This is a genomic window from Mesorhizobium sp. KACC 23794 (assembly GCF_052180275.1).
Classification (GTDB): Bacteria; Pseudomonadota; Alphaproteobacteria; order Rhizobiales; family Rhizobiaceae; genus Kumtagia.
Genome location: NZ_CP197465.1, coordinates 1,790,001 through 1,902,812, shown reverse-complemented (window position 1 = coordinate 1,902,812; position 112,812 = coordinate 1,790,001). Strand labels below are relative to the sequence as shown.

Genomic DNA, 112,812 nt, shown 5'->3' with positions numbered 1-112,812 from the left:
ACTTCAACACGCCGCAATTCGTCCACACGGCCTAACCTTCAAGAACCTGACCTTCCGGTAATTTCAAGCTTCATTTTGGTGCGACCGTCATGCGCTTTACATTTCAACGTATCCAACGCTACCGGTGCTGATCCTTGCCGATCCTGCCATTAACCCTATTTCACTGGCGCGCCGACAAACGCCTTTCCCGGAGCCTTTTCACCGGACTCACGTATCGACAAACCTTTGGTTGCATGTAACCTTTCATATATGGTGCACGGCATGGGGGAAGATGTGACGGCTGTATGAGCGTTCCGGCGACTTCGCATTTGAAGCAGAACCATGCTTCCAACCACCAAAGAGTTCCCACTTAAGATTTAGACGCCCACACTCTCGCACCGCAGCGCAGCGATCCACTGGCGCTTCGATCCAGGCGAAATCGCCAATGCCTGGACTATCCCACGTCTCAGTCCCGCCCTTTGCTTGGTGCCGGCAAACCCGGCGAAAGCGCTGCCGACGACAACGCAACATATGGAAGCATCGCGCTTCCCGATCGAGAGGGAAAATGGAAAAGTATCGGCTTCAGAGGTTGTTTCACCCGGCATCGCAACGCGCTTTGATCGTTGCGATCGATCATGCATTGTTCAACAACTCCGCGTTCCTTCCCGGCATCGAGAATATGAAGGACAGCGTCGCTAAAGTGGTCGAAGCCAGGGCCGACGGCGTCCTTCTGTCCGCGGGTGAAGCGCCACATCTCCAGCGATTGCCCGGCAGGGGCAAGCCGGGGCTCCTGCTGCGCGTCGATCCCGCCAATTTCTACAATAACGTTGCGCCTGTCTCGCGCCTGCATTGCCGGGTCTACGAGAACGCTGTGGAGATCGCGCTACGTATGGATGCAGCATGTATCTTGCTCAATCTCTTGCAGATCGACGACCATCCCGAAATGTTGAACCAATGCGTCGAAAACATCCTTCGGGTGAAGAACGATTGCGATCGGTATGGCATGCCGATGGCGGTCGAGCCGCTGTCTTTCAAGACCAGCAAGGACGGCTATGTCGGCGATGGCAACCCGCAGCGGGTGACGACGCTTGCCCGAATGGCTGCCGAACTCGGCGCCGACCTCATCAAAACCGATGCGACGGAGCCAGAGGAGGAGTTTCATCGCGTGATCGAGGCCGCCTCGGGCGTTCCCGTGACGGTTCGAGGCGGCAGCCGGGCGTCCGATCGGGAGGTTCTGGAGCACACGGAGCGCTTGGTCGCTCAAGGTGTTGCCGGGTTGATCTACGGAAGAAATATCATCCAGCACGAGAATCCTGCCGCCATGACGCACGCACTCCAGGCGGTTTTGCACCATGGCAAGTCCGCCGAAGAAGCGCTGGAACTGCTCAAGGCCGACTGAGATGAAGCAGAGCGACGTCAACCGTCTCTGTCGGGAAGCCGACGCATGTCTTCGGCGGCATGGTTGGGCCCTGCCGCCAAACGCCCAATTCGCCGCGACCGACTTCGGCCTGGGTGACTATCGCGCCGCAGGGCTGGTCGAGGTTCTCCTGGCCAATGAGCCCGAATACTGCGAGAAGATCATGTATGCCGGCGAAAACATGTCGACGCCGGCGCACACCCACGGCAAGAAGAAAGAAGACATCATCTGCCGGTCGGGCGAAATCCGGCTTACCCTTTGGAACGAAAACCCGAGACTCGAACCCGCCTGCGGTTCGGTGTCGGTCCAGATCAATCGGGAAATGCGCACCCTGCAATCGGGCGAGACGTTCACGCTGAAGCCGGGCGAACGCATCACGCTGACGCCGGGGATCTGGCATGAATTCGCGCCGTCTTCCCCGGGCACGCTCATAGGTGAAGTGAGCACGTGGTGTGACGAGGCGACCGACAATTTCTTCGCTGACCCGAAGGTCGACATCTTTCATGCGATCGAGCCGGACGAGCCTGCGGAGTTTGGCAGCTTTTCAGCGGAGATTCCCTCGTGAAGCAGCGTCCAAAGGCTCTTGTTTTCGACATGGATGGGCTTCTGCTTGATACCGAGGGGGTCTACAAGCGCTCCTGGACGGGCGCAGCCGCAGGCCTGGGCTTCGATCTGACGGACGCCCTGTTCCAGCGCCTCATTGGCATCACAATTGCCGACTGCGAGAAGCGGCTGGTTGAGCATTTCGGGTCGACTTTCCCACTTGACCGGTTTCGGAGCGATGCCCGGTCCGGGTACGAAGACATCATCCTCGCCGAAGGGATTCCGCTGAAGCCTGGCGTTCACGTCATTCTTGATTGGGCTCGAGAAGCGGGAATTCCATGCGGCGTCGGCACCTCGACGGTCACCGAGGAGGCGCGCAGTCGGCTGATCCATCACGGCATTCAGGATCGCTTTTCCGTGGTGGTCGGCGGCGATCAGGTGAGCCATGGCAAGCCTGATCCGGAAATCTTCCTGAAGGTTGCGCAAGGGCTGGGACAGGAGCCAGAATACTGCCTAGTCTTGGAAGATGCGCACAGCGGCGTCCGCGCGGCCCGTGCCGGCGGAATGTCGGTCGCCCTGATTCCAGACCTACTGCCCGCGACGGACGAGATCGCCGCCATGACCAGCGGCGTCTTTCCTTCGCTCAATGCGACTGTCGATTGGCTCAAGACGCTTCCCATGAGTTCCTCATGAAACCCGGTCTTATTGGAAGATTGGCTCGCCGCGCTGGTGCCGCATCCGAATCCCTGACCCGCCGTCAGTTCCTGAAGAGCGCGGCCGCGACGAGCGCTGGCCTGATGCTGGGCGGCGGCTTCGCTCAAGCCAGGACAGTCGGGTCGCCGCCTCACGTCATCATTGTCGGCGCGGGCTTTTCCGGCCTCAGTTGCGCCTACAGCCTTCGCAATGCCGGTGCCCGGGTCACGGTACTTGAAGCGCGAAACCGGGTCGGCGGGCGCGTTCTGTCGCTGACGGATTTCATCGACGGTCGCGTGGTCGAAGGCGGCGCCGAACTCATCGGCTCGAACCACGTGACCTGGATGGCCTATGCCCAGCACTTCGGCCTTGAGTTCCGTGATGTCACGGAGCCCGAGAGCGATAAGGCTCCGATCGTCCTCAACGGTAGGACGTATTCGGGCGCTGAACTGCCATCGCTTTGGGACCAGATCGAGCACGCGCTCTCCTTCCTCAATGCGGACGCCCGGAAGGTCGATCTGGATCGGCCGTGGGAAACGCCTGGCGCCGCGCAACTCGACAACACCAGCCTGGCATCGGCATTCGGCGCCTGGGACTTGGACGAGACGGCTCGACATGGCGCCCTCACATTGATGGCCAATGACGATGTTCTTTGGCCGGACCGCTCCAGCTATCTGGCCTCGCTGTCCTGCATCGCCGGCGGCGGATACGAAAAATTCTGGACCGACTCGGAAGTCTTTCGTTGCAGGGGCGGCAACCAGCAGATGGCCTTCAAGCTCGCCGGAGCGATCGGCGAGAACCAGATACGACTGAATGCGCCGATCGCCCGGATCAGGCTCGCCGGCACGGCCGCAGCAGTCGATATGGTCGACAGAACCAGTGTCGAGGGCGATATCGTCGTCCTGACCGTTCCCCCAAGCGCCTGGAACAATTTTACGATCGAGCCCGCCCTGCCGCAAGGATACCAACCCTCCACCGGTCCGGCGATCAAGTATTTGTCGAAGGTTTCGAACGCCTTCTGGGAAAAGCACGGCCTTGTTCCCGGCTCGCTGACGGATACCCCTGTGGGAGAAACCTGGGAAGCCACGGACGGGCAGCGCTCCAGCGGAGACGAGCCGGCCTGTTTCACCGTGTTCTCCGGAGGGCAGGCCGCCCAGAACTGCCTGGATTTTCCGCCGGAGCAGCGCACCCATAAATTTCAGGATCAGATCGAGGCGATCTATCCCGGCTATTCGTCAGCCGTCGAAAAGACCATGTTCATGGGCTGGCCGAACGAAAAATGGACCCAGTGCGGCTATTGCTCGCCAAGGCTCGGCGAGGTCACGTCGATCTATCCCAATCTGGAAAAGGGATTTGAAGACCGACTGTTCTTCGCCGGAGAATACACGAGCCTGCTGTTTACCGGCTACATGGAAGGCGGTCTCCACAGCGGCGCGAAACTGGCGAAGAAGCTGGCCACAACGCTCGGCTTACGCGTCGAGTAACCGTCTCGCGCGCAGGCTGGTGAACAGGACCCCGACCAGCGGTAACATGAGCAGGGGCGCGATCGCCGACGTTGCGATTCCCCAGTGCAAATCATGCATGTCGCCGACGACACCCACGACCCATGGCATCAGAATGCCTCCTGCATTTCCAAAGGCGGCGAGGACGGCAAACATGCTGGCGCCGCCATCGGGGTAGCGATCCGCAGCTACTGCCAGCATTGTCGGCCAGAGGCTGCTGCCTGAAAAACCCGCGGCGATGCAGGCAAGCAGCGCCAGGCTGGGATTCTGCAAGAAGGCCCCGAGCAGAAACAAGATGACGGACGTTGCGGCGCTCACCGCCAGAACCGCGAAAGGGTTTACCTGGTCTTCCAGCATTCCTACGACCATGCGGCCAAGCGCCATCGCGACGGAAAAAAACAGCAGCCCGCTCGCAGCGACCACCGGCGAAAAGCCAAGTGAAATCTCTGCATAGGCCGGTAGCCATTGAGCCATGCCAAGTTCTGTTGCGCCGCCGAGGAAGATTGCCAGCAGTGCTCCCAGGAACCAGGCCCGACGAAGAAGGGCAGTGAAGGGTGTTCGTCCACCCTCCGTGACCAGTGCGGGAAACTGCATCGGCGCGAACGCTGCGATCAGACCGAGAGGAAACAGGATCAGTGCCACGCACGCGATCCGCCAATCGATGTCCAGGGCCAGCGCCGTCATACCGATCAGCACCGTGACCACCGACCCGACGCAAAAATAGGAATGCAGCCAGTTCATCGCCGCCGTTCGTCGTTCGGGATTCAAGGCCGCCACAACTGGGCTCAAAATCATGTCGAGCATTCCCGCTCCAAGACCCAGCATGAAAACTGTGATCAGCAATGCCCCGTAGTCGCCGGCCATCGCTATGCCGGCCAGTCCAGCCACCATCAGGAAGTTTGCGAGCAGAACGAAAGGCTTCGCCCCGAACCGGTCGGCCAGAGGTCCGGTGACGGCAATTCCGGCGACGAGCCCGGCAAATGTGACCGCTCCCAGCCGACCCAGTTCCTCCTGGCTCAAAGGTTGCTGGCCTCCGAACGTCGCGCCGATGTTGGTCAGAAACACGGGCAGGAGATTGACGCCAATGGCTAGGCACATCATCGCCGCATAGCATAAAATGGTTAGCAGCTGGGGCCGAACGTCCCTGGCCATGGTTGTTGCCCCCTACGATGGAATGAAATGACGTTTGGACCCGCAATGGGCTTGTCGCTTGGACGATAGCCGAGCGTCTACTGTGGGTGAAGATGACATGCAACTCAGCGGCTGACCGCCAGGCGAGAAAAACTAAATCCAAGAAGGTGTTATCTGGACTGGGGGCTCCGCCTGCTCGTATCCGGCTGTGCCGGAGCAGCGTCCGCGGCTCGTTAATGAGGTGCAGTCCGCAGCGCCCGCTTTACACTCCAGGATGGACAGAACCGGCCCTGTCGCCTGATCACGAATGCTGATCTTGACCATGTCGAAGCCTCGAAGCTTGCTGTCGATCGCGAGGTCGAACTGGGTGCTGTCTCGAATGCGTCTCTCACGATCGAGGAAGGAGCGGACGGCCCAGATTCGCTTCTGTGTCAGCGGACGCTTGGTTCTTACCTTCTTCCCCGCGTTCCAACGGGCTCGCTCACTGCTTGCATTGAGAGTACCGAAAGTAAGTTCTCCTTGGCCTTCATTGGCCGAAGGACAAATGGTGCGGGGCACTACAGCTCTGAGACCGCTTGCGGAATAGCGGCTTCAGGCAACGACAAAGCGATAGCCGACAAGTCTCTCTTTGTGCCCGCGCAAAGTGGAAATGAAGGCGAGTAGGTTAAGTGACGTCCTTTGGAGATGTCTATTGTGAACCTACCCGAAACGATCGAGCCCGATATGACTGTTGACGAGATCATGCGACGGTGGCCGATGACGATAAGGGTCGTCATGCGCCACCGAATGCTGTGCATCGGTTGTCCGATCGGGATATTCCACACCGTCGTAGACGCGTGCCAGGCTCACCGGATCGACTTAGAATCCTTTTCGGCCGAACTGCTCGATGCCATGCGGCACGATCCGGTTGCCAAGGGTCCTTCCGCGTTCTACGGCGACAATGCCTTTCAACCGGTCAGCCGGACGGCCAAATAGCTAATCCGAAGCAATAGTGCTTGAAACGGCAGTTGAATCTGCGGGGGTCGTCGGCACTACTGCGTGGGCGGAACCTTGCGCCTGTTCTCAGCAACCAGCATCAGCGTGTGCGGGTCGGTCACCGTTACCTTCTGCCTGCTTGAGCGCACGATGCCCTCATCTTCCCAAGCGCTGAGCAGCTGGCTGACGGTGTGAAGGGTCGTTCCAGTCATTTCCGCTATGTCCTGGCGCGTGATCGGAAAGTCGATCTCGATCCCGTCGGCTGTCTTGCGTCCCGACTGGCTGACAATGCGCAGCAGCGCGTGAGCGATCCGCTGCTCTACCTGCTGGGTCGACATCGCCATGACCTGCGCCTGGGTTTCCAGCAGGCGCGCGCCTATGGTCTGGTAGGCGCTGGCTCCAAACCCCGGATAGCGACTGCAGCTCTGGCCAGGCAGAATTTGGCCAGGTGAGCACAACACAATCCACCGCCGCGACCGCTGTCGCCGGGTAGGTGGACCTGCCCATGGCCATGGCGATGCCGAACAGTTCGCCTTCGTTGATGTATCTCGCGATCACCTGATGCCCTTCGGGCGAGGTGCGGACGACCCGGATATGGCCGGAAAGCAGCAGGAAGAACGAATTGGCTTCCTGCTCCTGCGTGAAAATCTCCGAATCCTTCGGGAAGCGGGAGGATCTGGCGCGGGCAAGGATCGCATCGAGATCCTTACCGTCCAGTCCGGCGAATGTCTGCAATCCAGAGATCAGCGTCCGGTCCAGAGCCATCGTCTCTCGCGTCTCGCTTCCGCGATTTTGTCCGCAGTTTGCGCCAGCACAAACTGCCCTACCGAGCCGGAGGCTATCAAGGGGCAACGGCCTTCAAAGCCGCACATCGGAAAGGAAAGAAGATGAAGACGTTGTTTGCAGCCCTGGCGCTTGGCGCGGCCGTAGTGGTGGCGGGGGCAGCAGGGGCTGCCGAGATCGAGGTCGTGATGCTGAACAAGGGCGAGAAGGGCGCGATGGTGTTCCAGCCGGACTTCGTCAAGGCAGCACCGGGCGACACCATCCGCTTCGTGCCGACGGACAAGGGACACAATGTGGAGACGATCAAGGGCATGCTTCCGGAAGGCGTCGAACCCTTCAAGAGCAAGTTCAACGAGGAGTTCACCGTCACGCTCGACAAGGAAGGCGTCTATGGCGTCAAGTGTTCGCCTCATTACGGCATGGGTATGGTCGCGCTGATCGAAGTGGGCCAGCCCGTGAACATCGAGGAAGCGAAGGCGATTAAGCAGACCGGCAAGGCGAAGACCGTGTTCACCGAACTCTTCGGCCAGGTCTTGGCGGCAAACTGAAGCAATTTCCGAAAAGAGCCGGCAAGGAGGCGCGCCGATGGGTAAGGCGTGGCCGGCTCGCCTTTAGCGTTCCAGCCCGGTCGGCGGCAAGAGGGGATGCATCTCGGCAAACCGCTGCAGCCGGTCAAACACCGACGCTGCCGGCAGTTTGTCGCCCTCCAGTTCGGGGGGAACCTTCCAGCCAGGGTCGACGCCCTGCATGTTAGGCAGCTCGTGCGCGATGCCCTTGTGGCAGTCGATGCAGGTCGCCTCGCCGGACAGGAGGTAACGTGTGTGGATCGTCGCGGCCCGCTCCGTCTGTTTCGACAAATCCATGGCCACCGACGAGTGACAGTTGCGGCATTCGAGACTGTCGTTCGCCTTCAGCCGCGCCCACTCGTGTTGTGCCAGTTCCAGCCTGTGGTCTAGGAACTTCCGCCTGGTGTCGATCGTGCCGAAGATCTTGCCCCATACTTCCTTGGATGCCTGCATCTTGCGGGCGATCTTGTCGGTCCACTCGTGCGGCACGTGGCAATCCGGGCATGACGCCCGCACCCCCGAGCGGTTGGAGAAGTGGATGGTGCGTGTGAGTTCCTCGTAGACGTTAGCTTTCATCTCGTGGCACGAAACGCAGAACTGCTCCGTGTTGGTCAGCTCCAGCGCGGTGTTGAACGCGCCCCAGAACATGACGCCGCCGACAAAGCCGCCAAGCGTCAGGAAGCCGAGGCTGAGCGTCGCGGCGGGCGTCGCCAGGATGTTCCAGGCCCACAGGCCAGCGGCCTTCAGCCGTGACCACATTTACTGGTCTCCCGCGTGGCCGACGCCAAGCTGGCTCATGTCGATGAAGGTATTTCCTATCAGCGGAGGTGTGGCGGCCTGCGGCACATGGCAGGCGGTGCAGAAATAACGGCGTGGAGAGACGTCCGCCAGCATCTGCCCCTCGCGGGTGATGTAGTGGGTGACGCTGATCATCGGAGCGCCGGACCCTTGCGTGAACTCGCGCTTGTGGCAGGAGAGGCAGCGGTTCGTGTTGACGGAGAGCTGGTAGCCTTCGATCGAATGCGGGATGATGGGCGGCTGATCTGGATAGGCTCGCATCTGCCGGATATCGTCGACGGTCCACTTTGGTATCGGACCGACCGGAAACACCTCCATCGGCTGCGCCTGGCCCGTGAGCGGCGGGACGATCTGGATCGACGACATCTGCGCCAGCGCCGCGGTGCCGATGACCAAAAGGAGTCCGGCCCAAAGAACGACGCGCGCGCGGCGCGTCAGACGGGCATGACCTTGACCGCGCATTTCTTGAAATCCGTCTGTTTGGAGATGGGATCAGTCGCGTCGAGGGTAACCTTATTGATGAGTTTGCTGGCGTCGAACCAGGGAACGAACACGACCCCGTGCGGCATGCGGTTGCGTCCGCGGGTCTCAATCCGGACCCGGATCTCGCCGCGGCGCGAAACGACTTTGACCTCGGCTCCCTGATTAATGCCGCGCTTTCGCGCATCGTCGGCGTTCATGAAGCACACCGCGCCGGGGAAAGCCCTGAAGAGCTCGGGCACACGCATGGTCATGGAGCCAGAGTGCCAGTGCTCCAGCACGCGCCCGGTCACCAACCACACGTCGTAGTCCTCGTCAGGCGACTCGGCGGGCGGCTCGTATGGGACGGCTAGGATCACCGCCTTGCCGTCTGGCTTGCCGTAGAACCGCACACCCTCGCCGGGCTTCACGAATGGGTCGAAACCCTCGCGGTAGCGCCAGAGCGTCTCCTTTCCATCGACGACCGGCCAGCGCAGGCCGCGCACCTGGTGGTAAACATCGAACGGCGCAAGGTCATGGCCGTGGCCGCGCCCGAAGCCTGCATATTCCTCGAACAACCCCTTCTGGATGTAGAAGCCGAACTCCCTGGATTCCCTGTTCTCATACTCGGCGTCGAGGTCGGAGAGCGGGTAGCGGTCAACGTTGCCATTCCGGAAGAGGACCTCAAACAGGGTCTTGCCCTTGTAGTCCGGGTTGGCGTTCAGCAGATCTGCAGGCCAGGCGTCGTCGGTCGTGAAGCGTTTCGAGAACTCGACGAGTTGCCAGAGGTCGGAGCGGGCTTCGCCCGGCGCATTCACCAGTTGCCGCCAGACCTGTGTGCGCCGCTCGGCGTTGCCGTAGGCGCCTTCTTTCTCCACCCACATCGCCGCCGGCAGGATCACGTCGGCCGAGAGCGCGGTGACGGTCGGATAGGCGTCGGAGACAACGATGAAATTGTCCGGGTTTCGGTAGCCAGGATGGGTCTCGTTGCTGGTGTTCGGGGCGGCCTGGACGTTGTTGTTGACCTGCACCCAGTAGAAATTGAGCTTGCCGTCGTGCAGCATCCGGTCCTGCTGCACCGCATGAAAACCGGGTTTCTCCGGCACCAGCCCGTGCGGGACGCGCCAAATCTCCTCTGCGTGCTTCCGGTGTTCGGGATTGGTCACCACCATGTCGGCGGGAAGCCGGTGCGCGAACGTCCCGACCTCTCGCGCCGTGCCGCAGGCCGACGGCTGCCCCGTCAACGAGAACGGGCTGTTGCCCGGCTCCGAGATTTTTCCGGTCAGCAGATGGATGTTGTAGACCATCTGGTTCGCCCACACGCCGCGGACGTGCTGGTTGAAGCCCATGGTCCAGAGCGACATCACCTTTACGTCGGGATTGGCGTAGAGTTCCGCCAGTTCCTCGAGGAACTCCGGCTCCACGCCGGACAGTTCCGACACCTTGTCGAGCGTGTAGTCGGCGACCATCGCCTCGAATGCTTCGAAGTCGATCGGCTCCATCTTTCCGGGGTCGGCGGCTCCCTTCGCCGCCAATTCGATGGGATTGTCGGGACGCAGTCCGTAGCCAATGTCGGTCGCCCCCTTCATGAACACAGTGTGGTCACGCACGAAGGCTTCGTTGACGCGGCCCGTCTGAATGATGTGGTTGGCGATGTAGTTGAGGATCGCAAGGTCCGTGCCCGGCTTGAAGACGATCGGGATGTCGGCGAGATCCATCGAACGGTGGGTGAAGGTCGAGAGCACCGCGCAGCGGACGTGCGGATGGCCGAGCCGGCGATCGGCGACCCGTGTCCAAAGGATCGGATGCATCTCCGCCATGTTCGAGCCCCACAGCACGAACGCGTCGGCATGCTCGAAATCGTCGTAGACGCCCATAGGCTCGTCCATGCCGAATGTGCGCATGAAGGCATAGGCTGCGGACGCCATGCAGTGACGGGCGTTAGGGTCGAGGTTGTTCGAGCGGAAGCCGGCCCGCATCAGCTTCGTCGCGGCGTAGCCTTCGAAGATCGTCCACTGGCCCGAGCCGAACATGCCGACCGCCTCGGGACCTTTCTCCCTGAGCACGGTCTTGCACTTCTCGGCCATCAGGTCGAAGGCCTCGTTCCATGAGACCGGCTCGAACTCGCCGTCCTTGTCGTAGACGCCGTTTCGCTTGCGCATCAGGGGTGTTGTCAGGCGGTCCTCGCCGTACATGATCTTGGAGAGGAAGTAGCCCTTCACGCAGTTGAGGCCGCGGTTGACCTCGGCCTGCATGTCGCCATGGGTAGCGACGACGTGTCCGTCCTTGACGCCGACCATGACGCCGCATCCGGTGCCGCAGAAGCGGCAGGGAGCCTTGGACCATTTGATCTCCAGCGCCTCGACGCCGCCGGACACAGGCTGCGCCGCAGCCGGAAGCGCGATGCCGGCAGACGCCGCGGCAAGCGATGCCGCGTGCGCCTTGAGTAGATCGCGACGGTTGATGGTTGCCGTCATGACCTTGTGTCCTCTTGTTGCTCGACGTGCTCGAAGACCATGTTGGCGGAGATGACGCCGTCCATCGTCGAGATACGAGTCAGCGTCTCGCCGAGCATGCCAGTGCTCGGACCCTCGATCGTAATGACAATGCGGCTGCCATCGCAGGCATGGACTTCCACACCTGGCATCGCGGCGAGCTGCCGGCCGAGCTCCTCGCGGCGGGCGGGAAGCGCGAAGACGACGGCGCTCGAGATGTGATGGCGCGGCGCGACACTCCCCGTGAGAAGCGACCTGCGTGTTAATCCTTCGCGCATTGGCTCAACCTTCCGGCGGGCCGGGTGGACCATATACGATCTGAAACATCCAGACGAGGAAGCCGTAGCCGCCGACAACACCGACGGCAACGACAGGCCAGATGGCAAAAGCCAGGAAGAAAAAGGCCAGCAGCTCCCTTCGCCTCGTCTTTGTAAGCGAAGCTCCCGACTCGGAAAGGGCTTGCGGGCTGTCCTGGGGCATGACCTCCTCATGGGCCTTGGACGGGCTCGACGCCGCCATGCGTCTCGCCACTGAGAGGCTAGCGTCTCAAGCGGGCTTTTTCCAATACATTTTCGAGCGCGCCGGGACTATTTCCTGGCGTAGACCGAACCATTAAGAAATGCCTACGAAGCGGCCAGGAGGCCCTTCGTTAAGTCCCCAGCCTGTGGACCCAAAGTATCGGCGCAAAGTGCACGGCGAAGAGCAAGAAAGCCGCGCTCCACAGCGCGCCGCCGCAGGCCAGCAGGTGGATATACCAATATCCCGTCAGCGGCGCCGCTGAACCGCGCCGGGTTTACCGGAGGCTCCAACTCCAGAGAAGGTGGAGCCATGACAAGCAAGACGATCAACAAGTTCTCTCCCGAGGTTCGTGCCCGCTCGGTGCGAATGGTTCTGGATCACGAAGGCGAGCATGCCTCGCGGTGGGCGGCGGTTTCGTCGATCGCGGCCAAGATCGGCTGCATGGCGCAGACGCTACATGAGTGGGTGAAGAAGGCCGAGCGCGACAGCGGCGTGCGTGCCGGCGAGCCTACGGATGTTGCGACGAAGATGAAGACTCTGGAACGCGAGAACCGGGAGCTTCGGCAGGCCAACGAGATCCTGCGCAAGGCAAGCGCGTATTTTGCCCAGGCAGAGCTCGACCGCCCGTTCAAACGATGATCGCGTTCATTGACGATCATCGCGAGGTCCACAGGGTCGAGCCGATCTGCGAGGTGCTGCCGATCGCCCCCTCGACCTACCACGAGCACGTCGCCAAGCGGGCCGACCCCGAGAAGCTGTCGGCGCGGGCAAGGCGGTATGCAGCCTTGAAGGATGATGTCCGCCGCGTGTTTGAGGCGAACTTCCGCGTCTACGGCGTCCGCAAGGTTTGGAGGCAGTTGCAGCGCGAGGGCTTCGAAGTTGCCCGCTGCACGGTTGCCCGCCTGATGAAGGCCATGGGTCTCGAAGGCATCATCCGCGGCAAGCCGATCCGCACGACGGTGAGCGACAAGGCCGCACCTTGCCCTCTCGATCACGTCAATCGCCAGTTCCATGCTCCGGCGCCGAACATGCTGTGGGTCTCCGACTTCACCGACGTCAGCACCTGGTCGGGCTTTGTCTCGTTCGGGCCGGCCCTCGAACCGGTGGCGGGCTGCGGCCCTCACCTTTCGTCATCGACACCTATGCGAGAAGGATCGTCGGCTGGCGGGTGAGCCGGACGGCCCATGCGAGCTTCGTCCTGGACGCTCTCGAACAGGCTCTTCACGAACGGCGGCCCGTCCATCGTGGCGGCCTGGTGCATCACTCGTACAGAGGTTCTCAATACGTCAGCATTCGATACACCGAGCGCCTGGCGGAGGCCGGCGTCGAGCCATCGGTCGGCTGCGTGGGCGACGGCTATGACAACGCTCTCGCCGAATCCCGCCGGCCGAAGCCGAGGAACGATACTACGCCATGCTGGAAGAACCAGCCATGGCCGCGTGACTCAAACGAAACGGCCTCCGGTAAACCCGGCGCGGTTCAGAAAGCTCGTAGACAAGATCGTACTCAAGCCCGAGCCAAGCGGGCCTGGGCTACCGATCGATCTCCATGGCGATTTGGCAGAGACTCTATCCGTTGCGATTGGGAAAGCTCGATCATTGGAATTCAATGATCTGCCAACATCGCAGGACAAGCTGGTTGCGTGACCTCACAACCAGCTTGCTCGCAAGTCGATACTAACACACCCACCTAAGCAGGAAGACTGGTTGCGGGGGCAGGATTTGACCTTTGCCGAACCGCGGGCAGATTGCCTACCTAAATTTACAGCAAACGCGGAGGCGAAAAGAACTCAGGCTCCGATTAGCTCGTTGAGGTCCTCAAACTTTCCGGGTCAGCCGAATGCATAGACGCCGCCATCAACCCTTGGCAGCGAAGCGCCGCCATCGGAAATGAACGCAGGGACGCTTTTGCAGCCAAGCACACGGCGAGACCTCTATCAAATACGCTGTGCTTCCACTTCATGGCGGGACGGTCGCCTACCTTCGCTTGGACAAACTTACGCTCGGAAATCAGACTTCGGATATCGTGAGCATCCAGATGAGTGCGCTGTCGGCGACGGTGAGCTGGTTGTTCTGATCTGCCAACCGTACAAAGATTTTGCTCGGGCACTTCATACGTCATGAAGTGCCCGCGATGGATGCGTGGCTGAGAGCAACCTCGGTCCTGTGCCCTACGAAGGCAGAGGTCACAGTTCGAATCCTGTCGGGCGCGCCATTTACGAACAAAACTGGGCACTCCTGCCGGAGTTGCCCCATTCCCCATCACAAGCCGCTCTAAAACATCTCTCCGCCCGTGGATGCGGATTTCGGTGTCGTCGACTTCGACCTGGTCGATGACGGAGCGCAGATAGGCACGGCGGAACGGGATGGCGCCGTTGGCGACGTTCTCTCGCATGAGGGCGGCGAAGGCGCCGATTTTCTCTTCTGTGATTCTGGTCTCGGGCTGAAGCTCGGCGAAGGCGCGGTCCTTGGCAGCCTTTGCTTGGTCGCGTTCAGTCTTGAGCGATGCGAGCCGGTCTTTCAGCGTCGGGTCGGACGCATCGGCGATGCCGTTCTCAATCGCTTCGTAGAGCCGTGACAGGCGGCTTTCGCAGTCTGCAACCTTGTTCTGCAGAGCCGTAAGGCGCTGTGCGTGGTCTTCGCTGCGCGAGGCCTGCCGGGCCACCAGCCCGCCAAGGATGGCGCGCACCCTCTCTGGGGTGAATAGCGATGCATTGAGCTGGTCGGTGACACTCTGGTCGAGCTTGTCCATGCGGATGGACCTGCCCGGGCAGGCAGACTTGCCCTGCTGCGCGCAGGTAGCGCAGGTGTAATAGCGGTAGCGCCCGGACTTGCCGGTCCGCAGCGTCATACCGCCGCCGCAGCTGGCGCAGGTCGCAAGGCCCGTCAGAAGGATGGGTCCGGTGACAACGCGTGGCGGGGTCTGTTTCGGGTTGCGGGATTTCAGGCGGGCCTGCACGGCATCGAACAGGGACGGGTCGATGATAGGATCGACAGCGACCATGATTTGGTCGGCTTCGGGTTTGTCTTCTTTTGTCTTCCAGACTTTGCGGTTGAAACGGTACTCGCCCTTATAGGTCGGGCTGGTCAGGAGGGCGTGCAGCGGGCCGATTCCCCACCGCGCACCACGACGGGTGCGGTAGCCACGTTCATTCAGGTAGCAGGCAAGGGCTTTGACGCCGAGGGGGCCGCTCGTGCCGTTGCCTTCGTGGACAAGGCGGAATATGAGCCGCACCACCTCTGCCTCCACGGCATCAATGGCGAGGCGTTTCTTGGTTTTTGCTCCCCGCTGCTCCGCAGCCACAATGGCGTATCCATACGGTGCGGCAGCGCCGTTCCAGAAACCCTGCCGGGCGTTCTCCTGCATAGCGCGGAGAACGTGCTTCGCGTTCTCCTTGGACTGGTACTCGTCGAACAGGGCAAAGACCTGCCGGACCATGACGCTCATCGGGTCATCGCCGAGGTCTTGGGTGATGCTGACGAGCTTGACGCCGTTCTTGCGAAGGCGCCGCACATGGTATTCGAGAGCGAAATGGTCTCGGGCGAAGCGGCTGAAGGAATGGACGACAACCACGTCGAAGGGGAAGTCGCCGCCCGCCGCAAGGTCGAGCAGGCGCTGCAGCTCGGGACGGCGGTCGTCGGTTCCGCTGAGGCCAGCATCGACGAACTCGATGACAACCTGCCAGCCGCGCGCCTTGCAAAATTCCTGCGCCTGTCGCCGCTGGTCGGGGATGGAGAGGTCGTTTTCGGCCTGGCGGCCTGTCGAGACGCGTAGATAGAGGGCAGCGCGCAGGCTGTGAGGGTTATTCGCATCCAAAGTCGTGCGATTGAGAAGCTTCATGACAGTGCCCCCTCATTTTCCGGCACTGTCGCAGCTGTTTGGGGCCGTTTCGAGTCATCTTTCTTACTGGCGCTTGTTTCCAGCAGACGCAGTATTTGCGGCATCAAGTACGCTTCGATAGCGTCCAGTTCTTCGGGGGTGACGGGGAAAAGCTCAAGATTGTCGGCGATGACGGCAGGACGCGCGCTGTCACTGCTACTGGGCTTTTGGCCGGTAGCAGGGCGCAGCAACTCGCGATGGCTGGACTGGCGTCCGCGCATCTCCGCGTCCTCGGGACAGGGTTGAAGTTAAATGTCATCGTGGTGACGGCTTAGGCGTCGCCGTCCTCGCGCCGGTCTTTCAGGCCGCCGCCGGGGTCGAATACGTCAGATTCATCGCCACGCCGGGTATTTTCCTGCAAGAGCTCGAAAGCAGGGCTTTCGACGGCATCCTTGAGGAAGGCGAGGAAGGCCTTGCCGACCGCCTGCGCCTCCGGCGTTACGCGCCGTGCATGGCCCCACGCAAAGGCGTTCTCTTCCATCTGTCGGAAGTAGGTTGGATCATCCATGTCCGGGCCATGATGGCCGGACATGAGGATGGCGAGGAGATTGATTATTTCCTGAAACGCCTGTGCGGTTTGTTCGGGCGTTGCGCCATCGACATTGAGCCGCTCGAACCCTTCGGCAATAAAGCGCTCAATCGAGTCCGGCATTACGATGGTTGTTTTCGAATTCGACATGGCCAAAACCTTTGAGGAGCGTGGCGTTTGGTACTGACCTTGTAACAGGCCAGTACCATGCGGTTCCACGCGAAAACCTCGCGCCTGCCGACTAGCCCATGCGGGGGCCGGTCGTGCGCTGGCGGATGACGCGGTTTACGGCATCGAGGCTCGCAAATATCTCACGCGCTTGCTGCGAATGCGGCGCAGCCAGCGCCAGTTCGCGGTGCAGTGTGCCGCGCAGTCTGTGGAGCGCGGACAGGCTCAAGTGCTGAAGGTCTTGAAGGGTGAAGGTGCGGGACATCGTAGTTCCTTTCTCTCGCGGCCCCGCCAATCGGGGCCTTTGAGCCCCACACACAGACAATCGGCAGAAGGACCGATGGCGGGTTGCGAAAGAGAAAGGAGAGATGGACTGCGCTGCGCCCGGAGAGAGGGAGACAGTGGCCTGTTGCGTGCCATGCTCGGCGCGTCGCAAGCCCTCGCGAAGTTTGCTGGCCGCCGCGCGCGCGTGGTAGAATATCCTTATATTGGGAGAGACTATTTAAGAGATTTGCGTGTCTATTATGATTAGCGTACGCGGCCAATTAACGATGGCGCAGCTACGGCAGGCATTATTTGAGGCCCTTGGAGAAATCGAAGAAGGATACAACTTGCGCCACGCGCGCAACGTGACTGTCTTCGTAAACCCCACAGACGAATTCGGCGAAAAGGTCATCCTGCGCGACGAGCGCGGGAAGGTGCTTTCGCGCGTGACCAAGAAAGGGCCTTACCGGTCGGCGGCAGAGGAATACAACCTCTGACGGACGCCCGGAGCGATAACGGGAAAGGTGGTGCGGCATGAAGTTGCCGCCCTGTTACATAGGTTTGGAACAAGCACGCCAGGTGCTGGCGGAGATCGGCGTCGAATTGACACCACGGCAGATGAAGCGCGCAGCCGACCGAGATGCCCACGGTCATCGGAAGTTGCCGTTCTTCGTCGACCCGGTGGAAGGGACACTGAAAATAGAAAAAGGCACGTTGGTCGCAATTTACCAGCAACTGCAGAGCGACGCCGTGCGTGATTTCGTCGATAAAGATTGACTTCTATGTTCATATTTTGTTCTATAATTGAAACAACAATAAAAACAATGATTTCCCATGGCAGATATAAGGAAGCGCATGGGGCGTAAGGGGACCACCTATCAGGTCCGTTACCCCAGCAGAACAGCTAAGACCGGCTACGAGTATGCCACCTTCGACACCTTGAAGGAGGCGCGCGCCTTCACCGAAAATCTTGGGTCTTTTGAAAGCGTGCCTGGCGGACAGGCCATCAGCGTGGTCGAGGCTGTCGACCGCTGGCTGTCCATCTGCGAGAAGATTGGGCGAGACGGGCGCGAGAAGGTCGAGAAGCAGACCTACAACGAGTATGCCCGTCGCGCGAAGGTCATGAAAGAATATCGCTGGACCAAGCCGCTCCACGAGCTTGAGCAGCCTGATGTCGTCGCCTTTCGCAAATGGCTTCTTGAAACCAGGACGCGCGATTTAGCGCGCCGCTGCCTGTCCTCTTTTCACTCTGTCATCATCGAGATGAAATCCGAGGGCCTCATCAAGGGCGACCCGGCAGCCGGCATCACCATCAAGTCCGGCGGGCGCTATGAAGAAGAGGATGGCGAGGTTGTCATTCCGACAGACGAGGAAGTGCGCGCAATTTACGCCGCCGCCGACCGCATGGCAGAGAAGAACGACTACATGGCAGAGGTATGGGCGCGGTATCGCCCACTCATCTATCTCGCGGGTTTTACAGGTATGCGCCCGTCCGAGTACCGGGGCCTTTCATGGAAGGGTCTGGCAGGGGGCCAGGTTCGGATCACGCAGCGTGCCGACAAAACTGGAGACATCGGACCGGTGAAGTCTCGAGCCGGAAGACGCACTCTGTTCATACCGTCGTTTCTCGTCGAGATGCTCGAAGCATGGCGCACCGACTGCCCGGCATCCGCACAGGATCTTGTGTTTCCGACAGCCAGCGGGAAGCCGATGGCACTCGTCAACTTCCGGGCAGGCGCTTGGGACCCGTTGATGAAGGAGGCGGGCCTGGTTGATGAGGAAGAGCGCAGAGGCAAGACGGTACTGATCCCGCGTTATACGCCCTACGCCCTTCGGCACTATTTTGCTTCCAAGCTGATCGAGGGCGGTCACGACCTGAAGTTCATTCAGAAGGCTATGGGCCACTCGAAGATCGAAATCACCTTCAACATATACGGCCACCTGATCCGTGGGCGCGAAGAACACTACCGTGAATCGGCAGAAAAGCTTGCCGCTCAGATACTTGGCGAGCGGTCATGTGGCGAGTTTGTGGCGAATGCGCTGGAAGCCGCAGAATAGCTGGGTTTTTCGCAGCCTTCCAAGCTGGCTATGAGGGTTCGATTCCCTTCACCCGCTCCACCTGCAAAATCAATCACTTAGATGTATATTCTTTTCAGTAATGAGCCATTTTTCTCATTTTTGCCACAAGACCCGAGTCCGCTGAAACCCGCAGAAATCCTCGATTGTCCGCCCTAGCCCGTCTGAGCTTGTGGCAAGTTTGTGGCGAATCCTGCCTCGCATCGAGCTTCATTACCGGCTCCTTGGCTGCGTAATACGTCAAATCATCAACACTGCTCACCCCTGCTGTTTCACCTTCCTTGCTCGCCCTGACAGGCCACGCAGCCTCCGCAACAGCCGCCCGCTCCATTCGGCTGACGCCTCCCGTGTTGGCTGTTTCCCTCCGGTGCGGACGCTGCTTGGCGGCCTGTCCTTCCCTCGCTTCTGAAACAGCAAGAGGAGGAGCAATCTCAATGACGAAAGAATATTATCGAAACCGCGTATTCCACGGTGACTGCATTGATGTCATGCAGGGCCTGGCATCAAATTCCGTGGACTTCGTCCTGACGGACCCGCCTTACCTGATGAACTACCGTCCGCGTAGCGGAAAGACCGTCTTGAACGACAATCAGGCGGACTGGCTCGTTCCCTCGGCGGTGGAAATGTACCGCCTCCTGCGGCGCGATAGCTTGTGCGTCAGCTTCTATGGATGGCAGGCTGCTGACCTGTTCATCGATGCCTGGCGCAAAGCGGGATTCCGCATCGTCGGGCACCTCGTATTCAACAAGCCCTATGCGGCAAGCGCCCGGTTCGTCGAATACCGTCATGAATGCGCCTATGTGCTGGCGAAGGGCGGCCCCGCATTACCGGTGACGCCGCCGGCTGACGTCATCGAATGGGCCTACACAGGCAACCGGCTGCATCCCACGCAAAAGCCGGTCTCGGTTCTGGCACCCCTGATTGAAGCATTCTGTCCCCAAGGCGGGATTGTGCTGGACCCGTTTTGTGGTTCCGGCTCCACCCTCGTGGCTGCCCGCCAGACCGGCCGGGACTTCATAGGCGTTGAACTGGCGACCCAGCATCACCGGGTCGCCATCGACCGGCTTGCAGCCTAATGGCGGCATAGCCCTAATTCCGTGGCGTACTCGCATCGCGCCTTGCTATCCGCAAGGCCGTCACGATGGTCTCTTCGAGGTCGCAGGTATAGGACGACCGCCCCACGACATTCTCCACCAGCCATTCGGCTAGGCTGTGTGGACGAATTTGATCAAGCATAGTCCAGCAGCGAAGCTGACGATTGATCGATAGTTGCGTTCGGTTTTCTCACATCGCAGGGCGACGCGCTTGAAGCGTTTGACGAGGCCGATGCCCTGTTCGATACGGGCTCGCGCCTTGTAGAGCACCTTGGCGAAGTAGGCGGGCCTGTCCTTCTCGTTGCTCTTGTGCGGGATGACCGGGGCTATGCCTCTGGCTCTCGCGGCGGCGCGGTTGGCTTTGCTGGAATAGCCCTTGTCGCCGATGGCGGCGCGCGGCGTGATGTCGGGTCCGATGTCGAGCAGGATGGGGAAATGGGGCGCATCCGCCTTCTCGCCTCCGGTCAGGTCGAAACCGATCATGGCTCCCGATGCATCTGATTTGGCATGGATTTTCGTCGTGAACCCGCCTCTGGAACGACCGAGCGCCTGACCTTCCTGCCCCCCTTTGCGCCGGCCGCCGAGACATGGGCGCGCACCACGGTGGAATCGAACATCTGGATGAGATGCGCCGATGCGCTCATCGAAGCCAGCGTGTCGAAGAAGGCCTCGAACACGCCCGCCTTGCTCAACCGGTCGAAGCGTTTCCACACCGAGTTCCAATGGCCGAACCGATCCGGCAGCGCCCGCCAGCGCACGTTCTCAAGCGTGAAGAAGTGTATCGCCTCCAGGAAAAGCCGGTCGTTCGACGCCGTGCGTCCACGCCGCGGCAGGCAGGCCCGAAATACTTCCAACGTGTGATCCCAATCTGCTTCGTCCATCCGCGTTGACATGGTTTCCGATCTCCGAATCAATCGGAAACTCATGAATCACAACCGCTTCAACCGAGGAATCCTCAAACTTCAACACGCCGCAATTCGTCCACACGGCCTAGCTCGGCGTCAATGCTGATCGTCACTTTGTGCTGGCGATGCAGATAGCCCTTCATGTCGCCGGGCCAGAGCGCCTTGCGCCGCGCAGAGTGCTTTTTCCAGTCCTGGTATTTCATGGCCAAACCTTTCTCTGTCACCGGGTTGCATTCTTCCTGGATGACAGCGGCGGCGGGGCCCTTGCGGCACGTATGACCCTGCCCGCAGCGGATTTCCTCAACCATTGACGTCGAGGGCTGGCCGGGCGCGCCGTCCGGTCAAACCCCGCCCGCACCACTCCCGCCTTCAAGGGGCGGGACCGTGTTAGGGCCTGACCCGCCGGCTCATTCGCCCGTCCTTCCTTGCCCGCGTCTTGAGGAAAACCCGCAACGCAAGGAGCAAGGTCATGACGACCACCACCGAAACCCCGCGGCAGGATGTCTACAGCCGCATCACCAACCAGATCATCGAAGCCCTTGAGCAGGGCGTGAAACCCTGGACCCAGCCCTGGAACTCCGCCCACGCGGCGGGGCACGTCTCCCGGCCACTGCGCCATAACGGCCAGCCCTATGCCGGCATCAACATCCTGACCCTCTGGGCGTCGGCGATGACGGGGCACTACGCGGCGCCTATCTGGATGACCTTCAAGCAGGCCATCGAGCTTGGCGGCCATGTCCGCAAGGGCGAGAAGGGATCGCCCGTCGTCTACGCCGACACGATGCGCCGCACCGAAACCGATGACGCCACGGGCGATGAGACCGAGCGGGCCATTCCGTTCCTGAAGGCCTACACGGTCTTCAATGTCGAGCAAATCGAGGGCCTGCCCGAGCACTTCCACGCGCTGGCACACGCCAGCCGCAATCCCGACGAGCGGATTGCCGGAGCCGAAAGCTTCTTCGCTGCGACCCGCGCCGATATCCGGCACGGCGGTGACAGTGCCTATTACAGCCCGGCGCTGGATTACATACAGATGCCGCCCTTCGAGGCCTTCCGCGATGCGCAGGCCTATTACGCGACGCTCGCCCATGAGGCGACCCACTGGACGCGCCATGCGACTCGTCTTGACCGGGATTTCGGGCGCAAGAAGTTCGGCGATGACGGCTACGCCCGCGAAGAGCTCGTGGCCGAGCTGGGCGCGGCGTTCCTTTGCGCCGACCTGGGCCTGAAGCTCGAAGACCGGGCCGACCATGCGGCCTATATCGGCCACTGGCTGTCCGTTCTGAAGGAGGACAAGCGCGCCGTTTTCGCCGCCGCCGCGCACGCGCAGCGCGCCGCCGATTACCTCGGGCGCTTCAGCCGCCCGCTGGAGGCCGCCGCCTGAGCGGCGGCCTTTCTTCCCGAATACACGACTGATGGTCATGGTCGCCGTCCTTCTCGCAACGCTATTGCGGGATAGAGCCGGACGGCCCCGGCCATTCGTCCTCCGGACGGATCGGCAGCCTTTTGCGCGCATCCGTCAGGCTGTCCATGTACTTGTCGCAGAAGGTGAGTCGGTCGAGGATTGCGTTGGCCCGCCGCTGGCCCATCACCTCAGCCACATCAAAACGCTGGCCGAGATATTCGAGGACTACGTACCAAGACTCCCCGTAGTAGCGCGCCACGCGCAGACCGGGCTTGGTCCTGACCTGGTAGTCGATTTCGTCCTTCTCGGCCTGCGCTTTGTCATGCTGGTAGAGCACGAAGCGGTGCTCGAAGGAGCGATCGAACTTCTGCCATTCCGGCTCCGGCTCCCAAGAAGGGGCCTTCTTAATCTTCTTGAGCCAGATGGCGTTTTCGCTGAATTTCACTGTCGCAGTCACCTGCGCGAGGTGCCGGATTTTCTGCTGCATGAAGGGACGGCCGCACAGGCCGCCGAGGAAGAACCCGATGGCGGGAGCCGTTACGGTCATCGCCTCGTAGCTGATCCAGCCCGCAACGCCGACAGCTGCGACAGCCAGAAGACTCGCCATTTCATCGGCGGACTGCGCGTCGAACGGGCGAAGATGACGGAGGGCGACGCTGATGGTGGTGCGCCCGCCTTCAACGGTGATGTCCGTATGGGGTTCGCCCTCAAAGACTTTCGCAATCGCGTTCATGACCGTTCTCCTTGCGGCCGCGCCTTGTTTGTCGCTGGCCTGCATGAGAATGTGTCACCGGAGGACGCGGCTTTTCCTCGCGCTTTCCTCGTAAAAATGGACCGGTCTATGGAGTATGCGGACGATATACTCGCAAGGATTCAGGCGGCGCTGATAGATTATCACGCCGCAACCCATACCAATGGCCGCAAGCGGACATGGTCCGCCATCGCCCGTGAATTGCACGAAACCTCGCTGGACACGCTCGATACTGACGAAGACCTTGAGGATGACGGCGAGCCTCTCCGTGACCCTTACAAACCGCTCGCGGAGGCCTTGCGGCGCTTTGCGGCGGGCACGCAGACACCGAGCAAGGAACGACTTGATGCGCTCTGCGCCTATCTCAAATCCAAATCCTTCCTGACCGATGCCGACCTTCGGCCCGCCGAAGCCTGGAACCCACTCGTCCACGCGCTGTCGGCGTTCTTCGGAGGGCAGGATGACGGCCGGGATTTTGCACCGCTGCAGGGGCGCTTTGCGGCAAGCCGCAAGCTGGCCTCCGGCCGCACGGAGCTGTCCGTCGTCACTGTCCGGGATGGGGGAGTTCATGCCCCGGTCGTCGAGGACAAGCTCTACAGCCTGACGATTGCGCCGCAGTCGACGAAGCGCGATGCGCTTGCCCGTCTCCTGAAGCGCTCGGGCGGCAGCGAGCAGCGTTTTGATGGCTGGCTTTTCCACCGGAACGGGCAGGCCTGCCTTGTCGTCCAGGACAGTCTGCGCGGGGAGCCTAGCATCTACACGGTACTCGACCGCAAGGTCGCGGCGGGCAACAAACCTGCCGCCATGCTGCTCGTAAAGTCGCGGGATTTCGGCGCGCCAGCGCCGGGATATGAGAAGGGCCGGATGAGCTTCGTTACGGAGGATACGAGCACCCGGGACGTGGCCTTCGGGAAAATCAAAGAGCGCATCTGGGAATACCGGCAGGAGGGCGAGCCCGATGGCTAATGGTCCCGGCCAGACAGATGATGCCGAACGCCGGCGGCTGCACGCGGTGTTTCTGGAAGCTGTGAACGTCGGTGACGTTGACAGGGTACGTCAGTTCCTCGCGAACGCCGCCATCGACATCAACTTCGCAGAACCCGGGACCGGCCTAACGGCGCTCCATGTCGCGGCAGGACGCAACGCTGTTGCTGTCCTGCGCCTTCTTGTCGGGACCGGGCGCTGTAACCTTGGCATTAGGGATGCACAAGGGCGGACGGCGGCCGTCGTAGCCGTCACCGTGGGGCGCAATCCTGCCGTCGGCCGCTACCTCGCTGACCTTCAGCACGGCGCGGGGATTGCAGTCCCCGCGCAGCGCCGCCGCCCCGGCGAGCAGACGGACTCAGGGTGACGCGTACTTCCCGGCAAACGCCTGATGCACGGGACTGCTTTCGTCGAAATACTCCACGCGCTGGAGCATCAGCGGATTGTAGCCCGCCCACACCACCAGTTGGCGCTTGCGTCGGTCGCTGCGTGCAAACTGGCGGCTGACTTCATCCGGCGTCAGGAGGTCATACTGCTCCAGTGATTCCGAGCGCCCGGTGATGCCGGTGGCCCTTTGGTCGGTTGCGGCTTCTCCTTCCCGGGTGACTTTCACCACGGTCTTCCCCAGCCGCTTTGAGACGTACTCCGTCGTCATCAAATCGTTGTTGCCGAAGAACTGGAGAATTCCGGCATTGCCGACGAACGTCTCCCAGCGTTCCTTGTAGAGCGCCTTGCCCTGTCCCCAGTCCTGCAGCACCACCCAGAGCTTCACGCCGAACGAGGCAATCTGCCCGGCGGCGTCTTCGAGCTGCTTCATGTGCCCCAGTACCGGGAATTCGTCGAGGCAGGCCAGGACCGGGACGGCAGGTTTTGCCTTCTCCCGCTCCATCGCATCGAGAAGTAGGTTGATGAACACGCGCAGCCACCGGCTGCAGCGTGCCATCCGGTTGGCGGGCAGGCACAGGTAGACGGTCATCCCCTGTGTTGCCGTCTTGAGCGTCGAGAGGTCAAAGTCGTGCCCGTCCAGCACCCGTGCCATGGCCCGAAAGTCTAGGAACTTCGTGTGGCGGCGGGTTGTCGAGAGCACGCCCGCACGTTCGTTGGGTGGCCGCTCGTAGAAATCACGGGCAGCCCCTTCGATGACGTCCCCGACATCGGCGAGGGTTTCACTGCGCTGCAAACGCGCCGCGTTCTTGAGCATGGCGAGTTCGAGCGCGAACGGGTCATCCTCACCCGCGCCAGTCGTGACGAACACGGTTCGCAGCAGCGCCCGCAGGGTGACGAGATTGCGCCGTCCCTCAAACGCGGGGTCTGTTGCGATGTGCAGCAGCAGCCCTTCGATCCAGTTCTGCGCACTGTCATCCCAATGCGGGTCTTTGCCACCCGCGATGACAAGCGCGTCTGAAATCAGCCCCGCATCCTCGATGATGGTGTCACTCTCAGGCGAGAGCAGCGACAGGGGATTGAAGCTCGTGCGGTACGGCTTCAGCCGTTCCGGCACGATATGAAAGGGGTCGAGAATGCAGACCTGTTGACCGAGCGCGCCGCGCCGCTCAGCGGTGATGGCGGCCAGCTCACCCTTAGGGTCGAGCGCCAGGACGCTGCCGCGATAGAAGAGAAGGTTGTTCACGAGCGTCACCGACTTTCCCGTCCGGGAACCGGCAATGGTCATCACATGGCGGTTGTCGTCGATGCCGATGAGGCGGCCATCAAGAGCGCCAACTAGAATCTTAGCCCCGGGGCTCGCCGGGTCATACGCCATGTGGCGGCTGCCCATGATCTTCTCACAGGGCTCCCACCGTGCCTGCGGGACGCTCTGGCGATCGAGAAAACGCGTCGTCACGCCTCGCGCGATGTCGCTCATGAAGTCTTTTTCAAAGGCGTTCATTGGGGGGCTCCTGCCGACCGGGGTTACTCTGGCCATTTTGGAGTGCCCATCCGGCAGACTTCCTCGCTATTTCCTCGCGCCTTATCGCGGATGTGCCAGCGCTCAACCGCCCGGGGGATGCTCCCCTTTATCGTTGTCACCCTTCGAAGCCTGCTTGAACGTGCCTTCCGGCGCCTTGCCGTCAATGACCCGCCCGCACCACTCCCGCGCATCTATGCTGGCGGGACCGTGTTGGTCATGACGGCGGCGGCTGATGCCGGCCGGCCTTTCGTTCCGCGTCCCTCGGGACACGCAACAACGAACGAAAGGAGAGCCCCATGGGCCTTGATATGTACGCCTTCGCCATCCCCGAAACCCCGGCAGCGCCGATCGATTTCGAAGCCGAGACCGGCAGTGAACTGCACTACTGGCGCAAGCATCCGAACCTCCACGGCTGGATGGAGGCGCTATATCGCGCCAAGGGCGGCAGAAATGACGACTTCAACTGCGTCAACCTGCAGCTCACGGCTGATGATCTCGACCGGCTCGAAACCGATATCCGCAGCGGCAACCTGCCGCCGACCAGCGGCTTCTTCTTCGGTCAGTCCGATGGAACGGAACTCGCGGACGACCTGGCGTTCGTCGAGAAGGCGCGGGCTGAGATCGCAGACGGCATGACCGTCTTCTACACCTCGTGGTGGTGAACATTCCGCGGCGGCCCTGCTGGGTCGCCGCGGTTTCATTTTTTCTTGCGGGGGATGGGCGCTGGAGCGCCCGCCTCATTGTTCCACGTTTCGGGCCAGGATGCGGAAGGGACGCCATTGCCGGTGATGGCGCAGAAAACAGGCCATCGCTCCGGTCGCACGGATGCGTCTTAGCGGCTGCAGATATTCCCCCGCGTTACTTGATAGGCGAGGTTTCTGCCCGGTGCTGGTGGGCGCGATTGTGCCTTTCCGCTCCGGTGTTGCGCCTGACGTCCCGCTCATTCGCTGACAAGGGATTTCCCTCGACAATAACCGCCCCAGTCCTGAGCGGGCGCGCAGCCGGTTCAAGGCCAAGCCCCTGACGGGGTGGCGCGGGGGTATCCCCCACTTTCGGTCGCTGCGCTCCCTGCAAGCCGGGTGATGCCCCACCCCCCGCGCCAGCCATGAACCGCCCGCTTTTCCGCCCGCTCCTGAATGAGGCGTGTCGAGGAAAACCCATAGCGAAAGGAGCTACATCATGACACGCAACACCAACCAGACGGGCAAGCCCGCCCGTGAATTCACCCCGCCGGCCTACATCGCCTACCATGTCGATGAACGCGGCGAGAAGAAGTTCTGGAGCCGCATCGGCGCCGCCTGGCGCCACCAGAAGGGCGAAGGCCTGACCCTTCAACTGGACCTCATCCCGGTCAATGGCGGTCGCATCGTCCTCCGGGCCCCGTCCGAAGCAACCGAGGAGGCGGGCGCGTAAGCGCCCCCTCCCACCGGGAAGGAGAAACACCATGAACAACAATGTTCACATCGAAGCCGCTCGCGCGGCGCTGGCCCGCGCTGCCTGGGTCTACGGACAGGCACCCGCCTATGGCCAGGAAGCCGTGTCCGACCTGCTCGCCGACCTTCGACATTTCTGCGCCGTGACCGGTCTCGATTTCGCCGCGTGCCACGCGGCATCGGTCCGGTACTTTATTGAGGAGACAGGGGGCGCGTCATGACGCGCTCCATTGAAACCCACCGTATTGTCTGGCGCGGCATTACCATCGAAATCCGCTATGAAGAACGATGGCTGGATAGCGACGGTCCGTACAGCACCGCTCATCTGGAGCTGCGTGCGCTTGAACCGGAAAAAGCCCCGCTGCCGATGACCGAGACCGGCTATCGGTCTCATTTCACCCCGGCCACTGCTATCGCCGAGGCTGGCGGACCGATTGCCTTTGTGAAGGAGTGGCTCGACCACGCGGCGGGCTCGAAAGCCTGGAAAGACAAGGAGGCGGCTGCGCGGCAGATGACTTTGTTCTAGCCGCGCACGGCGGACATGAAAACGGCGCGCCCTCGCGGGCGCGCCGTTTTTAGTGCTTCTCGGATGTCACGTGGTGGGGAGCATCAGCACATTGTCCGTGCCGCACAGCAGCCGGACATCGTGCTTTGCCCAGGCCTTGAGGTCGCAATTCGGGCAGCAATAGCGCACGCGTTTGCCGCTTTTCGGGGTGGCAGGCTCAGCTGCGCTCTCGCCTGTAGTCGGGTCGGAAACTTCGGGGGCATCCTTCCAGGTCAGGGCAAACCCCTTGCCGAGAAGCTTGCTGGCGGCCACGTCGAACGGGCCGCTGGGGATGATGTAGTGCCCGAGCGTTTCGCCGGTCTCCTTGCCGCCCTCCATCCCGGTATCGGACGGCTGAAGCCCGATGGCTTTCATTTGCTCAGCCCATTCCCGGTTATGGTAGCGGCCGCGTCCCGGCTGGCCCTCATGGCGTTGCCATTGATGGGCCATCTCGTGGACGAGCGTGCCGAGGATGTCCTTCTGGCTGCGGCTCGCGAAGTGCATGGGATTGAGGGCGATTTCGTCGGCCTGCTGGCCGGCATCATTCTGGAAGCGCCCGCCAGCAAAGTAGCCGAATGTCCCTTTGCGGCGCTGGAAGGTGATGAGCGCGTTCGGCAGCGTGCCGCCGAACAGCGCCTTGTTGAAATACTCATGCGCCTGCTGAAGGCGCTCATAGGTTTCTTTGGTCGGTTTGATTGTCGGTGTAGCGGGGTCGACAGGAGAGGTTGTGTGGGTGTTGAGGGGAGCGTTCATGGAGGACCATCCTTGTCCGCCGGTCCCTTGCCACTGGAATGCACACTCCAATCTCAGTCAGGACCAGGCTGCGTGAGGCCTTAAATGTCGCTCCTGTTTGAGGCCTGCTTCCTCGTGCTTTCCTCGTCCTTGCTGCAATGAGAAAGCAATGTACGAGCACTCATCCTGTCATTATGCTGCGATGTACATTTCACTTGTGGCCCCGGCTCATGGCATAATCATAGAGAGGGGCAAATCCTGAAGTCCGGCTTTGTACAAGGTGTGCGCGGTACTACCGCGCTCACCTTGCCGGGGGAACTCTCCGGTTCCCCGCGGACCCCCTCAGGGCATCCCTAATGCCGATAAGTCCGTCCTTATGACGGCCTATGCGGCAAGGGATGCGGTCAGCCGCGTGCGGGCATCGAGCCCTTGGCGGCTGAGGCAACGTTTCGGCGTTGCATCCCGACCGAGGGAGACTGCGCTCTCCCTGGACCCATCGCGCAAAGGGGCTGGCCGCGCCCCCTTGCAACCCACGGCCAGGGCTGTCGCGCCCTGGACCACGACCGGTGTGTCGGCACCGGCTTCGAGCAAAGGGGAGATCTCGGCTCTCCCTTTGCAAACCCATCGACCGGGGAATGGCGCTCCCCGGAACCCTCGCACCAGGCAGGTTGGCGGCGCGCGGGCGATGGCGGCGGCAGCGTCCCGATCACGGCTATGCGCGCGCGTGGAAAGCGCGCGGATCGGGGCGGCTTGACGGCGCTATCGATGATGCATGACGGAGAAGAAGCGCGAAGCACCGATCTCTTACCGGCCCCCGTATGAACTGCGGGAGCAGTTCCGGGCGCGGGTCGCCGACTCTGGGCTCTCCGTCAATGCCTTCATCACCGCGGCCGTGTTCGGCGAAAATGCGCCGAAACCCGCCCGCCGGGCATCCGCATCGCGCGCGGATGTGGCGCGCCTGCTGGCCGAGACCGCGCTGCTGAACGAGCGCCTGAAGGGTCTCGTCGGCGATGCCGATCCAGCGCTGCTGGAAGACGCCGCGCGCGATATTCGTGAAATCCGGGCCGCCTGTTTGAAGGCGCTGGGGCGCGCGCCATGAGGCTCACATGATCCCCAAGGCGAGCCAGCGCGGCGGCGGCAAAGACCTCGCCACCCATCTGCTGAACGCGTTCGACAATGAGTATGTCGAGGTGGCCGAGGTCTCGGGCGCGGTCGCGCCGGATTTGCACGGGGCCTTCGCCGAGTGGGAGGCCATCGCCACCGGTCTCACCAAGTGCCGCAACTATCTGTACAGCCTCTCGGTCAATCCGGACCTCGGGCAGGGTCAGCTGTCGCGGGCACAGTACATGGATTATGTCGACCGGGTGGAGAAGGCGCTCGGCCTCGAAGGCCAGCCGCGGGCTATCGTCTACCACATCAAGAGCGGCCGGGAGCATTGCCATGTCGTCTGGTCGCGCATCGACTACCAGAACGAAAAGGCCGTCCATCTCGCCTTCGACCGCGAGAAGCTGATGATGGTGACGCGGCAGTTCGCGCGCGAGCACGGGCTGGAACTGCCGCAGGGCTATGGGCCCGGGCGCTTTGACGAACGGCGGCAGAAGGTCTCGCTCTATGAGCGGGCGCAGGAGCGCGCGACCGGCCTATCGAAGGAAGAGCGCCAGCTGAAGGTCACGCAGGCCTGGCGGCAGAGCGACAGCCCGAAGGCCTTCGTCCGGGCGCTGGAAGATCTCGGCTATGTGCTGGCGACGGGCAATCGGCCTTATGTGCTGGTCGACATTTATGGCGGGATGAATGCCCTCCCCAAGCTCATCGACGATCGCAGCGTGCGCACCAAAGATATCCGCGCCTTCCTGGAAAAGGAGTTTCCGCCGGAGTCGCTGCCCACGGTCGAGGAGGCGAAGGCGCTGGTCGCGCAGCATCGCAAGGCGCGCGAGCAGTTTGCCAAGGCCCGGGATGATGGTGCGCAATTAGAGAAACTGGCGCGGGCACAGGCGGAGCGGCGGGCGCCGGTTGAGGCGGCACGCGCTGACATGGTGGCGCGTCAGGAGCGAGAGCGGGAAACGCTGTTGCGGGAGCAATTGGCTGCCCGGCAGGCGTTGCGGGCTGGTTATCTCGCTGAGACGGCGCGGGTGCGCCAGCAGCGTGAGGAAACACGGCCGACGGGGCTGGCTGCGTTCCTTGGGCGCGTAACCGGAGCGTCGGCGATCATCCACCGGGTCCAGCGGTATAAGGATGCCAGGCGGTATGTTGCCTTCCGGGAGAGCAAGAAGGGGCTTGCGGCAGGGCAGCGCGTGGAAACGGCGTTGCTGCAGCGTCGTCATGAGCTGCAGGCGCTCGACATGAACCGGCAGCTGAAGGCGCTGACGGCGGTCGAGGCGCGGGAGCGCAAGGCGCTGGAAGAGAAGAGAGTTCGAGAACAGCGCCTGAAGGACCGGGCTGGCCATGAGCATATGCCGGCGCTGGCTCTGGAGTTAAGGCCGCGCGGGCGCAGCGCGTCAGTGCGGCGGGCGAAGGACAGGTATAGGGACAGGTCCGGACGTGATCAGGAGCGCGATGAAGAGCGCGCGATGCGGGCGCGAATAGCGGAGGAAGAAAAGCGTCTGGAGCCGGAAGCGGGCGATGTCGACCTGAAGGATGCGCACCGCGAAGCGCTGGAGCGGCAGGAGCCGTGGGCCAAGGAGGTCGATTTGCCGGGGGACTTCGCGCGGGCGGCTGGCAGTGAGGACGGCGGCGGTGACGGCGGCGGTGACGGGACGGAGGAGCCGGTGCGTATATCGCGCGCGGAGCGGAAGAGTGAGCGGCAGCGTTCGCGGCGGCGTGGAAGGGATGACTTTGAGAGGGAGAGGTAGCACCCGGCTGCTCATATTGTCTGGGCGCATTGCACTGGTCATGCCTATACTGGGTAATAAATTGTCGAGGTCTCTATGAGTTCAAAACAAGCCCCCAAGGATATCATCGCCGCCATCCGTAAATATGCAAAAGACTATTGGGATGACGATGCGGACATGGTTCAGCACGCCGTTGAAGCCGAGATTGCCGCCTACGAGGCTTTGCAGCAGATAGACTTCGGCGCGGCGGCCAAAGTCAGGCAGGAAATTATCGACGGCGCCGCCGAGGCGACCGAGAGCTGGGAGGAACGGCTATCTATTGTCGAGGGCGAGATTTCAGCGTTTGAGGAGCTGCAGCAAGAGTTCGATGATGTCCCAGCGGCTATGGTTCGCAAGCTGAAAGCGGAAGCCGCCCAGGAGCATCCCGCCGATTATGGTTTGCAGCGGGATGCCGTCGTGAACGGCGTCAATGCTTATCTCCATACCGAAGCGGTGAAGGCGAAGGTCGGACCGATGAGCGACTTGCTCATCAAGATGGAGCAGATCATCGGTAACGAGTGCTATAACAGCAAAATACAGAATTACGGCCCCGGCGGTGTCTGGGAAGGGGAAGGCCGGTCATTCCGTTACCCCGTCAAATTTCTTGACGGTGATGACGTCGTGAAGCGGTCGTCGGTCTACGACATTCCCCCGGAAGTCCTGATCACCGGGCACTATCAGTTCGGCAGCAACGAGCTCAGCATCTTCAGGGCGCTTGCCAAGGTCTTGGACATGATCGAGCAGGATTACGGCGTGCGCCTTGCGGATCTCAAACCGAAATCCTAATGGTTGGGCGCGTCCGGCAACCGGCCGGACCGGGCACTAGGGTCCGCTTTCGCCCCTGGCTACAGCGCGACCCCGGAGCCCCGCTGACGGGTCTCCGCCCATGCGGGTGACGGTCCCTCGCGCAGGGCAAGGAGGGCTCGGGAGCCCACCACCAAAGCAGGCCTTCGCTTCATCTGTTTCCGCCGCCGCCCCTCAGTATGTGAGGGCGACGGACGGCTCCAGACGAAGCAGGCGAAATAAATCGTGGACGGTTGATATCTTACGGAAAATCGCACCGCTTTGCGGTTGCGGGTCTTCGCTGAAATAGCCATTATGGACCGATTCCACGCTGGGCCAGCATTATGAAATCCATGTCGGCGAAGGACGCAAAGAACGCGTTTGGGCTGTTACTTGACACGGCGCGCGCTGAGCCTGTCACGGTCGAGAAGCATGGGCGGCCTGTCGTGGTGGTTTTGAGTGTCGAGGAGTTCGAGCGATTAAATCGGCGGCAGGACACGGAGAGGTCTTCGCGCAAGAGCTCGGTCGAACGCTGAGGGCGATTTGGTAAGGGGGGGCGAGGCGATGAAAGCGAATAAAGTCGATGTTAGATTGAGGTGCACGCGTCTATCTCGCGACGCTCGCCATCTGTGCCTTTAAGGAGATGGCAGTGCAGAATGACTCGTTGCGTGATCTGCTGAAAGTCCGGCTGCTTGTCGGCTATCTCGGTGAGATCGATCAATTTGGTTGGTGGAAAACCTCGTTCTACCAGCCCGCAAGCCAGGCGTTTCTCGAACCTGTTTTCCCGCGCACCAGCCATGTAGCCAAGTACCACGGCGTGGCCGAGGCGGCGCAGCTCGTTCATGACGAGAGCCTAAGTGTCGGGTCGTATCATCTGTTTCGACTGCCAGAAGAGCTGGAGCATGATCTGCATACGGCTCTTGCAGGAGATGAAGGCAGAGCAACCCAAGATGAGTTCATCCAGAGTAAAGACGCTGCATTAGATATGCTTCGCGCCATAGGCGCAGCATCCAAAACCTCTGCAGATGGCCCCGTTTCTCTGGGCGAGATTGACGGAGTGCGCACGTCAAATGCCATTGCGCAGATGGCAGGCATTTATGCGTCCGCCTTCGAGCGGGGGAGCAAGGCCTTTCCCTATTTGACGCGAGCCTGAAGTGACCAGCGCAAATTACACGACGCAGCTTCAGGCAGGATTGGGCTTGGTCACAGAGACCAAGGCCCTCCTGGACTTATGGGTTCCAGGGATGAGCACGGGGCAATTGCAAGACGTCGCAAGAGAGTCCGGACGCTTCCCGATGATCACTGCGCGCAGGCTGCGCAATATCGTCACCGAGTGTTTTGCGCCGCGCTATCTCGTATCAGATGCATCCCCGGCCACCCACCTTAAGATGCTGACAGCGTCCGTGCCGGTAGCTGATCTCATGCAGTTGATGTTGCTGTTCACAAGCAGAGCAAACCCCATCCTGGGAGACTTCATAAGAGAGATCTATTGGACGCGTTATGCGGGCGGATATCAGCAGATTAGCAACGAAGATGCGCGCGCCTTTGTTGAGCGCGCGATCGATGATGGTCGCACGTCAAAACGCTGGTCAGAGACGACCGTCCGGAGAGTTGCAGCCTATCTCACGGGTTGCTGCGCCGATTACGGCCTCCTGGAAAAGGGGCTCAAGTCGAATAGACGCATTCTTCCCTACCGCGTTACGCCGACGGCATCAGCCTATCTTGCCTACGACCTGCACCTGAAGGGTCTGGGAGACAATGCCATTCTGACACATCAGGATTGGCAGCTCTTTGGAATGAACAGAGACGATGTGCTCGATGAACTGAAGCGCCTGTCCTTGAAAGGCCATCTCATCGTTCAAGCAGCTGGTGACGTCGTGCGTATTGGCTGGAAACACCAAAGCATGGAGGCGCTCTGCGATGTCTTCTCTAAGAGCTGATTTTGACGAGCTGCGTGAGCGCATAAAGCAGGGTCGAGAACTCGGCCACGCCAGCTTTGAGCCTATTTTTTACCTCGTTTTTCCGCCGGAACAGATTCTGGACGTCAAACGGCAGACCCCTGCCTGGATCTCCAAGCTTCGCCAGGACCAGTGGGAAGTCGAAGTCTTCTCCATCACTGAGCACTTGTGGGCGCTTTTGAAGGACGATCCTTTTTGGGATCTTTGTGTGGCCGAAGACAAGTCGGCGCCGCTGGATTGGCGGCGTTCGAACAAAGCGCTTGCCGATATCATTGCCACAGGCAATGGCCTGCTCTCGCGGCTTGAGGCAGTTCTATCGGAACACGAGGGCAAGCCCAACGGGCTTGTCTTGGTGACAGACCTGGAGGCGTTGCATCCCTTCATGCGCATCGGCGCGATAGAGAGCCAGCTCCAGGGAAAATTCCATGTGCCGACAGTCTTCCTCTACCCCGGCGTGAGGACTGGCAAGACGCGACTGAAGTTTCTGGGCTTCTACCCCGAAGATGGCAATTACCGCTCCGTCCATGTGGGCGGGTAAACAAAACTGATGCAGTGAGATGAACATGGCGATCCGTACGCTTTTTGACCCAAGCAAAGACATTCAAAGAAATATTGAGAAGGTCATTAGCTATGGCGCTTCGCAGGAAAGCCGCCTCAAGGCGGAAATCTCAGAATATGTGGTTACGGAGAGCATTGAAGAGCAGTTCCGTAAGCTTCTGGACCGTATGCAGCTGGCCATGGAAGCCGGTGGCGAGAACGAGATCGGCGTCTGGGTTTCCGGCTTCTATGGATCTGGTAAGAGCTCTTTCACCAAGTATCTCGGCATGGCCTTTGATGACAAGCGCACTGTCGACGGAACGCCGTTCATCAATCATCTGCAGGACCGTCTGCACAAAGCTCAGACTAAAGCGCTGCTCGCTACGGTCGCGAAGCGGTTCCCTGCCGCCGTCGTAATGCTCGATCTGGCCAGCGAAATGCTCGCTGGCGCCACGATGGAGGACGTAACAACGGTTCTATATTTTAAGGTTCTGAAGTGGGCAGGATATTCAGATAATCTGATTGTTGCGGACTTTGAGCGCAGAGTTGAGAAGGACGGTCGACGCAACGAACTCGATGCCCGAATTTCAGAAAAATTCCCAGGCAAGACATGGGCTGATGTTCACAACAGTCCCCTAGTGTTGTCGGCTTTGATGCCGAAAATTGCTCACGAATTCCTTCCTGACCTATTTCCGGATGAGAGATCTTTCAACGCAGAAACGAAGGGCTGGCTTAAGTCCCAAGATCAACAAATCCAAGAGATGATCGATATTGTGCGTGAAAAAAGCGGCAAAGAGAACATTCTGTTCGTCATCGATGAGGTGGGCCAGTACGTCGCGTCGCGTGACAACCTCATTCTCAACCTTGATGGCCTCGCAAAGAACCTGAAGCGCCTCGGTGATGGCAAGGTCTGGATCATATCAACTGCCCAGCAAACCCTGACGGAGGATGACCCTCGGGCTGCGCTTAACTCGGAAAAGCTCTTTAAACTGAAGGACCGTTTTCCGATCCAGATTGATCTTGAGTCAAATGACATCAAGGAAATTTGCTATCGGCGTCTCCTGGGAAAATCCGCTTCCGGTTCGGCGGAGCTTGGCAAAATGTTTGACGCGCACGGTCAGGCATTGCGTCACAACACAAAGCTCCAAGACGCCAAATACTACGACGCCGATTTCAGCCGCGAGAGCTTCATCAACCTCTACCCGTTCTTGCCGGCTCACTTCGATATCCTGCTCCATTTGTTGGGAGCTCTGGCCAAATCGACAGGCGGCATCGGTCTGCGTTCAGCCATCAAGGTCATTCAAGACGTCCTCAAGGGCGAGGGCGGCTCAAAGCCGATGGCCGACCAGCCCGTGGGCTGGCTTGCCACAACCGTTACGCTCTTTGACGATCTAGAAAAGGATATTCGCCGCGCGTTCCCGTCCATCTACCAATCGGTCGACAAGGTAAGGATTGAGTACTTCGGCAGTGATCTCCATTTGGAGGTGGCTAAGACCATCGCCATTCTCCAGATCCTGGGGAACCTGCCGGTAACAGTCCAGAATGTTGCTGCCTTGATGCAGCCGAGTGTAACGGCGCCTTCGCGGCTTGAAGAGGTGAGAAAAGCCGTCGATGAGATGCTTGCCAACGTGCGCGTACCTCTTGGCGAAAAGGACGGCAATCTCGTCTTCTTGAGTGAACGCTTGCGTGACATCGAGGAAGAGCGGGGCGGCATCGCCCTCAGAACCGTCGATCTGAAGAGCATTTTCGCCGCGAACTTGCGCGAGGTGTTCGACCCCCTCCCGCGCCACACCCTCCACGGCACAATGGCGGTAGCTACCGGGCTCAAGCTTCAGTCCGGCAGCGCTGTGACCAGCGTAGCTGGCGATCAGAACGCCATCCAAACCGTCGTCGAGTTTGTTAAGCCTGACGACGCGGAGACGGCGCGGACGCGTATGCTCGATGACTCTCGCGGACGGCAAAACCGCAATGTGATCGGCTTAGTCGCACGGACTAATCCAGAGCTCGATGAGCTCAATGGAGAAATTTATCGTTGCCAGCGGATCGCGGAGCTTCATCGCAACGATCCAGAGCAAGAAATCAGGGACTATTGCGCCGGCCAGCTGGAGCGCGCAGCCAAGTTAGCGCTCCAGCTTCAAAGCAGGATCAAACAGGCGCTGCAGTCCGGGTCTTTTGTCTTCCGCGGAGAGGCAACCGCCGTTGCGGCGCTTGAGCCCGACCTTTTGGATGCCTCGAAGAAGCTGCTGGGCAAGGTGGCGGCGGAGGTTTTTGATCGATATGCAGAAGCCCCAGTCCGCGTTTCCACAGACAATGCCGAGAGATTCCTCAAGGTGGCGAATCCCGCCGCCCTTGCAAGCTCACTTGACCCCTTAGGGCTGGTCCAGACGGTTGCTGGGAAAGCCAGCTTCCGCACGGATCACCGTGCGATGATCAGCATCCGCGACTATCTGGACCGCCACGGCATCGCCAACGGGAAACGCTTGCTGGATGACTTCTCAAGCGACCCGTTCGGTTGGTCGCCTGACACGACCCGCTACATCATTGCGGCCATGCTCATGGCCGGCGAAGTGAAGCTCACAGTTTCAGGCCGAGAAGTAACTGCTGCCGGAACCCAGGCGATTGAAGCGCTCAAGAGCAATGTTTCATTCCGTCAGGTCGGCGTTTCCCTTCGTCACGAGCGACCGTCTAATGAAACCCTGGGCCGGGCTGCGCAGCGATTGACCGATCTGGTTGGAGACGTCGTCATTCCGCTGGAGCAGGAGATAAGCAAGGCGACAGCCAAGCACTTTACGCAGTTCCAGCTGGAGTATGGCACGCTTTCTGAACGGCTGAGCCGCCTCGGGCTCGGCGGAAGCGACCGTGTGAAGGGGATGAATCAGGAGATCGCTGATATCCTTTTCACCGACGCGTCTGATGCTCCGCAGCGGTTGGGGGCTGAGGACTCGTCGATCTACAACAATTTGAAGTGGGCCCACGAGGTCAAGCGCGCACTCGACAATGGTCTTGAAACCACCTTGCGCGAGCTTCAGGACCACTGCCGAGAAATCGCCCAGCTGCCTGATACTGGGATTCCAGGCGATTTGCGCCGCGATTCGGACGAAGCCTTGAAATCGGTCACTGAGCGGCTTGCGACCGATGAGTTCTATCGTCATGCGGCAGATTTCAGCACTCAGCTTACTGAGACCAAGGGGCGCGTCAGGGACGCCGTTGCCACTCTGGCAGAGCAGCAGAAGCAGCGGCTTAAGGACGGTCTCGATGACCTGCAGCGCGTTTCGGAATGGAGCGAGCTGACGCAAGAGGAAAAGAGCAATGTTGCTTCAAGGCTGGATGGCCTGGAGATCAGCGTCGGGCACGACCTCGCCGGTCTGAAGCGGCTCTTAACCCGCGACTATGATATCAACAGCACCATTGATGAGCTGCGCCGCTCAATCCAGCGGCAGGGGCAAGAGCGTGTTTTGCAGCGCGTCGCGCAGCAGCAGAAGGGTATGGCTGAGGATGGTCCCAAGAAGCTGACTGAAGCGGTCCCGCTGCCTGCAAAGCTAACGACCCTCGCCGACCTGGAGTCGTTGATTCAGCGCCTGAACCAGCTTCGCGGTCAGTTCTCGGCCTATCAGGATGTCGAGCTCTCGCTCATCATCGAGGGAGAGAAGTAGCATGGCTTTCGATCAGGCGACGCGCAATCGCTTGCAGCGGTTTGTGAATGAGGCGCGTAAAGCACTCGAAGAGGAGTTCACCCGCCAGCTGCAGCTCGATTACGGGCTTGATCCGGCGTCTGGGACAGTCACGCCGATAGAGAACTTGCGTCACCTAAACGACGCTCAGCGTGAAACGGCGCGCATCCTGCGTGATACGCTGGCGCATTATTGCGCACGCCCGGGGACGGACACGACCGCTGGCCTCGACCGTATCGTTCGCGAACAGGCGTTCACCGTCCTCAATCGTCTGGCAGCGCTGCGGATGGCTGAGGCGCGTGGGCTGCTAATTGAGTCGGTTGGTAACGGCTATCAGGCAAAGGGCTTTCAACTTTATTCCCGCCTGGCGGGCGGCGGTCTCGGTGAAACTGGGGATGCCTATCGGACTTACTTGCTGAGTGTCTTTGACGAGCTTTCGCAGGATTTGCCGACCCTCTTTGATCGCTATTCGCCTCAGGGGCGCTTGTTCCCTCGTGAGACGGCACTTGTTCATATTCTGTCTCTGATCAGTCACGGTGAAATCGATCCTCTCTGGGCTGAAGACGAGACGATTGGCTGGATTTACCAGTACTTCAACTCGAAGGAAGAGCGCAAAGCTATGCGTGAGGCGTCCCCCGCGCCGCGCGACAGCCGCGAGCTTGCTGTGCGCAACCAATTTTTCACGCCGCGCTATGTGGTCGAGTTCCTGGTCGACAACACATTGGGACGGCTCTGGTTTAATTGGACGGGCGGGCAAACCGCGCTGCGCGATCGTTGCCAGTATCTGCTGGTAAAGCCAGACGAGCAGCCTGAGGCCGCTAAGCGGTTGCGTGACCCGCGTACAGTCAAGTTGATCGACCCCGCCTGTGGCTCGATGCATTTTGGACTTTATGCCTTCGACCTGTTCGAAGAGATCTACCGCGAAGCATGGGCGTGGGAGCAGGCTCATGGCCCCGGGGCGCTGGATCGCGAAACCGGGGGGAACTCCAATCTGAGGCCTCTCTCGGAGACCTATCCGGACCACGATACCTTCCTACGCGATGTGCCGAGGCTGATAATCGAGCGTAATATATACGGCGTCGACATCGACCCTCGGGCGGCGCAGATTGCATCGCTAGCGCTGTGGCTGCGGGCGCAGCGAACTTGGCATGAGACAGGCGTGAAGGCCAAGGAGCGGCCGCAGGTGGGCCAAGGCCAAGTCGTGGCGGCAGTGGCCCCACCGGCCGAGATGGACATGCGCCAACGGTTTATGGAGGAGCTCGATCCCCTGGACGCCGAGCTGTTCGAGCGGACGCTGTTCATGCTCAAGGGGTTGCCCGAGCTTGGGGTGCTTTTGCAGGTCGAGAAGGAGCTCCCCGCGCTAATCCGCCAGGTTTTTGGCGAGCACGGCGGCCTGTTCCGCACCGAAGATATGGCGCAGTGGCAGACGGCTGAGACGCGGCTGCGCGAGGCGCTGACAAACTACGCCCGCGCGGCGCGATCTACCTATCAGGGAAGGCTGTTTGCCGAGGACGCACTGCAAGGCCTGAGGATGATTGACCTCTGTCGGGAGGTGTTTGATGTGGTTGTGATGAATCCGCCGTTCGGCGAGCTTTCGGAAGAAACAAAAGACCTCCTTGAGGCTGCTTATCCAAACTCGAAGACGAACCTCCTGACCATTTTTGTTGAGCGATCGGTGCAGATACTCCGAAGGAATGGCTTGCTTGGGGCAATAACCTCGCGAACAGCGTTCTTCCTATCAAGCTATAAAAAGTGGCGTACAAATGTACTCTTAAAGCATACGGACGTTTCTGCATTTGCAGACCTTGGTGAAGGCGTATTGGACGACGCTAACGTTGAGGTGGCCGCGTACAGCCTTCAGGTGGTGAAGTAATGTCGGTATTTATTGGGCTTCTAAAACATCAAGATAAGGGGCAAGCCCTTTTATCCCAGATTGAAACATTTCGGTCTGGACATCCGGGGCGAAGCACTTTTGAACGGAACACAGATAGCTTTTCGGCGATTGATGGCGCTGCTTTCCTGTACTCTGTGGCTCGCCCTCTTCTAGATCTGGCTGCTAAAGGGCAAACACTATCAACACTTGGCGCTGACGCACGCCAAGGCATTGGAGCGGCAACGCGTTATCATCGGCTTTGGTGGGAGATACTTCCCGAAACCGTTGAAAAGAAGGGCCCTCGAGCATGGCCATTTATGGCTCACGGAACACCTTATTCTCCATTCTATAAGCCTAGCTACTTCCGCTTCAATTGGGGAGAGGGCGGCGCCGAAGCCAAGGCGGACATATGTCATCGCTATCCGTACCTGAATGGTAACTATGGCTTCAAGATACAAGCCGAAGAGCATTACTTCTTGCCAGGACTTGCCTATGGCAAGCGAACAACCAATTTTTCAGTACAGGTAATGCCTGCAGAGCATGTCTTCTCGTTTGAGGGAACGGCGATCGCAACCAAGGGTTCTCGTATAGAGCCATGGACTTTGCTTGGGTTGCTCAATTCTCGACCCGTCGCATATTGGCTTTCAAAGGTTTGCGCGCAGCATAAGGCCTACAACTACCTACAGGCTCTTCCTGTGCCGAATGAGTTTGATGGTCGATTAGGAGAGCTATCTCGTTTGGGTTGGCGTCTTTCTCACGCAATAGACCAGGGCAATGAGTCTTCGAATGCCTTTCTCTTGCCGGAGATTCTTATATCTAAATTGCGCGAGCAGAATGCAGACACCCTAAGAGGACGTATTTCGGGGATCTTAGAAGAGATTGACGATATTGCGTTCAAACTATTCGGTTTCAGCGATGCAGAACGAGAGTTGGCATTCGATACGTCCGACACCATCTCCGAGGTATTGCAGGATGACGAGATCGACGACGAAGAACTTGACGAGACAAGCCTTTCAGATCAGGTCAATCAAATTGATGCGTTGTTAACTTGGGCTGTTGGCGTCACCTTCGGTCGCTTTGACTGGCAGCTCGCGACGGGCGAGCGCGATGCCCCCCCCGAACCCGAACCGTTCGATCCGCTACCGGCCAAGAGCCCAGGCATGCTGCCCGACGGCGCCGCACCCTTCCATAACCACAGCGGCATCTTGGTGGATGATCAGGGCCACCCGCATGATCTGGTCCGGCTGATCGGAGAAGTTCTTGACCGCGTCGACGCGGAGGTGCCTGATGACGTGCGCCGCTGGCTGCAGCGGGACTTCTTCCCGCTGCACCTGAAGCAATACAGCAAGAGCCGCCGCAAGGCTCCGATCTATTGGCCGCTTTCGACCAATTCGGGCAGCTATACGCTCTGGCTCTACTATCCCAGCCTGACAAGCCAAACGCTCTATACCGCCGTCAACGACTTCGTGGAACCGAAGTTGAAACAGGTTGCTCGCGATGCTGCCGCTCTGCGTGAGAAGGGAAGTAGCCGGTCGAGGGATGACGAGAAAACCTTTGAGGCGCTGCAGGGCTTGGAGCTGGAGCTGATCGAGTTGCGCGATACCTTGCTGCGGATCGCCCCGACCTATGGTCCGAACCATGATGATGGTGTCCAAATCACCGCCGCGCCGCTGTGGCAGCTGTTCCAGCACAAGCCTTGGCAGAAGGTGTTGAAGGACACGTGGACGAAACTTGAGAAGGGGGACTACGACTGGGCCCATCTCGCCATGGCCTATTGGCCGGACCGTGTGCGCGAGAAATGTAAGACAGACAAGTCGCTCGCCATCGCCCACGACTTGGAACGGCTCTATGAGCCCAGTTCATCGGCGGCGGCTGGCAAGAGGAAGAAGAAAGGCGGCGGGGAATGACGACGCAATATAGTGTTGCAACGCCCGTTTGTTTCTTCCAAGCTTTGGAATATGGCGAATATAGTGTCTTTAATTATGGATATTTAGAAGAGATTTGAACTGATGAGCATTTCACATTTCATCAAGGAGCAAATCCTTCTCCCGCGCCTTCGGCAGGCGGGGTGCATGGTCGTTTATGACCCGGAACATCGCTATCGCGATCAATGCCTAAGCCTGGCGAGCGACCAGGTGCTCATTGTGGATGCGTCCGAGAGCGGAATTGAGGCGCGTCAGGCGGCCCTCACGGCTCTTGTTGATCTTGGCAAGGCTGAGCCTGCCCTCGAAGGCGTACTCATCTATGTGCCTGCGCGTAAGCCAGACACCGACGAGGCGATGCAGATTGACCCGTTTTCCATATATTCAAAGTGTGGCGCAGTCTTTCCGCAGAATGATGGCGATGAATATCTGAGCCTGTGTCTCCGTGCTCGCCCAGACCATACTACTGAGATCCGGAAGGCGTTTGCGGCTACGCCGTCAGGCCCGGCATTCTCGGTTATCGATGCCATTGGGGGCGGTGCTAGCTGGCCTCATCTTCGGTCGGCGTTAGGTGTGGAGTCGGGTCGGGAAATCCTAACCGCCCTTCTCGTGCCCAATGACAAGCAGGCTGCTGAATTGAAGCGGCAGGAAGGCTGGCCCGATGAAGCGCGGGAGTTCCTGCGTGCAACGCTGTCCATGACCGTGAAGACACGTGGCAAGACTTGGAGCGCGTTGGCCGATGAGCTCTGGCGTTTTGTGCTGTTTAGCGAGTTTGTGTTCGATCTGCCCGGTGCGCTACCTGAATCCATCAAAGGCGTTCCCCATGCCCCAATCGAGGCGCGGCCAGTGGTCGAGGATGTCTGTGAGCGGCTGCGCAACGACCCGCGGTGGCGGTCGGCGTATATCGAGCGCGCCGAGACCATAGAGGCAGAGCTGGATTTGCAGAAGCAATGCGCCTCGATTGAGGATCTCGGGGAGCGCGACACCTTTCCGTTCGAAGAGCGCACTTATCTCAGTGTAGCCATCAATGGCATCACGACGGGTGATCTCGATGCGGCGCGCAAGGTTTTGGCTCGGCACAAGAACTCTGTCTGGCTCGGCAAGGGTGAGAGCCAAGCGCAATGGGAGTTGGTCCGCTCGGGTCTCAATCTCATCGAGGCTTGCGAGGATTACGAGCGGCAACTTCCTGATCGTGCGCGCACGCAGTCGGAGTTGATCGATTTCTATGTGACCACGCTGCGTGAAGTTGACCGTGTACATCGAGAATTTGAGCAGGCTGTTGGGGAATTTATCGATCCCCATGGGATGATGCATGAGGTCATTCAGCAATCTCGCCAGCGCTATCGCCGATTGGCTGAGAAAGTGCAGACCATCTTTATGAAGCACTTGGCGCTGAGCGGTTGGCCGCCGGCAGAGCGGCTTGCTAATGCGGAGACATTCGACCGCTTTGTCGGGTCGCGTCTTAAGGATGCGGGGCGAAGGGTGGCATACATCCTGGTTGATGCTCTTCGCTATGAGCTCGGCGTCGCCCTGGAGAAAATGCTAGCTGAAGACGGGCCGGTTGAGCTTCACGCGGCTTATGCGCAGTTGCCCACCATTACACCGGTCGGCATGGCCAGCTTGCTGCCGGATGCCAGATCGCAGCTGACGCTTGCGACCGAAACCGAGGCGCTTGTGCCAAAGCTTGGGGGCGTGGCGGTCCCCAATGTTAGCGCCCGGATGGACGTCCTTCGGCGGAAATTTGGGGATCGTTTTAGCGAAATGACCCTTGGCGACTTTGTTCGTGGGAAACCCAAGATTCCAGCCACCGTTGATCTGTTGGTCTTGCGGTCGACGGAAATCGACAGCCAGCTTGAGAACAATCCAGAGACGACCCTTGGGTTAATCCCGTCGACGCTCAAGTTTGTCCGCAATGCGCTCCACAAGCTGAGGGGCATGGGCTTCAACGACGCCGTGATTGTGACGGACCACGGGTTCTTCCTTAACGCCCAGGCGGATCATGGTGATGTCTGCGCCAAGCCCCTGGGGAAGTGGGTCGTCAATGCCCATGATCGTATGCTTCTGGGTACGGGCAACGAGGACAGCAACAATCTCGTTGTGCCGGCCGAGCGGATAGGCATCCGCACTGACGCAATGCAAGCGGCACTGCCAAGGAGCATGGCCCCTTACAGCAGCGGCCATCTCTACTTCCATGGCGGCGCGTCGCTGGCTGAGGCCGTCGTTCCAGTGCTTGTTGCGCGCCTCGATTCTGGGGAGCAAGCAGTGGTTTCGCGGTCTTCCGTGGAGCTCAGCTATCGCAATGGCGCAACCCGCATCACGACTCGTGTTCCCGTCATCGAGGTGGCGCTGAATTCGGACGATATGTTCTCGCGGGACGTCAGCGTTGAAATCCTGCTAGAGGCCCAGGATACGAAGGGCCGGGTTGTCGGTGAGCCGAGGCCAGGCGCTGATGTGAATCCTACCACTCATACCATTACTCTTAAGCCCGGCGATCGTAAGCAGATTGCTCTGGGCATGGACCGCGAATTTGAGGGCAAGTTCGTGGTCAAGGCCTTGAATCCGACGACCCTGGCTAGCTTTTTCACCCTTACCCTTGAGACGGACTACACCGTATGAGTGAGCACGACCAACTCGATACGAAGCTTCTTGCAGCCTTCGACGGAAAGGTGGTCCGCAAAGATCTCCTGCATCGGATCAAGAAGGGGACGAACGTGCCCACGTTCGTTCTGGAGTTCTTGCTTGCTCGCTTCTGCGCAAGCGATAGCCAGGCGGAGATCGACGCCGGCATGGAGGCCGTCCTCGCGACGCTGCAGGATAACTACGTGCGTCCTGATGAGGCGAATGCCGCGCAGTCGAAGGTTGCTACAAAAGGTAGCCACCGTTTCATCGACAAGGTGCATGTGCGCTATGTCGAGAAAGAGAAGCGGCACTGGGCATCCCTGGAGAATTTCAACTCTCAGCGTATAGCGATTGGCGAAAAGTTCTATCGCGACAATGACCGGCTGCTCGAAGGCGGAATCTGGGCGGAGGTCACGCTCACCCACAACGATATCGAGGAAGATAATTACGCCTTCTACATCGAGGATTTGCGTCCAATTCAGCTGTCGCGATTTGATTTCGCTCGCTACGTCGAGGGACGAAACGGCTTCACGCGCGACGAGTGGATTGATGCCATCATGCGTTCGGTCGGCTTGGAGCCTTCAAAGCTCGATCACCGCGTGAAGATGCATTTCATCGCGCGACTGGCTGCGCTGGTGGAGCCGAACTACAACTACATTGAGCTTGGGCCCCGCGGAACGGGCAAATCGTATTTCTTCAGTGAATTCTCGCCGTACGCCACGCTTATCTCTGGCGGTCAGGCAACCAAAGCAACGCTGTTCTACAATAACGCCCGCCGCAAAGTAGGTCTGGTAGGTTACTGGGATACCGTTGCTTTCGACGAAGTGGGCGGCATCAAGGTCCGTGACCCTGACACAATCCAGATTATGAAGGACTTTATGGCGAATGGCCGCTTCTCGCGCGGCGCTGAAGTCATCGCCGATGCAAGCCTTAGCTTTGTCGGGAACATCGATCTATCGGTGCAGCAGGTCGTGAACTCAACGGAGTATGATCTGTTCCAGCCGTTGCCGCCTGAGCTCGATCTCGCCGTTATGGACCGTTTTGCTGCCTATATCCCCGGCTGGGAAATGCCCAAGAACAGCAGCTCATTCCTAACCAGCCGGTATGGCTTTATTACCGACTACCTGGCAGAGGCCTTCCACTACCAGTTCAAACACACAAATCGGTACGAGGAAGTCAGCCGCCGCGTTCGTTTGGGCAAGGCCGTGGAAGGGCGCGACGAGAAGGGCATCAAGAAAACAATCTGCGCCTTCCTCAAGATTCTACATCCCAACGGCCCGCCGACTGACGAGGAGTTCGATGAATACGTCTCCTATGCGGTTGAATGCCGGCGCCGGGTTAAGGAGCAGATGAACAAGCGCAAACCGGATGACGAGTTTGCCAAAATCGGGCTCTCCTATTTCGATGCAGCCGGGAAAGAGGTTGTCGTTTATTGCCCTGAATCTAAGAACGCTGAGGCAACCCAGCAGCCCGCGCGACGCCGCCTGCGGCAGAACGGGGCAGACGCGATTGGTGAGAGTCAGGTGCCGAGTACGCCTGCTGCTTCAGAAAGTAGCCCGCCGCCGGTCGGTTTGACGGATGTGCCGTCACCCGCGCCCGATATAGCTGCCCCTGAGCTGAGGGAGCAGCATTTCACCATCCTCTATGGCGACACCGGCCATAGTTATGAGTCTATCCTTGGCCCATATTTGCGCGGCGCGACGGCGTTGGTCATCGAAGATCCCTACATTCGGATGCCGCATCAAATTCAGAACTTCGTCAGGTTCTGCGAAACGGTTCTCCGTCACAGCGTCGCGAAGAAGATTACGCTGGTGACCAGCTACGATGACAAGACGCAGTTCGCCGACATCTCCGAGAAGCTCGAAGAGCTCAAACAGAGCCTGCTAGAGCTTGATGTTGTGCTTGAAATCAATCTCAACGCCAATCTGCATGACCGGGAGATCCGGATAGACAACGGATGGGTCGTTAAGATTGGCCGTGGTCTCGACTTCTATCAGAAGCCTGGCGGATGGTTCGAGGTGGGGTCGCACGATTTGAGCCTGCGCAAGTGCTTGGAAACGAAGGTCGATATATACCGCACTCCGGGCGGTGAGATCGCTTGAGCATTACTCCTTAGAGCTCATGCGGAGAGCGTAGCGTATGCCGACTTTCGAAGAGGTGTCTGGGTCACTTGATCAGATCATGGGCGTGAAGGCAGTCTGGGGCCGTTCTTCGGAGCCGGTCATGTGCTTTGGGTCGCGTGGTGATGAGGCTCTCAAAAACGCAGGACATTTTCAGCAGGCTCGCGCGACCGCAGAAAAAGCGGTTTTGCGGCCCTATCTTGTGACTATTGGGGGCGGTGCCGAAGTTGGCAAAGAGCTGCGTGGCCGGGTTCTGGAGCTTGTGCGGGTCACGGGCGTCTACGGAGAGACAAAAGCGTTCGTCCGCGACTCCGCTTTGATGGCCCGCCTAGCGCAGTGGCCAGTCGCGGTCGTGCTGTCAGAGGTCTACCGCATTGCGAGCGAGCCGCGGCTGATTGAAGACCTTGGTTTTGCGGACAAGAACATCCTGAACAATGCCTATGACGGTGTGCGGCGCGACGAGCCCTCAATGGAGCAGCTTTGGGAGGCCTTGCGCTCCGTCGAGGTTACGCGTCGCTGGGACGTGGAGGCGTTACCCGGTTTCCGTGATCCAGGAAGAGTACAACTTTGCAGTTCGCTCTACCCCAACGTCCCCGCAGGTTCGTCTGAGGGAAAGCGGATCAGGAAGGAAATGGTCGATAAGGAGCGCGATCCCAAGCTCGCGCGGGCGGTAAAGGAAATCAACCGAGCACGCAATGGTGGCGTCATTGTCTGCGAAGGCTGTGATTTTAGCGATGAAAGCGGCGCTCTGTTTGACGCCCATCATCGCGATCCGCTCGGAAAAGGACCGCGCTGGAGTTGCCCGGAGAGTTTTGCGGTGCTCTGTCCAACGTGTCATCGCTGGTGTCATCACAAGGCTGCTGACGTTCTTCAGCCTCTTGCTATTCCCGCGTTGAGGGCGGCCCGGTGGAGTGCAGTCTCGTCGGTAGCGTCGGATTTGGCCAGGTAACGTGTGGTAGCCGATCGGCTCCAAAAACCAGCAAATGCAGTGCCTTGCATGGTTCTTGACTTCGCCCACATGACCGGGCAAGATTTCGCGGTGCATGTGAGCATAAGGTGACGCCTGGCACGTAAGAGAATTGTCGCCGATAAAGAATCCAGCGCCAGTTTAACTGGAAATGCTGATGACAATCCCGGAAACAATATTCGGAGGACGTGCGATGCACGACACGGATTCGTTTGCGCGGATGCCAGCACTGGATTCTGTTGCTGCGCAGCCGCTGGAACAAATACTCCATTCTTTCGAGAAGGAATGCGAGGTTGCGTTCAAGGAAGAGATCTACGTTGTCCGCGACAATGGCGCGGTGTTCAGGCGCTCCCGCCTGAATGCACGGCGCAGAAAGCTCGACGAGCTCTGGACCTTTGGAACCCTCAACAGGCATTCGGGCTACTTTGAGATCAACGGCCATGTCGTCCACAGGATCGTAGCCACGGCTTTTCATGGGCCGGGGCCATCGCCGGACCATGTCGTGGACCACATTGACACCAATAGGCTGAACAACCGCGCAGAAAATCTGCGCTGGGTTACGCGATTGGAGAACATCCTTCTCAATCCCATCACATGCGCCCGAATCGTGCACGCTTTCGGCTCGCTTGAAGCCTTCTTCGATAATCCTGGCGCAGCCACTATCCCCAACTGGGGCTGGATGCGCGTTGTTACAAAGGAAGAGGCGCAGCAATGCCGTAGGCAGCTGGAGCGGTGGGCACAGACGGCAGAGGTGGGCCGAGGCGGGTTCCTCGGAGAATGGCTTTTCAAACCCGCGACTGAAAACGAGCCCCCGGCTACGGTCAATCTCGATCCCTCTTCATTAGGTGAGATTCAGCGGGAAGCTCGGGAGGTGGTGACTTTTTCGTCTTCGCCGGGTCAGGCGGCCGCGCCTCCTGGGCGAAGAGCCGTTGTCATAGCGCCAGAACCGGAACCACTGGATGTGCCCTCGCTCACTGCATGCGCGTTCCAGCGCAAATGGCGTACGCCGACCGAGTTTCCACAGTGTCCTGGCTCCGCTTCTGAAGACGGCATCGCCAGCTATCGGGAACGGCTCGTACCCGGCAGTGTCTTTGCCCGAAATCGCTATGGAGAAAGCCCTGTTGTGGAGGCAGCCATCGGCCCAAACGGCGTCCTTTCCGTGGTCTGCAGCAGTCCATCGGGCGTCAAGGACTGGTCACACGCCAAGGTGTATCTCGAAGGGGAAGCGTTTTGTCATGAGTCTGGCGGTACATTCTTCAGTCGCGAAGGCGCGATGAAGGCCCACTGCATAACGATTGGCGCGCTGTTTAATCAGTACGAGGGGTCTATCGACGATTATTGTTAGAATGCCGTCAATACAGCGGGAGAGTAGATGCGGATCACGTTGTCAAAAGTTGAAATAGAGAAATACGCTAACACCTACGACTACACGGAAGACGAGACGCTGTGTTTGCTAATGGGCGAAGCCCAGAAGCGCGGTTTTATGACGCGTAACGACCTTGAGGCGGTCGCGAAGTGGAAATGGCGCGGCGGTCGAACCCGCCAACTGGCAGCTGAGAATTCAGAGGAAGAAGTCCGTGAGATAACTCAGATCGCATTTGCAGCGAAGAGTGAACGATTGAGGATTGGCGCTCTACTGGCTTTGCGCGGTGTGCAGAGGCCCATGGCTAGTGTGATCCTGCATTTCGCTTTCCCCGACAAATACCCCATTCTTGATATCCGGGCGATGAAATCTGTCGGCGGTTCCACATTCTATACCTTTGAGAAGTGGATCGCCTATACGGCACTCTGCCGGCAGAAGGCGACGGCTGAAAATGTTACGCTGCGCACTTTGGACCGAGCGCTGTGGAGTGCTGACAAAACCCAGAATCCGAGAAGGCGGAAAACGCCACTGGCCGGTACATGACTTAGCGGGAGTTTGGGGGCTTTCAGCCGTTTTCGCCAGATCTTATAGCAGCTTGCACCAGAGCGAAGAGCCGGTGATAAAGATAATCGACCTGGCTGTGACTGGTTATCGCTTCACGATCCGTTTCTGAATGACGAATGCGAAGCTGATTTCCGAGGTCAGTGAGCGCAACCGCATCTTGCTCCAGCGCTGCGCGAAGCCGAGGCGAATCGGGTCCGGATAACGAATCGAGCAGGGACGAAATACCAGCCTTCTTTGCCATTCCGTTTCGGGTCTTCAGGCGCTCCCAGGCATCCCACAAGGCTTCTAGAGATTCGCGCCGTATATCGAGGTCGGCATCGAGAAACTTGCGGCGCGACTTATCGAGCAGCTGATCAAGTTCAGAATCTCCAGTGCGGAAAGCGGCACGGGACAGAGTGTCGGCAAGTGCCAATGGCGCAAGACGAATAATCTCACCACTCTCGCTGAGCTCAAAAACAAGGCCATTGCGGCGGAAGATGCGGTTGATTGCTTCACGAAATTCGGCGCGTCCGCTTTCGACGTCGAAACTGAGGTGATGATGTCCGAAATAGGAGTGGTATGAACCTTCGATGGGCTTACCTACAGCCCGCCAGCAGAATTCGATCATGTCGAGCGCGTCGAGCATAGGCGGCATGGCTGCGTTCGGTCGCCACGGCTGCTCGTCAAGATTCGGAATTTCCGAGCGCATCACATCCCAAAATGCGGTCTCGTCAGTGCCGGTCGTACCGCGCCCATCGGGGCATGCGGCAGGAAACAGCGCACCGAAAGAGCCATCATCGACACGGCTGCGGATTATTGCGCGGATGCCGCCCCAGACGGCTTCGTTGATAGTATCGCGGTCGCGGGGCAGCGCGCCGGTTTCTCGTTCGCTGAAATAACTCATGCGGCAATAGCCTTAAGGAGGCGCGTCACAATATCGGATGCCTCGCGCTGGCGGAGAGCGCGGGCATCTTTGGCTTCGGCGTCGTCGTCTTCTCCCATTTCGAACTTCGCGACAGCCACGGGACCACTCTTCTTGTAGCCTTCTGTATCGGCATCATCCGTGAAGTGCGTGGCCAAGAGTCCGAGCACTTCCGAAACAACTTCTTTGTGCTTGCCTTCAAGAGCAGCCTTGAACTTGGCGGCAGCGGCCTCGATCCCGTCGTCGAAATGCTCAAGGCAGTAGATCAGATCGTGAGCGTCCTTACGCTCGTCTCGTTGGTCCACGGCATATGTCTTTAGGCAGGTAAAGGCGACCAGGTCGGCATAGTGAAGATTGACGGTCGCAATTCCGTTCTCGCCCAGCAACTCGGCCTTAATCTCCCTTGTCTCATGGTGGTCGAAAACGATCGATGAGTGTGGGATGTTTAATGCTGAGACGTTGCCATCGGTTGGCAATTCCATCACCTTACCGCCCGATTTATCGGGATCGTCGGCCAGCAGTTCGACGATGACTTTTATCCCGCCCGTGAACACTTCCCAGCGCCAGGAGACGGCTTTTCCTGCGCTGTTTGTTGCGCGGGCAAAGCCCAGCCTTTTGAAGTTATCTTCTAGCGTGTGATATGCGTCCGTATCAGATAACATTTGAAGCTGAATTACGACATCCAGATCACCCGTTCCTGCGTGGGCTGGAATATGTGGCGGCCGTTTCGTGATAAGGTAACGGGGAGTGAGGCCGCCAATCAGATAGATGGAGTCCCGCCACGGCCCAAGGCCCCGGATCAGAGTCACAAGGACTCTCTCGCAGTTTTCCGTGACTTTAGGATCGTACCCTTCGGCTGTTGCAGGTTTCGTCATAATCAAATCCTCAGTAATTCTTTTCTCAAATGTTCGGCCATGTCGCGGGCGCGTCCTTCGCCGCGAAGAAGATCCAAATAAATTTGCACAGTACTTGCGAGCCAGACGCCGTCTACCTTCTCCCTAAACAGAAACTCGCCATGCGTTTTCGTTTCGAGGATGTCGACATTCGCGCCTTCGGTAACTAGGCGCGCATCGAAGGCGGCTAGCATGTGCTCGACACCACGCACGGGTGAGACCCGTATCGCAAGACGCGAGTAACTCGACAGGAAGGGGGCATATCGCTGTGCGGCAGCTTCCTGGGTCAGAGCATATTCAATGCCCTCACCCTCACAGTGCGTCGCAATACGGTTCGTCAAGGCAGGTAGATCGCCTCCCGGTACGTAGTAACGACGACGGGGCAATTGCCGCCGCGAAGCCTGTATCTGCGTTTTCCACTCATCTAAAAGCCCCCCGGCATTGGTGAGACGACGCTCCTTCGAGGGCCCTTGGCCGCGCGTCGATACCCATTCCATCTTCTCCAGCCCTGTGAGGGTTTCTGAGGCGGTGGCGGGGGACACTTCCGCGATATGCGAAAGCTCTGTTACGCCCAGCCAATCGTCGCGCTTCATTAGCAGCGCGTGCAGAACCTGTGAGCGCTTCCCAGTAAAAAAAGAGCGGACAGATTTTTCGAGTGTCTTAGGAACGGGGCGTTCGATGTAAAGGTATGCCCCCTGGGCCGGGACAAATAGACTACCGCCGGTATCGAAGAAACCCACATTCTCAGTTTGCAGCAGCTTGCGCGCTCCCTCTGAGATCGATTCAGCTGCGACCAGGGGAATGGCGGGAATGTTTTGTCCATGAGCATATGCATTGCGGACTTCATGCAGTTGCCATAGCAATTGACGGACATCGCGGGGGTAGACGGACTTCCTGATTTCGACAAGGAGCATGACTTCCTTGCCGGCGATTTCCAAATCGACGGCTGCATCGATGTGCCGCGCTGAACTGCTAATAATCGAGCGCTCGTCCCTGGCGGTTGCGGCTTGCACATGAGGCAGCGATTCCAGGGCTGACGTCAGCGCTTCGAGTGTTCTGCGGTCCTCTTCAGCGCCCTCAATCATCCCAAATTTGCCTTTTTCGCTGTGCAGTGAATAAGCCCATTATGCCGAAAGTTCGCTGGAGCGTCAATATTCACTGTGCAGTGAATATCTCTGAAATGGTCGCTGGCAGCGTTAATTGTAGGCAACTCAGAGGCTTGGCAGCGCTCAAGGGGTGGCGCTACGCGGCGGCGCCGGCAACGTGACGGATAAATTATAACGAAAAAACAATGAGATAGGAGTTCTCAGTTTCGTCCTGTCCGGCGCGCCAATACAATCAATAGGTTAAGCCTGAAATCAGGCGGTTTATCAAAACCTCCCACACGATCATCCCACAATGCGTGTGGCCACTTTCCTGATGGTGGCATCTGGACTCGTCGGTTGCCAGACGGGCGAGCAATACCAGGCCGACGTCAATGCTAGCCTGCATGCACCGCTAAGCGCGTATCACGGCACCACAATGGCAGACTTCACCGCACGAACCGGTTTGCTTCCGGACGACTACTATCCTGTTGGGGCCGACCGGGTGTTTGTCATTCGAGGCAACCCAGTCTATGTGACCTTGCCGGCCACCGCCGTGACGTCGGCCATCACGAGGGAGTCGGTGTGCCAGCTTCTACTCCGGAAGGTTCACGTCGGCGACGGCGGGTCAGCCGCTACGGCAGCGGTGCAGCTTGTCGCTCCGGCGTCGGACGAAATACGGCGGACAACTAGGACCGACGGGGTGGTCGCTCAATCGTGGTCATGCTCGCCGCGGCTGAAATGCACCCAAATCAGTTCGTGCGAGGAAGCACGATGACACCTTCAGAACTGCTCGTGGGGCGGCAATCTCAACCGAGACAATGACGGAATACCGTGCGAGAGCGTGTGTTGAGGAGAGGCCCCCGGGTGACCACTCACGCATAATGTCGGACGCTCGCCAGCCAGTTCCTCACCAGCTACGGCCGCGCACTCTTTGGTGCGGCTGCCGGTATCGGATCCAGAAGGGTGGGCTCGCCCGTCTCAGCCTGCCCCTCTGGCAGATGCCCGTCAGGGCTCAATTCGTCGACGGCCTCCGGCAGGTTCACGGCGAGCTACGTCGTCCCCGATACCCTTCCCCAGCCTGGAACTCGTTAGGCTCATTTCCTGGAGCCGGCGGATCGACGCGGCCCACGCAGCCAGAACTGACTGTACGGGTGATCGCGGATCGCGTGCCAAGAGCCCTTGAAGGAACCTTCCTCGCCAGCAGTTCATTGCTTCCCGCCATACCGGCAATGGGAGACATTCAATGAAAACGCTAGCTGAGATTTTCGAACACACCCTCGAAGACGTTTTCTACGCGGAGAACGCAATCACCAAGGCACTGCCAAAGGTTGCCAAGGCGGCCAAGGATGCCAAGCTCAAAAAAGCCGCAGAGGATCATTTGGAAGAGACGAAGGGGCAGATCGCCACTCTTCGAAAGGTGTTTGAGTCCATCGGCAAAAAGGCGAAAGGCGAGAAGTGTGATGCAATCGAGGGGCTAATCAAAGAGGCCGACGGCCTCATAGAGGAAGCCTCCGGAACCGCGCTAGATGCAGGACTTCTTGCCGCTTGCCAAGCCGTCGAACACTACGAAATCGCGAGATACGGTTCGCTGAGGGAATGGGCGAAGGTTCTGGGACACGATGAGGCGCACAAGCTTTTGAGCGAGATACTCGACCAGGAGAAGGCAACAAATAACAAGCTGACCAACCTGGCGGTCACATCGGTGAATAAGGCCTGAAGGCCTAAAGGCATCTGCCCTGTCAGGCGATTGGCCGGGCAGAATCCTCTTCGTCGATCTCGCGGACAGCATCGTGCCAGTGTTTTTCGTGCGTGCCGTCTTGGCGCCCTGCGCGCTCCCACAGTTCGTAGGCACGCTTTTGAATGCGTCTTTCTCGGGCCTCGTCCAGAGAGTCGCCACCTGTCTCGAATGCATCTGAGAGATCGCGCTTGTCTGGACCGGAAAGGTTTTCGCCCGCGGCGTCTCTTGCCGTATCAGGGTCCTCCACCGCAGGTAGGTAACCTCTCGGTCGATTTTCTTCCGGCCCTTCCCAGCGTGGCAATTGATCGGTCGTGCCGGGCGCGGCAGGTATGGAGCGTTTAGCCATTGAGATATCCTCCCATCCTCGACGGATGAACTCGGATAGCTGAATGAAGTTCCCGTGCGTATCAGCGAGTCTCAGTCAAGATGCCGCCCTTTTGGAACATGCGGAGATGCGAGGTATTTGCATATCTGGAAAGCACTATGAGTTCTTTGCCCGGTCAAGCCAACGCAATGCGGTCTTCACTTCAAGCGTTCTTTCAACAACGTACCCTTGCACCCGCCAAGCGCCGGCGCGATTGAGGGTGTTGCATTCATCACATCTCAGTCGAGCACGAGGTTTGAGCTTGTGAGCCGAGTGCTTTGGATGAAGGAGTCTGTGGGATTCAGGACACAGTGGTTCCGGACACGCAAGGCGAACCTTCCGTGTTTGTTTCACACCAAGCAGACAGTCTAGCCAAGTCGGCATGTTCACCTCCCGCCCACTTGACCAATCTCGCTGTTCTCCAGGGCGTGCAAGACAACTCAATCTATGGAGCCTGACCGATTGCCGGCTTGATTTATCTCAGTCAGGTCAGCGCCTGGAAGCTTCCCGCTGCAAAATCTGCGAAGCATACATGGCGCGCCTCAGTCCGGAAGCTTCGAAATATCGCGCGCTATACCAAGATCCTCGGTGGTGCGGCCCGCACGGTGTCCGGAAGCAAGCCTTCCTCCGCGACCCGCTCTCGACGCTCTGGTACACGCGCCTGGCCACCGATCGGCTGATCTTCGATCAACTGTAGATGACGGTCGATCCCTCCAGGAGCGTGCGCCCGATCTGACCCGAATGCTCGGCTCGTAGTATCCGCGTCTATCGTAACTCAATCCAAGCCGGGGCATGGTCACTCGCGCCATCCAGGCCTCTAATCTCCCGATCAACTCCGGCTCCTATCAGCCGCTCCGCCAGATCCGGCGTCAGCAGCAGATGGTCCAGGCGAAGGCCGGCGTCTCGTGGCCAACGGTTTCGTTTGTAGTCCCAGAACGTGTAGATGCGCTCGTCTGGATGGAGTTTGCGTATTGCATCCGTCCAGTTTCTCCCAACGAGCCGGCGGAAGGCTGCACGGCTCTCGGGCTGGATCAGCGCGTCATTGTCCCATGACCTGGTCGGATAGATGTCGAGTTCGGTTGGCGCGACGTTGAAGTCGCCGGCCAGCACGACGGGCGCGCCAGTCTTTCGTAGCCGTGTTGCATGTTGTTGAAGCCGTTCCAGCCAGGCGAGCTTATATTCGAACTTCGGGCCGGGCCGCGGATTGCCGTTCGGAGAATAGACGCAGACAATCAGCAGTCCTTGCACCGCCGCCTCGATATACCGGCTCTGCTGGTCGCTGTTATCGCCGGGAAGCGCGCTGCGCGTCAGAACCGGCTCGCTGCCCCGCGCCAGAATCGCAACACCATTCCAAGTGCGCTGTCCCATCCAGACGGCCTGGTAGCCCGCCTCGGCGATTTCGGCCGCGGGAAAATCACGGTCGCTAGATTTGAGTTCTTGGAGGCAAACCACGTCCGGGTGCCTTGCCCGAAGCCACCCAAGGAGATTAGCGAGGCGCCGATTGACGTTGTTGATGTTGTATGTGGCAATGCGCATGGATCAGCGGAGAAGCAGTGATCGGCGGACGAGTCCTGTCGCCACGCAACTACCTCAAATTTACGCTCGCTACGCTGTCTTTGTAATCCTCCTTCGGATCGCCCATTCCGAGGAACATCTTCACGCCCGCGACAATGCTGGAGGCGTCCTTCCAGATTTCAGCATCAGTTGCGTCGAAACGAAGCAGACAGAGCTTCGGGTCAGCTTTGCCCCGCTCGAACCACGCCGCGACATAGCGGTTCCAAAGTCGGTCGATGACGGCACGGTCGTCGTCAACTCGCAGCGTGCCTTGGACTGTGGCAAAGAGGTCGTGGCCCTTCGCCGCATAGACCAGCGTGGCCTCCTGGGCTCGCGACGCACCCTCTGCAAGTTCAGTGTCTTTCGCGGTGAAGAAATAAACGACGTTCCGATCCCCATCAAACTGGGCCGTCATCGGTCGTGGGTGAACTCCGGGCACTCCGATCATCGCGGTCATATCGGAGCGGATAGAATCCCAAAATTTCGTGGCGAATTCCTGATCGTCTTGCACGGCTGGTCTCCTTTGAGACTGCCAAACGCGCTGTCGGTGGCAAAGTTCCTCGCCTCTCCATCTCTGCAACCAAGCGGTCAAAGATCACACAGTAGCGAGGCGCCTGCCTGCGTTTTCAGTATCCACCGATGATCGGGAGCACCTCGCCGGTGATGTAGCTGGAGCAGTGCGATGAGGCGAGAAAGACATAGGCTGGCGCAATCTCCTCCGGCTGGGCCGGGCGCTTCATAGGGGTCTTTTCGCCGAACTTCGAGACGTCCTCGGCCTCCTTCTCCGACGGGTTGAGCGGTGTCCAGACAGGGCCGGGCGCCACGGCGTTGACACGGATTCCCTTGCTGATCAGGTTGCCGGACAATGCTCGGGTGAAGGCATGGATGCCACCCTTGGTCATCGAATAGTCGATCAGTTCCTTACTGCCGTCGATGCCGGTGACCGAGCCGGTGTTGATGATCGCCGAGCCCGGCTTCATGTGCGGCACGGCTTCCTGCGCCATGTAGAAATAACCGTAGAGGTTGGTCTTCAGCGTCGTATCGAAATGCTCTTCCGTCAGATCCTTGAATTCGGCAGAATGGATCTGGAAGGCAGCATTGTTGACCAGAACGTCTAACCGTCCGAACTTTTTCACTGTTTCGGCGACGGCCTTGCGGCAATAATCACGTTCGGTGACGTCGCCAGGCAGCAGGATGCATTTGCGGCCTTCGGCCTCGACCGCCTTTTTGGTCGCCTCGGCGTCCCTGTCCTCGCTGAGGTAGGAGACGGCAATGTCGGCGCCCTCGCGGGCGAACAGCACCGCCACCGCGCGGCCGATGCCGGAATCGCCGCCGGTGATCAGCGCCACCTTGCCGTCCAGTTTCTTCGAGCCGATATAGAACGGCGCGTCATACATGGGCGGCGGTTCGATCTTCCATTCCTCGCCGGGTTTCGGATGATGCTGCTTGGGAAAGGGCGGCGCGGGATATTTGCGCGCCGCGGCTTGCATGGAGTGTGCGTCGGCGGATTTCGGCTTGGAAGCGTCCTTGCGATCGACACTCTTCTGTATCTTGCGTTGCTTGCGCGCCTCATTCGCGGCTTCGGACCCTGTTGGCATTTGTGAACTCCTCGTGATGCCGTCCAACGCGCGAGGCCTTGAAAAGTTGACGATCCGTCCTGGCAAATAGCGGCTCCCGCGTGCTGGTAGGCCTCGTGCGCACGCTGTCTCGCCGGCGCTTCAATTCCGGGAGAGGGTTGCGTCGCCGCCGATCTGCGGAACACGGGCGCCAGGCTATCGACCGTGCCAGTGCTTCACTACATCAAGTCGATCGGGCTGCCGCTGCCGCCCGACGACACCGCCAGCGCATATGCCGCAGCCTTCCTGATCGGTGTCTGTGCCATGTGGATCGCCGACATCATGTTCGAAATCGTCGTGGGGTGTTTCGGGCCGAAGGCTGCCGTCGACTGATCATTCCCCAATTCGACAACATGATCGCCCCGCCGGCTCCGCCCGTAGCGCGGCATTGCAGCGACTCCGAATTGCCATCAGAACCGCGAGCAAGTGGCGCGGTTCCACGGATCGGGGAATTCCCTTTACGGCAGAAGCGAACGGCCTGCGACTTCGAACGCGGCCCCGGCGCCAATGGCGATTGCGGTCACGAGACCGGCTATCAGTAGGGCGATAAGGATCGGATTATCATCTACGGCAGTACGTCAGGCTGGGGCGTCAGGCGAAGACGTTGATGGAGACTTCCGAAATGTCAGTTCATCCCTGATCGCTTCCTCAATATCGCAAACGACCTCTTCGACCTCTTCCACAGTCAATCCGCTTTTCCGGGCGGCTGTCAAGCAGCGCTCAGCCAGGATCGGCAATGCCAGTGCTGGCTCATTGATATGCAGCGGCGTGATGTTTTCATCGAGCCATTTATCCATGAAATTTTCGGCCCGTGTGGTCATGGTTTGCTCCAAGTCAGATCCACAGGCAGTGCGATCTACTCGCATTTCCGGCGCGACCCGCCTCCATAAGGCTGGTAGGAATTGTCTTCCGGGCTGTAGGAGCGGTAGCGCGAAAAGCATGCGGCGATATGCCGTTGCGTGAGGTAGTTCGCGGGCTCTTCCACCTCCTCCACAGGGTATCCCACAGGGGGTTGATCAGGGGTAGTCTCCGTACTGTAGAATGGTTCTCCGCTCCGGCCGGAAGCATCGCTGAATGGAGAGACGCACGGCCGCCGTCTACCACTGTAGGACCTGTAGCTATTGTCTTCTTGTCGATACGATCGATAGCGCTCCGAACACCACTGTACGTGCACCATCGCGGCTGGCTCTTCGGCTGCCGGTTCAGGCGAGGGTTCGGGCGTCGGATTCTGGATCGCTCCAGTGGTCGTCATATCGACGGGTGGGCGATTAGTCCCTTTTACTGCGGCCCGTGGCGCGGAGGGGGCTTTCGCTGTTAAGCGCTCGATAGGCTCGGCGGAGGCTGCTACTGGTTCGATGGTCCAGGGCGATCCTTCGTTTGCCTTCCAGATCGGCACAGGCTCCGCTTCATTTGTGATATAGATCGCGGAAATGGCGCCAGCGGCGAAAATCGAGAGCGTTATGACGAAGCCGCTCAACGTGGCGAGAAAGAGTTTCATGCTACATTATTCTCGTATTAGACGATCCCGTTGGAGAACCGCTACACAGTTCGGGCAGGTAACCTCGCGGTTCGGCGTGAGCCTAGCTCCGGCTGGAATGTCGCCGCCACCACAGCGCTTCCAAAATACCTTCCCCTTGTTGGATGAATCTGTTTCTTCAACGACATGAATCAATCCGTGAAGGTCAATGGCGGTGAACAAGTTCGCGCTGGCCTTTTTTTTGCCATTGAGTTGCCCCCTGGGTTCAAACCTCGGCCCGGAGGCCGAGGTTGAGCCTGTCCCGATCAGTCCATTACATGGATGATCTTGTGGGTTGCCGGATCGACCACCACCGTCCGCTTGTCGACGACCGTGTAGCGATACTTCTGGTCGGGGACCTCATACAATTCCACTGTGTCGGGGACAGTGTTGCCGACGTTCAGTTCAACGCCGGGCAACTGGATCGAAGCGATTGGCTTCTTCTTCACATATTCGCGAACGATCGTTTCCTGTTCCGGCTTGAAGATAACAACATCGTCGGCCATCGCGGAACCAGCAAAGGCGGCCAGGGCCAATCCGGCGACTGCGCTCGTGAGATAAACCTTCATAACAGTCTCCTTTGGAAGGATAAGGCTTCGATCACGTCGAAGCGCTGACCAACGGAGCCTGGAGCGGGATGTTCCTCTATGGGGCTTCAGGCCCATGGCCGTTGGGACTAAAGGCCCAATCGTCCAATGCATTGGTCTCAATGGTTCAAACGCGGAGGAACATTCCGGAGCCACATTCCGTTGGCGTGCCACTCAACAGGAGGCGGACATGGACAACAGCGTTTACCAGGCGCGGTGGCTCTTCTTTCCGGTCATCGCAGTCGGCTTTGCGTTCCTAAGCCTGGGGATGATTGTCAGTTGAGTACACAGTTTCACAGAAGCGCAGGTACCGTCCCTCACTGCGCTGACAGGCCCTTCGGCCACAAGCAAGCTGAAGGGTTGGTACCCGTCGCCGGGCTTCTCTCGATTTCTTCTCGGCGACGGGTGCACATTGGAGGTTGGCGCATGTGGAGTCGTCGCGAGGCACAGGCATTTCGACCCGATGAGGTCAGGCTCTTGCAGGAGTGCTTTGATGTGATCGTCGTAAAGCACTTTCTTGAATCGCGATCGGAGAGGGCTGAGGAAATTGCAAGCGCACTCGTCCTTGCGTTTCAGCGTGGCGTCAGAGACCGGGACGAACTCATCCGGCTCTCTGACCTGGCAGACCGGGAAACCCACGCTTCCGAAATCTAACGTTTAAGGCGACGGCTATGGGCCCTGACCCGCATCTATTCCGAGCAGCCGACTTCCTCAGCAGACCACCGGGTTTCTATTTGATCCTCGCGCTGATGATTGGATGCACGCTACTGATTCCGCTTGGGCTTACTGACGTTGTCACCTTCGGTCTCAGCGTCGTGGCAATCGTCATCACAGGCGTTGTACTCGTCCAAGGTTATCGCGACACCGCCGCGATCCATGCGAAACTTGATGAAATCATCGTAGCTTTGAAAGAGACACGAAACGACGTCGTCGGTCTTGAACATGAAGACCCGAAACACATCCGGGAAACCGTGCGTCGCTTGGAACGTGAAGCCCACAAGATGCCGCATTGGCCGAGAACAGACTAGGCGACTGCGCGACTTGTCCGTACCAAGACGTTCGAACCGTCGGCACGGGCACCCTTTTCCGTGAACCGTCCCTCTCCGCCACAACCGTGGAACCGCTCAGCCCAACAAGCCGTTTCAGTCGATCGATATCTGTTACAGCGAAGACGATCGAAAGAAGGGCGACGAAGCGATTGAGTGTGCAGGGGCAGAGCGTTGTTCGATTGCCTTCCCGTACAGACGTGGTTGAGCATGCGCGCGTCGTTGATCGCGGAACGAAGATTTTCAGGCGATTGGGCGCCCTCGTAAGCAGTCTCTCCCTCGCGATCCAGTTTTTCATTGTAGGCGGGCTAGTTTCTCTGCTTGCGATGCTGATGGTCGGCGGCGCCGTCACCCTGTTGATCGAGCGGGCGGTCACCCGCAATGCAGGCGCAACGACGGCCCTTTATGTAGACAGCGTGATTGCTCCGCTGCTGCCCGATATGCAGAAGACGCAACGCCTCGACGATGCGCTGGGGCACGCGCTCGATGAGACGCTGGGACAGGGTGCCCTCGGGCAACGTCTGGCTGCCATGCGCCTCTGGGCGCCGGACGGCACCGTACTATACGCCAACGACAAGGGGCTGATCGGGCAGCGATTTGCGCCGACACCGAATCTCAAGCAGGCATTTTCCGGCACCATGGTGGTGAATTACGAACGCTTCGACACCCTAGACAAAGATGCGGTAAGGCCCTCCGGCCCCCTGCTGGAAATCTACAACCCGATCCTGCAGCCCTGGTCCGGCGATGTGGTGGCCGTTATCGAGTTCTACGAGTATGCCCATGACTTCGAAGCCACGCTGCAGAATGCGCGGGCGCGCAGTTGGCTGGCCGTGGCGGGCGTGATCGTCGCCTTCTTCCTTACACTTTATGCCGTCGTTTTGCGGGGCAGCCGCACAATCGCGCGGCAGGCCGGCGACCTCAACAGGCGAGTGGTGGAGTTGACGGCTCTAGTCGACCAGAACCACGCCTTGCATCAGCGCATCAAGGGGGCGTCGCAACGCGCAACCGCGCTCAACGAAAGATTTCTACGGCGCCTCGGAGCAGATTTGCATGATGGGCCGGCGCAGTTCGTCGCGCTCGCCGCCATGCGCCTTGAAAGTGAGACCGTGCTTGGCAAAGCCGTGCCGGAGAAAATACGTGAACAGGAGGTCCTATCCATCCGCGCCAGCCTGGAAGAGGCCCTCCAGGAAATTCGCAGTCTCTGCAACGGCCTTGTGCTTCCCCAGATCGAGGCGGCCCAACTTCCCGAACTCATTGACCACGCCATTGATGCATATGAGCGGCGCACGGGAGCGCGGGTCGAGAAACGTCTCGCTCCAGTTTCGGCTACTTTACCGATCTCGGAGCGAATCTGCCTCTATCGCTTCCTTCAGGAAGCCCTCAACAATGGCTATCGCCACTGCCGGGGTGCGTCGCAGATAGTGACGATGACTTGTAGTGAGAACCGGATCGTCGTCGCGGTTTCGGACGACGGGCCAGGCTTCAATCCTTGCGATGTTGCTACCGACAGCCTCGGCCTCGCAGGCATGCGCGAACGTGTCGAAAGCCTAGGCGGGCATTTCGATCTGAGTACGTCGCAGAAAGGTACTATTCTGACCGTCACTCTCGACCTCAAGGAATTGCCTCTGCCATGAAGCCGCCAATCACCATCGCGGTGGTCGACGATCACCCACTGTTTCGCGAAGGCGTGATCCGCAGCCTTTCCGAAACGGGGCACCTCGACGTAGTGGCTGCCGGCTGCACTGGCGATGATGCCCTCCGCATCGCGGTGGACAATCGGCCGGACATCTTGCTCATCGACCTGTCAATGCCGGGCGGCGGCCACTCTGCCATCAAGTCGATTCTGAGCCGCAATGCCACTCAATGCATCGTCGTTCTGACGGCATCAGAGAGCAGCGAGGACGTTATAGCCGCGCTCAACGCGGGGGCGAAGGGTTACGTCCTCAAGGGCGTAGGGTCGCGGTCACTGGTCGAGATCCTTTCAGCCGTAAGGGATGGCGAAACTTACGTCACTCCGAGCCTATCGGCACATCTACTCTCCGCACTTGTCGGTACGGGCCGATCAGCTAATGCACTCGATCTCATGGGGACATTGAGCGAGCGTGAGCGCGAGGTGTTGACCCTTGTCGCATCGGGGCTCAGCAACAAGTCAGTCGCATTGCGCCTCAATCTCACAGAGAAAACTATCAAGCACCACATGTCGCGCATATTCTCCAAGTTACAGGCAAGCAATCGCACCGAAGCAGCGATGATTTTCCGCAACTCGGTCGAAGCTGGGTCTACGGCTTAGCGTACCGAACGGAAGCGCAGATAGTCTTTTGGCGTGGCAATTCTGTTGACTATGGTCCGCCCCTTGGCGTCACGCATCTCATAGCGTCCATTGCGGATTATTTCGCTCATACCATTGCGGTGCCTGACGTCGGCTGTGGCGGGAGCATCAATCGACGGCGTCGTGGCGGGTGTCTGGGACGCTTCCTTTTCCCTGTCTTTGCTTTTGCCGCCGCCATTTCCGTTGCCATTGCCACCACCGTTGCCGTTGCCGCCACCATTGCCGTTGCCGTTGCCGCCACCATTGCCGTTGCCGTTCCCGTTGCCGCCACCGTTGCTTTGGGCTTGGGCGTGCGCGGGCGAGAGGGCGAAGACCCCATTGGAAATTTGCGGCACATAGGGACAGATGGTCGCCGTAGCGACTAAAGCCGTAGAACCAACCTGCGAAAGAAAATGTCGTCGCGAGAGCATCATAATAACCTCGCTACTGGAACAATTTTGGCTGGCCTGCGGTTCCCTGGGCAAGCAGGCCATGAACCGGCCGGCTCTCCAAATGTCTATGATCGCCGGGTGTACTGGCGAGATGAGCGGGGGTGATGTGGCCGATATCCGCTGTCCTCAGGGTTCGCTAAGGGCAGTTATTGGAGGTTAAGCGGACGGCTCGGGTTTGCGCGGTTCTCATCTCTCGTATACTCGACTCGGTGGCGAAGCCTGTCTAACCCTTCGGGTTGTCGTCCTGCATTTCTTGGGACCAGCCTCGCGTTCGGGCTTTATTGTGTTCGGTGATCCGGCATGATTGGGGCCGGACGAGTTCGAGCGGTTCGCTGATTCCGCGTAGGCGGAATTCTGCATTGACATCGCAAAAATCTAGGCGACCGTCGAAACGTTCGGGAGTATTTGCCCATAGGTCCATGCCCTCGATGAAGCGCTGTTGAAGCTATTCGAGGCTCACGTGCTGAAACTTGCGCCCACGGGCGACATAATCTTCAGCCAAGTCCAACAGCGCCTTCGCCAACACGTGGCGGCCGAAATCGGGGCGCCGGGGCTGTTCTCTGCCATGGCCGCTCCTCCTGATCGAAGCATCTATCTGGCTGGGGACCCACGCAAGCCGTCTCTCCGCGAGGGGAAGTGCTTGACGACATCCGCAAATCCTAGCACGCTCAAAAATGTTGGGCGAGGAAGGACCCGCCTGGCATTCGCGCGGGTGATCTGAGACCTCCTCAAATCCCCCGCGCGTCTAACTGGTCACCGGCGCCCTTCCCCAGCCCGAGGAAGCAGGGCGGCAGTGGTCAGGCGGATCAGTGTCAGGTTCTGCCTGTAGATCACTACGAGCACGAGTATGATGATGCCCGTGAAAAGCGCCATGAAATGTTCGGCGGTCCATTGTGTAACGAACATTCGCGGCCCTTAACAAGGCATCACCATGCCGCCAGATTTCATGGCGCGCAAGCCAGCGCCTCGGCTCGAGGAACGTGCTAGATTTCCCACCTTCTTCAATCTCACGCCTAGCCCCGCCCGTCGTTCTCCGGGATGAACTGGACGCGGGTGGTCCGCACCTTACTCCATGTCCGGCTCATTGCTGCGCTGGAAAAGCACCATGGCCCGGCCATACACGCCAAGCGCGCGTTTGGCCTCCCGCAACCAGGCGATGACGCCTATATAATTCAATGCGAGCGTCTTGGCGCGGTTCGGATCGCCCGCTCTTCGACGCTGCTCGGCGGGGCCGAACACAGCTTGGAGGTCTCCTGCCTCGTCGGGATCGATCGCCGCCACCACAACCAGCTTCGGGGGCGGTATCCTGGAAATAGGTTTCGTGCGTATGGTCGCCGAGCCATTTGGTGCGCCGCAGGCCTGTATCCGCACAAACGAGTCGTACCCTCCTTGCCCCCGAGCAGCCAACAGTTATGCTGGCGTCGCCCACGGGGAGGATACAGGGCATTGCGACAGCTTCCGGCGAGATTGCATCTGCTGGGCATCATTGCCGCTGCGGTTGTGCCACTCTGGCTGTTTGGAGCATATCTGCTTGGTCAATACGCATTGACCGAGCGCCAGCGTTATGATCGCGAGGCTCTGCAGGTCGCCCGGACCATATCGCTCATCGTTGAGGGCCATCTTGGCAATTTGCTGACTGTCGTGGAGGGCCTCGCCAAGTCTTCAGCGTTAGAGAACAACGACCTTGAGCAATTTCGCGAGGAAGCGCTACGCCTGGTCAACCGAACCGACCGCGCGATCGCGCTGCAAGATTTGGGGGGCCGCCATCTCTTCAGCACCAATATAGCTTATGGCACGACGGCGCCTGCTATTCCTTTTTCGCCTCGGGACATCGAAAATGCCAAGGCGGGGCAACGCATTGTCAGCGATGTCTTCCCCAACCCGGCGTCCAACGAATACCGCATCGCCATAGGGTTGCCGGTTCGAGGACCGGGCAATCAGGAATGGCTCCTCGCCATAACAATTCCTACCAGCCGGCTACGGGACATCATACTGCCGGCGGTACCGGAAGGATGGACGATCGGTATCGGCGACCGTGATGGCCGGTATGTCGCGCGATCTCAAATGCATGAAGAAATGACAGGCAAACCCGGCCTGCCTGAATACTTGAACAAGGTAGTGGGGAGTTCGGGCACTTTTACCTCGCAGAATTTCCAGGGCCTCACACTTCTGGCCGGCTATTATCGGTCCAATTTTTCGGGATGGTTCTATAGCGCAAACGTCCCCCTGACGGTGGTTCAGGCGCCACTTTGGAAATCTGTCGTGGCCATAGCGTTCGCGGGGCTTGCCGCCGTTCTTGTCTCGGCAGCCCTGGCCTATTTCGTGGGGGACCGGTTCGCCAACGCTGCCGCCGCGCTTGCTTCTCGTGCCCAAGCACTCGGCCGGGGTAAGCCCGTAGCGACTTTTCCAACCTCGGTTCGAGAATTTGGCATCGTAGCCGATTCGTTGTTAGCGGCAGAACGGGCGCTATCAGAGCGGAGCAACGAACTCCAGGCCGTGCTTGAAACCGTGCCCGTCGCGGTGTGGTTCACCTATGACCCAAATGGGCGCGAGGTCATAAGAAACCGTTTCGCGGCCGACTTGATGGGGCTTGCTGGCGACACGGACAGGCATTTCGGCGCTCCGGACCTCGTGATCGATACGCAGGCATTCCACGACGGTCAGGAGGTTAGCCGCGAAGACCGGCCGCTGACCAAGGCGATGCGAGGCGAGCAAACCGACAATCAGGAGTTCACATACGTGCTGCCGAGCGGCCTGACCCGGATATTGCTCACCAGCGCGCGTTCGATCCGCGACACCAAGGGGAACATACTGGGCGCCGTGCAGGTCAGTCTTGATATCAGCGAGCGACATCGCGCCGAGGAGCATCGGCGGCTGCTAGTCAGGGAGCTTAACCACCGCGTGAAAAACACCCTCGCCGTCGTCCAGTCGATCGCCAATCAAACGCTGCGCGGCGCTTCTGATTTGCGAGAGGCGAACAGCGCTCTTGCCAGCCGTTTGTCTTCCCTCGCTCAAGCTCACGATATCCTGACCCATGAGAACTGGAGTGGCGCCGAGCTGGATGAGGTTGTGAACGCGTCCATAAGACCGCATGAAGAGATCGATCGGTTCGAGATTGCCGGCCCGCCTGTTCGCTTGCGGCCGAGCCTGGCCCTGTCGCTGGCGATGGCCTTCCACGAGCTCGCTACGAACGCAATCAAGTATGGAGCGTTGTCCAATAATACCGGAAGGGTCTCGATTTCATGGACTTTGAAGGCGACGGAGGGCAAGCGGCGTCTTCGCATAAAATGGAAAGAGCGGGGAGGTCCACCAGTTCAGCCGACGGATCGAAAGGGCTTCGGAACGCGCATGCTAAGGCAGATCCTGTCATCCGAACCGGGCGGATCTGTCGAGATCGGGCTTGATGAGGCCGGGTTGGTTTGCATTTTCAAGGCAGACCTACCGCTAGAGGGTGGTAACGAAGCAGAGTCGGAGTTGGCCAGTGTGCGTCAGAAATAGCGTTTGCTTCACCCTTTGGCGAGTTGGGAACAGGGCTGCTGAATATCACGATTGAGCATGCCGACGGTTCGCCAGCACTGCCTGGTCGCACAACAATGCAATCCCAGCCGAGGAGCCCGCCCCAGATGGGGGTGCAGATTGACCACGCCAGGATGCAATTCAGACGTGTTGAGCCCGGCTTTCTGCAGGTCGACCGGAAACACTCGAAGGCATTGGATTAATCGTTGCACTCGTTGAATATTGAAGCCTCAACGTAAGCAACCGGTGCTTCGAGCGTCCAGGCAACACCGTTAGGTCCGTATTGAAGATCACCCGTGCCACTCATGGCCTGGGGCGCAACGCGCCTCAAAACCACGGTTCCGAATCCGCCTTGGGCTATCGATTGGACTGTTGGCCCGTCGGTTTCGTTCCAGGTTAGACGAACAATCTTTCCGGCGGCGGAGTCGGTCACTTCCCAAGAAACGGCAATCTTGCCGCGTGCGCCGGAGAGAACACCGTATTTGGCCGAATTGGTGGCCAGTTCGTGGAACGCGATGCCAAGATACTGGACAGCGTTGGGGCTGAGTGTAATCGATGGTCCGGCCATCGAGATGCGATCCTCGTGGCCGAACGGTTTTGCCTGTGCCAAGAGCAACTCGAAAATCGTCGCCCCCTTCCAATCCGCCGAAACCAGAAGATCGTGGGAGCGCGCGAGCGCCATAATCCGTTCCCGGACTTGACGCTCGAATGCATCGGGATTTTCTGACCGCTTGTTGGTCTCACGGATCATCGACAGAATGACCGAGTATTGATTCTTGACGCGATGGTTGACCTCACGCATCAGCATCCGGATGCGCTGCTCGCTGTCTCTGGCGGCGGATATGTCGCGTGCGATCTTTGATGCTCCGACGATACGCCCGGCGGCGTTTCGTACCGGTGAGATCGTCAGCGATACCGGGACGAGGCTGCCGTCGTTTCGCCGACGGACTGTCTCGTATGTTTCAACCCGCTCGCCACGTCGAATGCGATCCAGGATGTGTGGTTCCTCGTCTTGGTGATCGGCCGGAATAAGCATGCGCACCTGCTTGCCTACTGCTTCTTCCGATGAGTAGCCGAACAGGCGTTCGGCACCACGGTTCCAACTGGTTATGACGCCGTTGAGATCCTTGCTGACGATTGCATCAAACGACGATTCCACGATTGCCGACAGGTGCTGGCTTGCTTCGTCCAATCGTTTGCGCTCACTCAGGTCAACCAGTGTGTTCACGGCGCCGACAAGATCGCCGTTCGCATCCCGTATCGGCGTCGGGAACGGCAGGAACGGAAAAAGCGTCCCGTCCGGGCGCTGCGCGATTGCCTCCACATTTCGTACCGGGCGATTTTCCCGAAGCGCGATCGCCATAGGACATTCGGCGTGCGGAAGGTCCTTGCCGTCCTCTGTGAACAGACGAAACGTGACACACCATTCGTCCTTGCCTATCTCCGGCTCTCGCCCGGCAAACTCAGCAGCGGCGCGATTGTAATATGTAATCTTGCCCTGGGGGTCCGTGGTGTAAACGGCAACTGGAAGACTGTCGAGAATCTGCTGGAATTGACTGTCTTTCTGACCGAGTTCGTCTCGCGCTCGTTTCAGGTCGGTCACATCGACGGTAAAGCAGCGAGTGTGGACAAACTCCCCGTCCCGGAACTGCGCACTGGATGTGATTTCAACGTGCTTAATGGAGCCATCTCTTGCGCGCAATCGCGCAGGAAGTTTGTCGATGCTCTCGCCACGCGTGAGGCGCGCCAAAATATCATCGATGACATGCTGGTCGGCGTGGAAGTCGTTAATGGGGCGGCCGATATATTCCTCGGCGGAATATCCCAGCAGCTCGAGTTCCGCTTTGTTCGCATGCAAGATGATGCCGTCGGATCCAACGAGGTGCAGGGCGAGACTGCCGTTTTCAAAAAAGTCCTCGAAATCCACTGCACTGCGACCGTTAGGGACAAATCGTGATCCGCTCAGGCCGACGACGGCCCGGGCACCGCGTTCGGCCCATATTGTCGATGATTTTTCCATAATACGGCTGCCCCAAGACAAGACGCCCGCACGACAGCGCGAACCAACTTCCTTGAACTTTGACGAGAGGATTTTGTTCCAAAGATATTTTGGGTCGAGACGCGACATCTCGTTGGAATTCTTCAACTTGCGAGCGGACGACGAGGAACACAAAGCTGAACTGAAGGTTCTCACGCCGAGGGACTTCGGAGGAGATTGCCATGTCCGATACACCCATTCCTAAAGTGAGTGACAACGACGTTCAAACGATTGCGATTGAAGCTGGCGTTTCCGACCGGGACGTGCGCGATATCATTGCGATGATCGGAACCGATCGGTCGTCCGTAATCCGTGAAACGCGGCTATTGGCCAAGCGGCGTATGGGCCCTCAATCCTAAATGCCGTCTTTTCTGCGTTACCCGGTGCGGCGGACGGCGTAAGGTCGACGCGATTATTGGTTTCGAAGCGAAGCTCCTTCGCACGTTTGGAGGCGGCCACGTGCGCGACGCAATTTCCAAAAACGTCGTGGATCCAGTTGATGGACTTCGGTTCGGGTCAACGACGAGTGATGCGTGAAGCAGGCGCTGATCGTAGCTGTCACGCAGCCGGAACATGAGATGGTGCTTACCGCAGCCAACTGGACGTTGATAGCGGTGGACCGTCGAATGCCACACCGAGAAAACGGTCATCAAATCCTGTTCCGGTTCGCACACTAGATATCGCGGCAGCGGCATCTCGCCAGTCAAATGTGGTTCCCTTCCGATCGCTATGGGCTGAGCGTCATTTATGACGGCAGGAGCGTGGAGTAGCTGGGCGCCATCCTCTGCGCCCGTTCGCAGCGGAATTCCCCTCGGAACGCGTCGCCCCCTGAACTGCCAGCTGCGGTCGTGCTCCCAGTCGAAGACGCTCAGGAACAATCTGACCGCCAGGCAACTTTCATGGGAGATCGGAAATTTGTGGTTCCGGAACGAGGTTGAGGGAAGCGCCGCATATGAAACTCGTTCTCGGTCGCATCTGGACTCTCGTGAGAACCGCAGTCGTCGGCTTCGTCAACGACAATGCGCTATCCCATGCCGCGGCGATGGCATTTTACGCAGCCACATCGCTCGCTCCAATTCTGCTCATCGTAATTGCCGTTGCCGGCCTCGCCGTGGGGCGAGACGCTGCCCAACTGGCGGTAACCGCACAACTGACCGGCCTGTTAGGTCCGCAGGGCGCCGACTTGCTCAAGGCGATAATCGAAGGCGCTTCAAACAGCACAAGCGGGTTAATCGCCGCCTCGGTCGCGTTGATTACTCTTGTCGCTAGCGCATCTGGCGTATTTGGCGAGATGCAGTCGTCTCTCAATCAGATCTGGAAGGTTGAACCCAGCTCCACCACCCTGTCCGGGCTGGTGAGGGCGCGAGCCGCGAGCTTGGGTCTGGTTGCGTCACTAGGCTTTCTGCTATTGGTTTCGCTGGCCGCGAGCGCCGCTATTTCAGGGCTGGCCGACTTCATCAATTCGCGTTTGCCGTTCGGCGAAGCCATCCTATCATTCATCAACACCATTGTATCGCTATCGCTCCTGGCTTTGCTCTTTGGCGCGATTTACAAAGTCCTGCCCGATCGTTCCCTGGCCTGGAGAGACGTCCGTTTCGGCGCGGTGACGACGGCCGTTCTTTTCACCATCGGGAAGTCATTGATCGGATGGTATCTCGGAACCAGCGCGGTTGCCTCGTCCTACGGTGCGGCAGGAAGCTTGATCGTATTGCTGCTGTGGGTGTTCTACTCATCCTCGATCTTCCTTCTCGGAGCAGAACTCACTCGCGCCTACGCCACGAGCTTCGGGACCAGGCCAGACCTGAACCGACTCGTGACACCGGTCGCTGATGACCAGATTTTGTTCCCGCTGCGAGTTCGAGAAAATGGAAACCCTTACATGTTGGTCGCTCTGATCGCCTTGATATCGGCGCTAACGACATTAGTAGCGTTGTCCAAATCCCGGAATCGGGGGAGCTAGCTTGGCGCTTGTGTCAAAGCCCCTCGTTTATGGATGATGACTTATTAGAACTGGCTGTTATCCGGTCCGCTTACATGGCATCGCGCTATCTGGCAGGCGAATTGCCAAACCGACTTGAGCGGCTTACGAGATCAAGCGAATCTCATGAAACGACCGGGAGTGGCCCTTAGCAACATCATCTGACCGAGGCGGAGCAGCGGTCGCGCTGGTGTGAACGGGGAGAACTATGATCGAACCGCTGATTAGGCAACTGAGCCAGCGCGACCAACTGACAGACGACGAACGGAAGCAGCTTGCGGCTGCCTTCACGGGTCGGAGGGTGGTGAGCGCCGGTCAGGAGATCGTGTCGGACGGAAGTCGGCCGATGTTCAGTCAACTTCTCGTTTCTGGGATAGCAGGGAGGCAAAAAATTCTGGCGGACGGCAGCCGGCAGATTACCGCAATCCATGTGCCCGGGGACTTCATGGATCTCCACGGATTTTTGCTGAAGAGGCTGGCGCATGGGGTCGTAGCGATTTCGACCTGCACATTGCTTGAAGTCACCCATGAAACGCTGCGGCGGATCACCGAGACATCACCCCACCTGACGCGCATGCTGTGGCTCGATACGCTAATCGATGGCTCGGTGCATCGCGAGTGGATCGTCGCAATGGGCCGTCGCTCGGCTCTCGCGCAAATATCTCATTTCGTATGTGAGATTTTCGTCCGTCTCCGTATCGTGGGCCTCACAAAGGAATTCCAGTTCACACTACCCATGACGCAGTCCCAACTGGCGGACGCACTCGGCCTGTCAATCGTCCATGTGAATCGTAACCTACAATCGCTGCGACGAAGAAGTGCGTTGCGCTGGGAAGGCGATCAGGTCGAGATATTGGATTGGGATGCGTTAGTTAAATTGTCGGAGTTCGATCCAACCTATTTGTGTATGGAGATGGAGCCGCGCTGAACTGGCTCGGCGGTCTAATCGTTCCAACTGCTATTCAGAACAAGCGATGCCTCGAACACGGCGGCTGAGGCTTCGTCCCGGACGACCACGCGAAACTCTCGTGCCGGTCCGTCCGGCAATTCGTCACGAACCATATCCACCAAAGCCCTAACTGCCTGATAGCTGACCTGACCACGGGACTGGCAGTCTATGCCACGATCGTCGGGCCAAGCGCTTTCTCCATCGAATGTCTCAAAGAAATACTTCGGCATGGCGGATCCCAGGCGCTCGCGTCGAGCACAAGAGATGCGAGCCGGAAAGGTTCCGCGTGCCTCGGCTCAAGGGCGTTCGGGCATCAAATGTGAAAGCCGACGCGCTTTGAGATTATCAAATGACACGACCCGTGGCGATATTTCGGGGAATCGCCCGACGGGAAGGAACACCCGCCTGAGACTGCCGTTGTTCGGTCCTCTCTCAGTAAGGAGCCGAACCTATGGCCAAAGACAAGACACTGGAAGACCTCTTCCACGACACGTTGAAGGACATCTACTACGCCGAACGAAAAATCCTGAAGGCTCTTCCGAAAATGGCTCGCGCCGCCTCGTCCCCTGATCTCCAGGCGGCTTTCGAAAAGCACAAGGAAGAGACCGAGGGCCACGTCGAGCGCCTGCAGCAGGTCTTCGAACTGATGGGCAAGCGCGCCCAGGGCAAAACCTGCGACGCCATTGAGGGCATCATCTCGGAAGGCGAGGATATCATCGAGACTTTCAAGGGCACGCCGGCAATCGACGCCGGCTTGATCTCCTCGGCGCAAGCCGTCGAGCACTACGAGATGACACGCTACGGCACGCTGAAGCGCTGGGCGACGGTGCTCGGCATGAAGGACGCGGCCAATCTGCTCGACCTGACGCTCGGCGAGGAGACGATGACGGACAAGGCGCTGACCGGGCTTGCGGATTCGTCGGCGAACGAAATGGCCAAGGCCGCCTGATCCAGCAACCAACCACCTCGGCTCCGCCGCGGTGGTTGGTTTATCTAGACATTCTTACTTCCGACAGGAGACTATCATGGGTCGTGGCATTCTGCTCTGGCTTCTCGGGATTCCGATTCCGATAATCCTCCTCCTCGCGCTATTAGCGCGGTAGGAGGACACAATGGCATCAACTTTCACAACGACAGACGGAGTTGCGTCCGTCGAATCGTCTTCGTCGGCCGTCAACTGGGGTCCGATCGTCGCCGGTGCCTTCGCCGCTTCGACACTGACCTTCATCCTGATGCTGCTCGGCTCGGGGCTCGGGCTTACCATGGTTTCGCCATGGTCGAACGAGGGCGCCAGCGTCACCACCTTCGCCGTGTCCACGGCGATCTGGCTGATCATCGTGCAATGGTTTTCGTCGGGCGTCGGCGGCTACCTGACGGGCCGCCTGCGCACCAAATGGGTCGGCGTCCATACGGACGAAACCTACTTCCGCGATACCGCCCACGGCTTCATGGCTTGGGCGCTCGCCACGCTGATCATGGTGTTCGTGCTTGGCTCGGCATTGTCGGCGGCGATCGGAACCGGCGTGCAGAGCGCATCCACCATAGCGTCCGGCGCTGCAATGGGTGCCTCGGCCGGCGCTTCGGCGAATGCCGATGGAAGCAGCGTCAGCGGAGCGACGTCTTATTTTGTCGACACGCTTTTCCGCCCTTCCGATCCCGCCCGGCTGGCAGTTCCCGGCGTGGAAGGCGACGCTAACGCAGCAGCGCAGGCTTCCCGCATCCTGCTTGCGGGTGCAGCGGCCGGCGATCTCTCGGCCGACGACAAGACCTATCTCGGTCAGCTTGTGGCGGCCCGCACGGGCCTGTCCGAAGCGGATGCAACCGCCCGCGTCGACGCCGTGATTGCCCAGGCTCAGCAAGCGAAGGTCAAGACGCAGGAAGCTGCCGATACGGCCAGGAAGGCCGCAGCGACCTTCGCGCTGGTCGGTGCCCTCTCGCTGATCGTCGGCGCCTTCATCGCCAGTGCTGCCGCAGCCCTCGGCGGCAAACAGCGCGACGACGAAGAGACCGTCTACCGGACCCAGCACCCCTGACACGCTCGACACTGCTGAACGCGACTGCTCGGCCAGCCCCTCAGGGCTGGCCGATTCTATCGTGCCGATCGGGCGACACGCTTGATCTCCCTTGTTATTGTGCAGTGCAGCAACGATATCGCCGCAAGCGCGTTGCGCAGACTGCCGTCCGCTCCCGGACGTCAAACAAGGACGGCTCCATGCGAAAGATGTCTGACACGATTGCGCGCCTGACTGCATTGCGCGCTCAACACAACGCCTATACTCCGAAGCTCGGCTCTGCCGACCGTCTCTCGACCCTGCGCGGTTTCGGTTCCAATCCCGGCGCCTTGGAGGCACGATTCTATCTTCCCGAGAATCTTCCGCAGGACGCTCCGCTGGTCGTTGTGCTGCACGGGTGCACCCAGACTGCAGCGGCCTACGATCATGGCGCCGGCTGGTCCAAGCTTGCGGACCAGGCGGGGTTTGCCCTGCTCTTTCCCGAGCAGCAACGAGCCAACAATCCCAACCTATGCTTTAACTGGTTCCTGCCGACCGACACGAAGCGCGATAGCGGCGAGGCGCTTTCGATACGGCAGATGATCGAAACGCTCGTCGTCACGCATAACCTCGATCGGGAGCGCATTTTCGTTACCGGCCTGTCGGCCGGGGGCGCGATGGCCTCGGTGATGCTCGCCGCCTATCCGGAAGTCTTTACGGCTGGGGCGATCATCGCCGGCCTTGCCTATGGTGTAGCGAACACCATTCCAGAAGCGTTCGACCGCATGCGCGGTCATGGCTGTCCCTCAGAGCCGGAACTTCAGCGGCTTCTTCGCAGCGCATCCCAGCACAAAAGGCCGTGGCCGAGGATTTCCATCTGGCAGGGATCGGCCGATCAGACGGTGGCATCGTCGAACGCGGAAGCCATCGCAGGGCAATGGCGAGGCGTTCACAGGCTCAGCAAGACACCGACCCGCTCCGAAACGATCGATGGTCACACGAAAAGAACCTGGAGCGACGCCAGCGGCAATGCGCTCGTCGAGACCTACACGATCACCGGCATGGGACACGGCACACCACTGCGGACAGCGGGCGCGGACGGCCTCGGCGCCGCCGGTCCTTTCATGCTGGAAGTCGGCATTTCATCAACGCGGCGTATCGCGGAATTCTGGGGTATCACGGAATCCCGCAGCGGTGGGTCAGCGAAGCCGAAACGGCCCCACGGCGCAAAACCTCCCGCTCATTCTGAGATGGTCACCTCGTTCGATGAAACAAGGGCGACGGCCCAAACCGCTCCTCTTGAGGTCCCAGCCTTCTTGGCGCCTGCCGCCCAGCCGATCGGCGTCAGGAAGATAATTGAGGATGCGCTTCGGGCAGCAGGGTTGATGCGCTAGGGAGGGCACAAGGCGATCGCCGGCTGGGCGTGCCGCAGCGAAGCGGCTATTACGCGTCCCGATGGAACGGCGAGCAGCCTCCATGCACTTCATCCAGATCCCGCTTCCCCGCGTGGACATTAAGGTCCAGCCGTTCGAGCGGGAAAATCTTGATCTGGCGAAGGAAGAGATTGCCACCCATTTTGAGGGTGTCACGGCCTACGTTTGGCTCCTGGAGAGGGGCCATGGCGAAAATGTGCCGACACTGACGTCGACGAGAGCGTCATCTGCGAGATGACAACGCAAGAAGTCGATCTCTCCGGCTGGCGCGAGCGTCGCACTGACTCTGATCTGCGTTTCCGGCAGAACAGGGTTGTCATCCGCTACATGCCTATGACGCTGATCTAGCCACAGTCACGATGCCATCAATGTCGATCCGCAAAAGTCACTACGATCCCGAAACCGAGGTCCTCTCGGTGTGGTTCGTGGCGAGCGGCAGACGGTATGACTACGAGGCAGTTCCTCCGGAGGTCTACGCGGCATTCCGAGACGCCTTCGCAAAAGGCCGCTACTTCAACGACCACATTCGCGACCGTTTCCGCTACGGGATGATAACGGAAGCGTAGCCGACTTTCGGCCGGCGGAAGCTCAGGCGCCGGTTTCGGAATTCGACGCGCCGGCGGGCTTTGATTCCGGAGAGCCTTTGTGCCGCAGAAAAATCGACAGCACGACCAGGACCGCGGTCGACATGAACTCCGACTGCCAGTTCTGAAAGGACTCGAACCAAAGTTCGGCGTCCAGCAGATAGCTTGCGAGCGACTGGATCTCGCCGCCATGGCGAAGCGCTTCCTCGTTAGCCGCAGCCAGGCTCGCCCACCAATGCAAGGCAAAGGAGATGATGAACAGCACGGCAAGCGCTATGCCCAGCGAGTAGGAATAGAGCCATGACAGGACAGGGTTGCGCCTGCGGGCTACTGTCGGGAGCGCATCGTCCGGTCGATCGGGATCATCGGGGTCACGAGATTCGGCCGATCCGCGCTGGAACAGCATCGCCGTCAGCATCACGTAAGCAGACATTTGCAGAAATTCGCTCTCCCAGTTTTCGAACAGCGCCGAAAGGAAGTTGCTGCTCGCCAGATAAGCCGGCAGACCGATCTCGCCCGAGCCGTGCTCTCGAAGTTCCTGGTTGTAGGCTGCATGACCCGACGAGATCATGCCCAGCGCACTGAACAGGAATAATGCCACCAATGTAATCGTCAGCCCGTTGTCCCGAAAGAAGGTTTTCACAGTAGCCTCCTCCTTTCAGGGCGACTCCGTTCACCGCCAGCCATCAAGAACTTCTCTCATTTCCACGATCTCCACTTGCTCGCTGAAGCGCGAGCGAAAAAGCTCCGTCGTGGGTCTGATCGGCTGAGCTACAGATGGCGTCGGTGACGATGACGGTTCGGAAGCCATGGTCGATGGCGGCAAGCACCGTGGCCGGCACGCATAACATCGGTCTCACCCGCTGGCGATCACGAGCGTATCGATCTCAGGTCGGCGCAGTCGCGAGGGCGACTTCCGTTCGAACGATCTGCACGCGAAATTCCTCCAGCCCGACGGACCGTTTAGAGCTTGACCGCCATCTCCCGGCTCCACAGCCGCAGCTTGCGGCAGGACTCGATGAACCCGGCAATCGACTTGGGTCCGTCAAGAGCTATGATGCCTTCGTCGGTATCGGGGTCGATACCGACCTTCGCCAGAAGCGACATGGCGCTGGGCGTGGAGCCTATGAACTTGCAGTGAGCAAAAGCGTCGGCGACAAAGTCGCGCGCGGCAGCTTCACCCGTCAGGCGTTCCGCGCCCTCCTCGGAAAGCAGCAGCACGACCGCGTCGAACAGAACCGATGGTCCGCCATCGATCATGTGTTTGGCGGGGATCAGGCTGCCATCGGCTGCCTCAACGCCGCCAACGTTTGGCGCGATGACCTCCATCGTGGCGCCTTCCGCTTCGATCGCCGATTGAAGCTTCTTCAAAAGCGCGGCATCCGCTCCCGGGCTGACCAGCACGCCGACCTTGCGGCCCGCAAAGCTGTCGGGTCCGTTGCCGATGATGCTGAGCGCAGGCGACGGCTCAAGATCATCGCGGGTGGGAACGGCGGCATCCGCCGGTCTGGGCAGATCCTTCATGCCAAGCTTGTCGGCGACCGTCTCTGCCAATCCCTCGTCGATGTTCAGGAGATGAGCGACCATCCGCTCGCGAATGACAGGCGTCTCCACCTTGCTCAGTTCGAAGGTCAATGCCATGGCGATATGTTTCTGCTCCGGCGCTGTCTGGCTGTTGAAGAATTGCCGCGCCTGGCTGTAATGGTCGGCGAAGCTCTCCGCCCGCAGCCGCTGCTTCGGGCCTTCCTCCACCTCGGCGAAGGAGCGGAAGCCGCGCTGCGGCGATTCCCGTGGGCCTTCGCCGAACGAGTTCGGCTGGTAGTTCACCCGCCCGACCGGATTGCGCATTGCCATGTGGCCGTCCTGCTGGAAATGGTGGAACGGGCATTTCGGCGCGTTGATCGGCAGATGTGTGAAGTTGGTGCTGCCCAGCCGCTTGATCTGCGTGTCGAGGTAGGAAAAGTTCCGCCCTTGCAGCAGCGGGTCGTTGGAGAAGTCGATGCCCGGCGGCACGTTCTGCGTCATGAACGCCACCTGCTCGGTCTCGGCGAAGAAATTGTCCGGCATGCGGTCGAGCACGAGGCGGCCGACGGGGATCGGCGGCAGGAGTTCCTCGGGGATGAGCTTGGTCGGATCGAGCACGTCGAAATCGAAACTATCGGCGAAATCCTGATCGAAAAGCTGGAGCTGCAATTCCCATTCGGGAAAATTGCCGGCCTGAATGGCATCCCACAGGTCGCGGCGATGGAAGTCCGGATCGGCGCCGTTGATCTTGACCGCCTCGTTCCACACCACCGACTGAAGCCCGAGCTTCGGCTTCCAATGGAATTTGACAAACGTCGACTCGTCCTTGGCGTTGACCATCCTGAAGGTGTGGACGCCAAAACCTTCCATGAAGCGGAAGGAGCGCGGGATTGCCCGATCCGACATCACCCACATGATCATGTGCATGCTTTCGGGGGTTAGCGAGATGAAATCCCAAAAAGTGTCGTGCGCCGATGCCGCTTGTGGAAACGCCCGGTCAGGCTCCGGCTTCACCGAGTGGATGATGTCGGGAAATTTTATCGCGTCCTGGATAAAGAAGACCGGGATGTTGTTGCCGACGATGTCCCAATTGCCTTCCTGCGTATAGAGCTTGACGGCGAAGCCGCGGACGTCGCGGGCGAGGTCGGCCGAGCCCTTGCTGCCTGCAACGGTTGAGAAGCGGACAAAAGCCGGCGTCTTCTCGCCGGCGCGCTGGAAGATGTCGGCGCGGGTATACTTCGCCAGCGATTCATAGGTCTCGAAATAGCCGTGGGCGCCGTAGCCGCGCGCATGGACGACGCGCTCCGGAATGCGCTCGTGGTCGAAATGGAAAATCTTCTCGCGAAGATGAAAGTCCTCAAGAACCGTCGGGCCACGCGCTCCGATCTTCAGAGAGTTCTGGTCATCGGAAATCGGCCCGCCCTGCGCGGTAGTCAGGACCGGAACGTCGCCTTGCGCAAGCTGGTGCAGTTCGCCGCCATTTCCGCATTCGAGCTTCTGGTCGTGTATTGTTGCTGTCTTGCCGGACGACCGGCTCGATGGCTTGGCCATTGATTTTCCTTCGAAAGGTTGGGGCGCGTAATCGCGTCTCTCACAATGCCGGGATAGTCATCCGGTTCCGGCACATGAGTGTTCTCAGGGATTTGCCAGTTCCATGCTCCAACGAGACCGCTGCGATACCAGCCCTTCGAACGAATGGTGTGAGCATACCGCCCACCCTCGCGATGCGCCTTAAAGCAATAATTTCTGAGCGGCAGGAACGCTTTGGCGCGACGCTGCTTCTAATCTCTCCAACTAGGGAGAAGACGTATGCGAACCGTTACAGGACTTTTCGACACACGTGACCAAGCCAACAGGGCAGTCGAAGCTCTGGAAGTTGCAGAAATTCCCGGCGCCGATATCAGCATTATTAGTCCGGGCGACGAAGAAGCAAGCGGCACGGCCGAGGGCGTTGGTATCGGCGCGGCCGTCGGTGGTGCCGGTGGACTGCTTGCCGGGCTCGGAGCATTTGCGATTCCGGGAATCGGGCCGTTCATCGGCGCTGGCTGGCTCGCCTCGACGCTGATAGGCGTGGCGGCGGGCGGGGTTGCAGGTGGTCTTCTCGGTTCGCTCACCGACGCCGGCGTGGATGAGCGCGACGCGCATGTTTACGCCGAAGGGATGCGCCGCGGAGGGACGCTGGTTACCGCACGGGTCGACGATGCTCATGTCGACGCTGCGGCCGCCATACTGGGTCAGTCCGGCTCAGTGGACATCGCGGACCGCAGGTCGGAATACGAGACCACCGGATGGAGCGGCTATGACGAAGCGCCCGCGTCTGAGTTGGACCCGCTCGGCAGCAGGCCGATCTTGCCAGGATTGCCTCAATGAGCTCCCGCATGGCGCTCGACTAAGTCACCAGGAAATCAGCAGCCACCAATCCCGGCGCGCCCGTCAGCACCGCGAAGTTCACGTTACCAAATGCTTCGCCGGATCCATCGGCGTCGTAATAGAACGCGCCGGTGTCCGAATTAAAGATGATGCGGTCGTTGGCATCCTTCGGTGCATCGGCGATGTCCTTGAAGGCTGAAGCGGCGAGCACACCGGTTGCAGTCAGCGAAGCGAACACGGCGTTATCGAGGTGAATGGTGTCGGCCGCCGCGTTGTAATCGGCGATGGCGTCGACACTGTCTTGATCATCGAGCGCCGTGTTGAATACGAAGAAGTCAACGCCGGTGCCGCCCCAAAGCGTGTCGTTGCCGCCATAGCCCTTGATAACATCGCGGCCTGCGCCACCCTCTATGATGTTGCGGCCACTACTGCCGTTGAGGATATCGGTTCAAGAAGTCGAGGCACGACCGAAAACCACAGTCTCGTGATCCGGATGCCGGTACGCATGAGTTTTGCGTTCAAGTTTGCAGCGCGTCGGGCCCTTGTGTCTTATTCTACCGCCCACATCGCTGGCATATGCGCGGAATCCGTATCCAACCCCCATCGTAGTCCGAAATTATGGAGATTGCGAACGAACCGGAAACGCTGCTCCATGGCGGCATGAACGTCGCGCTGCATGATTCGGCTTTTCAGCCATCGTATCTGGCCGCCCTTAATGAGGGCCAGCGAGTTGCCGTCGTGCATGGTGGCGGAACCATTGCCGGGCCGTTGCTGATCATCGCGGGGGCGGGGTCGGGCAAGACGAATACGCTTGCCCATCGCGTAGCGCATCTGATCGTCAAGGGCGCCGATCCGAGGCGAATCCTGCTGATGACCTTTTCGCGCCGCGCCGCCGCGGAAATGACTCGGCGTGTCGCGCGGATCGCCGGCGAGGTCTTGGGCGACAAGGCGTCCGTTCTCACCGACGGATTGAACTGGGCCGGCACCTTCCACGCCGTGGGAGCGCGGCTGCTGCGCGATTGCGCGCTGGATATTGGGCTCGACCCGTCCTTCACCATTCACGACCGCGAGGATTCGGCCGACCTGATGAACCTTGTCCGGCACGAACTCGGCCTGTCGAAGACTGAGAGCCGGTTTCCCACCAAGGGGACGTGCCTCGCTATCTATTCGCGTGCCGTCAACGCGCAGAAGCCGCTCGACGAGGTTCTGGCAAAGGCCTTTCCGTGGTGCCGCGACTGGCATGACGAGCTGAAGCGGCTGTTCGCCTTCTATGTTGAGGCCAAGCAGGCCGAGAACGTGCTCGATTACGACGATCTGCTGCTCTATTGGGCCGAGATGGCCAGCGAATCGGCGTTGGCCGAACGGCTCGGCGGCCGCTTTGACCATATCCTTGTCGACGAATACCAGGACACCAACCGGCTGCAGGCGTCCATCCTGCTCGCCTTGAAACCGGACGGCGCAGGCCTGACCGTGGTCGGCGATGACGCTCAATCGATCTATTCGTTTCGAGCGGCGGAGGTGCGCAACATCCTCGATTTCCCCGCGCAGTTTGCGGCCCCGGCCGAGATCGTTACGCTGGACCGCAACTACCGCTCGACCGACGCCATTCTCGCCGCCGCCAACGCAGTGATCGGCGAGGCGGCCGAGCGCTACACCAAAAACCTCTGGACCGAGCGCAGATCGGCTGAGAAACCCCTGCTCATCACGGTGCGCGACGAGGCGGACCAAGCGAACTACGTCTGCGACCGTGTCCTGGCCGAGCGCGAGGCCGGAACCATGCTCAAGTCGCAAGCTGTGCTGTTCCGCGCCTCGCACCACAGTGGCCCGCTGGAGATCGAGCTTACCCGCCGCAACATTCCTTTCGTGAAATTCGGAGGCCTGAAGTTCCTCGATGCGGCCCATGTCAAGGACGTTCTGGCGGTCCTGCGCTTTGCCGAGAACCCGCGCGATCGCGTCGCCGGTTTTCGCGTGCTCCAGCTTCTGCCCGGCGTCGGTCCGTCGACAGCCGCGGCAATCATCAAGGCCATGGCCACGTCGCTGGACGCCGAGCTCGGCCTGTCGGCGTTCCGCGTGCCGCAGCGAACCGGAACGGACTGGCCCGCCTTTGTCGATCTGTTCGCCGGCCTGCGCTCGAAATCAGCTTGGCCGGCCGACCTTGAACGGGTGCGGCTATGGTATGAACCGCATCTGGCGCGCATCCATGAAGACGCCACGATCCGCCGCGCGGATCTTATGCAGCTTGAACAGATTGCGACGGGCTATCCGTCGCGTCAGCGGTTCCTCACCGACCTGACGCTCGACCCGCCGGAGGCGACCAGCGACCGCGCCGGCCCGCCGCATCTCGATGAGGATTTTTTGATCCTCTCCACCATCCATTCGGCAAAAGGCCAGGAGTGGAACAACGTCTTCGTGCTCAACGCTGTCGATGGATGCATCCCGATCGACCTCGCCGTTGGCGAGCACGATGACGTCGAAGAAGAACGCCGGCTGCTCTACGTCGCAATGACGCGCGCCAGGGATTCGCTGCACCTGATCACGCCGCAGCGCTTCTACATCAGCGGCCAAGCGTCTCGCGGCGACCGCCACGTCTACGCCTCCCGCACGCGCTTCATTCCGGATCATATCCTCGGGCAGTTCGAGAGGATCGGCTGGCCGACGGCGGACGTCACCCGAGATAGCATTCGCGAACCCACTGTGCAGGTTGACCTGAAGGACCGCATGCGCGGAATGTGGAGATAGTCGCCCGCCAGCGTATCTCGGCCAATCTTGCTCGGCCGCCTGTATCTCGTCTGGATCGTTGTCATCTCAAACGTCGTGATCTCGCCGCGTTCAACCGGACATTGCACGTCGTCGGCCAAGTCGAAAAATACGCGCCGGTCGTTACCGGTATTGCACGACCTTTCTCCCCCAAACGGGGGTGGGCACATGTAAGATTTGCAAAATACATTGATCGGAATCGCCATAGGAAGCCAAGTCCTCTAGAGCGGGATCGTCGGAGCATGCCCTTGCGCCTCACAATTGTGCGCACTTGGCATACCCTCTGGAGGAAATGAAATGGCGACTACAAATTGGACCGGTGCCGGCGATGGAGTTCACTGGTACGATCCGTCAAATTGGGACAACGGCGTTCCCACGCCATCGACGCCCGCCCTTATCCGGCCGGACAACATTTTCATCGATTTCAGCGGGGCACCGGGTTCGGCTCAAAGCCTCGGCGTCGGCAACGGCGTGCAGATCAACTTTGCCTCGCCCTTCACCGTTACAAGCGGCTTCAACAACCAGGGCGGCACGATCGTCTGGGGCATAGGATCGAGCCTGACCGGCAACTTCCTGAACAATGGGGGCCAGGTCCAGGTCTACTCCTCTATGCGCCTCTCTTTCGATAATTTCGACAATGGCGAAGCACCAAGAGGCGGTCTTGTCGTATACGGGGCAGGTCTCGTTCTCGATGGCGCAGCCCTGTCACATTACAGCGCCGGTGTGTTCAGCGGCCACGCCTACTACGCCGTCGACGCCAGATATTCCCAGCGATCACACAGTTGAACGATGCAGAGATCACCAACGCGTCGATGACGATCGACAGTCCGGATGTCCTCACGGACCTGAACACCGAGTTGCGGTTGCTCGGCACCGGTGCCCGTTTCCTCACCGGCGTGACAACGGACAACCCGGACGGTTTCGATATCCAGGACACGGTGGAACGCATCGGCACCGACGGGGCCTTGCTGCTTACCGATGTGCCGTCCTTCGACATCACCCATGCCTTGCAGGTCGACGGCGATGTCGTGCTGGACAACAGCTCGCTGTCGGCGGCCCTTGGGGCCACGCTCTCCGGATTCGCGGAACTCCGCCTCGACAACGCTTCCACCGTCGGCATCGAGGGGAACCTGACAAGCGCCGGCTATATCCAACTCGACAGTTCCTCCGGGTTTTCCGGGAGCAGCCTGTCCGTTGACGGCCTTTTCACCAACAGCGGCTTCGTCAATGTCGGCAATGACGGTCTGGGTTCGCCGTCGGTGGTCATGTCGTCAGGGCTCGACAACACCGGCACCATCGCGCTTTCCGGCGGCCCCTCCGGCAAGGCCATGCTTCACGTGACCGGGGCGACCAGCGGGGGCGGTGAGATTCAGCTCTATGATCGCGCGGAAGTGGAGCTGGACGGTGCGGTGGCCGCAGGCCAGACGATAACGTTCGGCGGTACGAACGATGTTTTGAAGCTCGGCGCACCGGCCAGCTTCAAGGGCGATATCGCCGGCTTTGCCTCCGGCGACATCATCGACCTGGAAGGTGAAACTATTGTCGGCATGGGTTATGCCGCTTCGACCTTGACCGCCACGCTGCTTGCCGGTGGCCCACGCACACTCAACTTGACTGGTCCCTTCACCGGCTTGTCGGCGACCACCGACGGCGGCGGGACCAACATCGCGACGGTCGGGGCCTCGGTCAATCTCACGGCCGGGCGCGACGTCCTGCTGTTTCTTTCCGGCAACCACACCGCGAAGGGCACTGTGGCGACCCTCAGCGCCGTCGACAACCTGATGGGCGGCAGCGGCATCGACACACTCAGCCTCGCCGGTGGCGGCGTATTCGATCTCGGCGCTCTGGCTGGCTTCAGCGGGTTCGAAAAGGTGACGCTCGACAATACCGGGTCGACGCTGACGCTGCGTGCCGGTGTCGGGTTGACGGTGAATGGCGGAAGCGCCAAGGACACCATAACCGGCAACAGCGGCAACGACACGATCGACGGCGGGGCCGGCGATGATGTCATGGCGGGTGGGGCTGGATCCGACACCTTCTTCGTCGACAGCGCCGGCGACAAGGTGTCGGAATCCAAAGACGGCGGCACGGCCGACCTCGTCGCGGCGCGTGCCAGCTATGCATTGGATACGGGCTCGGAAATCGAGTTTCTGCGAACGACCTCGAACGCGGGCACGACGGCGATCAACCTGACCGGCAATGCGCTGAAGCAGGAGATCACCGGCAATGCGGGCGCCAATATCCTGAACGAAGGTGGCGCCGGCGGCGGCGACAAGCTTTCCGGCCTCGGCGGCGACGATACCTACCGCATCCATAATTCCGCGGCCGTCATTGTCGAGACCGCCACGCAGGGAACTGCGGACAAGCTGATGACATCGGTCAACTACAAGCTTGGCGCCGGTGTGCACATAGAGCAGATGACGACCAACGGTTCGTCCGGGACAACGGGCATCAACCTTATCGGCAACGAGATCGTCCAGAAAATCATCGGCAATGCCGGCACCAATATCATCGACGGCAAGGGCGGCTCGGACACGCTGCAAGGCGGTAGCGGGAAGGATTATTTCACCTTCTCGACCGCGCTCGGTGCCGCCAATGTCGACACGATCGTCGACTTCAACGTCGCCGCCGACACTATCCGGCTGGAGAACGCAGTTTTCACAACACTGACGGTTGCCGGCGCGTTGGCGTCAGCGCACTTCCGGGCCAACGCAGCAGGTACTGCCCAAGATTCTGACGACAACATCATCTACGAGACTGATACCGGGAAACTATTTTACGATACCGATGGCAACGGCGCCACCGCCGCCATCCAGTTCGCCACGCTCGCCGGAAACCCGACGCTAACTGCAGCCGATTTTGTGGTGATTTAGCTCGTCGGCCATTGAACAACGAAGCTCCATCCAGCACCAGAGCCGGGCGGTCACAGATCAAGAGACGGCTCACGAGAACACTAAAGCCTTCTCCCAGGCGGGGAGCGATTGACGATCAGCGCCAGCTATTCTTCGACTCCCCGCAACAGGGCTCTCACCGAGTCGCACCTGTCTATCTGGCTTGCCGAGATTTCGGCTTGTCGAGTTGGCGATAGGATGCCTGCGAGCTACACCGCGTCACGGCAGGCACCCGAGGCGACCTACTTACCTTGCAAAGTCACGCTGCCGAAGTCCGCCGTATGCCCATTCAGCGCTGCTTTGCGCCTGCACTGTTGCCGTCCGAGCTTTTTGAGCGTTCTTCAAAACGCTCCGTGCCTTTTTTAGGGTGTGGCCCATGTCGGCCTCCGTCTGCCGCTCATTCTTTGCTGCTGCCTTCTCAAGGCCCCTGGCAGCTTACTTAACCTTGGTGGTTGGCGCGTTGCGGACACCCATTGAAGTTCTCCGATGGCGGCGGCTTGCCGCGTGCGTTGAACGTACCGGCACTGCAGACGTTCCGATCCCGGTAAGGCAATGTCACCGATTCGCAGCCAGACAACTGCTCACCGCCGTTGAGATGGCGGTGTCGCTTTCCGTGCCCGGCAAGGCAAATTCCACCATGGCCCCCAGTTCGGCTCGGAGCGGTTCGCTCCTCGCCGAGCGCTTGGGTCGACTTAAGGCCAGGTTCACCCTCTCGATCAACGACGTGCCGGGGGGATGCGCGAGACCTTGGCCGAGTTTCCGATGGCGTAGTCGAGTTGCCGTACTCCGTCAGCGGCGGGAAGTGTCGATCGGCGCAGAAGTTGGGAACATGTCGGTCTAGGGCGTGTCGTCATTTGAGCAATATGAAGGCAGCGACGAACCGGACGGCAGCGAGAAAAGTGCTTGCGAGTTTGTCGTAGCGCGTGGCGATTGCCCTGAACTGTTTGAGATTGTTGAAGAACCGCTCGATGAGGTTGCGCTGGCAATAGAGCACGAAATCGGTCGGCCGCTGGACAATCCGGTTTGCCTTGGGCGGGATGACGGGGGTGATCTGCCGCTCCTCAAGGTGGTCGATGAGGGCGTCGGCGTCGTGGCCTTGTCGGCCAGAAAGGCTTGCGGATCGATTTCGTCCAGCAAGGGTTCGGCCTGTCCGAGGTCTGAAGTCTAGCCCGGGGTCAGCGAAATCACCACCGGATTGCCGAGCGCGTCGGCCACCACATGGATCTTCGTCGTCAGTCAGCCGCGCGACCGGCCGATGGCCTGGTTGTCTTCGGCGTCTTTTTTTGAGTGCCCGCGCTGTGCTGATGGGCGCGCACGATGGTGGCGTCGATCATCATGTACTCGTTGTCGTGATCGGCAGACAAGTGTTTGAATATGCGTTCGAAAACACCGCTTTCACACCAGCGTCGCAGCCGTTTGTGGGTGGTGTTCCAGTCGCCGAACCGCTCGGGAAGGTCACGCCAGGGGATGCCCGCTCGATAACGATACAGCACCGCTTCGACGAACAGCCGATTGTCCGCCGCCGTGCCGCCGACGTGCCCTTCACGCCCCGGCAGAAAATCCTTGATCCGATCCCACTGATCGTCCCGCAATCCATAGCGACGCATCAACCAGCTCTCCTTTGGCCGGCTCTCTATCAATCACTCAAAAGCTGATTTGGGAATCCCTGCCCTCGACCCCAGCTAACTGACGACACGCCCTAGGGCGGCGCCATCATCTGGCACATCGTCTTCGCGACTGCATCTGCATCATAGGGCTTCGAAAAAAGGCGGCTTTCAGCGGGCATATCGCTCTCTGCGACACTTCGATATACCGATTCCAAGATGATCTTGATTGGGGGCCACCGATCGCGCACCGCGTTGGCGAGCTTGAGACCATCCATGCCTCCGGGCATATCGATGTCGGTGAAGAGCAATCCGATCTTTGGGTAGGCAATCACGATGTCGATCGCTTCGTCGGCAATGCCAGCCTCGAATACCGTGAACCAGCGTTCCTCCAACTGATCGACGATATCCATTCTGATTGGGATTTCGTCCTCAACCACCAACACGATAGGTTTTGTTGTCATAGCCAGCCCCGTCTGACAGGACGAAAGCCAGCTTGGACTGACCGCGCACTGAATTATATGCAAGCATTGGAATGCGGGACTGTTCCGTCACAGGAGGCAATTCACGCAGCAATGTCACGCCCGGCTACCCTCTATCAAAACAAGGATTCGCTAATGGACGATTTTCAGGGGGACGTGGCGGCAGTCCGCTCAATCGACTCAGTCCCCACGATCCTCGACGTGGTTTGCAGAACCACTGGAATGGGTTTCGCCGCTGTTGCGCGTGTCACCGAGGATCGATGGATAGTGTGCAGCGTCCTCGACAATATTCACTTCGGGCTTGAACCTGGCGGCGAGCTGAAGGTTGAGACCACAATCTGCAATGAGATTCGCGTCAGCCACGAAGCCGTGGTGATTGACAGCGTGGCCGATGACGAGATGTTTTGCGGGCATCACACTCCGGCAATGTATGGCTTTCAAAGCTATATCTCGATGCCCATTATCCGACGGGACGGCACCTTTTTTGGGACGCTTTGCGCGATCGACCCAAAGCCGGCCAAGCTGAAGAACCCCGAAACGATTGGGATGTTCAAACTCTTCGCCGAACTGATCGCTAGCCATCTCGACTCTGTCGACCGAATCTCAATGGCAGAAGCTGATGCGGCCAAAGAACGAGAACTGAAAGAGCTTAGGGAGCAAATCATTGCAGTTCTCGGCCACGATCTTCGGAACCCGCTTGGATCAATTGCGGCTGGTGTGAACCTGATGAAGAAGGACGGCAGCGAAAGTCGACGACTGGAGGTGCTGGCCCTTATGGAGGGCAGCGTCGCTCGTATGAAAAATCTCATCGATAATATCCTCGACTTCGCGAGGGCGCGCAGTGGGGAGCTACGCCCCACCAGTACAGAGCCTCGATCCCTCCAGCCCGTGCTCGCTCAAGTCATGGACGAGTTTCGTTCCATCCATCCTGAGCGTACCTTTGGTGTCAGTATCAAAGCTGAGGGATTGGTGCTCGCAGATGAACCGCGCGTTGCGCGGCTGTTTTCGAACCTCATTGGAAATGCCGTTGCGCACGGAGATGTAAATGCGCCGATCAGGATAGAAGCTGCCACGTTTAATGATAAGTTCTCATTCAAGGTCTCTAACAAAGGCACTCCCATCCCCGCCGAGCGAATGGCTGGTTTGTTCGAACCATATGTCAGGGGGACGACCGCCGATAACCAAGGGTTGGGTCTCGGACTCTACATTGCGTCAGAGATCGCGAAGATGCACCACGGCTGCCTGGAGGCCGCGTCGGAGGGAAATATAATCTCATTTGCGTTCACGATGCCTCTGGCTCCGAGCCCGGGTCCGTAGCGAACAAACGTGACTATGCGCGCCACTCTGTTAGGCGCTTTCGGGATCGGGATTATGCCGAGTCACATCGAGCACACGGTCAGCGACTAGACGAATAAGCGTTTGCTTATGTAATCTCATAATTAAGACCCCAACCGGCCCTAACCTTGGGGTTTGGCTGAACCGCTCGGGTGCGGCATGAGGGATGCCGCAAAAGAGTACTACTGTTGTCAGTGATGCAGCAGCATTAACCTTTGACATACAGCGGGTCCAGCGTTCGCGGCAGATTGTTGCAAATTCAGCGCGCAAGACTTCTCCCTGCGGGGGAATGCTTGATGATCAGCTCCCGGCCGGCTGCAACCCTTGCGCCTGTAGCATCGCTCTCGCAGCCTCGTACCCTGTCGATCTGGCTTGGCGACATTGTGGCTTGTCGAACTGGCGATAGGTTGTCGGCGATGTCGGCGAGAGCTTCACCACCCGGCCGATCGGTTTGATGCCGGCACGTCTGACGAAATCCATGAAGCTTTCCCCGACGCCGCGGGTGAGTGACTGGACTGCCAGGTGCTCGCGGCTCCCACGGTAAGCACGAACTGTGTCACAGATCTCCCATAGCTCGAAGGCTAGGAGATCGATTGTCCGAACCATATTGCGCAGCTCGACCAATCCCACTCACCGGCCATCGGAACCCTCTATGACCTTGGCCTTGACGTCGGCATCTGGGTCTTCGTCGTCCAACATATTCAGGAACGTCGAGGCCTCATTGCCGAACCAACGCTTGGCCTTGCGCGCAAGAGCGGCGCGATTGGCCGGGTTGTTCTCCTTCTGAAGCTCGCGCGCGATCTCCGGGTTAATGGCCGCTTTTGTCTGTTATAACGTCTCCAGTTGATTGATTTCACCGGGGGATGCACGGGCGGGCGCGAAACATTTGGATGGAAGGGTCATGATTGGGTACTACGGGGCACGTAATGACGACCATCACTTCGCATCTTTGCGCTGCTGAGTTGGCGTGTCGCTACGAGACGGCAGGCGAGCCGATCACCAAGAGCCACTTTCACGCGCTTTGGCTGTTGTCGCAGGGTTACGATGTCAAGGAGACGGCGGCGCTTCTGTCATTCTCCACGCGCTGGGTGCGCAGCCTCGTCAAGCGCTACAACGCGGGCGGCCCGGAGCAGCTTGGCGATCAGCGCGTCCACAACGGCACCGAGTCGTGCATTCTGACCCAGGCCGCACTTGCAGCGCTCAAAGAGCGGCTGGGCACTGCGCCCGACGACGGCGGACAATGGACGGACCCAAGATCGCCCGCTGGCTGGCGTGGTTCCACAATCTCGGATCGGTGCGCGATCAGCGCGGCTGGGATGCTCTAGTCGCCGTCGGCTACTCGATCCAGCAACCGCGGTCGCGCCATCCGCAGGCCGCGGCGCCAAAGGATCGTGCCGGTCTCACAAAAAGCATCAAGCCGCGGTCGCCAGCGAGCGACGCAAGCATCGCGGCGCCAAAGTCGAGATGTGGGCGACGGACGAGCATCGCATCGGCCTGAAGCCGATCACGCGCGGCGTGTGAAGGAGCGAGATGAGGGCAGAGCGTCCATTCCATTCAAGGCATACAGCTGCCTCTCCACAAACCAGCGCTCCGACGCCAGCTCGCCCAGCTCCGCTGCCGAAAATCCCGCCGCCAATGTAGGGTTTTGTCAGGGCGGCACTAACACCCAAACGCCTGTTCCGCGGCGCCCGCGCCCACCACGGCTGCCCCTCACCAACCCAGCTCACCGCCGCCGCCTCGCCCAGCTCCGCTGCCGAAAATCCCGCCGCCAATGCAAGGTTTTGTCAGCTCGCCACTAAAACCTACCGTCGCTTCCGCAGCACCGCGCCCATTTCTGCTGCCCCCTCACCAAACCGGCACTCCGTCGCCGGTCCGCCCGTTCCGTTGCCGAAAATCCCGCCACCAATGTTGACATTTGTTGGCTAGGAACTAACACCCAAACCGCCGTCCCGCAGCACCGCGCCCACCACGGCTGCCTCGTCACCAAACCACCGCTCCGCCGCCGGCCCGCCCAGCTCCGCTTCCGAAAACCCGCCGCCAATGTGAGGTTTTGTGAGGTTCGCAGCAACACCCATACTGCTTATTCCGCGGCACCGCCCACTACGGCTGCGCTCACCAAACCAGCGCTCCGAGGCCGGCCCGACCAGCTCCGCTGTCGAAAAAATCCCGTCGCTAATGTGAGGTTTTGTCAGGACGGCGCTAAAACCCACCGGCTATTCCGCAGCACCGCGCCACTTGCGATGACCGATGTAAGGTCGAAGCATCAGTATTGTCGTCTTTGGGATCGTGGCTTGTTACAACTTCTGGCGAATAGCTTTCCCGCCGCTTCGGGGCCGTGACCCGACCGGCGGCTTTCGGCCCAGATTAGCGGTAAGCGGACGATCGCTTTCGTCTCTGATGAGGCGCCGCAGAGAGCAAGCAAGTTAACGAATCGAGATGGTCGAATGTACACGGATCCAACCATGTGGGCTGACATCTGTCCTCGCGACTGGTCAATCGATCAGGGAGGTTTCCCGGACCAAGGGGTTGAGCCGCAATACTGTCAGGAAAATGCTGCGCCAGGAAAAACCGGGCCAATTAGTCCGCAAAGAGAGGCCGACATCAATCAGCGCTTTACGGGAGCCTGATCGACATCATGCTGGTCGAAGACGAATCCCGGATACAGCGCGACCGCAGAGGCGTCGCCGCCCTCTTTCGTATCCGTCGCGACCATAATGGGTAGCATCTATTCTGCCGTGCGCCGCTATTGCCGAAGTGTCCAGGTTCCGCAGGTCGATTTGGATGTTCGCACGGAGGAGACGAAAATGCCGTAGACAGCCTTACCATCGAGCACACCGCGAGAACCTATTGGCTGTGCGCTCTCTCTCCAGAGGGTAGTTCGAAGATAACATTGCGACTTCACAGACATCGCATGCTGAACGCAAGCGGGAAGTGACGGTGTGGATAGGGCGCGTGAGAGGTGACTAACTTCTGCAGCCGATCCCGGGTGACCCGGAGGCAATCGGGCGGCTTCTGAGGCCGCATGCTTCATCCGCCCGGGCCGATCACCGCGCCGGCGCGCATGAGACAGTCCATCAGCGAGCAACAGGAGCCGACGTGTTCAAAGCGAACCCGGTGGTCTGACGTAGGTCACAGAGGTGCCCGGCGGTGCGGGGCGTTCGTTGATCCTGACGCCCTTGATCCAGAGAAGAAACGCCTCCCAATGGATACCGGCAACCACCTTGAGCGTGAGAAGCGGATAGAGAAAGAACATCCTGGCCAGTTGGCCATCCGTGAGTGGACGTCGGAGGCCCGAAAAGGCAGCCACGATCACCGGCCCCCAGGCGTCGCTGGCAGTGATGTGCAGAAACAGCTTGTCGCCCGGCGGATTGAGGCGGAATTTGTAGTGCATGCCCATGCTCGCGAACGGCGATACGTAGAATTGTTTCTCGCATCGCTGATCGACCGAGCCGGCACCTCCACCATCTTGCACGGGTATCAAATAGCTGTGGCGCTCGCCGAATGTGTTGTTAACTTCGTAAAGCACGGCTTGCAGTCCGCCGTCCCGACGATGGCAATAGTAGACGCTGAGCGGGTTGAAGACGTAGCCGAGCAGGCGAGGCATGCAAAGCACGCGAATGGCGCCGCCGTCCGTCTCGAGGCCCGCTGCGTGTAGGTGCTGCTCGATATAACCGCGCAGCGGACGCCCGGACCCGTCTGCGTGGTCGCGATCGAAGAAGCTAAACAGGTTAAAGCTATTCCAAGAAAACAGCTTCAATCGCCGCGAAAGGCCGCCAATCTCATCGAGATCGAGCAGCAACGAGAACATGCCGTACTTGAGGCGATGTTTTTGGGGATGCAGCCGTTGGTGCATCACCTTTCCCGCATAGATGGCCGATCCCACAGTGGACATCAGGCCGCCGTCAGATCCCGAGAGCGGGGCAGGTCTAGTATGTTGATCCGGCCGGATTCGTCCTCCACCTGCCACGGCCTGCGCACGCCGCCCAGAGCCTCGGCGACCGCGAGCCCCGCCTGCAACCCGTCCTCGTGAAAGCCGGCGCCGAAATAGGCGCCGCAGAACCAAGTATTGCGTACGCCCTGAAGTGTCCAAAGCCTCCTTTGCGCGCGCATGGCCGCACCGTCGAAGAGCGGATGCTCATAGGTCTCGCGGTGTTTTACGGTTTCCGCCAAAGGCTGCACGGCAGGGTTAAGTGTCACGAAGAGCGGCTTTTCACCCGGAAGCGACTGCAGCCGGTTCATCCAGTACGTGACCGACAGCTTTCTGGCATCGTCCTGGGTCTCCGCAAGATAGTTCCAGGCCGACCACGCACGCTTCCTCCTGGGCATTAGGCGGAGATCGGAATGCAATACGGCTTCGTTCCGGCTGTAGGCGAAAGTGCCGAGCAACTCGCATTCGGCTACGGTGGGATCGCTCAACATGGCCAAGGCCTGGTCCGCATGAGTCGCGATCACGACATGGTCAAAACGCCGTCCGGTCCCCTGCCGGTCGACGATCTCCACTGAGCCGGGGTTCCTCACGATTGAGCGGATGGCATGGCCGAGAACAACTTTGCCTTCCAATCGCTTGGCGAGCCTTTTTACATATTCACGACTGCCACCTTCGACAGTCCGCCAGATCGGCCTGCCAGCTATCCTCAGCAGCCCATGATTTTCGCAGAACCGGATGAAGGCCGCGGCCGGATAGTTGCCAATCTCGGCAGCCGGGCTCGACCACACCGCAGCCGCCATCGGGTACAGATGATCCTCGCGGAACGCGGCCCCGTAACCTTTGGAGTCGAGATATTCGGCCAGTGTGATCTCGCCGATCCGGGCGATGTCGAAAGGAGCAGCGCGGTAGAAGCGCAGCAATTCGCGAAGCATCCGCCAGAACCGCGGCCTGGCGATGTTGGCGGGCTGCGCAAGAAGACCCGTAAGGCCCGTCCCGGAATACTCCAGGCGCCCGCCATCCATCGACACGGAGAACGACATCTCGGAGGGCTTTGTAGGCACGCCGAGGTGCCGAAACAGCGCGGTCAGGTTTGGATAGGTCGACTGGTTGTAGACGATGAACCCGGTATCCACCTGGACGCCGTCCGCTTCGACCGTGTTGCTATGACCACCAAGCCTCGGAGCTTGCTCGAACAACGAAACGTCGTGCCGAAGGGACAAGAGCCATGCTGCGGAAAGCCCGGATATACCGCCGCCGATGACCGCGATCTTCAGCGGACGTTCGGGTCCCATTCCAGAGTTCCTCAAGTTCATAAATTTCGCATCCCGCACTACGGTCGTCTCGGCCCTATATGCTGGCTACGAACGCAGACTCGACACGGATCACTTCACTCCAATGATCCGTAAGCCGTGACAGATCGTAGGAAGGCATATGTATGCCTGTGCAGATCATCCATTTTCCCGTTCAACGTCGCTTCCCTTCCATCCCACAGGGTGTGAAGTGTCGTTGAATATGCGCAAAACCCGGACCAGCCTTTCCGCCGTCGAAGCTGCATGGCTCATGGCGAAAACCGCCAATGAGCAGGATCGCGCCGCCTTTTCTAAGTTGTTCGATTTTTACGGACCTCGGATCAAAGCGTTCATGATGCGGTCGGGATTTCCGTCTTCCGCCGCGGAAGAACTCGCCCAGGAGACGATGCTGCTGGTCTGGAAGAAGGCGAGTTCCTTCGACGTCTCGCGCGCCAGCGTTTCCACCTGGATATTCACCATCGCGCGCAACCTTCGGATCGATCGCTTGCGGCGCGAGAATCGGCCGCAGGTTCAATCCGAACCATTCGATCCATCGGACCAGCCCGACGAGCCCATGACGGGCGAGGCGATCATGATGTCCAGCCAACGCACGGAGCGTATCAGGGCTGCGCTCGCCATGCTGTCCGTCGAACAGGCCGAGGTGGTCCGGCTCTCCTTCTTCGGCGACAAGGCCCAAACCGAGATTGCCAGCGAACTCGGCATCCCGCTCGGCACCGTTAAATCGCGCGTCCGGCTTGCTCTTGCCCGACTGCGCCAGATCCTGGACGACCTCAAATGACGATCAACCACCATCCGAGCGACGAGACGCTGCTCCTATACGCCAGCGGTAAGCTGGAGCCCGGGCCTGGCGTCGTCGTGGCCGTTCATGTCGGCGGTTGCCGGGTTTGTGGGGACCGTGTCGCCGACTTCGAGGCGATCGGCGGATCGGTTCTCGAAGATATCGAGGCAATCGAGTTGAGCGCGGGCGCGCTCGATCACATGATGGCAAGGATCGACGCGATGGCCGGCAAGGATTCCTCGCGGCCAGGCGGGCGCAAACCTGCCCATGCCAACATCGGCATCCGCCTGCCGGAAGCGCTGGACAATTGCGATGTCGGGGCATGGCGATGGATCGGCCCCGGTGTCCGCTTTAGCCGCGTCACGCTTCCAGGCGAGCCCGAGGCCAATGTAATGCTGCTGAAGGTTGCGGCCGGCCGGAAACTGCCGAAGCATACTCATTCGGGGCGCGAATATATGCAGGTGCTGACGGGTTCTTTCGCCGATGCACGCGGAAACTATCGGCCAGGCGACATGGACGAGGCGGATTCCGAGGTCGAACATCAGCCGATCGTCGATCCCCAGGCAGAATGCATTTGTATCGCGGCGTTGGAGGGACAAATGCGCCTGCGCGGATTCTTCGGCCGGATGATCCAACCTTTTATCGGCTGAGAGTTTCGCCAATGCGAACTTCCTTCAACACCATGTCGCCCTCACGCGACGGCCCCGTGCCAGAAAGGCATTGAGGCATGGCGACCTACGGCTCGCTCGTCGCGTTGGGACTGGCACTGGCATTGGCCATGACGGGCGCCTGGTGGATCGCGACGAAATCCGGAAAATCCGGCTGGATCGATGCAATCTGGTCTTTTGCCGTCGGCATATGCGGGGCGGTCGCGGCGCTTGTAAGTTTTGGCGGTGCGGTGCTGACCGACAGGCAGTTCCTGGTGGCGGGGCTGGCGCTGCTCTGGTCGCTGCGGTTAGGCATTCACATTTCAGTGAGGACGGCGCGAAGCGATCAGGACGATCCACGCTACGCTCAGCTTCGCCGCGAATGGGGCATGTCGTTTCGCCGGCGCCTGTTCTTTTTCCTCCAGATTCAGGCCGCGACGGCCTTTGCGCTGGTGCTATCGATCATGGCGGCAGCGCATAATCCGGCCCAGGGCCTCAGCGCACAGGATTGGGCGGGCGTCCTGCTCCTGCTGGTCGCGATCGCCGGCGAGGCCGTGGCGGACCGGCAGCTCGTCTCGTTCCGGTCCAACGTGGCCAACAAGGGCAAGGTCTGCGATGCCGGCCTGTGGAGGCTGTCGCGCCATCCCAACTATTTCTTTGAGTGGCTCGGCTGGCTGGCCTATCCGGTCATCGCAGTAGATATGACGGGCGGCTACGCTTGGGGCTGGGCAGCCCTTGTCGGACCGGCGCTGATGTATTGGCTGCTCGTTCATGCATCGGGTATCCCGCCGCTTGAGGCGCATATGCTGCGATCACGCGGCGAGCGTTTCCGCCGCTACCAGGAACGAACCAACGCCTTCTGGCCGGGCCCACCCCGTATCACGACGAGCTTTCAGGGAAATCGATCATGAACCTGGTGTCCTACGCAATCCGCGCCATTGAACGCACCCCCCTGCCTGACTCCGCCACCCAATACGCGATCGACTTCCTGGTCGACCGGACGAGACGCCGGCTGGTAAATGCCGCCTCCGCCGAGGAGGCACATTTCGCCAGCAGCATGACGAGCCATGCAATCGCGCACCATGCGGACGCAGCGAACAAACAGCACTACGAATTGCCGCCGGAGTTCTTCGCGCTCACACTCGGCCCACGCCGAAAATATTCGAGCTGCTTCTATGAAGCCGGAAACGAGACCCTCGCGGAGGCCGAGATTCTCGCATTGGAACGTACGGTCGAAAACGCGGCTCTCGCAGATGGACAGACGATCCTGGAGCTCGGCTGCGGGTGGGGCTCGCTGACGCTGTTCATGGCGGAACGGTATCCATCCTCGCGCATCGTGGCTGTCTCGAACTCGGCACCCCAGCGGTTGCATATTCAGGCCGAGGCGGCGGCGCGAGGGCTTCGGAACGTCGAAGTCCTGACAGCCGACATGAACGCCTTCGAACCAAAGGAAAAATTCGATCGCGTGATCTCGGTCGAGATGTTCGAGCACATGTCGAACTGGGCCGAACTGCTTTCGCGCATCAAGACCTGGCTGGTGCCTGATGGCAAGCTGTTCGTACATGTCTTCAGCCACCGCCACAGGCCCTACCGCTTCGACCATTGTGACGACGCGGACTGGATAGCCCAGCATTTCTTCACCGGCGGCGTGATGCCAAGTCATGGCTTGATGGGGCATTTCCCAAATTCCTTCTCGATCGAGCGGGACTGGCGGTGGAGCGGCCTGCACTATCAGAAGACCGCGCTCGACTGGCTTGTGCGGTTCGACGCCAACCATAAGCGGATCAACCCGATCCTGAGTGCGGTGTATGGCGAAGACGCGTCGCTTTGGAGGCGACGCTGGCGTATATTCTACCTCGCCACCGCAAGGCTTTTCGGCAATGCCAGCGGTACGGAATGGGGCGTCAGCCATTATCTGTTGCGGCCCGCACAGTAGTGCGATGAAGCGCCTTGTTGCTTGGTGGCGAAGGATCGGCGCCTACGCCGCACATGACGATCCGCTGACGGCCAGTGCGAACTGGATCGCACTGGTCGTCGCCTGGAATCAGCCGTTCTATCCGCTTTACCTTTATGCAATCGTCGGCGGCGACAAACTCGCGCCGTCGTTGCTGACGTTCCTGTCGACGCCCTTCTTTTTGGCCGTTCCGTGGCTATCGAAGCGCCATCCGCTGGGCGCCCGGCTGCTGCTACCACTGACCGGCATGGCCAATGCCGTCGTCAGCACTAAGGCGTTCGGCGTGGGCTCCGGGGTGGAGCTGTTCCTCATTCCCTGCGCGCTGATTGCCGCCGCGCTATTCAGGCCCGCCGAGCGAGCTATCGGCCTCACGATAATCGCCGGCTGCGCTGCCTTTTATTTTGGGCTGCACGACCGCTACGGAGCGCCCCTCGCAGCCTACAGCACGACGGAAAGTGCGGCCATGCTCGGACTGAATGCGGTCAGCGTCACGACACTCACGGTGTTCATTGGACTGCTGCTTTCTGGCGTTGTCGACGCTGCCGAGCGTCGCCCCTTCATGCTTGTGGGAAAAAGTAGCGGGTCAGCAGGAAGCCAAGGGCTGCCGAAAGAGCGGTAAGCAGCGATCCCCAGCAAAGGTCCGCGACGGTGATGACCGCGGGCCATCCCCGTATGGTGGCGTGATTGGTCAGGTCGTAGGTTGCGTAGGCGAAGAAGCCGAAGAGCGCGCCATACAGCGCCGCCGTCGTCCACTTGCCGCTCGAGAATGCGGGTGTGGTCGCGAAGACGATGATGCCGGCCACATAGACGACATAGAAAAGCCCGGCAGGCACCAGGTTGACGCTGTCGGCCAGCACCTCTCCGAGATATCGGCGATAGAGGCGCTCCGACATGCTTGTCAACCAGATGACATCGATTCCTACAAAAATGACGAAGGTAGCCAGATAGGCAACTGCATATTTTGTCATGGCAGCTCCAATATTGATCTCTACGATTTACCGGACTGCATTGCCCGGTAAACCGTCATTGCTCGGTCACGCGCCTTGCCGTGATCGACGATCGGCCGGGGATAGGTTTCGCCGAGCTTGATGCCGCTCTCTTCCAGAACCGCGTCCGGCGCTTCCCATGGCCGGTGAAGGTAGCGTTTCGGCAGTCCGGTAAGTTCCGGCACGTAGCGGCGGACATAGTCGCCCTCGGGATCGAACTTCTCCCCCTGCAGCACGGGATTGAAGATGCGGAAATAGGGGGCCGCGTCCGCGCCGCTTCCGGCCACCCACTGCCAGTTGGCCGGATTGTTGGCGGCGTCCGCATCGACGAGCGTGTCCCAGAACCATTCCTCGCCTGTGCGCCAGTCGACCAGCAGGTCTTTGATAAGGAACGATGCCACGATCATGCGCACGCGGTTTTGGACCCACCCGGTCTGCCAGAGTTCGCGCATCCCCGCGTCGACGATGGGATAGCCGGTCAGGCCGTTCTGCCAGGCACTCAAGCCCTTCGGATCGTTGCGCCAAGCAAAACCATCGAATTCAGGCCGAAAGCTCCGATCCCGCAGGTTCGGATTGTGGAACAGGAGGTGGGAGCAGAACTCGCGCCATACGACCTCCTTCCGAAACTTGGCCGCCCCGCTGCCCTTCGCCTTCCTGAGCGCGGCGAGTATCTGGAACGGCGTGATCTCGCCGAACGCCAGATGCGGAGACAGCCGCGAGGTTCCGGCGACACCCGGCCTGTCGCGGCGTTCCTCGTAGTCGCTCAGGTTTTCCTCGATGAAATCATTGAGCCGCCGGCGGGCGCCCTGTTCGCCGGGCGTCCAACTTTCGAACAGGCCTCCGGACCAGTCCGGCTTTACCGGGAGAAGCCTCAGTTCATGAAGCTTCAATCCGGCGATATCTCCTTCCCAGCCCCGAATCGGCCGCGGCGGATCGATTGGGTCGCGTGGTTCAAGCCCTTGCTCCAGCGCGTTCCAGAACGGCGTATAGACCTTGTAGAAACCACCCGAGCCAGTTTTGACGAGACTGGGCTCGTGCAGCAAAGCCCCGTCGAAGCTCTGCGCCGCGAGACCTTGGTCGCGCAATCGCTTCTTCAACGCCGCATCGACCGCCGCCTCGGCGGGGTCGTAACGGCGATTCCAGAAGACGGCATCCGCTCCGCTGGCTTCGACCGCTTCCGCAACCAAGCGAGGCGTGTTGCCCTGTTTCAGCATCAACTTGGTGCCGGCCGTCCTAAGTTCCCGCTGCAGCGCGTACAGCGAATGGTGCAGCCACCATCGGCCGGCAGCGCCAACCTTCCGCACGCCTTTGCTCTCCTCGTCGAGCAGATAGAGCGCGACGACAGGCTTGCCGCTCTCCGCGGCGGCCGACAGTGCACCATTGTCCCCGATCCGAAGATCGCGGCGGAAGAGAACAATAACGGGAGTGGATCGATCAGCCATGGGCGGGGCGCATCAAGGCTTGGCCGGCGTCCAAAATACGTCCTTGCAGATCAGCCCGCCGACCACGCAGCCCTTCGTCTTCAGGCGCTTGCCGGTGACTTGGAGCGTGATCGAATATGTGAGGTTGCGCTTCGGATCATAGGCCTTGCCCGTCAGGGTCGTAGTGGATTTGGGCGTCACCGTCATGATCAGCTTGTCGCCGACAGCCTCACCCTTGCTCGTGTCGCGGATCCACAGGTTGGTCGCACACAGGGACTGGCCACAAGGTGCAATCCGCACACGGGCGTTGCCGTCGTCGCGGATCCAAACGCCGGAAGCGGTGGACAGTGCGTCTGCAGTCGCGGCCTGGGGCAACAGCATGGCTACGACGATCAATGCGGCTGCACATCGCATAAGTTCACCTCTTCAGCATCCCCACCCCTTGTACGAGGTAGGCCCTTTGAGGGATCATTCACACCCCAGCCTGCAAGCTCCTGGCCGACCACGTGCGCTTGGAAGCCAAGACAGGCTTCCCGACCGAAGCATCACAAACAAATATCCCAGGTGGGACTGATGCACTGCTGATGATCGATTTTCCGGACAAGGCACGCCCGCCTATGTTCGCCTCAGATTCGGCTGCGAAGTTAATCGCGCTTCAATGCCATCAAACTGCGCTTCCTGCCTTGGGATCTCGGCAACTTCGGCTCTTCGGAGGCAGGATTCAACCGCGGGGCGGACTGCAATTCGTAGTTTGCGGTTGCACATACCCACGGGCTTCTGCCGCGAATCTCCACTCCGCAACCGACTCCAATGTACTGGCGGCTGACCCGGATGATGACCAACGCCACCTCGGAGCTCTCGCCTACAGCCGCTTATATTTGCCAAAGGCACTCGTGGCGTTTCCACAGCCGCAGTGGCGAGATCGAGCCGTGAATGGAACTCCGTCAATCCGCAGCCGTTTACGGTGCCGGAACAAAAGGCTGGGGGCGACGTGTTCAGCGACGATGCATCACCTATAGAGAGTGGAGTGGTCGGTCTCGACTACGTTCTTCGAGGCGGCTATGCTAAGTACCGCTCTCATTTGGTCGAAGGTAGGCCAGGATCAGGCAAGACTACACTCGGTTTGCAGTTTCTGATCGACGGCGCCTCCCGCGGTGAGAGATGCCTCTACATCACCCTTTCGGAGAGCAAGCGCGAACTGCTTTCGGTTGCAGGCAGACACGGCTGGGACTTGGCTGGTGTCGAAATTCTCGAACTGGTGCCGCCGGAACTCAGTCTCGACCCGTCCCAGTTGCAGACGCTGGTTCACTCGTCTGACCTTGAACTGGGCGAGACGGTAAACGCAGCGCTGGCTGAGATCGAGCGCATGAAGCCGGACCGGGTGGTGTTCGACTCGCTGTCGGAAATCCGACTTCTGTCGCAGGGTTCGTTGCGATACCGCCGGCAGGTGTTGGCGCTGAAGAGCTTCTTCCTGCTCAACCATGCGACCGTACTGCTGCTCGACGACCTTACCGCGGAGCATGACGATCTCAATCTGCACTCGATCAGCCACGGCGTCATTCGCATGGAGCAGCTTACGCCCATCTATGGAGGCGAGCGTCGGCGACTGCGTGTCATCAAGATGCGCGGTGTGCAGATCCGTGGCGGGTTTCATGATTTCGTGATCCGGCCAGGCGGTGTGATCGTCTTCCCGCGTCTTGTCGCCTCGGACCACGAAGAGGCCACCCACGGATCGCCCGCATCCAGCGGGAACGCTGTTGACATCCTGCTTGGCGGCGGCCTCGACCGCGGTACCAGCACGCTGGTGATGGGCCCCTCCGGCGTCGGCAAGTCGACTATTGCGGCCTCGTACTGCCATGCGGCGCTTGGTCGTGAAGAACGGGTACTTGTGCTGCTTTTTGATGAGACGAAGCGGATTTTCCTCGCGCGGGCGGCGGGGTTGGGAATGGATCTCCGGCCGTTCCTTGAGACCGGCGACCTGATCCTGGAACAAATTGATCCGGCGGAATTGTCTCCTGGCGAATTGTCGGCGCGGATACAATCGGCGGTCGAGGGCCTCGACGCCAGGATCGTCGTTATCGACAGCTTGACGGGCTACCTCAACGCCATGTCGGAGGAGCAGCATCTGGTCCTGCAGATGCATGAGATTCTGACGTATCTCAACCAGAAGGGCGTGGTGACAATCCTGCTGCTGGCCAATCACGGATTGATCGGACAGATGGTGTCCCCGGTCGACATGACCTACCTCTGTGATTCAGTCATGCTCCTTCGGTTTTTTGAAAGCGGCGGCCGCGTTCGGCGCGCCATTTCAGTCGTCAAGAAGCGGGTCGGTCCACATGAGGATACGATCCGCGAGTTTCGAATTACCGGCGATGGCGTGAATGTCGGCGAACCTCTCGCCCAATTCCATGGAATTCTAACGGGGGTGCCGTCTTATGAAGGCAAGCATTCCGACCTGCTGGCAGACGAAAAGCCATGACGCTGCCTGAGCCCGTCGCTCTCGTGCTTGCTCCTGTCGGAAGAGATGCGCAAATTGCTAGCGCTATTCTGGCGACCGGCAACATCCGCACTCGGATCTGCGACACTCTTGAAGCGACGCTGCCGCTTCTCGACGTTGCGCACTGCCTGGTAATCGCCGAAGAAGCCTTGACCAGTGCCGATCGCAACGAATTTGCGAGTTGGCTCGACAATCAGCCTGCGTGGTCCGATTTCCCGATCGTGTTGTTGGTTATGCGAGGAAAGGAGGTCGACAAGCGCCTGACGTTTCTCGACCGGTACCTGATCGTGCTCGAACGGCCGTTCCTTGCGTCGAGCCTCACAAATTCGGTTCGGTCCGCCCTGCGGGCCCGTGACCGGCAACTCGAAGTGAAGTCCTACATCGAACAGAAGCAGGAAGTTGCCGATCGCCAGCGCCTGCTGATCCGCGAACTGCATCACCGGGTCAAAAACACCTTGGCCAACGTACGGGCCATGATGGGCGCCACGGCTCGTTCCAGCGACAGCGTCGATGGCTTCGTGCGAGACTTCTCCGCCAGGATCGTGTCGCTCGCCGAGACGCATTCAATGCTGACCGACGATTACTGGCAAACTGCCTCGCTGCAACGACTCCTGCTGGGGGAGTTGCGCCATTACGACACGACGGATCACCCGCGAATTCTGCTGGATGGTCCAGAGGTCGCTCTTGTGGCCGACATAGCGATACCCGTCGGGATGGCGTTCCACGAACTTGCCTCCAACTCATCGAAATTCGGCTCGCTGTCGACTTCGCACGGTCGTCTCGACGTGCTTTGGACGATTGACGATTCCGGCCCCATCCGTCAGGTCAACCTGGATTGGCGGGAGTACAACGGGCCGGAAGTCCATCCACCGAAGCGGCGGGGTTTCGGCACGATATTGCTTGAGAAGGTAGTCGCAGTGCAGTGCGATGCCAAAGTGGCACTCCACTACGATCCGGGCGGCCTGCGCTTCACCATGGCCCTTCCGCTTCGCGACACCAGGCTGGTCCCCTCGTACTCGTGAGGCTCAACCGCACGATCAGGTTCTGCTATGGCGGGGGCGATCTATCGTTGATAAGGGTGGCGAAAGCTAGGAACGGCCTCCCATGACACCCGATACCCATACGCCGGAGACAGTCGAGAAACTGCTCGATACGCCGGATCTCGCAAGTGCCCTCGAAAGCGAACAGTTCAAGAAGTTTCTTGACCAGGTACCCATCGCAATCGCTGTTTCCGATTTGGGAGGGGTAGAACGGGTTGTCTACGCAAACCCGGAATTTGAGAGGCTCTCGGGCATCGCTGCGGCAAAACTTGCGCAGGACAACTGGTCCTCGCTCGCCGGAACCGGGGTCGGCGAGCGAAAAGATCAGGCGCTGGTTAACGCGGTTGTCGAGGAAACTGATTTTGTGGGGACGTTCCGCCTGGAGCGGGGCGAAGCCAAGTCACCGGTGGTCGACGTTTATTCGAATGTGATCGAGGACGACAACGGCAAGCTTTGCTTCCGGCTGGTTGCGTTGGTTGACGTCTCGGCGCACGGGGAGAGCGAGACGCGCGACGTCGAGGACCGTGTCCGCGAAAAGGACACGCTGCTGCGCGAACTTCAGCACCGCGTCAAAAACAACCTTCAAATGATTACGGCCCTCATCCGCATGGAAACGCGCAATGCTGCCGATTCAGACCATAAGAGGTTCGAGCGGCTAGCGGGGCGTGTCGATGCGCTTGCAATCCTTTACCAAACGCTGTCTGCCGACGGCCAGAAGGAAGAGGTGGATCTGGGCGTCTATCTGAGCCAGATCGCTTCGGCCGTGATGACATCACATGCGGTCGAAGGCATCCGATTGGATATGAAAGTCGACACTTACCCGGTATCAATAAACGTCGCCATGCCGACCGGGCTGGTGGTGAACGAGCTACTGACGAACGCGCTCAAGCATGCCTTTCAAGGCCGTGATGGTGGGACCATTACCTTGCAGAGCATCGTGAATGGCGACGGCTGCCGCGTCGTGGTCGCGGATGACGGGATCGGGCTCCCGGAGGGAGACACCTGGCCTAAGCAGGGCAAACTCGGCGCGCTTATCGCACGCTCGCTGACGGAAAACGCCAAGGCCGAATTCGAGGTGAAGTCGAGTGCGAAAGAGGGTACCCGCGTGACGATCGTATTCAAGCGATCAGAAGCTGCCTCGGATCAGCTAAAGCCTGGCTGACCGGATTCGCTGATCAACGGTGGCAGATGGTCGAGCAAAAATTTTACATTGCGCGATCGGCGCTGAACGCCTCGGCCCGTCAACACCTTCATTGACCATTCACCCCGAGGGGCGTCCGGCGTGCGGCCTGCCCTCTTGAAACCTGGCAAATATCGGGCCTGTCCGTCGTGACTGCACACCCTTTTGCTAGGCCTCTCCAATCAAAACTGGACGCCAGCTTTGGAAAACGTTCCATCTCGACAGAATCTTTAGAATGTCCGCTTTCAGGATGCGGTCGCTACCCGGCCACCGGCCGACATGAGGCGCATAGCTGACGTAACGGGATCGCGCCTCCGCTGCCAATCACTGCCTTGCGTAAGAATGGCACGGGGGCTCATCCACATCTGCGACAAGAAACAACCACGTGACCCAGCGACATGGTAAAACCACCTGCTTGTCTAGCGCTGGATGGGAGGGCAGATTCGTGCACCTAGCTTGATGGATTGGAAAAGCAATGGAGACGAACGACACGATTCCCTGGCGCCTTCGCGAGGGCCCCGCCACGTGCCAAGGCGCACTTACAGAGGCACATATTGTTCTATTGAGTGCCACGCATGAAATCGGCACAGACACGCTATGTGAGCTGTCGAAGAAGCTGGATGGCGCGCTCTCCCGACAACTTAACATGACCGAGCCAGAGTTCGCCGACAAGCGGGCTGATAAAGGAACACGCGAGGCCAAGAAAGCGCTTCACCACCTAGGGTCGGTCGAAAAAGATCTTGCACGCGCGTTGGAAATCTTTCGCTCATTGCGATTCAAGAATCCATTCGCGCACGTTGGAATGCCTGATCCGTTTGTGGGCCATGTCGCAGAGCTTGAGAAAGCCGAAGAGTCTGTCAAAAAATTTCGAACATCCGCGGCAGCAATGGCCCGGAACGGATTGATTTCATTCAAGCCCAATCCCGACAAGCGCCTGATACGAGATGTCCGCCGCCAGATCGTATGCACGAGCATCTTCAATTGCTGGGAGGAGATCGGTGGCAAGCTTACCTATACGACCGATCCGATCACGTCGGAGCGAGGCGGGCCGTTGTTTGAGTTTGCCAACGGCGTCGTGGAATGCATCACAGAGCCACCCTCTCGATTGAGCGGCAGCACGATGCGTTCGGAGCTCGACGATTTCGTTGCCTACCGGAAGGCAGCCAGCACCGAGTAAGTGCAACGATCACTTTGAAATTGCTTAATCGTTGCACTTAGACTGCTCACGCGGTGCCATGCGATGCCGTGGTATGCGATGCCCGAACTCACCTAAATCGGACTCGAATACCGCCACGCAGCTTGCTGATGCGGCCATTTCCAACTTGGTCCGGTTGCTTGCGCGGCAGGCGGCACAGGAGGCCATCGCGGAAGAGGCCCTAGGGGAAAATGCAGGTGGGCAGAATGCCAACCGCGACGAGAAAGCAGAAAGTCGCGCGCAGGGAACTGTCCCTTCGGAAGGTGGCTGAACTGCCCTGCTGCCCGTTTCGTGGATACCGAGATAAGGTGCTTCACGGAACTGGAGAGTTGGAAGGCAGCGACACAATTCAGCCGCGGTTCAAGCTTGAGGCAGTGGGGCTGGTTTAGGTGATGCGCTCGAAGGCTGTTTTTGTCGGGCATCGTATGATGCCTGACAAAAACAGCCTTCGAGCGCATCAGTTCAGCTCACCCACCCCCTTTCAGTTTGGTCAATGCCTCTATTGTATCGTCAATTATTTTATTTCTCTGGTCATCTGCCTTCGCAAAATGATCGTGTATGAGATTTCTCCGTTCCTCAAGCGACTTTCGACCATAGTGATCGAAGCTCACCTTGGAGCTGCCGTGACCGAGATTCAGGCTAAACGCATGGGCGACGCGTGGCGGTGCATCTTCAGCAATCCGCCACTGCATATTTCGAAACGAGTGCGGGCCAAATCTCAACCCTACTGCCGCGAAAGCCTCTTGAACCATACGGCCAATCATTTGCGCATCCGACATGGGATGCTTGGATAGAGTTTTCTCGCCAAACTCGGCGCCGGGACCACTCTTCACTTCCACTCGTGGAAATAAAAAGTCTTCTTCGGAGTAACCTAGCGAATAAAGCAGGTTGATATAGTCCTTGATAAATTCTATCCAGTGCGCTCTAATTGGGATCATGACAGAATCAATAGGCTTGCCAAACTTAGTGTTCACACGTTGATGAATGATACCCTCGTCCAAATCGACGTCTTTAATTCTAAGTGCTATTATGGCTCCCACGCGCATGGCGGTCACGCCGAGAACACAGATGATTGTTCTATTGCGTATCTGAGTAGGTGACGTAGTAGGCATCGTCATTATAGCTAAATCGGCCTGCTCTGGGGTTGGATATCGCTTAATTTTTTCAGACGGTCTCACAGAGCGACGTTCTTTACGGGTGACCTGGAGATACTTCACATTTTTCAGCGAGATCCTGCGTTTATAGCCATCCCGCTCGGAAAGCCACTCCAGGAATACGCTTATGGCGGCGAGGGTCGCGACAACCACGGGGAGGGTAAGACCACTGGCCCGTAGATCGTTTTTGAATGCAATCGCCTCGTCCTTCGACAATTTGCTAAAATCACGAAACTTGAAGTAGCTCTCGAACCGGAGGAGCGCAGTCTCATCCACACGAATGGACAGCAAAGAGCGGCCATCCACATTATGGCGTTCTTCGAAGAAGGCGTGCTTCAGTCTCTCATTGCCCGGATTGCGCGGGAGGAGCGCCGCGCGATGGCGCCGTTTTTCCACCACCATGCTGATTGATTCTGGAGGTGTATGCGAGCCGGCGTCGGATTCTGGGCTAGCGGACGTAATATAGGAATCGTTGAATCGTTTTACGTCGGTCGGCAAATCGGCCGCAGCTTCAAGAAAAAAGGCGACCTCATTGGCCTTGACGGTCCTATACATGGCCGCATCGCACACGAGGCAATTTCCCCTACAAACCACCGCCCCGTCGGGCCGCTTGTCACAATGGATGGAGTTTAATGTTGCCCCACGGGGTTCCTGGCAGCTGCAACAGTAGAACACGCCGATGGCCAGCTTATGCCTGCGCCGGCCCCAATTTTCATCGAGCCATGCCCTAGCAACGTATCCATAGACCATGGCCGGGGAGAGATCGTCGATGGTACGCAGTCCCTGATCGATCCAATCATAGACCGTCTGCGGGCTCTTTCTGGCAGCATCAGCCAGTTCTGCGACCATATAGGTTTTTGTCTCGCGGATCGCGCGGCCATCGGGTCGGCGCTTCTTCTTGCCGTTCGGACGACGCTTGCCGGCTCCTTGTTGGAACTGCCTCTCACCGCCCGCACCTTCGCTTCGTTCGAGTTCATCCGGCCGGACGCGGCTGTTCGCCTTAGCGGCGTTAATGGTCGGGGGAGGAATTTTCATCACCACCTCTAACGGCGGAGCGACTGGTTCTTCCGGGGGCTTGGCGTCTCGCGGCGCTATGCTCGCATCGAGATCGGATTGACCTGACAGCCCTTCCGGTTCAGCAGCGGCTTCAATTGTCGAATGTTCGGGCAAGTTACCTATCAACGTGCTTGATGACGGAACTTGAGCCTCAGGCGCCCGGAGACTCGAACCTACTACTGCTTTCGGGGCGGCGTGCGCCTCAGCAGATGACGTTAACTCTGGGAATAGCGATAATTGCGCATCTTTGGACATGCCGCACCCGATCGAGGATGCCGGGGCGCGTCCTACGCTCTCGGACTTATTTAAGGAAAGACGCGACGATCACCGTCACGCTCTAGCTAGGACACGCGATTCTCTCTGTGAACGCAATCACTGAGTGACGACATGCCAAAAATTCTTATACCTTGGGAGGGATCCCGTGCTTTGCTAATTTTTTGGAACCGCGACCTTCCGAGGGAGGGAACACCGATGGGTTGGCATGGTGTCACCACGAGCAATTGTGGTATCGGCCGATGTCGAAGTGGAAGAGAAACCAGCTTGGCCTCATTACTCTCCACTCAGATGAGACTTGCCTATCGACCGGTCGGGCTGACATCCTGCGCAAAAGGGGCAGTCCGGTGCGATGCGGGTAGCACCGAGCTTAATCATTCGAGTTATCGCGCACATTGAGATTGAGACCATGATCCGCGCCGCCATTTACGCTCGCTTTTCCAGCCAGATGCAGCGCGAATCATCGATTGGTGATCAGGTGCGTATTTGTATTGAGCGTGCTGAGCGCGAGGACTGGCCCGTGGTCGGAACCTTCACAGACGCGGCGATCTCTGGCTCCACCATGCTTCGACCTGGACTGCAAAGCATGCTTGATCATGCTGCCCGCGGAACGTTCGAGGTCGTTCTGGCGGAAGCACTTGATCGCTTGAGCCGCGACCAAGCCGATGTTGCAACGCTCTACAAACGCCTGAGTTTTCACGGCGTGCAGATCGTGACACTTGCCGAGGGGGAGATCACTGAACTTCATGTCGGCCTCAAGGGCACGATGAACCAGTTGTTCCTCAAGGATCTTGCCGCCAAGACCCGGCGTGGGCTGCGCGGGCGAGTGGAAGCCGGCCTTTCGGGTGGCGGCAACAGCTACGGATACGATGTGGTCAGGCGCCTCGGTGTGGATGGCGCTCTCGTAACCGGCGAGCGCAGCATCAATGATCTGGAAGCATGCACGATCAAAAGGATCTTCAAAGAATTTTGCGACGGAATTTCTCCGAAGGCAATTGCGAGGCAACTGAACTCGGAGGGCATCCCCGGTCCTCGTGGGCAATCATGGCGCGATACGACAATACGCGGTCACAAGACCCGTGGAACCGGTCTGCTCAACAACGAGCTTTACATCGGCCGCCTCGTCTGGAATCGCCTGCGCTACATCAAGGATCCGCAATCAGGAAGGCGCGTTTCGAGGCTGAACGCGCGTAAGGACTGGGTGACGATAGAAGTCCCCCAGCTGCGCATTCTGGATGACCAGACCTGGAACAATGCCAAGCTCCGGCAGGATGATATAGAGGCAACTCCGCGGGTTGCTGCCATCAAGGCCAGCCGCTTCTGGGAGCATCGCCGCCCGGCGCATCTGCTGACCGGGCTTCTACGCTGCGGTTGCTGTGGCGGAGGATTTGCAGCAGTTGGTCGAGACTATCTTGCCTGCTCAGCGGCTCGGAAGCTGGGCCTGTGCAGCCAGAAACGCTCGTTCAAACGGGGTGATCTCGAGAACTTTGTCCTCGAACTGCTGAGCAAACGGCTGATGCGACCCGACGCGGTCGCTCAGTTCATTGCCGAATACAGCGCCGAACTGAACGCTGAACGCGCTGCCCAAGGTGCCGAACGCACAAAGCTCGATGCGGAGCTTCTGCAACTGGATAGGCGCATCGACGGACTCTACGATGCCATCGCAGACGGGCTGAGAACCAGTGGTCTGAAAGAACGTTTGGAAGGGATGGAGGCGCGGCGGTCAGAGATCCAGAGGATTTTGGCTTCGCCGGCCCCCTCCCCTGTTCGCCTTCATCCGAACCTGGCGGACGCGTACCGGCGCAAGGTCTCGGCACTGTCCGAAACGCTGGCAAATCCTTCCATTCGGCCGAAGGCCGTAGATACCATCCGCGGATTGATCACGTCGGTGACCGTGCGGGTGGACGGCGATGAGACGGTTCTAGAGCTGGATGGCGCGATCACGGCCATTCTCGAACTTGCCCAGCCGGGCAGTTCGGCTGTGGTGGTTGCGGGGGTAGGATTTGAACCTACGACCTTCAGGTTATGAGCCTGACGAGCTACCGGGCTGCTCCACCCCGCGCCACCAATGAGTAAGCCCACGCTTACAAACTAGACATACTGCCATCTTCTGTTGCCAGCAGTGGCTTTGTTGTTTCATGTGATTGAGAAGATTTCATGCATTTAGCAGACCTGGCAGCGACTTACTCTCCCGCGTCTTGAGACGAAGTACCATCAGCGCTGGAGCGTTTCACGGCCGAGTTCGGAATGGGATCGGGTGCAGCCGCTCCGCCATAACCACCAGGTCGGCGAAAAGCATGTTGATTTTCGAGAAGCTGTTTTGAGCGAATAGCCAATAGAGAGCAGCGAATAGGGGTTTCCTGTTTGATGCCTCTCGGGCTGTTTGCCTGTCTTTCCGTGCCTTTGTCCGCGATAGTCTGCCCCGAAGCGAAGCTTCGCAAGCGCGACTGCGCGTCGCGGCGTATGCCGCGCCCCGTCCGGAGGCCAGGCTGGCGTGAGCCAGCCGATGCGGCCGTGAGGACAGGAGATCAACCATCCGACTTCGTCGGATGGGCATTGAGAATGAGAACGATCAAGCCGATCGAGCTATTAGTACCGGTAAGCTTCACACATTGCTGCGCTTCCACACCCGGCCTATCAACGTGGTCGTCTTCCACGGCTCTCAGGGAATACTCGTTTTAAGGTGGGTTTCCCGCTTAGATGCCTTCAGCGGTTATCCCGTCCGTATATAGCTACCCTGCTATGCGGCTGGCGCCACAACAGGTCCACCAGAGATACGTCCATCCCGGTCCTCTCGTACTAGGGACAGATCCTTTCAATATTCCTACACCCACGGCAGATAGGGACCGAACTGTCTCACGACGTTCTGAACCCAACTCACGTACCGCTTTAAATGGCGAACAGCCATACCCTTGGGACCTGCTCCAGCCCCAGGATGCGATGAGTCGACATCGAGGTGCCAAACAACCCCGTCGATATGGACTCTTGGGGGTCATCAGCCTGTTATCCCCGGCGTACCTTTTATCCGTTGAGCGATGGCCCTTCCACGCGGGACCACCGGATCACTATGACCGACTTTCGTCTCTGCTCGACTTGTCAGTCTCGCAGTCAGGCAGGCTTATGCCATTGCACTCAGCGAACGATTTCCGACCGTTCTGAGCCCACCATCGCGCGCCTCCGTTACTCTTTAGGAGGCGACCGCCCCAGTCAAACTACCCACCATACATTGTCCCGGACCCGGATGACGGGCCGCGGTTAGACATCCATAGAGATAAGGGTGGTATTTCAAGGGTGGCTCCACAGAAACTGGCGTCCCTGCTTCAAAGCCTACCACCTATCCTACACATGCCACTACGAATGCCAATGTAAAGCTATAGTAAAGGTGCACGGGGTCTTTCCGTCTAACCGCAGGAACCCCGCATCTTCACGGGGAATTCAATTTCACTGAGTCTATGCTGGAGACAGCGGGGAAGTCGTTACGCCATTCGTGCAGGTCGGAACTTACCCGACAAGGAATTTCGCTACCTTAGGACCGTTATAGTTACGGCCGCCGTTTACTGGGGCTTCGATTCAAAGCTTGCACCTCTCCTCTTAACCTTCCAGCACCGGGCAGGCGTCAGACCCTATACGTCGTCTTGCGACTTCGCAGAGCCCTGTGTTTTTGATAAACAGTCGCTACCCCCTGGTCTGTGCCACCCCCATACACTTGCGTGCAAAGGGGTCACGCTTCTTCCGAAGTTACGCGTGCAATTTGCCGAGTTCCTTCAGCATAGTTCTCTCAAGCGCCTTGGTATACTCTACCAGACCACCAGTGTCGGTTTCGGGTACGGACTATAAGCAGGAGCTATTTCCTGGAACCACGCAGCAGCCCAATCAATCCGATAAGATTGAACTACCTTGATGATCCGTCACTACCTGCAGGCTCACGAATATTAACGTGATTCCCATCGACTACGCCTTTCGGCCTCGCCTTAGGGTCCGGCTAACCCTGCTCAGATTAACTTTAAGCAGGAACCCTTGGTCTTTCGGCGGGGGAGTCTCTCACTCCCCTTACGTTACTCATGTCAGCATTCGCACTTCTGATACCTCCAGGATGCCTCACGG

The 112,812-nt window shown here is 59.5% G+C and carries 102 protein-coding genes, 1 tRNA gene, 2 rRNA genes, 5 pseudogenes and 1 other annotated feature (1 of these 111 cut by a window edge); of the genes and pseudogenes, 62 read left to right on the top strand and 48 right to left on the bottom strand.

Annotated features, from left to right (window positions below):
* The first annotated feature begins 544 nt into the window (after positions 1-544).
* Genes ACSBOB_RS09375 through ACSBOB_RS09360 form a run of 4 tightly spaced genes read left to right on the top strand, consistent with a single transcriptional unit; the run spans position 545 to position 4,116 of the window.
* Complete coding sequence (locus ACSBOB_RS09375; RefSeq protein WP_442582149.1) at positions 545-1,378, top strand: class I fructose-bisphosphate aldolase; 834 nt, start codon at positions 545-547, stop codon at positions 1,376-1,378.
* A gap of 1 nt (position 1,379) precedes the next feature.
* Positions 1,380-1,961 carry a D-lyxose/D-mannose family sugar isomerase gene (locus ACSBOB_RS09370; RefSeq protein WP_442582148.1) on the top strand — a complete coding sequence of 194 codons (582 nt, stop codon included), beginning with the start codon at positions 1,380-1,382 and terminating at the stop codon, positions 1,959-1,961.
* Positions 1,958-2,632 (top strand): HAD family hydrolase, encoded by a 675-nt coding sequence (locus ACSBOB_RS09365; RefSeq protein WP_442582147.1) that lies wholly within the window; start codon positions 1,958-1,960, stop codon positions 2,630-2,632. The genes ACSBOB_RS09370 and ACSBOB_RS09365 overlap by 4 nt, the downstream gene beginning before the upstream one ends.
* Complete coding sequence (locus ACSBOB_RS09360; protein ID WP_442582146.1) at positions 2,629-4,116, top strand: FAD-dependent oxidoreductase; 1,488 nt, start codon at positions 2,629-2,631, stop codon at positions 4,114-4,116. Before ACSBOB_RS09365 ends, ACSBOB_RS09360 begins: the two co-directional genes overlap by 4 nt.
* On the opposite strand, the gene ACSBOB_RS09355 is transcribed toward ACSBOB_RS09360, so the two are convergent.
* Entirely contained in the window at positions 4,102-5,286 is a 1,185-nt protein-coding gene (locus ACSBOB_RS09355; RefSeq protein WP_442582145.1) for an MFS transporter, read from the bottom strand. The two genes, ACSBOB_RS09360 and ACSBOB_RS09355, sit on opposite strands and share 15 nt — an antisense overlap.
* Positions 5,287-5,958: 672 nt before the next feature.
* On the opposite strand from ACSBOB_RS09355, the gene ACSBOB_RS09350 reads away from it, so the two are divergent.
* Positions 5,959-6,240, top strand: a complete 282-nt coding sequence (locus tag ACSBOB_RS09350) for a DUF1858 domain-containing protein (protein ID WP_442582144.1) — start codon at positions 5,959-5,961, stop codon at positions 6,238-6,240.
* A gap of 56 nt (positions 6,241-6,296) precedes the next feature.
* Here the strand turns inward: ACSBOB_RS09350 and ACSBOB_RS09345 are convergent.
* Positions 6,297-7,005, bottom strand: a pseudogene (locus ACSBOB_RS09345) (Crp/Fnr family transcriptional regulator).
* 122 nt (positions 7,006-7,127) lie between these two features.
* On the opposite strand from ACSBOB_RS09345, the gene ACSBOB_RS09340 reads away from it, so the two are divergent.
* Entirely contained in the window at positions 7,128-7,571 is a 444-nt protein-coding gene (locus tag ACSBOB_RS09340) for a pseudoazurin (protein WP_442582143.1), read from the top strand.
* Positions 7,572-7,634: 63 nt separating this feature from the next.
* Here ACSBOB_RS09340 and ACSBOB_RS09335 read toward each other — a convergent pair whose 3' ends face one another.
* Genes ACSBOB_RS09335 through napE form a run of 5 tightly spaced genes read right to left on the bottom strand, consistent with a single transcriptional unit; the run spans position 7,635 to position 11,821 of the window.
* Positions 7,635-8,348 (bottom strand): cytochrome c3 family protein, encoded by a 714-nt coding sequence (locus ACSBOB_RS09335; RefSeq protein WP_442582142.1) that lies wholly within the window; start codon positions 8,346-8,348, stop codon positions 7,635-7,637.
* Positions 8,349-8,849 (bottom strand): nitrate reductase cytochrome c-type subunit, encoded by a 501-nt coding sequence (locus tag ACSBOB_RS09330; protein WP_442582141.1) that lies wholly within the window; start codon positions 8,847-8,849, stop codon positions 8,349-8,351. It abuts the gene before it with no gap.
* Positions 8,822-11,323 (bottom strand): periplasmic nitrate reductase subunit alpha, encoded by a 2,502-nt coding sequence (gene napA / locus ACSBOB_RS09325; RefSeq protein ID WP_442582140.1) that lies wholly within the window; start codon positions 11,321-11,323, stop codon positions 8,822-8,824. Before napA ends, ACSBOB_RS09330 begins: the two co-directional genes overlap by 28 nt.
* Positions 11,320-11,619 (bottom strand): chaperone NapD, encoded by a 300-nt coding sequence (locus ACSBOB_RS09320; protein ID WP_442582139.1) that lies wholly within the window; start codon positions 11,617-11,619, stop codon positions 11,320-11,322. The genes napA and ACSBOB_RS09320 overlap by 4 nt, the downstream gene beginning before the upstream one ends.
* 4 nt (positions 11,620-11,623) lie before the next feature.
* Entirely contained in the window at positions 11,624-11,821 is a 198-nt protein-coding gene (gene napE, locus ACSBOB_RS09315) for a periplasmic nitrate reductase, NapE protein (protein ID WP_442582138.1), read from the bottom strand.
* Positions 11,822-12,169: 348 nt separating this feature from the next.
* Here napE and ACSBOB_RS09310 point away from each other — a divergent pair.
* A pseudogene (locus tag ACSBOB_RS09310) lies at positions 12,170-13,241 on the top strand (IS3 family transposase); the annotation flags it as partial.
* Positions 12,454-12,570 (top strand) — a sequence feature (AL1L pseudoknot). It overlaps the preceding pseudogene by 117 nt.
* 419 nt (positions 13,242-13,660) lie before the next feature.
* On the opposite strand, the gene ACSBOB_RS09305 reads toward ACSBOB_RS09310, so the two are convergent.
* From ACSBOB_RS09305 to ACSBOB_RS09290, 4 genes are all read right to left on the bottom strand, one after another.
* Complete coding sequence (locus tag ACSBOB_RS09305; RefSeq protein ID WP_442582137.1) at positions 13,661-15,700, bottom strand: recombinase family protein; 2,040 nt, start codon at positions 15,698-15,700, stop codon at positions 13,661-13,663.
* A complete protein-coding gene (locus ACSBOB_RS09300; protein ID WP_442582136.1) occupies positions 15,697-15,960 on the bottom strand; it encodes a hypothetical protein in 264 nt (87 codons plus the stop codon). Before ACSBOB_RS09300 ends, ACSBOB_RS09305 begins: the two co-directional genes overlap by 4 nt.
* A gap of 50 nt (positions 15,961-16,010) precedes the next feature.
* Positions 16,011-16,418 carry a hypothetical protein gene (locus ACSBOB_RS09295; protein ID WP_442582135.1) on the bottom strand — a complete coding sequence of 136 codons (408 nt, stop codon included), beginning with the start codon at positions 16,416-16,418 and terminating at the stop codon, positions 16,011-16,013.
* A gap of 91 nt (positions 16,419-16,509) precedes the next feature.
* Complete coding sequence (locus ACSBOB_RS09290) at positions 16,510-16,701, bottom strand: hypothetical protein (RefSeq protein WP_442582134.1); 192 nt, start codon at positions 16,699-16,701, stop codon at positions 16,510-16,512.
* A 259-nt stretch (positions 16,702-16,960) separates the two neighbouring features.
* On the opposite strand from ACSBOB_RS09290, the gene ACSBOB_RS09285 reads away from it, so the two are divergent.
* The 4 genes from ACSBOB_RS09285 (at position 16,961) to ACSBOB_RS09270 (ending at position 19,852) form a co-directional block, all read left to right on the top strand.
* Complete coding sequence (locus ACSBOB_RS09285) at positions 16,961-17,197, top strand: hypothetical protein (RefSeq protein ID WP_442583694.1); 237 nt, start codon at positions 16,961-16,963, stop codon at positions 17,195-17,197.
* 37 nt (positions 17,198-17,234) lie between these two features.
* Positions 17,235-17,477, top strand: a complete 243-nt coding sequence (locus tag ACSBOB_RS09280) for a hypothetical protein (RefSeq protein ID WP_176526771.1) — start codon at positions 17,235-17,237, stop codon at positions 17,475-17,477.
* A 57-nt stretch (positions 17,478-17,534) separates the two neighbouring features.
* Complete coding sequence (locus ACSBOB_RS09275; RefSeq protein WP_442582133.1) at positions 17,535-18,758, top strand: tyrosine-type recombinase/integrase; 1,224 nt, start codon at positions 17,535-17,537, stop codon at positions 18,756-18,758.
* Between the two features lie 452 nt (positions 18,759-19,210).
* Positions 19,211-19,852 carry a DNA methyltransferase gene (locus ACSBOB_RS09270; RefSeq protein ID WP_442582132.1) on the top strand — a complete coding sequence of 214 codons (642 nt, stop codon included), beginning with the start codon at positions 19,211-19,213 and terminating at the stop codon, positions 19,850-19,852.
* A 129-nt stretch (positions 19,853-19,981) separates the two neighbouring features.
* On the opposite strand, the gene ACSBOB_RS09265 is transcribed toward ACSBOB_RS09270, so the two are convergent.
* The 3 genes and pseudogenes from ACSBOB_RS09265 to ACSBOB_RS09255 all read right to left on the bottom strand — a co-directional run bounded on the left by ACSBOB_RS09265 (position 19,982) and on the right by ACSBOB_RS09255 (position 21,083).
* Positions 19,982-20,581 carry an IS5 family transposase gene (locus tag ACSBOB_RS09265; protein ID WP_442583693.1) on the bottom strand — a complete coding sequence of 200 codons (600 nt, stop codon included), beginning with the start codon at positions 20,579-20,581 and terminating at the stop codon, positions 19,982-19,984.
* Positions 20,582-20,592: 11 nt separating this feature from the next.
* Positions 20,593-20,751 (bottom strand): annotated as a pseudogene (locus ACSBOB_RS09260) (hypothetical protein); the annotation flags it as partial.
* Between the two features lie 74 nt (positions 20,752-20,825).
* Entirely contained in the window at positions 20,826-21,083 is a 258-nt protein-coding gene (locus tag ACSBOB_RS09255) for a hypothetical protein (RefSeq protein WP_442582131.1), read from the bottom strand.
* A 161-nt stretch (positions 21,084-21,244) separates the two neighbouring features.
* Between ACSBOB_RS09255 and ACSBOB_RS09250 the strand changes: the two genes are divergently transcribed.
* Positions 21,245-22,159 carry an ArdC family protein gene (locus tag ACSBOB_RS09250; RefSeq protein WP_442582130.1) on the top strand — a complete coding sequence of 305 codons (915 nt, stop codon included), beginning with the start codon at positions 21,245-21,247 and terminating at the stop codon, positions 22,157-22,159.
* A 61-nt stretch (positions 22,160-22,220) separates the two neighbouring features.
* On the opposite strand, the gene ACSBOB_RS09245 is transcribed toward ACSBOB_RS09250, so the two are convergent.
* Positions 22,221-22,913 (bottom strand): hypothetical protein, encoded by a 693-nt coding sequence (locus tag ACSBOB_RS09245; RefSeq protein WP_442582129.1) that lies wholly within the window; start codon positions 22,911-22,913, stop codon positions 22,221-22,223.
* 108 nt (positions 22,914-23,021) lie between these two features.
* On the opposite strand from ACSBOB_RS09245, the gene ACSBOB_RS09240 reads away from it, so the two are divergent.
* Together ACSBOB_RS09240 and ACSBOB_RS09235 are read left to right on the top strand one after the other, a co-directional pair.
* Entirely contained in the window at positions 23,022-23,897 is an 876-nt protein-coding gene (locus tag ACSBOB_RS09240; protein ID WP_442582128.1) for a hypothetical protein, read from the top strand.
* The gene (locus ACSBOB_RS09235; protein WP_442582127.1) at positions 23,890-24,282 is read left to right on the top strand and encodes an ankyrin repeat domain-containing protein; all 393 of its coding nucleotides are present in this window, start codon (positions 23,890-23,892) and stop codon (positions 24,280-24,282) included. The genes ACSBOB_RS09240 and ACSBOB_RS09235 overlap by 8 nt, the downstream gene beginning before the upstream one ends.
* Here the strand turns inward: ACSBOB_RS09235 and ACSBOB_RS09230 are convergent.
* On the bottom strand, positions 24,274-25,803 hold the full coding sequence (locus ACSBOB_RS09230; RefSeq protein ID WP_442582126.1) for a type IV secretory system conjugative DNA transfer family protein: 1,530 nt from the start codon (positions 25,801-25,803) through the stop codon (positions 24,274-24,276). The two genes, ACSBOB_RS09235 and ACSBOB_RS09230, sit on opposite strands and share 9 nt — an antisense overlap.
* 317 nt (positions 25,804-26,120) lie before the next feature.
* On the opposite strand from ACSBOB_RS09230, the gene ACSBOB_RS09225 reads away from it, so the two are divergent.
* From ACSBOB_RS09225 to ACSBOB_RS09210, 4 genes are all read left to right on the top strand, one after another.
* Entirely contained in the window at positions 26,121-26,486 is a 366-nt protein-coding gene (locus ACSBOB_RS09225) for a phosphoglycerate kinase (RefSeq protein WP_213332185.1), read from the top strand.
* Between the two features lie 517 nt (positions 26,487-27,003).
* The gene (locus ACSBOB_RS09220) at positions 27,004-27,237 is read left to right on the top strand and encodes a hypothetical protein (protein WP_442582125.1); all 234 of its coding nucleotides are present in this window, start codon (positions 27,004-27,006) and stop codon (positions 27,235-27,237) included.
* A 31-nt stretch (positions 27,238-27,268) separates the two neighbouring features.
* The gene (locus ACSBOB_RS09215; protein WP_442582124.1) at positions 27,269-27,478 is read left to right on the top strand and encodes a hypothetical protein; all 210 of its coding nucleotides are present in this window, start codon (positions 27,269-27,271) and stop codon (positions 27,476-27,478) included.
* The gene (locus ACSBOB_RS09210; protein WP_442582123.1) at positions 27,475-27,783 is read left to right on the top strand and encodes a hypothetical protein; all 309 of its coding nucleotides are present in this window, start codon (positions 27,475-27,477) and stop codon (positions 27,781-27,783) included. Before ACSBOB_RS09215 ends, ACSBOB_RS09210 begins: the two co-directional genes overlap by 4 nt.
* A 66-nt stretch (positions 27,784-27,849) precedes the next feature.
* Here the strand turns inward: ACSBOB_RS09210 and ACSBOB_RS09205 are convergent, their stop codons facing one another.
* Complete coding sequence (locus ACSBOB_RS09205; RefSeq protein WP_442582122.1) at positions 27,850-28,554, bottom strand: SprT-like domain-containing protein; 705 nt, start codon at positions 28,552-28,554, stop codon at positions 27,850-27,852.
* A gap of 751 nt (positions 28,555-29,305) precedes the next feature.
* On the opposite strand from ACSBOB_RS09205, the gene ACSBOB_RS09200 reads away from it, so the two are divergent.
* From ACSBOB_RS09200 to ACSBOB_RS09130, 15 genes are all read left to right on the top strand, one after another.
* On the top strand, positions 29,306-29,632 hold the full coding sequence (locus ACSBOB_RS09200) for a hypothetical protein (protein WP_442582121.1): 327 nt from the start codon (positions 29,306-29,308) through the stop codon (positions 29,630-29,632).
* A gap of 7 nt (positions 29,633-29,639) precedes the next feature.
* Positions 29,640-31,382: a relaxase/mobilization nuclease domain-containing protein gene (locus ACSBOB_RS09195; RefSeq protein WP_442582120.1), complete on the top strand. Its 1,743-nt coding sequence runs from the start codon at positions 29,640-29,642 to the stop codon at positions 31,380-31,382.
* Between the two features lie 75 nt (positions 31,383-31,457).
* The gene (locus ACSBOB_RS09190; RefSeq protein WP_442582119.1) at positions 31,458-32,186 is read left to right on the top strand and encodes a hypothetical protein; all 729 of its coding nucleotides are present in this window, start codon (positions 31,458-31,460) and stop codon (positions 32,184-32,186) included.
* A 341-nt stretch (positions 32,187-32,527) separates the two neighbouring features.
* Complete coding sequence (locus ACSBOB_RS09185; RefSeq protein ID WP_442582118.1) at positions 32,528-32,719, top strand: type II toxin-antitoxin system prevent-host-death family antitoxin; 192 nt, start codon at positions 32,528-32,530, stop codon at positions 32,717-32,719.
* A 113-nt stretch (positions 32,720-32,832) separates the two neighbouring features.
* Complete coding sequence (locus ACSBOB_RS09180; RefSeq protein WP_442582117.1) at positions 32,833-33,336, top strand: BrxE family protein; 504 nt, start codon at positions 32,833-32,835, stop codon at positions 33,334-33,336.
* 1 nt (position 33,337) lies between these two features.
* Positions 33,338-34,123 carry a DUF1819 family protein gene (locus tag ACSBOB_RS09175; RefSeq protein ID WP_442582116.1) on the top strand — a complete coding sequence of 262 codons (786 nt, stop codon included), beginning with the start codon at positions 33,338-33,340 and terminating at the stop codon, positions 34,121-34,123.
* The gene (locus ACSBOB_RS09170) at positions 34,104-34,679 is read left to right on the top strand and encodes a BREX protein BrxB domain-containing protein (protein ID WP_442582115.1); all 576 of its coding nucleotides are present in this window, start codon (positions 34,104-34,106) and stop codon (positions 34,677-34,679) included. The genes ACSBOB_RS09175 and ACSBOB_RS09170 overlap by 20 nt, the downstream gene beginning before the upstream one ends.
* A gap of 25 nt (positions 34,680-34,704) precedes the next feature.
* Positions 34,705-38,331, top strand: a complete 3,627-nt coding sequence (gene brxC / locus ACSBOB_RS09165; RefSeq protein WP_442582114.1) for a BREX system P-loop protein BrxC — start codon at positions 34,705-34,707, stop codon at positions 38,329-38,331.
* Position 38,332: 1 nt separating this feature from the next.
* Positions 38,333-40,222: an Eco57I restriction-modification methylase domain-containing protein gene (locus ACSBOB_RS09160; RefSeq protein ID WP_442582113.1), complete on the top strand. Its 1,890-nt coding sequence runs from the start codon at positions 38,333-38,335 to the stop codon at positions 40,220-40,222.
* Positions 40,222-42,129 carry a hypothetical protein gene (locus ACSBOB_RS09155; protein WP_442582112.1) on the top strand — a complete coding sequence of 636 codons (1,908 nt, stop codon included), beginning with the start codon at positions 40,222-40,224 and terminating at the stop codon, positions 42,127-42,129. The genes ACSBOB_RS09160 and ACSBOB_RS09155 overlap by 1 nt, the downstream gene beginning before the upstream one ends.
* A 102-nt stretch (positions 42,130-42,231) precedes the next feature.
* On the top strand, positions 42,232-44,760 hold the full coding sequence (locus ACSBOB_RS09150; RefSeq protein ID WP_442582111.1) for a PglZ domain-containing protein: 2,529 nt from the start codon (positions 42,232-42,234) through the stop codon (positions 44,758-44,760).
* The gene (brxL, locus tag ACSBOB_RS09145) at positions 44,757-46,865 is read left to right on the top strand and encodes a BREX system Lon protease-like protein BrxL (RefSeq protein ID WP_442582110.1); all 2,109 of its coding nucleotides are present in this window, start codon (positions 44,757-44,759) and stop codon (positions 46,863-46,865) included. Before ACSBOB_RS09150 ends, brxL begins: the two co-directional genes overlap by 4 nt.
* Before the next feature lie 37 nt (positions 46,866-46,902).
* Entirely contained in the window at positions 46,903-47,832 is a 930-nt protein-coding gene (locus ACSBOB_RS09140) for a hypothetical protein (RefSeq protein ID WP_442582109.1), read from the top strand.
* Positions 47,833-48,043: 211 nt separating this feature from the next.
* Positions 48,044-49,195, top strand: a complete 1,152-nt coding sequence (locus ACSBOB_RS09135; protein WP_442582108.1) for an HNH endonuclease signature motif containing protein — start codon at positions 48,044-48,046, stop codon at positions 49,193-49,195.
* Positions 49,196-49,222: 27 nt separating this feature from the next.
* Positions 49,223-49,756 (top strand): hypothetical protein, encoded by a 534-nt coding sequence (locus ACSBOB_RS09130; RefSeq protein WP_442582107.1) that lies wholly within the window; start codon positions 49,223-49,225, stop codon positions 49,754-49,756.
* A gap of 22 nt (positions 49,757-49,778) precedes the next feature.
* Here ACSBOB_RS09130 and ACSBOB_RS09125 read toward each other — a convergent pair whose 3' ends face one another.
* Genes ACSBOB_RS09125 through ACSBOB_RS09115 form a run of 3 tightly spaced genes read right to left on the bottom strand, consistent with a single transcriptional unit; the run spans position 49,779 to position 52,656 of the window.
* Positions 49,779-50,660: an AbiJ-NTD4 domain-containing protein gene (locus ACSBOB_RS09125; RefSeq protein ID WP_442582106.1), complete on the bottom strand. Its 882-nt coding sequence runs from the start codon at positions 50,658-50,660 to the stop codon at positions 49,779-49,781.
* Positions 50,657-51,553, bottom strand: a complete 897-nt coding sequence (locus ACSBOB_RS09120) for an antitoxin (RefSeq protein ID WP_442582105.1) — start codon at positions 51,551-51,553, stop codon at positions 50,657-50,659. Before ACSBOB_RS09120 ends, ACSBOB_RS09125 begins: the two co-directional genes overlap by 4 nt.
* 2 nt (positions 51,554-51,555) lie before the next feature.
* Positions 51,556-52,656: a type IV toxin-antitoxin system AbiEi family antitoxin gene (locus ACSBOB_RS09115; RefSeq protein WP_442582104.1), complete on the bottom strand. Its 1,101-nt coding sequence runs from the start codon at positions 52,654-52,656 to the stop codon at positions 51,556-51,558.
* A gap of 1,243 nt (positions 52,657-53,899) precedes the next feature.
* On the opposite strand from ACSBOB_RS09115, the gene ACSBOB_RS09110 reads away from it, so the two are divergent.
* Positions 53,900-54,373: a YciE/YciF ferroxidase family protein gene (locus ACSBOB_RS09110; protein ID WP_442582103.1), complete on the top strand. Its 474-nt coding sequence runs from the start codon at positions 53,900-53,902 to the stop codon at positions 54,371-54,373.
* 22 nt (positions 54,374-54,395) lie between these two features.
* Here the strand turns inward: ACSBOB_RS09110 and ACSBOB_RS09105 are convergent, their stop codons facing one another.
* The 4 genes from ACSBOB_RS09105 to ACSBOB_RS09090 all read right to left on the bottom strand — a co-directional run bounded on the left by ACSBOB_RS09105 (position 54,396) and on the right by ACSBOB_RS09090 (position 57,910).
* A complete protein-coding gene (locus tag ACSBOB_RS09105; RefSeq protein ID WP_442582102.1) occupies positions 54,396-54,740 on the bottom strand; it encodes a DUF2934 domain-containing protein in 345 nt (114 codons plus the stop codon).
* Positions 54,741-55,523: 783 nt separating this feature from the next.
* The gene (xth, locus tag ACSBOB_RS09100) at positions 55,524-56,294 is read right to left on the bottom strand and encodes an exodeoxyribonuclease III (protein ID WP_442582101.1); all 771 of its coding nucleotides are present in this window, start codon (positions 56,292-56,294) and stop codon (positions 55,524-55,526) included.
* Between the two features lie 49 nt (positions 56,295-56,343).
* Positions 56,344-56,823, bottom strand: coding sequence for a pyridoxamine 5'-phosphate oxidase family protein (locus ACSBOB_RS09095; RefSeq protein WP_442582100.1), 480 nt, complete (start codon positions 56,821-56,823; stop codon positions 56,344-56,346).
* A 115-nt stretch (positions 56,824-56,938) separates the two neighbouring features.
* Positions 56,939-57,910, bottom strand: a complete 972-nt coding sequence (locus tag ACSBOB_RS09090) for an SDR family oxidoreductase (RefSeq protein ID WP_442582099.1) — start codon at positions 57,908-57,910, stop codon at positions 56,939-56,941.
* A gap of 183 nt (positions 57,911-58,093) precedes the next feature.
* Between ACSBOB_RS09090 and ACSBOB_RS09085 the strand changes: the two genes are divergently transcribed.
* Positions 58,094-58,261, top strand: coding sequence for a hypothetical protein (locus ACSBOB_RS09085; RefSeq protein WP_442582098.1), 168 nt, complete (start codon positions 58,094-58,096; stop codon positions 58,259-58,261).
* A 245-nt stretch (positions 58,262-58,506) separates the two neighbouring features.
* Here ACSBOB_RS09085 and ACSBOB_RS09080 read toward each other — a convergent pair whose 3' ends face one another.
* The 3 genes from ACSBOB_RS09080 to ACSBOB_RS09070 form a co-directional block, all read right to left on the bottom strand.
* On the bottom strand, positions 58,507-58,749 hold the full coding sequence (locus tag ACSBOB_RS09080; protein WP_442582097.1) for a hypothetical protein: 243 nt from the start codon (positions 58,747-58,749) through the stop codon (positions 58,507-58,509).
* 35 nt (positions 58,750-58,784) lie between these two features.
* Positions 58,785-59,105, bottom strand: coding sequence for a BA14K family protein (locus ACSBOB_RS09075; protein ID WP_442583692.1), 321 nt, complete (start codon positions 59,103-59,105; stop codon positions 58,785-58,787).
* Between the two features lie 605 nt (positions 59,106-59,710).
* Positions 59,711-60,013 (bottom strand): DUF1236 domain-containing protein, encoded by a 303-nt coding sequence (locus ACSBOB_RS09070; protein WP_442582096.1) that lies wholly within the window; start codon positions 60,011-60,013, stop codon positions 59,711-59,713.
* Between the two features lie 689 nt (positions 60,014-60,702).
* Between ACSBOB_RS09070 and ACSBOB_RS09065 the strand changes: the two genes are divergently transcribed.
* The 3 genes from ACSBOB_RS09065 (at position 60,703) to ACSBOB_RS09055 (ending at position 63,367) form a co-directional block, all read left to right on the top strand.
* A complete protein-coding gene (locus tag ACSBOB_RS09065; RefSeq protein WP_442582095.1) occupies positions 60,703-61,059 on the top strand; it encodes a low affinity iron permease family protein in 357 nt (118 codons plus the stop codon).
* Between the two features lie 344 nt (positions 61,060-61,403).
* Entirely contained in the window at positions 61,404-62,711 is a 1,308-nt protein-coding gene (locus tag ACSBOB_RS09060) for a sensor histidine kinase (protein ID WP_442583691.1), read from the top strand.
* Positions 62,708-63,367, top strand: a complete 660-nt coding sequence (locus ACSBOB_RS09055) for a response regulator (protein ID WP_442582094.1) — start codon at positions 62,708-62,710, stop codon at positions 63,365-63,367. The genes ACSBOB_RS09060 and ACSBOB_RS09055 overlap by 4 nt, the downstream gene beginning before the upstream one ends.
* Here ACSBOB_RS09055 and ACSBOB_RS09050 read toward each other — a convergent pair.
* Together ACSBOB_RS09050 and ACSBOB_RS09045 are read right to left on the bottom strand one after the other, a co-directional pair.
* A complete protein-coding gene (locus tag ACSBOB_RS09050) occupies positions 63,364-63,819 on the bottom strand; it encodes a twin-arginine translocation signal domain-containing protein (protein WP_442582093.1) in 456 nt (151 codons plus the stop codon). The two genes, ACSBOB_RS09055 and ACSBOB_RS09050, sit on opposite strands and share 4 nt — an antisense overlap.
* 1,083 nt (positions 63,820-64,902) lie before the next feature.
* Positions 64,903-65,118: a hypothetical protein gene (locus ACSBOB_RS09045; protein WP_442582092.1), complete on the bottom strand. Its 216-nt coding sequence runs from the start codon at positions 65,116-65,118 to the stop codon at positions 64,903-64,905.
* A 165-nt stretch (positions 65,119-65,283) separates the two neighbouring features.
* Here ACSBOB_RS09045 and ACSBOB_RS09040 point away from each other — a divergent pair, with 165 nt between their 5' ends.
* Positions 65,284-67,335 carry a sensor histidine kinase gene (locus tag ACSBOB_RS09040; RefSeq protein WP_442582091.1) on the top strand — a complete coding sequence of 684 codons (2,052 nt, stop codon included), beginning with the start codon at positions 65,284-65,286 and terminating at the stop codon, positions 67,333-67,335.
* A 217-nt stretch (positions 67,336-67,552) separates the two neighbouring features.
* Here the strand turns inward: ACSBOB_RS09040 and ACSBOB_RS09035 are convergent, their stop codons facing one another.
* A complete protein-coding gene (locus tag ACSBOB_RS09035; protein WP_442582090.1) occupies positions 67,553-69,481 on the bottom strand; it encodes a PAS domain S-box protein in 1,929 nt (642 codons plus the stop codon).
* Positions 69,482-69,573: 92 nt separating this feature from the next.
* On the opposite strand from ACSBOB_RS09035, the gene ACSBOB_RS09030 reads away from it, so the two are divergent.
* From ACSBOB_RS09030 to ACSBOB_RS09020, 3 genes are all read left to right on the top strand, one after another.
* Positions 69,574-69,750, top strand: a complete 177-nt coding sequence (locus ACSBOB_RS09030) for a hypothetical protein (protein ID WP_442582089.1) — start codon at positions 69,574-69,576, stop codon at positions 69,748-69,750.
* Positions 69,751-70,343: 593 nt separating this feature from the next.
* Entirely contained in the window at positions 70,344-71,351 is a 1,008-nt protein-coding gene (locus tag ACSBOB_RS09025; RefSeq protein ID WP_442582088.1) for a YihY/virulence factor BrkB family protein, read from the top strand.
* A 226-nt stretch (positions 71,352-71,577) separates the two neighbouring features.
* A complete protein-coding gene (locus ACSBOB_RS09020) occupies positions 71,578-72,297 on the top strand; it encodes a Crp/Fnr family transcriptional regulator (protein ID WP_442582087.1) in 720 nt (239 codons plus the stop codon).
* A 14-nt stretch (positions 72,298-72,311) separates the two neighbouring features.
* On the opposite strand, the gene ACSBOB_RS09015 is transcribed toward ACSBOB_RS09020, so the two are convergent.
* Positions 72,312-72,548, bottom strand: coding sequence for a DUF6894 family protein (locus ACSBOB_RS09015; protein WP_442582086.1), 237 nt, complete (start codon positions 72,546-72,548; stop codon positions 72,312-72,314).
* A gap of 221 nt (positions 72,549-72,769) precedes the next feature.
* On the opposite strand from ACSBOB_RS09015, the gene ACSBOB_RS09010 reads away from it, so the two are divergent.
* The 4 genes from ACSBOB_RS09010 to ACSBOB_RS08995 all read left to right on the top strand — a co-directional run bounded on the left by ACSBOB_RS09010 (position 72,770) and on the right by ACSBOB_RS08995 (position 76,308).
* Entirely contained in the window at positions 72,770-73,267 is a 498-nt protein-coding gene (locus ACSBOB_RS09010; RefSeq protein WP_442582085.1) for a YciE/YciF ferroxidase family protein, read from the top strand.
* A 163-nt stretch (positions 73,268-73,430) separates the two neighbouring features.
* Complete coding sequence (locus ACSBOB_RS09005; RefSeq protein WP_442582084.1) at positions 73,431-74,351, top strand: hypothetical protein; 921 nt, start codon at positions 73,431-73,433, stop codon at positions 74,349-74,351.
* 179 nt (positions 74,352-74,530) lie between these two features.
* Complete coding sequence (locus ACSBOB_RS09000) at positions 74,531-75,703, top strand: extracellular catalytic domain type 1 short-chain-length polyhydroxyalkanoate depolymerase (RefSeq protein ID WP_442582083.1); 1,173 nt, start codon at positions 74,531-74,533, stop codon at positions 75,701-75,703.
* 407 nt (positions 75,704-76,110) lie between these two features.
* Complete coding sequence (locus tag ACSBOB_RS08995) at positions 76,111-76,308, top strand: KTSC domain-containing protein (protein ID WP_442582082.1); 198 nt, start codon at positions 76,111-76,113, stop codon at positions 76,306-76,308.
* 22 nt (positions 76,309-76,330) lie between these two features.
* Here ACSBOB_RS08995 and ACSBOB_RS08990 read toward each other — a convergent pair whose 3' ends face one another.
* The 3 genes from ACSBOB_RS08990 to ACSBOB_RS08980 form a co-directional block, all read right to left on the bottom strand.
* Complete coding sequence (locus tag ACSBOB_RS08990) at positions 76,331-76,969, bottom strand: DUF6766 family protein (protein WP_442582081.1); 639 nt, start codon at positions 76,967-76,969, stop codon at positions 76,331-76,333.
* Between the two features lie 43 nt (positions 76,970-77,012).
* Positions 77,013-77,177, bottom strand: coding sequence for an isochorismatase family protein (locus tag ACSBOB_RS08985; RefSeq protein ID WP_442582080.1), 165 nt, complete (start codon positions 77,175-77,177; stop codon positions 77,013-77,015).
* 112 nt (positions 77,178-77,289) lie between these two features.
* Positions 77,290-79,401 (bottom strand): catalase, encoded by a 2,112-nt coding sequence (locus ACSBOB_RS08980; protein ID WP_442582079.1) that lies wholly within the window; start codon positions 79,399-79,401, stop codon positions 77,290-77,292.
* Positions 79,402-79,659: 258 nt separating this feature from the next.
* On the opposite strand from ACSBOB_RS08980, the gene ACSBOB_RS08975 reads away from it, so the two are divergent.
* The gene (locus ACSBOB_RS08975) at positions 79,660-80,220 is read left to right on the top strand and encodes a hypothetical protein (RefSeq protein WP_442582078.1); all 561 of its coding nucleotides are present in this window, start codon (positions 79,660-79,662) and stop codon (positions 80,218-80,220) included.
* Between the two features lie 19 nt (positions 80,221-80,239).
* Here ACSBOB_RS08975 and ACSBOB_RS08970 read toward each other — a convergent pair whose 3' ends face one another.
* Positions 80,240-80,458 carry a hypothetical protein gene (locus ACSBOB_RS08970; RefSeq protein ID WP_442582077.1) on the bottom strand — a complete coding sequence of 73 codons (219 nt, stop codon included), beginning with the start codon at positions 80,456-80,458 and terminating at the stop codon, positions 80,240-80,242.
* Between the two features lie 422 nt (positions 80,459-80,880).
* Between ACSBOB_RS08970 and ACSBOB_RS08965 the strand changes: the two genes are divergently transcribed.
* The 3 genes from ACSBOB_RS08965 (at position 80,881) to ACSBOB_RS08955 (ending at position 85,850) form a co-directional block, all read left to right on the top strand.
* Positions 80,881-82,959 (top strand): ATP-dependent helicase, encoded by a 2,079-nt coding sequence (locus ACSBOB_RS08965; protein ID WP_442583690.1) that lies wholly within the window; start codon positions 80,881-80,883, stop codon positions 82,957-82,959.
* Positions 82,960-83,274: 315 nt separating this feature from the next.
* Positions 83,275-83,763 (top strand): hypothetical protein, encoded by a 489-nt coding sequence (locus ACSBOB_RS08960; RefSeq protein ID WP_442582076.1) that lies wholly within the window; start codon positions 83,275-83,277, stop codon positions 83,761-83,763.
* On the top strand, positions 83,760-85,850 hold the full coding sequence (locus ACSBOB_RS08955) for a beta strand repeat-containing protein (protein WP_442582075.1): 2,091 nt from the start codon (positions 83,760-83,762) through the stop codon (positions 85,848-85,850). The genes ACSBOB_RS08960 and ACSBOB_RS08955 overlap by 4 nt, the downstream gene beginning before the upstream one ends.
* Before the next feature lie 307 nt (positions 85,851-86,157).
* Here ACSBOB_RS08955 and ACSBOB_RS08950 read toward each other — a convergent pair.
* From ACSBOB_RS08950 to ACSBOB_RS08940, 3 genes and pseudogenes are all read right to left on the bottom strand, one after another.
* Positions 86,158-86,342, bottom strand: a pseudogene (locus tag ACSBOB_RS08950) (hypothetical protein).
* 376 nt (positions 86,343-86,718) lie between these two features.
* Positions 86,719-87,475, bottom strand: a pseudogene (locus ACSBOB_RS08945) (IS5 family transposase).
* 92 nt (positions 87,476-87,567) lie between these two features.
* The gene (locus ACSBOB_RS08940) at positions 87,568-87,936 is read right to left on the bottom strand and encodes a response regulator (protein WP_442582074.1); all 369 of its coding nucleotides are present in this window, start codon (positions 87,934-87,936) and stop codon (positions 87,568-87,570) included.
* Positions 87,937-88,089: 153 nt separating this feature from the next.
* On the opposite strand from ACSBOB_RS08940, the gene ACSBOB_RS08935 reads away from it, so the two are divergent.
* Positions 88,090-89,271 carry a GAF domain-containing sensor histidine kinase gene (locus ACSBOB_RS08935; protein ID WP_442582073.1) on the top strand — a complete coding sequence of 394 codons (1,182 nt, stop codon included), beginning with the start codon at positions 88,090-88,092 and terminating at the stop codon, positions 89,269-89,271.
* 318 nt (positions 89,272-89,589) lie between these two features.
* Here ACSBOB_RS08935 and ACSBOB_RS08930 read toward each other — a convergent pair whose 3' ends face one another.
* The gene (locus ACSBOB_RS08930) at positions 89,590-89,769 is read right to left on the bottom strand and encodes a hypothetical protein (RefSeq protein ID WP_442582072.1); all 180 of its coding nucleotides are present in this window, start codon (positions 89,767-89,769) and stop codon (positions 89,590-89,592) included.
* A 446-nt stretch (positions 89,770-90,215) separates the two neighbouring features.
* On the opposite strand from ACSBOB_RS08930, the gene ACSBOB_RS08925 reads away from it, so the two are divergent.
* Positions 90,216-90,614: a helix-turn-helix domain-containing protein gene (locus ACSBOB_RS08925; protein ID WP_442582071.1), complete on the top strand. Its 399-nt coding sequence runs from the start codon at positions 90,216-90,218 to the stop codon at positions 90,612-90,614.
* A 1,775-nt stretch (positions 90,615-92,389) separates the two neighbouring features.
* On the opposite strand, the gene ACSBOB_RS08920 is transcribed toward ACSBOB_RS08925, so the two are convergent.
* Positions 92,390-93,184, bottom strand: a complete 795-nt coding sequence (locus tag ACSBOB_RS08920) for a DUF1365 domain-containing protein (protein WP_442583689.1) — start codon at positions 93,182-93,184, stop codon at positions 92,390-92,392.
* The gene (locus tag ACSBOB_RS08915) at positions 93,181-94,509 is read right to left on the bottom strand and encodes an NAD(P)/FAD-dependent oxidoreductase (protein WP_442582070.1); all 1,329 of its coding nucleotides are present in this window, start codon (positions 94,507-94,509) and stop codon (positions 93,181-93,183) included. Before ACSBOB_RS08915 ends, ACSBOB_RS08920 begins: the two co-directional genes overlap by 4 nt.
* A 349-nt stretch (positions 94,510-94,858) precedes the next feature.
* On the opposite strand from ACSBOB_RS08915, the gene ACSBOB_RS08910 reads away from it, so the two are divergent.
* The 5 genes from ACSBOB_RS08910 (at position 94,859) to ACSBOB_RS08890 (ending at position 98,525) form a co-directional block, all read left to right on the top strand.
* On the top strand, positions 94,859-95,305 hold the full coding sequence (locus tag ACSBOB_RS08910; protein WP_442582069.1) for a sigma-70 family RNA polymerase sigma factor: 447 nt from the start codon (positions 94,859-94,861) through the stop codon (positions 95,303-95,305).
* Complete coding sequence (locus ACSBOB_RS08905; protein ID WP_442582068.1) at positions 95,302-95,955, top strand: ChrR family anti-sigma-E factor; 654 nt, start codon at positions 95,302-95,304, stop codon at positions 95,953-95,955. The genes ACSBOB_RS08910 and ACSBOB_RS08905 overlap by 4 nt, the downstream gene beginning before the upstream one ends.
* A 77-nt stretch (positions 95,956-96,032) precedes the next feature.
* Positions 96,033-96,863, top strand: a complete 831-nt coding sequence (locus ACSBOB_RS08900; protein ID WP_442582067.1) for a DUF1295 domain-containing protein — start codon at positions 96,033-96,035, stop codon at positions 96,861-96,863.
* Complete coding sequence (locus tag ACSBOB_RS08895; RefSeq protein ID WP_442582066.1) at positions 96,860-97,888, top strand: SAM-dependent methyltransferase; 1,029 nt, start codon at positions 96,860-96,862, stop codon at positions 97,886-97,888. Before ACSBOB_RS08900 ends, ACSBOB_RS08895 begins: the two co-directional genes overlap by 4 nt.
* A gap of 4 nt (positions 97,889-97,892) precedes the next feature.
* Entirely contained in the window at positions 97,893-98,525 is a 633-nt protein-coding gene (locus ACSBOB_RS08890) for a hypothetical protein (RefSeq protein ID WP_442582065.1), read from the top strand.
* On the opposite strand, the gene ACSBOB_RS08885 is transcribed toward ACSBOB_RS08890, so the two are convergent.
* From ACSBOB_RS08885 to ACSBOB_RS08875, 3 genes are read right to left on the bottom strand one after another with little or no spacing between them, the layout of a single operon-like run.
* Complete coding sequence (locus tag ACSBOB_RS08885) at positions 98,464-98,874, bottom strand: DUF2177 family protein (RefSeq protein ID WP_442582064.1); 411 nt, start codon at positions 98,872-98,874, stop codon at positions 98,464-98,466. The genes ACSBOB_RS08890 and ACSBOB_RS08885 overlap by 62 nt on opposite strands.
* A 20-nt stretch (positions 98,875-98,894) precedes the next feature.
* Positions 98,895-100,334: a cryptochrome/photolyase family protein gene (locus ACSBOB_RS08880; RefSeq protein ID WP_442582063.1), complete on the bottom strand. Its 1,440-nt coding sequence runs from the start codon at positions 100,332-100,334 to the stop codon at positions 98,895-98,897.
* A 12-nt stretch (positions 100,335-100,346) separates the two neighbouring features.
* A complete protein-coding gene (locus tag ACSBOB_RS08875; protein ID WP_442582062.1) occupies positions 100,347-100,709 on the bottom strand; it encodes a DUF2147 domain-containing protein in 363 nt (120 codons plus the stop codon).
* Positions 100,710-101,340: 631 nt separating this feature from the next.
* Between ACSBOB_RS08875 and ACSBOB_RS08870 the strand changes: the two genes are divergently transcribed.
* The 4 genes from ACSBOB_RS08870 (at position 101,341) to ACSBOB_RS08855 (ending at position 106,207) form a co-directional block, all read left to right on the top strand.
* Positions 101,341-102,792 carry an ATPase domain-containing protein gene (locus tag ACSBOB_RS08870; protein WP_442582061.1) on the top strand — a complete coding sequence of 484 codons (1,452 nt, stop codon included), beginning with the start codon at positions 101,341-101,343 and terminating at the stop codon, positions 102,790-102,792.
* The gene (locus tag ACSBOB_RS08865) at positions 102,789-103,832 is read left to right on the top strand and encodes a sensor histidine kinase (protein WP_442582060.1); all 1,044 of its coding nucleotides are present in this window, start codon (positions 102,789-102,791) and stop codon (positions 103,830-103,832) included. Before ACSBOB_RS08870 ends, ACSBOB_RS08865 begins: the two co-directional genes overlap by 4 nt.
* Before the next feature lie 82 nt (positions 103,833-103,914).
* Entirely contained in the window at positions 103,915-105,012 is a 1,098-nt protein-coding gene (locus tag ACSBOB_RS08860; protein ID WP_442582059.1) for a sensor histidine kinase, read from the top strand.
* A 493-nt stretch (positions 105,013-105,505) separates the two neighbouring features.
* The gene (locus ACSBOB_RS08855; protein WP_442582058.1) at positions 105,506-106,207 is read left to right on the top strand and encodes a hypothetical protein; all 702 of its coding nucleotides are present in this window, start codon (positions 105,506-105,508) and stop codon (positions 106,205-106,207) included.
* 485 nt (positions 106,208-106,692) lie between these two features.
* Here ACSBOB_RS08855 and ACSBOB_RS08850 read toward each other — a convergent pair whose 3' ends face one another.
* On the bottom strand, positions 106,693-108,549 hold the full coding sequence (locus ACSBOB_RS08850; RefSeq protein ID WP_442582057.1) for a tyrosine-type recombinase/integrase: 1,857 nt from the start codon (positions 108,547-108,549) through the stop codon (positions 106,693-106,695).
* Between the two features lie 511 nt (positions 108,550-109,060).
* Here ACSBOB_RS08850 and ACSBOB_RS08845 point away from each other — a divergent pair.
* The gene (locus ACSBOB_RS08845) at positions 109,061-110,737 is read left to right on the top strand and encodes a recombinase family protein (RefSeq protein WP_442583688.1); all 1,677 of its coding nucleotides are present in this window, start codon (positions 109,061-109,063) and stop codon (positions 110,735-110,737) included.
* Here ACSBOB_RS08845 and ACSBOB_RS08840 read toward each other — a convergent pair.
* The 3 genes from ACSBOB_RS08840 to ACSBOB_RS08830 all read right to left on the bottom strand — a co-directional run.
* Positions 110,694-110,770: transfer RNA gene (locus ACSBOB_RS08840), tRNA-Met, on the bottom strand. The two genes, ACSBOB_RS08845 and ACSBOB_RS08840, sit on opposite strands and share 44 nt — an antisense overlap.
* 108 nt (positions 110,771-110,878) lie before the next feature.
* Positions 110,879-110,993: ribosomal RNA gene (gene rrf, locus ACSBOB_RS08835) — 5S ribosomal RNA — on the bottom strand.
* Between the two features lie 283 nt (positions 110,994-111,276).
* Positions 111,277-112,812 (bottom strand): 23S ribosomal RNA (locus ACSBOB_RS08830) (it continues 1,262 nt past the right edge of the window).

What these genes read in the sequence shown, in the direction of transcription:
- ACSBOB_RS09225 (WP_213332185.1), top strand. Translation starts at nt 26,121, where the DNA reads ATGGGCCTTGATATGTACGCCTTCGCCATCCCCGAAACCCCGGCAGCG.
- ACSBOB_RS09020 (WP_442582087.1), top strand. Translation starts at nt 71,578, where the DNA reads ATGATCGAACCGCTGATTAGGCAACTGAGCCAGCGCGACCAACTGACA.
- ACSBOB_RS09010 (WP_442582085.1), top strand. Translation starts at nt 72,770, where the DNA reads ATGGCCAAAGACAAGACACTGGAAGACCTCTTCCACGACACGTTGAAG.
- ACSBOB_RS08930 (WP_442582072.1), bottom strand. Translation starts at nt 89,769, where the DNA reads ATGGATTTCGTCAGACGTGCCGGCATCAAACCGATCGGCCGGGTGGTG.
- ACSBOB_RS09080 (WP_442582097.1), bottom strand. Translation starts at nt 58,749, where the DNA reads ATGACCACACGGGCCGAAAATTTCATGGATAAATGGCTCGATGAAAAC.
- ACSBOB_RS08965 (WP_442583690.1), top strand. Translation starts at nt 80,881, where the DNA reads ATGAACGTCGCGCTGCATGATTCGGCTTTTCAGCCATCGTATCTGGCC.
- ACSBOB_RS09235 (WP_442582127.1), top strand. Translation starts at nt 23,890, where the DNA reads ATGGCTAATGGTCCCGGCCAGACAGATGATGCCGAACGCCGGCGGCTG.
- ACSBOB_RS09195 (WP_442582120.1), top strand. Translation starts at nt 29,640, where the DNA reads ATGATCCCCAAGGCGAGCCAGCGCGGCGGCGGCAAAGACCTCGCCACC.
- ACSBOB_RS09065 (WP_442582095.1), top strand. Translation starts at nt 60,703, where the DNA reads ATGGGCCCTGACCCGCATCTATTCCGAGCAGCCGACTTCCTCAGCAGA.
- ACSBOB_RS09360 (WP_442582146.1), top strand. Translation starts at nt 2,629, where the DNA reads ATGAAACCCGGTCTTATTGGAAGATTGGCTCGCCGCGCTGGTGCCGCA.
- ACSBOB_RS08995 (WP_442582082.1), top strand. Translation starts at nt 76,111, where the DNA reads ATGTCGATCCGCAAAAGTCACTACGATCCCGAAACCGAGGTCCTCTCG.
- ACSBOB_RS09105 (WP_442582102.1), bottom strand. Translation starts at nt 54,740, where the DNA reads ATGGCTAAACGCTCCATACCTGCCGCGCCCGGCACGACCGATCAATTG.
- ACSBOB_RS08915 (WP_442582070.1), bottom strand. Translation starts at nt 94,509, where the DNA reads ATGGGACCCGAACGTCCGCTGAAGATCGCGGTCATCGGCGGCGGTATA.
- brxL (WP_442582110.1), top strand. Translation starts at nt 44,757, where the DNA reads ATGAGTGAGCACGACCAACTCGATACGAAGCTTCTTGCAGCCTTCGAC.
- ACSBOB_RS08885 (WP_442582064.1), bottom strand. Translation starts at nt 98,874, where the DNA reads ATGACAAAATATGCAGTTGCCTATCTGGCTACCTTCGTCATTTTTGTA.
- napA (WP_442582140.1), bottom strand. Translation starts at nt 11,323, where the DNA reads ATGACGGCAACCATCAACCGTCGCGATCTACTCAAGGCGCACGCGGCA.
- brxC (WP_442582114.1), top strand. Translation starts at nt 34,705, where the DNA reads ATGGCGATCCGTACGCTTTTTGACCCAAGCAAAGACATTCAAAGAAAT.
- napE (WP_442582138.1), bottom strand. Translation starts at nt 11,821, where the DNA reads ATGCCCCAGGACAGCCCGCAAGCCCTTTCCGAGTCGGGAGCTTCGCTT.
- ACSBOB_RS09335 (WP_442582142.1), bottom strand. Translation starts at nt 8,348, where the DNA reads ATGTGGTCACGGCTGAAGGCCGCTGGCCTGTGGGCCTGGAACATCCTG.
- ACSBOB_RS08980 (WP_442582079.1), bottom strand. Translation starts at nt 79,401, where the DNA reads ATGGCCAAGCCATCGAGCCGGTCGTCCGGCAAGACAGCAACAATACAC.
- ACSBOB_RS09190 (WP_442582119.1), top strand. Translation starts at nt 31,458, where the DNA reads ATGAGTTCAAAACAAGCCCCCAAGGATATCATCGCCGCCATCCGTAAA.
- ACSBOB_RS09290 (WP_442582134.1), bottom strand. Translation starts at nt 16,701, where the DNA reads ATGTCCCGCACCTTCACCCTTCAAGACCTTCAGCACTTGAGCCTGTCC.
- ACSBOB_RS09140 (WP_442582109.1), top strand. Translation starts at nt 46,903, where the DNA reads ATGCCGACTTTCGAAGAGGTGTCTGGGTCACTTGATCAGATCATGGGC.
- ACSBOB_RS09125 (WP_442582106.1), bottom strand. Translation starts at nt 50,660, where the DNA reads ATGAGTTATTTCAGCGAACGAGAAACCGGCGCGCTGCCCCGCGACCGC.
- ACSBOB_RS09230 (WP_442582126.1), bottom strand. Translation starts at nt 25,803, where the DNA reads ATGAACGCCTTTGAAAAAGACTTCATGAGCGACATCGCGCGAGGCGTG.
- ACSBOB_RS09340 (WP_442582143.1), top strand. Translation starts at nt 7,128, where the DNA reads ATGAAGACGTTGTTTGCAGCCCTGGCGCTTGGCGCGGCCGTAGTGGTG.
- ACSBOB_RS09375 (WP_442582149.1), top strand. Translation starts at nt 545, where the DNA reads ATGGAAAAGTATCGGCTTCAGAGGTTGTTTCACCCGGCATCGCAACGC.
- ACSBOB_RS09215 (WP_442582124.1), top strand. Translation starts at nt 27,269, where the DNA reads ATGAACAACAATGTTCACATCGAAGCCGCTCGCGCGGCGCTGGCCCGC.
- ACSBOB_RS09075 (WP_442583692.1), bottom strand. Translation starts at nt 59,105, where the DNA reads ATGGTGCACGTACAGTGGTGTTCGGAGCGCTATCGATCGTATCGACAA.
- ACSBOB_RS09155 (WP_442582112.1), top strand. Translation starts at nt 40,222, where the DNA reads ATGTCGGTATTTATTGGGCTTCTAAAACATCAAGATAAGGGGCAAGCC.
- ACSBOB_RS09280 (WP_176526771.1), top strand. Translation starts at nt 17,235, where the DNA reads ATGAAGTTGCCGCCCTGTTACATAGGTTTGGAACAAGCACGCCAGGTG.
- ACSBOB_RS09205 (WP_442582122.1), bottom strand. Translation starts at nt 28,554, where the DNA reads ATGAACGCTCCCCTCAACACCCACACAACCTCTCCTGTCGACCCCGCT.
- ACSBOB_RS09370 (WP_442582148.1), top strand. Translation starts at nt 1,380, where the DNA reads ATGAAGCAGAGCGACGTCAACCGTCTCTGTCGGGAAGCCGACGCATGT.
- ACSBOB_RS09150 (WP_442582111.1), top strand. Translation starts at nt 42,232, where the DNA reads ATGAGCATTTCACATTTCATCAAGGAGCAAATCCTTCTCCCGCGCCTT.
- ACSBOB_RS08925 (WP_442582071.1), top strand. Translation starts at nt 90,216, where the DNA reads ATGACGACCATCACTTCGCATCTTTGCGCTGCTGAGTTGGCGTGTCGC.
- ACSBOB_RS08960 (WP_442582076.1), top strand. Translation starts at nt 83,275, where the DNA reads ATGGCGACTACAAATTGGACCGGTGCCGGCGATGGAGTTCACTGGTAC.
- ACSBOB_RS09210 (WP_442582123.1), top strand. Translation starts at nt 27,475, where the DNA reads ATGACGCGCTCCATTGAAACCCACCGTATTGTCTGGCGCGGCATTACC.
- ACSBOB_RS08900 (WP_442582067.1), top strand. Translation starts at nt 96,033, where the DNA reads ATGGCGACCTACGGCTCGCTCGTCGCGTTGGGACTGGCACTGGCATTG.
- ACSBOB_RS08860 (WP_442582059.1), top strand. Translation starts at nt 103,915, where the DNA reads ATGACACCCGATACCCATACGCCGGAGACAGTCGAGAAACTGCTCGAT.
- ACSBOB_RS09060 (WP_442583691.1), top strand. Translation starts at nt 61,404, where the DNA reads ATGCTGATGGTCGGCGGCGCCGTCACCCTGTTGATCGAGCGGGCGGTC.
- ACSBOB_RS08845 (WP_442583688.1), top strand. Translation starts at nt 109,061, where the DNA reads ATGCGGGTAGCACCGAGCTTAATCATTCGAGTTATCGCGCACATTGAG.
- ACSBOB_RS09240 (WP_442582128.1), top strand. Translation starts at nt 23,022, where the DNA reads ATGGAGTATGCGGACGATATACTCGCAAGGATTCAGGCGGCGCTGATA.
- ACSBOB_RS08985 (WP_442582080.1), bottom strand. Translation starts at nt 77,177, where the DNA reads ATGTTATGCGTGCCGGCCACGGTGCTTGCCGCCATCGACCATGGCTTC.
- ACSBOB_RS09120 (WP_442582105.1), bottom strand. Translation starts at nt 51,553, where the DNA reads ATGACGAAACCTGCAACAGCCGAAGGGTACGATCCTAAAGTCACGGAA.
- ACSBOB_RS09285 (WP_442583694.1), top strand. Translation starts at nt 16,961, where the DNA reads ATGATTAGCGTACGCGGCCAATTAACGATGGCGCAGCTACGGCAGGCA.
- ACSBOB_RS08855 (WP_442582058.1), top strand. Translation starts at nt 105,506, where the DNA reads ATGGAGACGAACGACACGATTCCCTGGCGCCTTCGCGAGGGCCCCGCC.
- ACSBOB_RS08895 (WP_442582066.1), top strand. Translation starts at nt 96,860, where the DNA reads ATGAACCTGGTGTCCTACGCAATCCGCGCCATTGAACGCACCCCCCTG.
- ACSBOB_RS09025 (WP_442582088.1), top strand. Translation starts at nt 70,344, where the DNA reads ATGAAACTCGTTCTCGGTCGCATCTGGACTCTCGTGAGAACCGCAGTC.
- ACSBOB_RS09035 (WP_442582090.1), bottom strand. Translation starts at nt 69,481, where the DNA reads ATGTCGCGTCTCGACCCAAAATATCTTTGGAACAAAATCCTCTCGTCA.
- ACSBOB_RS09250 (WP_442582130.1), top strand. Translation starts at nt 21,245, where the DNA reads ATGACGACCACCACCGAAACCCCGCGGCAGGATGTCTACAGCCGCATC.
- ACSBOB_RS09275 (WP_442582133.1), top strand. Translation starts at nt 17,535, where the DNA reads ATGGCAGATATAAGGAAGCGCATGGGGCGTAAGGGGACCACCTATCAG.
- ACSBOB_RS09220 (WP_442582125.1), top strand. Translation starts at nt 27,004, where the DNA reads ATGACACGCAACACCAACCAGACGGGCAAGCCCGCCCGTGAATTCACC.
- ACSBOB_RS09050 (WP_442582093.1), bottom strand. Translation starts at nt 63,819, where the DNA reads ATGATGCTCTCGCGACGACATTTTCTTTCGCAGGTTGGTTCTACGGCT.
- ACSBOB_RS09200 (WP_442582121.1), top strand. Translation starts at nt 29,306, where the DNA reads ATGACGGAGAAGAAGCGCGAAGCACCGATCTCTTACCGGCCCCCGTAT.
- ACSBOB_RS08910 (WP_442582069.1), top strand. Translation starts at nt 94,859, where the DNA reads ATGATGCGGTCGGGATTTCCGTCTTCCGCCGCGGAAGAACTCGCCCAG.
- ACSBOB_RS09135 (WP_442582108.1), top strand. Translation starts at nt 48,044, where the DNA reads ATGCACGACACGGATTCGTTTGCGCGGATGCCAGCACTGGATTCTGTT.
- ACSBOB_RS09130 (WP_442582107.1), top strand. Translation starts at nt 49,223, where the DNA reads ATGCGGATCACGTTGTCAAAAGTTGAAATAGAGAAATACGCTAACACC.
- ACSBOB_RS08905 (WP_442582068.1), top strand. Translation starts at nt 95,302, where the DNA reads ATGACGATCAACCACCATCCGAGCGACGAGACGCTGCTCCTATACGCC.
- ACSBOB_RS09170 (WP_442582115.1), top strand. Translation starts at nt 34,104, where the DNA reads ATGTCTTCTCTAAGAGCTGATTTTGACGAGCTGCGTGAGCGCATAAAG.
- ACSBOB_RS09000 (WP_442582083.1), top strand. Translation starts at nt 74,531, where the DNA reads ATGCGAAAGATGTCTGACACGATTGCGCGCCTGACTGCATTGCGCGCT.
- ACSBOB_RS09270 (WP_442582132.1), top strand. Translation starts at nt 19,211, where the DNA reads ATGACGAAAGAATATTATCGAAACCGCGTATTCCACGGTGACTGCATT.
- ACSBOB_RS09255 (WP_442582131.1), bottom strand. Translation starts at nt 21,083, where the DNA reads ATGGTTGAGGAAATCCGCTGCGGGCAGGGTCATACGTGCCGCAAGGGC.
- ACSBOB_RS08865 (WP_442582060.1), top strand. Translation starts at nt 102,789, where the DNA reads ATGACGCTGCCTGAGCCCGTCGCTCTCGTGCTTGCTCCTGTCGGAAGA.
- xth (WP_442582101.1), bottom strand. Translation starts at nt 56,294, where the DNA reads ATGCGCATTGCCACATACAACATCAACAACGTCAATCGGCGCCTCGCT.
- ACSBOB_RS09115 (WP_442582104.1), bottom strand. Translation starts at nt 52,656, where the DNA reads ATGATTGAGGGCGCTGAAGAGGACCGCAGAACACTCGAAGCGCTGACG.
- ACSBOB_RS09185 (WP_442582118.1), top strand. Translation starts at nt 32,528, where the DNA reads ATGAAATCCATGTCGGCGAAGGACGCAAAGAACGCGTTTGGGCTGTTA.
- ACSBOB_RS08940 (WP_442582074.1), bottom strand. Translation starts at nt 87,936, where the DNA reads ATGACAACAAAACCTATCGTGTTGGTGGTTGAGGACGAAATCCCAATC.
- ACSBOB_RS08880 (WP_442582063.1), bottom strand. Translation starts at nt 100,334, where the DNA reads ATGGCTGATCGATCCACTCCCGTTATTGTTCTCTTCCGCCGCGATCTT.
- ACSBOB_RS09330 (WP_442582141.1), bottom strand. Translation starts at nt 8,849, where the DNA reads ATGCGCGGTCAAGGTCATGCCCGTCTGACGCGCCGCGCGCGCGTCGTT.
- ACSBOB_RS09160 (WP_442582113.1), top strand. Translation starts at nt 38,333, where the DNA reads ATGGCTTTCGATCAGGCGACGCGCAATCGCTTGCAGCGGTTTGTGAAT.
- ACSBOB_RS09015 (WP_442582086.1), bottom strand. Translation starts at nt 72,548, where the DNA reads ATGCCGAAGTATTTCTTTGAGACATTCGATGGAGAAAGCGCTTGGCCC.
- ACSBOB_RS08975 (WP_442582078.1), top strand. Translation starts at nt 79,660, where the DNA reads ATGCGAACCGTTACAGGACTTTTCGACACACGTGACCAAGCCAACAGG.
- ACSBOB_RS09355 (WP_442582145.1), bottom strand. Translation starts at nt 5,286, where the DNA reads ATGGCCAGGGACGTTCGGCCCCAGCTGCTAACCATTTTATGCTATGCG.
- ACSBOB_RS09005 (WP_442582084.1), top strand. Translation starts at nt 73,431, where the DNA reads ATGGCATCAACTTTCACAACGACAGACGGAGTTGCGTCCGTCGAATCG.
- ACSBOB_RS09070 (WP_442582096.1), bottom strand. Translation starts at nt 60,013, where the DNA reads ATGAAGGTTTATCTCACGAGCGCAGTCGCCGGATTGGCCCTGGCCGCC.
- ACSBOB_RS09110 (WP_442582103.1), top strand. Translation starts at nt 53,900, where the DNA reads ATGAAAACGCTAGCTGAGATTTTCGAACACACCCTCGAAGACGTTTTC.
- ACSBOB_RS09245 (WP_442582129.1), bottom strand. Translation starts at nt 22,913, where the DNA reads ATGAACGCGATTGCGAAAGTCTTTGAGGGCGAACCCCATACGGACATC.
- ACSBOB_RS09030 (WP_442582089.1), top strand. Translation starts at nt 69,574, where the DNA reads ATGTCCGATACACCCATTCCTAAAGTGAGTGACAACGACGTTCAAACG.
- ACSBOB_RS09055 (WP_442582094.1), top strand. Translation starts at nt 62,708, where the DNA reads ATGAAGCCGCCAATCACCATCGCGGTGGTCGACGATCACCCACTGTTT.
- ACSBOB_RS09320 (WP_442582139.1), bottom strand. Translation starts at nt 11,619, where the DNA reads ATGCGCGAAGGATTAACACGCAGGTCGCTTCTCACGGGGAGTGTCGCG.
- ACSBOB_RS09295 (WP_442582135.1), bottom strand. Translation starts at nt 16,418, where the DNA reads ATGTCGAATTCGAAAACAACCATCGTAATGCCGGACTCGATTGAGCGC.
- ACSBOB_RS09300 (WP_442582136.1), bottom strand. Translation starts at nt 15,960, where the DNA reads ATGCGCGGACGCCAGTCCAGCCATCGCGAGTTGCTGCGCCCTGCTACC.
- ACSBOB_RS08890 (WP_442582065.1), top strand. Translation starts at nt 97,893, where the DNA reads ATGAAGCGCCTTGTTGCTTGGTGGCGAAGGATCGGCGCCTACGCCGCA.
- ACSBOB_RS09305 (WP_442582137.1), bottom strand. Translation starts at nt 15,700, where the DNA reads ATGAAGCTTCTCAATCGCACGACTTTGGATGCGAATAACCCTCACAGC.
- ACSBOB_RS08935 (WP_442582073.1), top strand. Translation starts at nt 88,090, where the DNA reads ATGGACGATTTTCAGGGGGACGTGGCGGCAGTCCGCTCAATCGACTCA.
- ACSBOB_RS09090 (WP_442582099.1), bottom strand. Translation starts at nt 57,910, where the DNA reads ATGCCAACAGGGTCCGAAGCCGCGAATGAGGCGCGCAAGCAACGCAAG.